102 protein-coding genes and 16 pseudogenes (2 of these 118 running past the window's edge) are annotated in these 111,301 nt (G+C 64.6%); 61 read left to right on the top strand and 57 right to left on the bottom strand.

Features of this window, described 5'->3' with window-relative positions; all coding sequences use genetic code 11:
* On the top strand, nt 1-381 hold the final stretch of the coding sequence (locus ACQ86E_RS29805; protein ID WP_431203013.1) for an O-antigen ligase family protein. It extends 867 nt beyond the left edge of the window; only the last 381 of its 1,248 coding nucleotides appear in the window; the start codon falls outside the window, past its left edge; its stop codon occupies nt 379-381.
* Here ACQ86E_RS29805 and ACQ86E_RS29800 read toward each other — a convergent pair whose 3' ends face one another.
* The 7 genes and pseudogenes from ACQ86E_RS29800 to ACQ86E_RS29770 all read right to left on the bottom strand — a co-directional run bounded on the left by ACQ86E_RS29800 (nt 382) and on the right by ACQ86E_RS29770 (nt 11,548).
* Nucleotides 382-1,617 carry an ABC transporter substrate-binding protein gene (locus ACQ86E_RS29800; RefSeq protein ID WP_431203012.1) on the bottom strand — a complete coding sequence of 412 codons (1,236 nt, stop codon included), beginning with the start codon at nt 1,615-1,617 and terminating at the stop codon, nt 382-384.
* Nucleotides 1,618-1,725: 108 nt separating this feature from the next.
* Nucleotides 1,726-2,637, bottom strand: coding sequence for a DMT family transporter (locus ACQ86E_RS29795; protein WP_431203011.1), 912 nt, complete (start codon nt 2,635-2,637; stop codon nt 1,726-1,728).
* Between the two features lie 80 nt (nt 2,638-2,717).
* Nucleotides 2,718-3,599: an NAD(P)-dependent oxidoreductase gene (locus tag ACQ86E_RS29790; protein WP_431206595.1), complete on the bottom strand. Its 882-nt coding sequence runs from the start codon at nt 3,597-3,599 to the stop codon at nt 2,718-2,720.
* A 2-nt stretch (nt 3,600-3,601) separates the two neighbouring features.
* Nucleotides 3,602-4,731 (bottom strand): annotated as a pseudogene (locus tag ACQ86E_RS29785) (hypothetical protein); the annotation flags it as partial.
* A gap of 108 nt (nt 4,732-4,839) precedes the next feature.
* Nucleotides 4,840-7,344 carry a penicillin-binding protein 1A gene (locus ACQ86E_RS29780; RefSeq protein WP_431203010.1) on the bottom strand — a complete coding sequence of 835 codons (2,505 nt, stop codon included), beginning with the start codon at nt 7,342-7,344 and terminating at the stop codon, nt 4,840-4,842.
* 234 nt (nt 7,345-7,578) lie between these two features.
* Complete coding sequence (locus tag ACQ86E_RS29775; RefSeq protein WP_431203009.1) at nt 7,579-10,053, bottom strand: penicillin-binding protein 1A; 2,475 nt, start codon at nt 10,051-10,053, stop codon at nt 7,579-7,581.
* A 203-nt stretch (nt 10,054-10,256) separates the two neighbouring features.
* Nucleotides 10,257-11,548: pseudogene (locus ACQ86E_RS29770) on the bottom strand (N-acetylmuramoyl-L-alanine amidase).
* Nucleotides 11,549-12,252: 704 nt separating this feature from the next.
* On the opposite strand from ACQ86E_RS29770, the pseudogene ACQ86E_RS29765 reads away from it, so the two are divergent.
* Nucleotides 12,253-15,316: pseudogene (locus ACQ86E_RS29765) on the top strand (Rne/Rng family ribonuclease).
* A 66-nt stretch (nt 15,317-15,382) separates the two neighbouring features.
* On the opposite strand, the gene ACQ86E_RS29760 reads toward ACQ86E_RS29765, so the two are convergent.
* Nucleotides 15,383-16,063 (bottom strand): helix-turn-helix domain-containing protein, encoded by a 681-nt coding sequence (locus ACQ86E_RS29760; RefSeq protein ID WP_431203008.1) that lies wholly within the window; start codon nt 16,061-16,063, stop codon nt 15,383-15,385.
* A 208-nt stretch (nt 16,064-16,271) separates the two neighbouring features.
* On the opposite strand from ACQ86E_RS29760, the gene ACQ86E_RS29755 reads away from it, so the two are divergent.
* Together ACQ86E_RS29755 and ACQ86E_RS29750 are read left to right on the top strand one after the other, a co-directional pair.
* Nucleotides 16,272-17,768 (top strand): amidase, encoded by a 1,497-nt coding sequence (locus tag ACQ86E_RS29755; RefSeq protein WP_431203007.1) that lies wholly within the window; start codon nt 16,272-16,274, stop codon nt 17,766-17,768.
* Between the two features lie 27 nt (nt 17,769-17,795).
* Nucleotides 17,796-19,028, top strand: coding sequence for an NAD(P)/FAD-dependent oxidoreductase (locus tag ACQ86E_RS29750; protein WP_431203006.1), 1,233 nt, complete (start codon nt 17,796-17,798; stop codon nt 19,026-19,028).
* Here ACQ86E_RS29750 and ACQ86E_RS29745 read toward each other — a convergent pair.
* Both ACQ86E_RS29745 and ACQ86E_RS29740 read right to left on the bottom strand, forming a co-directional pair.
* Nucleotides 19,025-21,098, bottom strand: a pseudogene (locus tag ACQ86E_RS29745) (tetratricopeptide repeat protein). The gene ACQ86E_RS29750 and the pseudogene ACQ86E_RS29745 overlap by 4 nt on opposite strands.
* Nucleotides 21,099-21,154: 56 nt before the next feature.
* A pseudogene (locus ACQ86E_RS29740) lies at nt 21,155-21,995 on the bottom strand (helix-turn-helix transcriptional regulator).
* 92 nt (nt 21,996-22,087) lie between these two features.
* Here ACQ86E_RS29740 and ACQ86E_RS29735 point away from each other — a divergent pair.
* Nucleotides 22,088-22,964 (top strand): annotated as a pseudogene (locus ACQ86E_RS29735) (SDR family oxidoreductase).
* Nucleotides 22,965-22,990: 26 nt separating this feature from the next.
* Here ACQ86E_RS29735 and ACQ86E_RS29730 read toward each other — a convergent pair.
* The 3 genes from ACQ86E_RS29730 to ACQ86E_RS29720 form a co-directional block, all read right to left on the bottom strand.
* Nucleotides 22,991-24,328: a dicarboxylate/amino acid:cation symporter gene (locus tag ACQ86E_RS29730; protein WP_431203005.1), complete on the bottom strand. Its 1,338-nt coding sequence runs from the start codon at nt 24,326-24,328 to the stop codon at nt 22,991-22,993.
* 84 nt (nt 24,329-24,412) lie between these two features.
* Complete coding sequence (locus tag ACQ86E_RS29725) at nt 24,413-24,967, bottom strand: biotin transporter BioY (protein WP_431203004.1); 555 nt, start codon at nt 24,965-24,967, stop codon at nt 24,413-24,415.
* Between the two features lie 87 nt (nt 24,968-25,054).
* The gene (locus tag ACQ86E_RS29720; protein WP_431203003.1) at nt 25,055-26,242 is read right to left on the bottom strand and encodes a pyridoxal phosphate-dependent aminotransferase; all 1,188 of its coding nucleotides are present in this window, start codon (nt 26,240-26,242) and stop codon (nt 25,055-25,057) included.
* Nucleotides 26,243-26,450: 208 nt separating this feature from the next.
* On the opposite strand from ACQ86E_RS29720, the gene ACQ86E_RS29715 reads away from it, so the two are divergent.
* Nucleotides 26,451-27,851, top strand: coding sequence for a M48 family metalloprotease (locus ACQ86E_RS29715; protein ID WP_431206594.1), 1,401 nt, complete (start codon nt 26,451-26,453; stop codon nt 27,849-27,851).
* Between the two features lie 112 nt (nt 27,852-27,963).
* Nucleotides 27,964-28,731: a DsbA family protein gene (locus ACQ86E_RS29710; RefSeq protein WP_431203002.1), complete on the top strand. Its 768-nt coding sequence runs from the start codon at nt 27,964-27,966 to the stop codon at nt 28,729-28,731.
* 13 nt (nt 28,732-28,744) lie between these two features.
* On the opposite strand, the gene ACQ86E_RS29705 is transcribed toward ACQ86E_RS29710, so the two are convergent.
* Nucleotides 28,745-29,416 (bottom strand): hypothetical protein, encoded by a 672-nt coding sequence (locus ACQ86E_RS29705; RefSeq protein ID WP_431203001.1) that lies wholly within the window; start codon nt 29,414-29,416, stop codon nt 28,745-28,747.
* A gap of 347 nt (nt 29,417-29,763) precedes the next feature.
* Between ACQ86E_RS29705 and ACQ86E_RS29700 the strand changes: the two genes are divergently transcribed.
* The 9 genes from ACQ86E_RS29700 (at nt 29,764) to aat (ending at nt 37,701) form a co-directional block, all read left to right on the top strand.
* Nucleotides 29,764-30,099 (top strand): hypothetical protein, encoded by a 336-nt coding sequence (locus ACQ86E_RS29700; protein WP_431203000.1) that lies wholly within the window; start codon nt 29,764-29,766, stop codon nt 30,097-30,099.
* Nucleotides 30,100-30,265: 166 nt separating this feature from the next.
* Entirely contained in the window at nt 30,266-31,087 is an 822-nt protein-coding gene (locus tag ACQ86E_RS29695; RefSeq protein WP_431202999.1) for a DUF1236 domain-containing protein, read from the top strand.
* A gap of 247 nt (nt 31,088-31,334) precedes the next feature.
* On the top strand, nt 31,335-31,802 hold the full coding sequence (aroQ, locus tag ACQ86E_RS29690; RefSeq protein WP_431202998.1) for a type II 3-dehydroquinate dehydratase: 468 nt from the start codon (nt 31,335-31,337) through the stop codon (nt 31,800-31,802).
* 36 nt (nt 31,803-31,838) lie between these two features.
* A complete protein-coding gene (accB, locus tag ACQ86E_RS29685) occupies nt 31,839-32,327 on the top strand; it encodes an acetyl-CoA carboxylase biotin carboxyl carrier protein (protein WP_431202997.1) in 489 nt (162 codons plus the stop codon).
* 96 nt (nt 32,328-32,423) lie between these two features.
* Entirely contained in the window at nt 32,424-33,782 is a 1,359-nt protein-coding gene (gene accC / locus ACQ86E_RS29680; RefSeq protein WP_431202996.1) for an acetyl-CoA carboxylase biotin carboxylase subunit, read from the top strand.
* Between the two features lie 139 nt (nt 33,783-33,921).
* Complete coding sequence (locus ACQ86E_RS29675; protein ID WP_431206593.1) at nt 33,922-35,406, top strand: sensor histidine kinase; 1,485 nt, start codon at nt 33,922-33,924, stop codon at nt 35,404-35,406.
* Nucleotides 35,403-35,843, top strand: coding sequence for a response regulator (locus ACQ86E_RS29670; RefSeq protein ID WP_015686476.1), 441 nt, complete (start codon nt 35,403-35,405; stop codon nt 35,841-35,843). The genes ACQ86E_RS29675 and ACQ86E_RS29670 overlap by 4 nt, the downstream gene beginning before the upstream one ends.
* Complete coding sequence (locus ACQ86E_RS29665) at nt 35,840-36,955, top strand: sensor histidine kinase (protein WP_431202995.1); 1,116 nt, start codon at nt 35,840-35,842, stop codon at nt 36,953-36,955. The genes ACQ86E_RS29670 and ACQ86E_RS29665 overlap by 4 nt, the downstream gene beginning before the upstream one ends.
* Nucleotides 36,956-37,020: 65 nt before the next feature.
* Nucleotides 37,021-37,701 carry a leucyl/phenylalanyl-tRNA--protein transferase gene (gene aat / locus ACQ86E_RS29660; protein ID WP_431202994.1) on the top strand — a complete coding sequence of 227 codons (681 nt, stop codon included), beginning with the start codon at nt 37,021-37,023 and terminating at the stop codon, nt 37,699-37,701.
* Between the two features lie 37 nt (nt 37,702-37,738).
* On the opposite strand, the pseudogene ACQ86E_RS29655 reads toward aat, so the two are convergent.
* Nucleotides 37,739-38,765, bottom strand: a pseudogene (locus tag ACQ86E_RS29655) (DUF2155 domain-containing protein).
* 205 nt (nt 38,766-38,970) lie between these two features.
* On the opposite strand from ACQ86E_RS29655, the gene ACQ86E_RS29650 reads away from it, so the two are divergent.
* The 4 genes from ACQ86E_RS29650 to ACQ86E_RS29635 all read left to right on the top strand — a co-directional run bounded on the left by ACQ86E_RS29650 (nt 38,971) and on the right by ACQ86E_RS29635 (nt 41,723).
* Nucleotides 38,971-39,918, top strand: coding sequence for an alpha/beta hydrolase (locus tag ACQ86E_RS29650; RefSeq protein WP_431202993.1), 948 nt, complete (start codon nt 38,971-38,973; stop codon nt 39,916-39,918).
* A gap of 107 nt (nt 39,919-40,025) precedes the next feature.
* Nucleotides 40,026-40,283, top strand: a complete 258-nt coding sequence (locus tag ACQ86E_RS29645) for a type II toxin-antitoxin system Phd/YefM family antitoxin (protein WP_431202992.1) — start codon at nt 40,026-40,028, stop codon at nt 40,281-40,283.
* Nucleotides 40,283-40,684: a type II toxin-antitoxin system VapC family toxin gene (locus tag ACQ86E_RS29640; RefSeq protein WP_431202991.1), complete on the top strand. Its 402-nt coding sequence runs from the start codon at nt 40,283-40,285 to the stop codon at nt 40,682-40,684. Before ACQ86E_RS29645 ends, ACQ86E_RS29640 begins: the two co-directional genes overlap by 1 nt.
* 52 nt (nt 40,685-40,736) lie before the next feature.
* Complete coding sequence (locus tag ACQ86E_RS29635) at nt 40,737-41,723, top strand: Na+-dependent transporter (protein WP_431202990.1); 987 nt, start codon at nt 40,737-40,739, stop codon at nt 41,721-41,723.
* Here the strand turns inward: ACQ86E_RS29635 and ACQ86E_RS29630 are convergent.
* A pseudogene (locus ACQ86E_RS29630) lies at nt 41,704-42,400 on the bottom strand (O-methyltransferase). The gene ACQ86E_RS29635 and the pseudogene ACQ86E_RS29630 sit on opposite strands and share 20 nt — an antisense overlap.
* Nucleotides 42,401-42,537: 137 nt before the next feature.
* Between ACQ86E_RS29630 and ACQ86E_RS29625 the strand changes: the two are divergent.
* The gene (locus ACQ86E_RS29625) at nt 42,538-43,368 is read left to right on the top strand and encodes an AraC family transcriptional regulator (RefSeq protein ID WP_431202989.1); all 831 of its coding nucleotides are present in this window, start codon (nt 42,538-42,540) and stop codon (nt 43,366-43,368) included.
* Between the two features lie 57 nt (nt 43,369-43,425).
* On the opposite strand, the gene ACQ86E_RS29620 is transcribed toward ACQ86E_RS29625, so the two are convergent.
* On the bottom strand, nt 43,426-44,367 hold the full coding sequence (locus ACQ86E_RS29620; protein ID WP_431202988.1) for a GlxA family transcriptional regulator: 942 nt from the start codon (nt 44,365-44,367) through the stop codon (nt 43,426-43,428).
* A gap of 91 nt (nt 44,368-44,458) precedes the next feature.
* Here ACQ86E_RS29620 and ACQ86E_RS29615 point away from each other — a divergent pair, with 91 nt between their 5' ends.
* Nucleotides 44,459-45,145 (top strand): DJ-1/PfpI family protein, encoded by a 687-nt coding sequence (locus ACQ86E_RS29615; RefSeq protein WP_431202987.1) that lies wholly within the window; start codon nt 44,459-44,461, stop codon nt 45,143-45,145.
* A 367-nt stretch (nt 45,146-45,512) separates the two neighbouring features.
* Here ACQ86E_RS29615 and ACQ86E_RS29610 read toward each other — a convergent pair whose 3' ends face one another.
* Nucleotides 45,513-45,920 (bottom strand): NADH:ubiquinone oxidoreductase subunit NDUFA12, encoded by a 408-nt coding sequence (locus ACQ86E_RS29610; RefSeq protein WP_431202986.1) that lies wholly within the window; start codon nt 45,918-45,920, stop codon nt 45,513-45,515.
* A 233-nt stretch (nt 45,921-46,153) separates the two neighbouring features.
* Here ACQ86E_RS29610 and ACQ86E_RS29605 point away from each other — a divergent pair, with 233 nt between their 5' ends.
* The 3 genes and pseudogenes from ACQ86E_RS29605 (at nt 46,154) to ACQ86E_RS29595 (ending at nt 49,699) form a co-directional block, all read left to right on the top strand.
* Nucleotides 46,154-46,780, top strand: a complete 627-nt coding sequence (locus ACQ86E_RS29605) for a BA14K family protein (protein ID WP_431202985.1) — start codon at nt 46,154-46,156, stop codon at nt 46,778-46,780.
* Nucleotides 46,781-47,021: 241 nt separating this feature from the next.
* Entirely contained in the window at nt 47,022-47,444 is a 423-nt protein-coding gene (locus ACQ86E_RS29600) for a response regulator (RefSeq protein ID WP_431202984.1), read from the top strand.
* 130 nt (nt 47,445-47,574) lie between these two features.
* A pseudogene (locus tag ACQ86E_RS29595) lies at nt 47,575-49,699 on the top strand (ATP-binding protein).
* A gap of 4 nt (nt 49,700-49,703) precedes the next feature.
* Here ACQ86E_RS29595 and ACQ86E_RS29590 read toward each other — a convergent pair.
* Together ACQ86E_RS29590 and ACQ86E_RS29585 are read right to left on the bottom strand one after the other, a co-directional pair.
* The gene (locus tag ACQ86E_RS29590) at nt 49,704-50,951 is read right to left on the bottom strand and encodes a tetratricopeptide repeat protein (protein WP_431202983.1); all 1,248 of its coding nucleotides are present in this window, start codon (nt 50,949-50,951) and stop codon (nt 49,704-49,706) included.
* A 79-nt stretch (nt 50,952-51,030) separates the two neighbouring features.
* A complete protein-coding gene (locus ACQ86E_RS29585; protein ID WP_431202982.1) occupies nt 51,031-51,927 on the bottom strand; it encodes a DMT family transporter in 897 nt (298 codons plus the stop codon).
* A 762-nt stretch (nt 51,928-52,689) separates the two neighbouring features.
* Here ACQ86E_RS29585 and ACQ86E_RS29580 point away from each other — a divergent pair.
* From ACQ86E_RS29580 to ACQ86E_RS29565, 4 genes and pseudogenes are all read left to right on the top strand, one after another.
* Nucleotides 52,690-56,457: pseudogene (locus tag ACQ86E_RS29580) on the top strand (vitamin B12-dependent ribonucleotide reductase).
* Nucleotides 56,458-56,476: 19 nt separating this feature from the next.
* On the top strand, nt 56,477-57,256 hold the full coding sequence (locus tag ACQ86E_RS29575; RefSeq protein ID WP_431202981.1) for an ImmA/IrrE family metallo-endopeptidase: 780 nt from the start codon (nt 56,477-56,479) through the stop codon (nt 57,254-57,256).
* A gap of 1,019 nt (nt 57,257-58,275) precedes the next feature.
* Nucleotides 58,276-59,238, top strand: a complete 963-nt coding sequence (locus ACQ86E_RS29570; protein WP_431202980.1) for a reverse transcriptase domain-containing protein — start codon at nt 58,276-58,278, stop codon at nt 59,236-59,238.
* 163 nt (nt 59,239-59,401) lie between these two features.
* Nucleotides 59,402-59,917, top strand: a complete 516-nt coding sequence (locus tag ACQ86E_RS29565; protein WP_431202979.1) for a ParB N-terminal domain-containing protein — start codon at nt 59,402-59,404, stop codon at nt 59,915-59,917.
* Between the two features lie 122 nt (nt 59,918-60,039).
* Here ACQ86E_RS29565 and ACQ86E_RS29560 read toward each other — a convergent pair whose 3' ends face one another.
* Nucleotides 60,040-60,603 carry a type 1 glutamine amidotransferase domain-containing protein gene (locus tag ACQ86E_RS29560; protein ID WP_431202978.1) on the bottom strand — a complete coding sequence of 188 codons (564 nt, stop codon included), beginning with the start codon at nt 60,601-60,603 and terminating at the stop codon, nt 60,040-60,042.
* 138 nt (nt 60,604-60,741) lie between these two features.
* Here ACQ86E_RS29560 and ACQ86E_RS29555 point away from each other — a divergent pair, with 138 nt between their 5' ends.
* Complete coding sequence (locus tag ACQ86E_RS29555) at nt 60,742-61,605, top strand: nitroreductase family protein (protein WP_431202977.1); 864 nt, start codon at nt 60,742-60,744, stop codon at nt 61,603-61,605.
* A gap of 183 nt (nt 61,606-61,788) precedes the next feature.
* Here the strand turns inward: ACQ86E_RS29555 and ACQ86E_RS29550 are convergent, their stop codons facing one another.
* From ACQ86E_RS29550 to ACQ86E_RS29540, 3 genes are all read right to left on the bottom strand, one after another.
* Nucleotides 61,789-62,391 (bottom strand): hypothetical protein, encoded by a 603-nt coding sequence (locus tag ACQ86E_RS29550; protein WP_431202976.1) that lies wholly within the window; start codon nt 62,389-62,391, stop codon nt 61,789-61,791.
* Nucleotides 62,392-62,412: 21 nt separating this feature from the next.
* A complete protein-coding gene (locus tag ACQ86E_RS29545; RefSeq protein WP_431202975.1) occupies nt 62,413-62,799 on the bottom strand; it encodes a hypothetical protein in 387 nt (128 codons plus the stop codon).
* A gap of 146 nt (nt 62,800-62,945) precedes the next feature.
* Nucleotides 62,946-63,212: a DUF2312 domain-containing protein gene (locus ACQ86E_RS29540; protein ID WP_431202974.1), complete on the bottom strand. Its 267-nt coding sequence runs from the start codon at nt 63,210-63,212 to the stop codon at nt 62,946-62,948.
* A 276-nt stretch (nt 63,213-63,488) separates the two neighbouring features.
* On the opposite strand from ACQ86E_RS29540, the gene ACQ86E_RS29535 reads away from it, so the two are divergent.
* Nucleotides 63,489-63,887, top strand: a complete 399-nt coding sequence (locus ACQ86E_RS29535) for a VOC family protein (RefSeq protein ID WP_431202973.1) — start codon at nt 63,489-63,491, stop codon at nt 63,885-63,887.
* Nucleotides 63,888-64,032: 145 nt separating this feature from the next.
* On the opposite strand, the gene ACQ86E_RS29530 is transcribed toward ACQ86E_RS29535, so the two are convergent.
* Complete coding sequence (locus ACQ86E_RS29530; protein WP_431202972.1) at nt 64,033-64,320, bottom strand: hypothetical protein; 288 nt, start codon at nt 64,318-64,320, stop codon at nt 64,033-64,035.
* Nucleotides 64,321-64,452: 132 nt separating this feature from the next.
* On the opposite strand from ACQ86E_RS29530, the gene ACQ86E_RS29525 reads away from it, so the two are divergent.
* Complete coding sequence (locus ACQ86E_RS29525) at nt 64,453-64,626, top strand: hypothetical protein (protein WP_431202971.1); 174 nt, start codon at nt 64,453-64,455, stop codon at nt 64,624-64,626.
* 5 nt (nt 64,627-64,631) lie between these two features.
* On the top strand, nt 64,632-65,120 hold the full coding sequence (locus ACQ86E_RS29520) for a nucleoside deaminase (RefSeq protein ID WP_431202970.1): 489 nt from the start codon (nt 64,632-64,634) through the stop codon (nt 65,118-65,120).
* 29 nt (nt 65,121-65,149) lie between these two features.
* Here the strand turns inward: ACQ86E_RS29520 and ACQ86E_RS29515 are convergent, their stop codons facing one another.
* Both ACQ86E_RS29515 and ACQ86E_RS29510 read right to left on the bottom strand, forming a co-directional pair.
* Nucleotides 65,150-66,274: a magnesium and cobalt transport protein CorA gene (locus ACQ86E_RS29515; protein WP_431202969.1), complete on the bottom strand. Its 1,125-nt coding sequence runs from the start codon at nt 66,272-66,274 to the stop codon at nt 65,150-65,152.
* A gap of 359 nt (nt 66,275-66,633) precedes the next feature.
* A complete protein-coding gene (locus ACQ86E_RS29510; RefSeq protein WP_431202968.1) occupies nt 66,634-66,981 on the bottom strand; it encodes a c-type cytochrome in 348 nt (115 codons plus the stop codon).
* A 148-nt stretch (nt 66,982-67,129) separates the two neighbouring features.
* Between ACQ86E_RS29510 and ACQ86E_RS29505 the strand changes: the two genes are divergently transcribed.
* From ACQ86E_RS29505 to ACQ86E_RS29495, 3 genes are all read left to right on the top strand, one after another.
* Nucleotides 67,130-67,303 carry a hypothetical protein gene (locus ACQ86E_RS29505; RefSeq protein ID WP_431202967.1) on the top strand — a complete coding sequence of 58 codons (174 nt, stop codon included), beginning with the start codon at nt 67,130-67,132 and terminating at the stop codon, nt 67,301-67,303.
* Between the two features lie 70 nt (nt 67,304-67,373).
* On the top strand, nt 67,374-67,724 hold the full coding sequence (locus ACQ86E_RS29500; protein ID WP_015686505.1) for a zinc ribbon domain-containing protein YjdM: 351 nt from the start codon (nt 67,374-67,376) through the stop codon (nt 67,722-67,724).
* Nucleotides 67,725-67,802: 78 nt separating this feature from the next.
* Nucleotides 67,803-68,009 carry a hypothetical protein gene (locus ACQ86E_RS29495; RefSeq protein ID WP_431202966.1) on the top strand — a complete coding sequence of 69 codons (207 nt, stop codon included), beginning with the start codon at nt 67,803-67,805 and terminating at the stop codon, nt 68,007-68,009.
* A 21-nt stretch (nt 68,010-68,030) separates the two neighbouring features.
* Here ACQ86E_RS29495 and ACQ86E_RS29490 read toward each other — a convergent pair whose 3' ends face one another.
* The 5 genes from ACQ86E_RS29490 to ACQ86E_RS29470 form a co-directional block, all read right to left on the bottom strand.
* The gene (locus ACQ86E_RS29490) at nt 68,031-68,357 is read right to left on the bottom strand and encodes a hypothetical protein (protein ID WP_431202965.1); all 327 of its coding nucleotides are present in this window, start codon (nt 68,355-68,357) and stop codon (nt 68,031-68,033) included.
* A 69-nt stretch (nt 68,358-68,426) separates the two neighbouring features.
* Nucleotides 68,427-69,347 (bottom strand): DMT family transporter, encoded by a 921-nt coding sequence (locus ACQ86E_RS29485; protein WP_431202964.1) that lies wholly within the window; start codon nt 69,345-69,347, stop codon nt 68,427-68,429.
* 147 nt (nt 69,348-69,494) lie between these two features.
* Complete coding sequence (locus tag ACQ86E_RS29480) at nt 69,495-69,641, bottom strand: hypothetical protein (protein WP_167527453.1); 147 nt, start codon at nt 69,639-69,641, stop codon at nt 69,495-69,497.
* A gap of 293 nt (nt 69,642-69,934) precedes the next feature.
* Nucleotides 69,935-70,189, bottom strand: coding sequence for a hypothetical protein (locus tag ACQ86E_RS29475; protein ID WP_431202963.1), 255 nt, complete (start codon nt 70,187-70,189; stop codon nt 69,935-69,937).
* A 177-nt stretch (nt 70,190-70,366) separates the two neighbouring features.
* The gene (locus ACQ86E_RS29470; protein WP_431206592.1) at nt 70,367-70,531 is read right to left on the bottom strand and encodes a Flp family type IVb pilin; all 165 of its coding nucleotides are present in this window, start codon (nt 70,529-70,531) and stop codon (nt 70,367-70,369) included.
* Nucleotides 70,532-70,859: 328 nt separating this feature from the next.
* Between ACQ86E_RS29470 and ACQ86E_RS29465 the strand changes: the two genes are divergently transcribed.
* Complete coding sequence (locus ACQ86E_RS29465) at nt 70,860-72,173, top strand: hypothetical protein (RefSeq protein WP_431202962.1); 1,314 nt, start codon at nt 70,860-70,862, stop codon at nt 72,171-72,173.
* A gap of 4 nt (nt 72,174-72,177) precedes the next feature.
* Here ACQ86E_RS29465 and pdxY read toward each other — a convergent pair whose 3' ends face one another.
* From pdxY to ACQ86E_RS29450, 3 genes are all read right to left on the bottom strand, one after another.
* Nucleotides 72,178-72,996, bottom strand: a complete 819-nt coding sequence (gene pdxY, locus ACQ86E_RS29460) for a pyridoxal kinase (protein ID WP_431202961.1) — start codon at nt 72,994-72,996, stop codon at nt 72,178-72,180.
* 48 nt (nt 72,997-73,044) lie between these two features.
* Nucleotides 73,045-73,686 carry an FMN-binding negative transcriptional regulator gene (locus ACQ86E_RS29455; protein ID WP_431202960.1) on the bottom strand — a complete coding sequence of 214 codons (642 nt, stop codon included), beginning with the start codon at nt 73,684-73,686 and terminating at the stop codon, nt 73,045-73,047.
* Between the two features lie 90 nt (nt 73,687-73,776).
* Nucleotides 73,777-74,421 (bottom strand): TetR family transcriptional regulator, encoded by a 645-nt coding sequence (locus ACQ86E_RS29450; protein WP_431202959.1) that lies wholly within the window; start codon nt 74,419-74,421, stop codon nt 73,777-73,779.
* A 97-nt stretch (nt 74,422-74,518) separates the two neighbouring features.
* Here ACQ86E_RS29450 and ACQ86E_RS29445 point away from each other — a divergent pair, with 97 nt between their 5' ends.
* A complete protein-coding gene (locus ACQ86E_RS29445; protein WP_431202958.1) occupies nt 74,519-75,184 on the top strand; it encodes an O-methyltransferase in 666 nt (221 codons plus the stop codon).
* Nucleotides 75,185-75,353: 169 nt separating this feature from the next.
* Nucleotides 75,354-75,698: a DMT family transporter gene (locus ACQ86E_RS29440; RefSeq protein ID WP_431202957.1), complete on the top strand. Its 345-nt coding sequence runs from the start codon at nt 75,354-75,356 to the stop codon at nt 75,696-75,698.
* 34 nt (nt 75,699-75,732) lie between these two features.
* Here the strand turns inward: ACQ86E_RS29440 and ACQ86E_RS29435 are convergent, their stop codons facing one another.
* Together ACQ86E_RS29435 and ACQ86E_RS29430 are read right to left on the bottom strand one after the other, a co-directional pair.
* Nucleotides 75,733-76,089, bottom strand: a complete 357-nt coding sequence (locus ACQ86E_RS29435) for a hypothetical protein (RefSeq protein ID WP_431202956.1) — start codon at nt 76,087-76,089, stop codon at nt 75,733-75,735.
* Nucleotides 76,090-76,114: 25 nt separating this feature from the next.
* Nucleotides 76,115-76,321 carry a hypothetical protein gene (locus ACQ86E_RS29430; RefSeq protein ID WP_431202955.1) on the bottom strand — a complete coding sequence of 69 codons (207 nt, stop codon included), beginning with the start codon at nt 76,319-76,321 and terminating at the stop codon, nt 76,115-76,117.
* Nucleotides 76,322-76,542: 221 nt separating this feature from the next.
* Here ACQ86E_RS29430 and ACQ86E_RS29425 point away from each other — a divergent pair, with 221 nt between their 5' ends.
* On the top strand, nt 76,543-76,710 hold the full coding sequence (locus tag ACQ86E_RS29425) for a DUF3551 domain-containing protein (RefSeq protein WP_431202954.1): 168 nt from the start codon (nt 76,543-76,545) through the stop codon (nt 76,708-76,710).
* A 14-nt stretch (nt 76,711-76,724) separates the two neighbouring features.
* Here ACQ86E_RS29425 and ACQ86E_RS29420 read toward each other — a convergent pair whose 3' ends face one another.
* Both ACQ86E_RS29420 and ACQ86E_RS29415 read right to left on the bottom strand, forming a co-directional pair.
* On the bottom strand, nt 76,725-76,952 hold the full coding sequence (locus ACQ86E_RS29420; protein ID WP_431202953.1) for a hypothetical protein: 228 nt from the start codon (nt 76,950-76,952) through the stop codon (nt 76,725-76,727).
* 161 nt (nt 76,953-77,113) lie between these two features.
* Nucleotides 77,114-79,036: an FAD-binding monooxygenase gene (locus ACQ86E_RS29415; RefSeq protein WP_431202952.1), complete on the bottom strand. Its 1,923-nt coding sequence runs from the start codon at nt 79,034-79,036 to the stop codon at nt 77,114-77,116.
* Between the two features lie 101 nt (nt 79,037-79,137).
* Between ACQ86E_RS29415 and ACQ86E_RS29410 the strand changes: the two genes are divergently transcribed.
* Both ACQ86E_RS29410 and ACQ86E_RS29405 read left to right on the top strand, forming a co-directional pair.
* Complete coding sequence (locus tag ACQ86E_RS29410; RefSeq protein WP_431202951.1) at nt 79,138-79,602, top strand: MarR family winged helix-turn-helix transcriptional regulator; 465 nt, start codon at nt 79,138-79,140, stop codon at nt 79,600-79,602.
* 117 nt (nt 79,603-79,719) lie between these two features.
* Complete coding sequence (locus ACQ86E_RS29405) at nt 79,720-80,160, top strand: COG4315 family predicted lipoprotein (protein ID WP_431202950.1); 441 nt, start codon at nt 79,720-79,722, stop codon at nt 80,158-80,160.
* A gap of 22 nt (nt 80,161-80,182) precedes the next feature.
* Here ACQ86E_RS29405 and ACQ86E_RS29400 read toward each other — a convergent pair whose 3' ends face one another.
* From ACQ86E_RS29400 to ACQ86E_RS29390, 3 genes are all read right to left on the bottom strand, one after another.
* Nucleotides 80,183-80,344, bottom strand: coding sequence for a hypothetical protein (locus ACQ86E_RS29400; protein WP_431202949.1), 162 nt, complete (start codon nt 80,342-80,344; stop codon nt 80,183-80,185).
* Between the two features lie 16 nt (nt 80,345-80,360).
* A complete protein-coding gene (locus ACQ86E_RS29395; RefSeq protein ID WP_431202948.1) occupies nt 80,361-81,344 on the bottom strand; it encodes a hypothetical protein in 984 nt (327 codons plus the stop codon).
* Nucleotides 81,345-81,455: 111 nt separating this feature from the next.
* Nucleotides 81,456-82,052: a L,D-transpeptidase gene (locus ACQ86E_RS29390; protein ID WP_431206591.1), complete on the bottom strand. Its 597-nt coding sequence runs from the start codon at nt 82,050-82,052 to the stop codon at nt 81,456-81,458.
* A gap of 323 nt (nt 82,053-82,375) precedes the next feature.
* Here ACQ86E_RS29390 and ACQ86E_RS29385 point away from each other — a divergent pair, with 323 nt between their 5' ends.
* Together ACQ86E_RS29385 and ACQ86E_RS29380 are read left to right on the top strand one after the other, a co-directional pair.
* The gene (locus ACQ86E_RS29385) at nt 82,376-83,380 is read left to right on the top strand and encodes a hypothetical protein (RefSeq protein ID WP_431202947.1); all 1,005 of its coding nucleotides are present in this window, start codon (nt 82,376-82,378) and stop codon (nt 83,378-83,380) included.
* A 386-nt stretch (nt 83,381-83,766) separates the two neighbouring features.
* Nucleotides 83,767-83,997: a DUF6894 family protein gene (locus ACQ86E_RS29380; protein ID WP_015686526.1), complete on the top strand. Its 231-nt coding sequence runs from the start codon at nt 83,767-83,769 to the stop codon at nt 83,995-83,997.
* Here ACQ86E_RS29380 and ACQ86E_RS29375 read toward each other — a convergent pair whose 3' ends face one another.
* Nucleotides 83,998-84,783 (bottom strand): SDR family NAD(P)-dependent oxidoreductase, encoded by a 786-nt coding sequence (locus ACQ86E_RS29375; protein ID WP_431202946.1) that lies wholly within the window; start codon nt 84,781-84,783, stop codon nt 83,998-84,000. It lies immediately after the preceding gene.
* 130 nt (nt 84,784-84,913) lie between these two features.
* Between ACQ86E_RS29375 and ACQ86E_RS29370 the strand changes: the two genes are divergently transcribed.
* Nucleotides 84,914-85,303: a hypothetical protein gene (locus tag ACQ86E_RS29370; protein WP_431202945.1), complete on the top strand. Its 390-nt coding sequence runs from the start codon at nt 84,914-84,916 to the stop codon at nt 85,301-85,303.
* A 111-nt stretch (nt 85,304-85,414) separates the two neighbouring features.
* Nucleotides 85,415-85,669, top strand: a complete 255-nt coding sequence (locus tag ACQ86E_RS29365; RefSeq protein WP_431202944.1) for a hypothetical protein — start codon at nt 85,415-85,417, stop codon at nt 85,667-85,669.
* Between the two features lie 112 nt (nt 85,670-85,781).
* Here the strand turns inward: ACQ86E_RS29365 and ACQ86E_RS29360 are convergent, their stop codons facing one another.
* From ACQ86E_RS29360 to ACQ86E_RS29340, 5 genes are all read right to left on the bottom strand, one after another.
* Entirely contained in the window at nt 85,782-85,967 is a 186-nt protein-coding gene (locus ACQ86E_RS29360) for a hypothetical protein (RefSeq protein WP_431202943.1), read from the bottom strand.
* A 218-nt stretch (nt 85,968-86,185) separates the two neighbouring features.
* Nucleotides 86,186-86,473, bottom strand: a complete 288-nt coding sequence (gene minE, locus ACQ86E_RS29355; protein ID WP_015686532.1) for a cell division topological specificity factor MinE — start codon at nt 86,471-86,473, stop codon at nt 86,186-86,188.
* Nucleotides 86,470-87,285, bottom strand: a complete 816-nt coding sequence (minD, locus tag ACQ86E_RS29350) for a septum site-determining protein MinD (protein ID WP_431202942.1) — start codon at nt 87,283-87,285, stop codon at nt 86,470-86,472. Before minD ends, minE begins: the two co-directional genes overlap by 4 nt.
* A 19-nt stretch (nt 87,286-87,304) precedes the next feature.
* Complete coding sequence (gene minC, locus ACQ86E_RS29345; RefSeq protein ID WP_431202941.1) at nt 87,305-88,003, bottom strand: septum site-determining protein MinC; 699 nt, start codon at nt 88,001-88,003, stop codon at nt 87,305-87,307.
* A gap of 345 nt (nt 88,004-88,348) precedes the next feature.
* Nucleotides 88,349-89,353, bottom strand: coding sequence for an ABC transporter substrate-binding protein (locus ACQ86E_RS29340; protein ID WP_431202940.1), 1,005 nt, complete (start codon nt 89,351-89,353; stop codon nt 88,349-88,351).
* 100 nt (nt 89,354-89,453) lie between these two features.
* Here ACQ86E_RS29340 and ACQ86E_RS29335 point away from each other — a divergent pair, with 100 nt between their 5' ends.
* From ACQ86E_RS29335 to ACQ86E_RS29310, 6 genes and pseudogenes are all read left to right on the top strand, one after another.
* Nucleotides 89,454-90,101 (top strand): TetR/AcrR family transcriptional regulator, encoded by a 648-nt coding sequence (locus tag ACQ86E_RS29335; RefSeq protein WP_431202939.1) that lies wholly within the window; start codon nt 89,454-89,456, stop codon nt 90,099-90,101.
* A gap of 84 nt (nt 90,102-90,185) precedes the next feature.
* A pseudogene (locus ACQ86E_RS29330) lies at nt 90,186-90,957 on the top strand (ABC transporter permease).
* A gap of 26 nt (nt 90,958-90,983) precedes the next feature.
* Complete coding sequence (locus ACQ86E_RS29325) at nt 90,984-92,021, top strand: NAD-dependent epimerase/dehydratase family protein (RefSeq protein ID WP_431202938.1); 1,038 nt, start codon at nt 90,984-90,986, stop codon at nt 92,019-92,021.
* Complete coding sequence (locus ACQ86E_RS29320; protein WP_431202937.1) at nt 92,008-92,829, top strand: GNAT family N-acetyltransferase; 822 nt, start codon at nt 92,008-92,010, stop codon at nt 92,827-92,829. The genes ACQ86E_RS29325 and ACQ86E_RS29320 overlap by 14 nt, the downstream gene beginning before the upstream one ends.
* 6 nt (nt 92,830-92,835) lie before the next feature.
* Nucleotides 92,836-93,891, top strand: a complete 1,056-nt coding sequence (locus ACQ86E_RS29315; RefSeq protein WP_431202936.1) for a dihydrodipicolinate synthase family protein — start codon at nt 92,836-92,838, stop codon at nt 93,889-93,891.
* Entirely contained in the window at nt 93,879-94,661 is a 783-nt protein-coding gene (locus tag ACQ86E_RS29310) for an ABC transporter ATP-binding protein (RefSeq protein WP_431202935.1), read from the top strand. Before ACQ86E_RS29315 ends, ACQ86E_RS29310 begins: the two co-directional genes overlap by 13 nt.
* 62 nt (nt 94,662-94,723) lie before the next feature.
* On the opposite strand, the pseudogene ACQ86E_RS29305 reads toward ACQ86E_RS29310, so the two are convergent.
* From ACQ86E_RS29305 to ACQ86E_RS29295, 3 genes and pseudogenes are all read right to left on the bottom strand, one after another.
* Nucleotides 94,724-95,816 (bottom strand): annotated as a pseudogene (locus ACQ86E_RS29305) (TRAP transporter substrate-binding protein).
* Nucleotides 95,817-95,937: 121 nt separating this feature from the next.
* Nucleotides 95,938-96,195: a hypothetical protein gene (locus ACQ86E_RS29300; protein ID WP_431202934.1), complete on the bottom strand. Its 258-nt coding sequence runs from the start codon at nt 96,193-96,195 to the stop codon at nt 95,938-95,940.
* Between the two features lie 64 nt (nt 96,196-96,259).
* Complete coding sequence (locus tag ACQ86E_RS29295; protein WP_431206590.1) at nt 96,260-97,240, bottom strand: DUF2778 domain-containing protein; 981 nt, start codon at nt 97,238-97,240, stop codon at nt 96,260-96,262.
* Between the two features lie 189 nt (nt 97,241-97,429).
* On the opposite strand from ACQ86E_RS29295, the gene ACQ86E_RS29290 reads away from it, so the two are divergent.
* Both ACQ86E_RS29290 and ACQ86E_RS29285 read left to right on the top strand, forming a co-directional pair.
* The gene (locus ACQ86E_RS29290; RefSeq protein ID WP_431202933.1) at nt 97,430-97,867 is read left to right on the top strand and encodes a DUF1810 domain-containing protein; all 438 of its coding nucleotides are present in this window, start codon (nt 97,430-97,432) and stop codon (nt 97,865-97,867) included.
* Nucleotides 97,868-97,969: 102 nt separating this feature from the next.
* A pseudogene (locus ACQ86E_RS29285) lies at nt 97,970-100,050 on the top strand (methyl-accepting chemotaxis protein).
* Between the two features lie 122 nt (nt 100,051-100,172).
* On the opposite strand, the gene ACQ86E_RS29280 reads toward ACQ86E_RS29285, so the two are convergent.
* Both ACQ86E_RS29280 and ACQ86E_RS29275 read right to left on the bottom strand, forming a co-directional pair.
* Nucleotides 100,173-100,763 (bottom strand): NADPH-dependent FMN reductase, encoded by a 591-nt coding sequence (locus ACQ86E_RS29280; protein ID WP_375309303.1) that lies wholly within the window; start codon nt 100,761-100,763, stop codon nt 100,173-100,175.
* A gap of 50 nt (nt 100,764-100,813) precedes the next feature.
* A complete protein-coding gene (locus tag ACQ86E_RS29275; RefSeq protein WP_431206589.1) occupies nt 100,814-101,761 on the bottom strand; it encodes a helix-turn-helix domain-containing protein in 948 nt (315 codons plus the stop codon).
* Between the two features lie 300 nt (nt 101,762-102,061).
* On the opposite strand from ACQ86E_RS29275, the pseudogene ACQ86E_RS29270 reads away from it, so the two are divergent.
* From ACQ86E_RS29270 to ACQ86E_RS29260, 3 genes and pseudogenes are all read left to right on the top strand, one after another.
* Nucleotides 102,062-103,155, top strand: a pseudogene (locus tag ACQ86E_RS29270) (DUF2336 domain-containing protein).
* Complete coding sequence (locus ACQ86E_RS29265) at nt 103,155-103,472, top strand: PilZ domain-containing protein (protein WP_431202932.1); 318 nt, start codon at nt 103,155-103,157, stop codon at nt 103,470-103,472. The pseudogene ACQ86E_RS29270 and the gene ACQ86E_RS29265 overlap by 1 nt, the downstream one beginning before the upstream one ends.
* A gap of 57 nt (nt 103,473-103,529) precedes the next feature.
* The gene (locus tag ACQ86E_RS29260) at nt 103,530-104,642 is read left to right on the top strand and encodes an HD-GYP domain-containing protein (protein ID WP_431202931.1); all 1,113 of its coding nucleotides are present in this window, start codon (nt 103,530-103,532) and stop codon (nt 104,640-104,642) included.
* Nucleotides 104,643-104,668: 26 nt separating this feature from the next.
* Here the strand turns inward: ACQ86E_RS29260 and ACQ86E_RS29255 are convergent, their stop codons facing one another.
* Nucleotides 104,669-104,872: a hypothetical protein gene (locus tag ACQ86E_RS29255; protein WP_431202930.1), complete on the bottom strand. Its 204-nt coding sequence runs from the start codon at nt 104,870-104,872 to the stop codon at nt 104,669-104,671.
* Nucleotides 104,873-104,991: 119 nt separating this feature from the next.
* The gene (locus ACQ86E_RS29250; RefSeq protein WP_431202929.1) at nt 104,992-105,669 is read right to left on the bottom strand and encodes a nitroreductase; all 678 of its coding nucleotides are present in this window, start codon (nt 105,667-105,669) and stop codon (nt 104,992-104,994) included.
* Nucleotides 105,670-105,786: 117 nt separating this feature from the next.
* Here ACQ86E_RS29250 and ACQ86E_RS29245 point away from each other — a divergent pair, with 117 nt between their 5' ends.
* The 3 genes and pseudogenes from ACQ86E_RS29245 to ACQ86E_RS29235 form a co-directional block, all read left to right on the top strand.
* A complete protein-coding gene (locus ACQ86E_RS29245) occupies nt 105,787-106,749 on the top strand; it encodes an alpha/beta hydrolase (RefSeq protein WP_431202928.1) in 963 nt (320 codons plus the stop codon).
* A 116-nt stretch (nt 106,750-106,865) separates the two neighbouring features.
* The gene (locus ACQ86E_RS29240; protein ID WP_431202927.1) at nt 106,866-107,114 is read left to right on the top strand and encodes a hypothetical protein; all 249 of its coding nucleotides are present in this window, start codon (nt 106,866-106,868) and stop codon (nt 107,112-107,114) included.
* 217 nt (nt 107,115-107,331) lie between these two features.
* Nucleotides 107,332-108,024 (top strand): annotated as a pseudogene (locus ACQ86E_RS29235) (DMT family transporter); the annotation flags it as partial.
* Between the two features lie 132 nt (nt 108,025-108,156).
* Here ACQ86E_RS29235 and ACQ86E_RS29230 read toward each other — a convergent pair.
* Nucleotides 108,157-109,031: pseudogene (locus ACQ86E_RS29230) on the bottom strand (MBL fold metallo-hydrolase).
* 130 nt (nt 109,032-109,161) lie between these two features.
* Between ACQ86E_RS29230 and ACQ86E_RS29225 the strand changes: the two are divergent.
* Nucleotides 109,162-109,695: an REP-associated tyrosine transposase gene (locus tag ACQ86E_RS29225; protein WP_431206588.1), complete on the top strand. Its 534-nt coding sequence runs from the start codon at nt 109,162-109,164 to the stop codon at nt 109,693-109,695.
* A gap of 42 nt (nt 109,696-109,737) precedes the next feature.
* Here ACQ86E_RS29225 and ACQ86E_RS29220 read toward each other — a convergent pair whose 3' ends face one another.
* A protein-coding gene (locus ACQ86E_RS29220) for an ABC-F family ATP-binding cassette domain-containing protein (RefSeq protein WP_431202926.1) crosses the window boundary here: on the bottom strand, nt 109,738-111,301 show its 3' portion. The gene runs 59 nt beyond the window's last position; only the last 1,564 of its 1,623 coding nucleotides appear in the window; its start codon lies off the right edge, out of view — the gene reads right to left on this strand; the stop codon is at nt 109,738-109,740.

Genomic DNA, 111,301 nt, shown 5'->3' with positions numbered 1-111,301 from the left:
GCACTTCACGCCTTCACTGAGGCGCCCCTGATCGGCCATGGCACCGGATCGATCAAGCGGCAGTTCGAGCGCGCCGCCACCGGCGGCAGCCGTCTCGATGCGGAGATCGTCAGCAATCCGCACAACCAGACCCTCAACGTCGCCATGCAATGGGGCCTGCTCGGCGTCGTCCTTCTTTACACGATGTGGATCGCCCACCTTCGCCTGTTTCTGGGCCAAGGTCTTGCCGCCTGGATCGGCCTCGTCGCCGTCGTGCAGAACATCGCGAGCTCGCTGCTGAACTCGCACCTGTTCGATTTCCACGAGGGGTGGATGTACGTGCTCGGCGTCGGCGTCGCCGGCGGCATGGTGCTGAAACGCAGGGCTGGCGCGGAATCCTGACTACGGGCTGCGCTCGTGGCCGACCTCGCCGGTGATGACCTCGCCGAACAGCTCCCAGGCCAGCCCGTTGAAGCGCATCAGTTGCATCTGCTCGATCGGGAAGTAATCATCGGACGACGTGTTGACCATGATGCCGGGCAGCATCAGGTCGGTGTGGAAATTCTTCAGGCTGGTGGCCTGCTTCATCGCGTTCTCGCGCGTGAGGTTGTCGCCGCACTGCTTCAGCACCTGCGCCATCGCCTCGGCCTGCACATAGCCATAGAGGTTGTTGGCATTGGTCTTGTCGCCATCGGGGTAATATTTGTCCATGAACTCGCGCCACTTCACCACGGCCGGGTCCTTGTCCCAGGTCGGATCGGTCGGGTCCTTCAGATACGCGGTCGAGATGATGTCCCTGGCATAGTCGAGCCCGGCGGACTTCAGCACCGACGCGATGGAGGTGGCCGTGTTGGCGAGGAAGAATTTCGGTTTCCAGCCGAGCTCGCCGACCTTCCGGATCGCCTGCGCCGAACCTTTTGGCGCCGCCCACGAGAAGAAGATATCCGCGCCGGAATCGTGCAAGGCGACGATCTGCGAGTCGATCGAGGGATCGCTGACCTCGTAGGACTTGTCGGCGATGATCATATTGACCTTGTCGCCGAGGCCGTCTTTCAGGCCCTTGAACTGGTCCTTGCCGGCATCGTCATTCTGCCAGAGCACCGCGATCTTGCTGTTCGGAAACTTGTCGCGGATATATTTCGCGTAGATGCGCCCCTCGCTCTGGTAGTTCGGCTGGAAACCCATCGTCCACGGGAAGTTCTTGGGATCGCCGAACTTGGTGCCGCCGGAGGCGACGAAGAGCTGCGGCACCTTCTTGGCGTTCATGTATTTCATGATCGCGGAATTCGAGGGCGTGCCGAGCGGCTGGAAGATCAGCAAAACCTCGTCGCTCTCGACCAGCTTGCGCGCCTGCTCGATTGCCTTCGGCGGCGAATAGGCATCGTCATAGCTGATGAAATTGATCTTGCGCCCGTTGATGCCGCCATGGTCGTTGATCATCTTGAAGAACGCGGCTTCGGTCTTGCCGATCACGCCATAGGACGAGGCCGGCCCGCTATAAGGCATGATGTTGCCGATCTTCACTTCTGTGTCGGTGGCGCCAGGGTCGTATTTCTTCTGTGCCATGGCAGATGTTGCAGCCAGCACTCCGGCAGCAAGCATGGCGAGGGCAGCAAGGTTTTGGCGACGACCCGGCATCGTTCTCTCCCCTGTATTTTGTAGTCTTGTTTTGCCGCGAGTGTCGCAAGGCTGCGTGCTGCTGGCAAGCGCCGCGATTTTCCGCACGGTGAAACGGCGATCTGGAACCTAGACGGTGCGGCGCAGCAGATTCAGGAAGCGCCCGTCGATCACGAGCAGCGCACTGCCGATGACGATCGCGCCCGCGATCTCGCGCATGGAGATCGGCTCGCCCAGCACCAGCCATCCCAGAAGAATGGCGGTGACGGGAATGAGCAGCGTCACCAGCATGACGCTGCTCGCGCCGGAACGCCGTATGATCTGAAAGAAGACGATGTAGGCGAGCGCCGTCGACAGGGCAGCGAGCCCGAGGACCGCGAGCCAGGTCGTGAGGCCCGGCATCGGAAGATGCCACGGCTGCTCCACCACGCCGGCGACGGCCGCCATCATCACCGTCGACGCCATCAGCTGAAACGTCGCCGTTCCAAGCGGCGTCGAATCCTTCAACAATCGCCGCGCCGCCAGTGCCGCAAAGCCGTAACTGAGCGCGCCGCCGAGGCAGAGCAGAATGCCGAGTTCCTGCCACGACCGCGTCTCGATGCCCCATCCGCGCAGGATGACCACGCCGGCGAGGCCGAGCGCCACACCGGCCACCCGCCGCATCTGCAAGGCCTCCTCGCCCGCGATCGCCATGACGATCACCGTGAACAACGGCGTGGTCGCATTCAGAATCGACGCCAGCCCGCTCGGAACAAAAGTCTGTCCGATCACGATCAACGAGAACGGGATGACGTTGTTGAGCAGTCCGATTGCAACGAACGGCTTCCAGCCCGTCATGCCCCTGAGAAAGCTGATGCCCTGCATGCGGAGAAGCGGCAGCAGAATGGCCGCACCGAGGACAACGCGCAGGAACACGAGAGTCAGTGGCGGCAATTCCCGCAATGCCGCGCCGTTGAAGAAGAACGACCCGCCCCAGAGGACCGAGAGCACAGCGAGCAGCGACCAGTCCCGCGCGTCGATCCGGTTGTCATTGGGGGACATGGCGTCTCATTTCAGCGGAAGAGACTGCCGCGTAAGACGATGCGGCAAAGATCGCCACCCGATTTCCGATATTCGACCGCTCAGAACGGCTTCTTCGGCCGCGACACCAGCTCGATCATCCGGCCTTCATCGTCATCAGGCATCGCGGCCTTCGCCTGCGCGTACGCCTCGACCGCGGCGCGCGAGACCAGCGGCTTGTCGGCCAGCAGGCTCTCGGCGAGCTTCACCGCGTAAGCGGCATCCTTGTGCCGCAGCGCGGCGGTGAAGGTCGCACCGCTGAAATCGCGGGCGACCATGCGCCTGGAGTGGCGCTGCACCTGCGGGCTTGCGGCCACGCCCGCCTGGATCGATTCCAGCACGAGGTTCATGTCGAGGCCGGCCTGCTCCGCAATGGCGAGACCTTCGGCGAGGCCGGCGATCTGGATCGCGCCCATCAAATTGTTGATGAGCTTGTAGACCGTGCCGGCGCCGACCGGTCCGAAATGGCGGATGGTCGAGCCGATGGGATCGAGATAGGGCCGCGCGCGATCGAGGTCAGCCGCGTTGGCACCCACCAGCAGCGTCAGTTTCCCGCTGGCTGCCGCATCCGGCAAACCCGTCACGGGACAATCGAGATAGATCAGGCTGCGCGCGTTGAGTTCGCGGCCCATCTCGCGGGCGTGGTCATGGGAGACGGTGGAGCATTCGATAGCGATGGTACCAGCCTTCGCCGTCTTGGCCGCGCCATTGGGCCCAAGCCAGACCGCGCGCGAGGCTTCGTCGTCGGCCACCATGGTCACGACCGCGTCGGCGTCGATCGCGGCATCCTCGGGCGAGGTCGCCCAATGTGCGCCGCGCGCGATGAGGTCTTCGGCTTTTGCCTTGCTGCGATTCCACAGCGTCACCGTGAAGCCGGCATCGAGATAGCGGCCGGCCATGCCGCGGCCCATCCGCCCAAGTCCGATGAAGGCAACGCGCGGCATCAGTCGACGTCCTCGATGTCGGCACCGGGGGTGCCGAAAGCGCGCTGCGCCAGCGTCGCGGCCATGAAGTCGTCGAGCTCGCCGTTGAGCACGCCCGCGGTGTCGGAGGTCTGCACGCCCGTGCGCAGATCCTTCACCATCTGGTAGGGCTGCAGCACGTAGGAGCGGATCTGGTGACCCCAGCCGATATCGGTCTTGGCGGCCTGGTCCGCGGCAGCCTTCTCCTCGCGCTTCTTCAGCTCGATCTCGTAGAGGCGCGCACGCAGCATGTCCCAGGCCTGCGCCTTGTTCTTGTGCTGGGAGCGGCCGGCCTGGCAGACCACGGCAACGCCGGTCGGGATGTGCGTCAGGCGCACCGCAGATTCAGTCTTGTTGACGTGCTGGCCGCCGGCGCCGCCCGAACGCATGGTGTCGACGCGGACGTCGGATTCCTTGATGTCGATCTTGATGCTGTCGTCGATGACCGGGAACACCTGCACGCTCGAGAACGAGGTGTGCCGCCGCGCGTTGGAATCGAATGGCGAAATGCGCACCAGCCGGTGCACGCCCGCCTCCGTCTTGAGCCAGCCATAGGCGTTATGACCGGAGACCTGGATCGTCGCGGACTTGATGCCCGCTTCTTCGCCCTCGGACTCTTCGAGGAACTCGACCTTGAAGCCGTGCGTCTCGGCCCAGCGCGTGTACATGCGCAAGAGCATCTGCGCCCAGTCCTGGCTCTCGGTGCCGCCGGCGCCGGCATGGACTTCCAGATAGGAATCGAAGCGATCGGCCTCGCCCGATAGCAGCGCCTCGAGCTCGCGCCGGGCGACTTCCTTCTTGAGGGCTTTCAGCGCAGCTTCAGCTTCAGCCACGACACCGGTATCGCCCTCGGCCTCGCCGAGCTCGATCATGCCGATGTCGTCTTCGAGCTCCTGCTCGACCTTGCCGATGCCGGACAGCGAATCCTCGAGCCGAGGTGCGCTCCTGCATCAGCTTCTGGGCCTTCTGGGGATCGTTCCAGAGGTTGGGATCTTCTGCGAGCTTGTTCAGCTCAGCGAGGCGCGCCGTCGATTTCTCGACGTCAAAGATGCCTCCTCAGCAGCCCGACTGACTGCTTGATCTCTTCTACCAACCGTTCGATTTCGGCGCGCATGTCGTTCTCTGATCTCGCGGAATTGTCTCCGCGTGCAATTGAGATCGCGGTGTAGCGGCGGCGGCCGCAAAGCGCAACCGCCGCGGCCGCGATCCTCCGCCTTATACGCTAGTACAGCCCGCCGGTGCCCGGCCGCATGAAGAAGCCGGAATCCGGCTGCTGCTGTTGCGACGCCGGCATGCGGCCGTCGGCATCGGCAACGCCGATGACCGAGTAATTGTCCGGCGGCGCCGTGCCTGGCTTGAAGGCCTCAAGGATGGTTCCGCCGGTCTCGCCGGGGCCGGCGCGCATGCCGGTCTTGGCGACGACGCGGACCAGCTTGATGCCGGCGGGCACCTTGAACGGCACCGCCGGCTTGTCGGCGAGCGCGAGCTGGAGGAAGTCACGCGCGATCGGAGCTGCCAGATGGCCGCCGGTCGCGGCGTTGCCCTTGCCGAGCGGTCGCGGCTTGTCATAGCCCATATAGATCGCGACGGCGACGTCGGGCGAGAAGCCGACGAACCAGGCGTCCTTGGCCTCGTTGGTGGTGCCCGTCTTGCCGGCGATCGGCTTGCCGACCGCCTTGACCACGGTCGCGGTGCCGGCCTGGACCACGCCTTCCATCAGTTCGGTGATCTGATAGGCGGTCATGGAGTCCAGCACCTGCTCGCGGCGGTCGATGAGCTGGGGCTCGGCCTGGTTCTTCCAGCCGCCCGGCGCGTCGCAGCCGCGGCATTCGCGCTGATCGTGCTTGAAGATGGTGTGGCCGTAGCGGTCCTGGATCCGGTCGATCAAGGTTGGCTTCACCCGGCGGCCGCCATTGGCGAGCATCGAATAGGCCGTGACCATGCGCATCGCCGTCGTCTCGCCGGCGCCGAGCGCGTAGGAGAGATAGTTCGGCAGTTCGTCATAGACTCCGAAGCGGCGGGCATATTCGCCGATCAGCGGCATGCCTATGTCCTGCGCAAGCCGCACCGTCACGGTATTGAGCGACTGCCGCAGCGCGTTGCGCAGCGTCACCGGTCCCTGGAACTTGCCCGAGGAGAAGTTCTCAGGCCGCCACACGCCGGCACCCTGGCCCTGGTCGATTTCGATCGGCGCGTCGAGGACGACGGTCGAGGGCGTATAGCCATTGTCGAGCGCGGCCGAATAAACGATCGGCTTGAACGACGAGCCCGGCTGACGGTAGGCCTGCGTGGCGCGGTTGAACTGGCTCTGATCGAACGAGAAGCCGCCGACCATCGCGAGCACGCGGCCGGTCCAGGGATCCATCGCCACCATCGCACCGGACACTTCCGGAATCTGGCGCAACCGGTACTGACCTTCGACCGGCTGTCCCTCCTTGCTGTAGAGCGGATCGGCATAGATGACGTCGCCGGGCTGCAGCACCTGCGCGACCGAGGTCGGGGTCTTGCCCTTGGCGTTGCCCTGGGCCGCCCTCGCCCACCGCACGCCGTCGGCCGTGATGAGGCCGGTCTCACGCTGCTTGCTCACGGCGCCGCCGAGTTCACGGCTCGGCTGGAAACCGATCCGCGCCGACTGGTCGCTGGTCTCCAGCACCACCGCCATGCGCCACGGCGAGATGTCGGAGAGCGACTTGATCTCGGCAAGCTTCACGCCCCAGTCGCCCGAAATATCGAGCTTGCTCATGGCGCCGCGATAGCCCTGCTGCTCGTCATAATTCACGAGGCCGGTGACCATGGCCTTGCGCGCCATGACCTGGATCTTCGGATCGAGCGTGGTACGGACGGAGAGCCCGCCCTCGTAGAGCTTCTTCTCGCCGTAGCGCTCGAAGATGTCGCGGCGGACTTCCTCGGCGAAATACTCGCCGGCGAAGGTGTGAGCACCGTTGGAGCGGCTGGTGACGGCCAGCGGCTCCTTGCGGGCCTTGTCGGCGTCGGCCTGCTTGATCCAGCCGTTCTCCAGCAGACGATCGATCACGTAATTGCGGCGCTCGATGGCGCGGTCGCGGTTGCGGACCGGATGCAGCGTCGCGGGCATTTTCGGCAGCGCGGCCAGATAGGACGCTTCGGCGACGGTCAGCTCGTTCACCGACTTGTCGAAATAGACCAGCGAAGCGGCCGCGATGCCGTAGGCGCCGAGGCCGAGATAGATCTCGTTCAGATACAGCTCGAGGATCTTGTCCTTCGAGTAGGTCTTCTCGATCCGCATCGCCAGCAAGGCTTCCTTGATCTTGCGGGCGAAGGAGACCTCGTTGGTGAGCAGGAAGTTCTTGGCGACCTGCTGGGTGATGGTGGAGGCGCCCTGCGGACGGCGGTTCGAGCCGTAATTCTGGATGTAGGCCATGCCGGCGCGCGCCATGCCGGTGTAGTCGATGCCGCCATGTTCGTAGAAATTCTTGTCCTCGGCCGCGAGGAACGCGTTGATCACGAGCTTCGGCACCGCCTGGATCGGCAGATACAGCCGCCGCTCCTTGGCGTATTCGCCGAGCAGCGAGCCGTCGACCGCGTGCACGCGGGTCATCACCGGCGGCTCGTAATCCTGAAGCTGAGAGTAGTCCGGCAAGTCCTTGGAGAAATGCCAGATCAGGCCTGCCACGGCCCCGACACCGACAAGGAACACCACCGTTCCCGCGGCGAACAGGAAGCCCATGAACCGCACCAGCAAGCGCATTATCTGTTTATCCGTTCAATCCTGGCGCCGCTCAATGGCGCTTTCCAACGAAGCAATTCACCAAAACTGCCAGCTTACATTGACGCCAAGCCCCGGCTGGTCCGCCGGAAGGATTTTCGCTGATTCCTCGTTTTATAATGCGTCCGCTGTGGCCAAACTAGGGCTTTGGGCGGGTCAGGCAAAGTCCCTTTTTGCGATTCGGGTTGCTGGAGGCATCGGTGCCGTCCTAATGGACTACCATAATCCGCCAGTACCCGGGCGCATGATGAAACCGGTCTCGGGCGGCAACTGCGGTGTGCGGCCGTCCTCATCGGTCATCCCGATCGCGGAATAATTGTCCGAAGGTGCGGTACCGGGCTTGAAGGCCTCGAGGATGGTTCGGCCGGACTCGCCCGGCACCGCCCGCATGCCGGTCTTGGCATCGACCCGGACCAGCTTGATGCCGGCAGGAATCCGGAATGGCGTCGCCGGCTTGTCCGCCAGCGCCAACTTCATGAAGTCCCTCGCAATCGGGGCAGCCGTATGGCCTGCCTGGGCACTTCGGCCAAGGCTGCGAGGCTTATCGTAGCCGACGTAGAGTCCGACGACGAGATCGGACGAGAAGCCTACGAACCAGAGATCCTTTGCATCGGAGGTGGTCCCCGTCTTCCCGGCGATCGGCTTGCCGACCTCGCGCAGGGCCCCGGCCGTGCCGCCCTGCACCACGCCCTCCATCATCGAGGTGATCTGGTAGGCCGTCAAAACATCAAGAACCTGCTCGCGGCGGTCGATCAGTTGGGGCTCGGCCTGGTTCTTCCAGCCGCCCGGCGCGTCGCAGCCGCGGCATTCGCGCTGATCGTGCTTGAAGATGGTGTGGCCGTAACGGTCCTGGATGCGGTCGATCAGGGTCGGCTTCACGCGACGGCCGCCATTGGCGAACATTGAGTAAGCCGTGGCCATACGTATCACTGTGGTTTCGCCGGTGCCGAGCGCATAGGAGAGATAGTTCGGCAGTTCGTCATAGACGCCGTACCGCTTGGCGTACTCTCCGATCAGGGGCATACCGATGTCCTGCGCGAGCCGCACGGTCACCGTGTTGAGCGACAGTCGCAGCGCGTTGCGCAGCGTGGTTGGACCTTGATACTTGCCCACCGAGAAATTGTCCGGCCGCCAGACGCCGGCCTGCCCCTGATCGATCTCGATCGGCCCATCGACGAGCACACTCGATGGCGTGTAGCCATTATCGAGCGCGGCCGAATAGACGATTGGCTTGATAGTTGAGCCGGGTTGCCGGTAGGCCTGCGTGGCGCGGTTGAACTGGCTCTGATCGAACGAGAAGCCGCCGACCATCGCGAGCACGCGGCCGGTCCAGGGATCCATCGCCACCATCGCGCCGGACACTTCGGGAATCTGGCGCAGCCGGTACTGACCTTCGACCGGTTGTCCCTCCTTGGAGTAAAGCGGATCGGCATAGATCACGTCGCCGGGCTGCAACACCTGCGCGACCGAGGTCGGGGTCTTGCCCTGGGCCGCCCTCGCCCACCGCACGCCGTCGGCCGTGATGAGGCCGGTCTCACGCTGCTTGCTCACGGCGCCGCCGAGCTCACGGCTCGGCTGGAAACCGATCCGCGCCGACTGGTCGCTGGTCTCCAGCACCACCGCCATGCGCCACGGCGAGATGTCGGAGAGCGACTTGATCTCGGCGAGCTTCACGCCCCAGTCGCCCGAAATATCGAGCTTGCTCATGGCGCCGCGATAGCCCTGCTGCTCGTCGTAATTCACGAGGCCGGTGACCATGGCCTTGCGCGCCATGACCTGGATCTTCGGATCGAGCGTGGTGCGGATAGAAAGACCGCCCTCGTAGAGCTTCTTCTCGCCGTAACGCTCGAAGATGTCGCGGCGGACTTCCTCGGCGAAATATTCGCCGGCGAAGGTGTGGGCACCGTTGGATCGGCTGGTGACGGCGAGCGGCTCCTTGCGAGCCTTGTCGGCGTCGGCCTGCTGAATCCAGCCGTTCTCCAGCAGGCGGTCGATCACGTAATTGCGGCGCTCGATGGCGCGATCATGATTCTTCACGGGATGTAGAAGGGCTGGCGCCTTCGGCAGCGCCGCGAGGTAAGAGGCCTCGGCGACGGTGAGTTCGTTCACGGACTTGTCGAAATAGACCAGCGAGGCGGCTGCGATGCCGTAGGCGCCGAGACCGAGATAGATCTCGTTCAGATACAGCTCGAGGATCTTGTCCTTCGAATAGGCCTTCTCGATCCGCATCGCCAGCAACGCTTCCTTGATCTTGCGGGCGAACGAAACCTCGTTCGTTAGGAGAAAGTTCTTGGCAACCTGCTGGGTAATTGTGGAAGCACCCTGCGGGCGACGGTTCGAGCCGAAGTTCTGGATCAGCAGCAGCCCGGCACGAGCCATGCCGGTGTAGTCGATGCCGCCATGTTCGTAGAAATTCTTGTCCTCGGCTGCGAGGAACGCGTTGATCACGAGCTTGGGCATCGCCTGGATCGGCAGATACAGCCGCCGCTCCTTGGCGTATTCGCCAAGCAGCGAACCGTCGACCGCATGCACGCGGGTCATCACCGGCGGCTCGTAATCCTGGAGCTGAGAGTACTCCGGCAAGTCCTTGGAGAAATGCCACATCAAGCCAGCCGCGACGCCAACGCCGGCCAAGAAGACAACCGTTCCCGCAGTGAACAGGAAGCCCAGAAATCGCACAAGAAAGCGCATTATGTGACGATCTACCCAGTCCGGAGCGCCAAGCGAAGCGCCACCCCGATATTGCACATTCACCAGCCTACGCAATCACATCAGGCCGGACCTGGAGACACTTGCCGAACGGGATTGTCGTCGTTCCCAGGCCTCCTTCGGACGGTTCTATAAGGCGGGCGCTGTGGCCAAACTAGGGCTCCAGCGGTCCCGGCATTCCTCCGTCAATTCCCCGCCCCGGCCGTCGCCATCCGCTTGGTCAGGAACCCGTCGATCGCCTGCGCCATCGCGCCAACGGCCTTGGACCGCCAGCCCTCCGAGACCAGATGCTCCAGATCGCCCTTGTTGGAGACGTAACCTATCTCGACCAGCACCGACGGCACGTCGGGCGCCTTCAGCACCCGGAAACCGGCCGACTTCAGGGGATGCTTGTGCATCCGCACGGTCGACTTCATTTCACCCATCAAAAGGCGGGCGAAACGGTTTGAAAAGGTGCGGGTTTCCCGTTGAGTGAGGTCGATCAGGATATCGGCGACATCGGTCGGCTCCTCCGCGAGGTTGAAGCCCGCGATCGCGTCCGCCCGGTTTTCCGCATCCGCCAGACGTTGGGCCTCGGCGTCGGAGGCCTTGTCGGACAGCGTGTAGATCGTGGCGCCCTGCGCATCGCCTTCCGCGCGCGGCAGCGCGTCGGCGTGAATGGAGACGAACAGCGCGGCCTTGAGGTTACGGGCGACTTTGGTCCGGTCGTTGAGGGGGATGAAGGTGTCGTCGTCCCGCGTCATCACCACGCGGTATTTGCCGGCCTTTTCCAGCTTGTCGCGGAGCGCCAGGCCGAAGGCGAGAACCAGGTTCTTCTCGCTCTCGCCGCTCGACTGGGTGCCGTTGTCGATGCCGCCATGACCGGGATCGATCACGACGACGGGGCGGCCATCGGCTTTCTGCTGCGCCGCCTCGGCGGGGGCGGCGGGAACCGTCGCGGGCGGCGCGTCGGCGATGGCGGGCCTCAGCTCGGGGCGGCTTTCCGGCGGCAGCAACTGCACGAAGGCAGCGCGATCGACCTCCTCCAGCTCGAGCACGAGCCGGGCCGGCTGGCCGTTGGCCGCCTCCAGCACGTACGAATTGGCGATCTTGGCCGGCCCCGTCAGGTCGAACACGATTCGCGATCCGCCGGGCATGACCAGCCCATAGCGGAAGGCCTTGACCAGTCCCCGCCCCCGGCCCCGGTGCCGGCGGGCAGTTGAAAATTGACCTGGGGAACGTCGACCACCACGCGGTAAGGGTCGGCGAGCATCACCGCGCGGAACGTGACGGCCTGATCGATATCGAGGATGAAGCGGGTCTGCTTGCCGTCGCCGGCCAGCCGGGCGGCCGAGGCGACGGGAAACTTGACTGCCGCAACAGAGGGTTGCGCCTGACTTTCCGCGGCCTTCAGGCGCGAAGAATCAGCACATGGCAATGCTGCGGCGCAGAGAAGCGCGCATCCCAGCAAAACCCTTTGATTTGCGCGGCTCGCCACCGATTCCGTGCCTCCGAGCAGCCCTTTTAAGGCAATAGAACTACAGGGTTAAACGATCCTTAATGACGAAGGCGCGAAAGTTGCCGACTGTGACTGCCGTGCGACGCTCCTTGCACGGATGGTCCATTCCACGTATGTACGGAGTGCTGACGGCCGATATTTCCGGTTGTGTCGCATTCAGCCTCCCGGTGCAGCGCCGGAACTCTCAAGGTTTGGGAATTCCAGCGTTTTCCGTTTCTCTCAAAGACCAGCGCGGTGCGCGGCAGCGAGATGAAGCGGGGCAAGTACCGGCGGTGGACGGTCCCCGGTTACCACTATGTGTCCGGGACGGTTCTGACAGCGGCGTAACCCGTTACCCGGTCCCTTAATCCCAAGGGGGCGGTTCGTAATCCCAAGGCGAGCGCGCTCGCGCCATGCCTGGCCAGCAGCAACTGATTGAAGGGCGGCCTCGCCGCCCAGGTTTCATACGGGCCGACGCTTGATGCGCCAGACTGTGCCGACGAATTCTGAAGGACCATTCGCGACGCTGCGGAGAGACAATCCCGCGCGCCGCTTCGGCCCTTCGGCTTCCGGTCCGGCAAGGCGCGAGAGACGGCGTTTCGGCCTTCCCCTCACCCCCGAATCAGGTGGACCGTCGCGTCACCCGGCAGCGCACATCATGGCGCCCACGGTGAATCGCGCCCGCCGCCGCCAAGAGCTAAGACATGCCCAACAAGATGTTGATCGATGCCACCCACCCGGAAGAGACCCGGGTCGTCGTGGTCCGCGGCAATCGCGTCGAAGAGTTTGATTTCGAGACCGCGCAACGCAAGCAACTGCGCGGGAACATTTACCTCGCCAAGGTCACGCGGGTCGAACCCTCGCTGCAGGCCGCCTTCGTCGAGTATGGCGGCAACCGCCACGGCTTCCTCGCCTTCAGCGAAATCCATCCCGACTATTACCAGATCCCGGTCGCCGACCGGCAGGCGCTGATCGAGGCCGAAGAACAGGCCCATCGCGAAGCCGAGGAAGAGAGCGATAACCGCTCCCACGGCCGCCGCCGCTCACGCCACCGCAACTCCCGCCGTCGCAGCCAGGGCGAACGCGTCCGCAGCGACATCGTCGAAGGCTCCGACCTGGCGGCCCAGCCGGTCGAGGGCGAGGCACGGCCGGAGCACGCCGAAGGCGCATTGCACGAAGGCGAGCATCTGCACGCCGATGCGGAGCTTCATGGCGAGCACGAAGGATACGATCACCACGACCACGACCATGGCGAACATGATCACCACGACGATCATCATGCCCATGATGGCGATCACCATCACGCCCACGATCACGATGATCATGGTCATGACGGCGAGCACCATCATCACGGCCATGATCATACCGACGAGACCCCTGCGCCCGTCGCAGCCTTTGGTGCCGAGCCTGTGGTTGCGACCGAGGCCGCCGCCGAGCCGCACGAAGCTGCCACCTCCGAGGCGCACGCCGAGGCTCTGGCCGAAGCCGTGACCGCCGCGGCTGAACCGGCCGATGCCGTGTACGCCGCCGGCGAGAGCAATGAGGCCCCTCATCACGACTCCGATGAGGAGGACGACGAGGACGAGGATGACGAGGACGCCGAAGAGGAGGTCGTCGAGATCCGTCGGCGGTGACGACGTGCTCGAGGAGGTGCCGGTGCGCACCTTCCGCCCGCGCCGCCAGTACAAGATCCAGGAAGTGATCAAGCGCCGCCAGGTGATGCTGGTGCAAGTCGTGAAGGAAGAGCGCGGCAACAAGGGCGCGGCGCTGACGACCTATCTCTCGCTCGCCGGCCGCTACGCCGTGTTGATGCCCAACACCGCGCGCGGCGGCGGCATCAGCCGCAAGATCACCAGCGCGCAGGACCGTTCCCGCCTGAAGGAAGTGGTGCAGGACCTCGACGTGCCCGAGGGCATGGGCATCATCCTGCGCACCGCGGGCGCTGCCCGCACCAAGCCCGAGATCAAGCGCGACTTCGAATATCTGATCCGGATGTGGGAGACGGTGCGCGACCTGACGCTGAAGTCACAGGCCCCGACCCTCGTCTACGAGGAAGGCTCGCTGATCAAGCGCTCGCTGCGCGATCTCTACAACAAGGAGATCGACGAGATCTCGGTTGCCGGTGAATCCGGCTACCGCGAGGCGCGCGACTTCATGAAGATGCTGATGCCCGCCAATGTCAGCGCGGTGAAGCAGTATCGCGACGGCCAGCCGCTGTTCTCGCGGATGGGCGTCGAGAGTCAGCTGGACGCGATGTTCTCGCCGACGGTGCAGCTGCGCTCCGGCGGCTATATCGTGATCAACCAGACCGAGGCGCTGGTCTCGATCGACGTCAACTCCGGCCGATCGACCCGCGAGCATCACATCGAGGACACCGCGCTCAAGACCAATCTGGAGGCGTCCGAAGAGGTCGCCCGCCAGCTTCGCCTGCGCGACCTCGCCGGCCTGATCGTCATCGACTTCATCGACATGGACGAGAAGCGCAACAACCGCGCCGTCGAGCGCAAGCTGTCCGATTGCCTCAGGCAGGATCGCGCGCGCATCCAGGTCGGCCGCATCTCGCATTTCGGCCTGCTCGAGATGTCGCGCCAGCGCATCCGCGCCAGCGTGCTGGAATCGTCGACCGATCCCTGCCCGCATTGCGGCGGCACCGGCCATGTCCGCTCGGTGTCCTCGGTGGCGCTCCAGCTGCTGCGCGGCCTCGAAGAGATCCTGATGAAGGGCGCGACCCACAATCTGGTGGTCCGCACCCGCACCGACGTCGCGCTCTACGTGCTGAATCACAAGCGCGGTCATCTGCGCGATCTCGAAAACGGCTTCAAGGTCTCCCTGGCGGTCATCGCCGACCCCAGCGTCAGCGGCCCGCAGGCCTATGTCATCGACCGCGGCGAGCAGGTGCACACGCTCGAGGCCGCCAAGGCGCTGCTCGCAGCGCAGGTGGCCGCGAGCCCGCCGCCGCTCATTGAAGAGCCCTATGACGACGAGGAGTTCGATCCGGAGACCGAATCCGAGGTCGAGACCGAGGAGACCGAAGGTCTCACCGAAGAGCAGGCTGCCGGCGACGCAACGACCGAGCAGGACGGCCAGCGCCGCAAGCGCCGCCGCCGCCGGCGCGGCCGTGGCCAGCGCGATGGTGAACTTCGCGAAGACAGCCCGCCCACCCTTCCCGAACCTGCCATCGCGGCCGGCGAAGGCGAGGAGGACACCGAGTCCGAACAGGACGGTGGCGAGGACGGCGAGGAGCAGGCAGCCCGTGGCGATCAGCAGGGCAACGGCGATCGCCGCCGCCGGCGCGGTCGCCGTGGCGGACGCCGTCGGCGCGGTGGCAATGAGGAGGGTCTCGCCGGCTCCATCGGCGACGATCTCGGCGGCCATGCGCCGCCGGAAGCAACCGAGGCGGTCGCCGATTTTGACGGGGCGAACGACGAGGCTGCGCCCTCGATTGCGCATTCCGAACACATCAGCGTCCCTGAGCCGCAGGTCGCTCAGTCCGAGCTACGCTTTGAGCCGCAAGCCGAAGCGCCGGCCCAGCCTCAGCCCGCCGTCGCAGAGGAAGAGCCCGTCGACGACAAGGCCGCGCGGCGCCGCTCAACGGTCCGCGAAAAGGTGAGCTTCCTGTCGAGCAGCGCGAGCGAACCCGCAGCGCCGGTTGCGCCGGAGCCCGCGGCTCCGCCTGCACCTGAACCCGCACCGGAAGCGGCGACTGAAGCATCGACCGCACCGCGCCGCGCCGGCTGGTGGTCGCGGCGCTTCGGCGGCGGCGAGTAAGCCGGGCAGAGAATAAAGAACGCCCGGCCAAGCCGGGCGTTTTTCGTTTCAGGATTCGGCTGAGCGCTACGACGGCAACTCGTCATCTCCGAGCGCCGCCACGTCGCGCGCAGCGATCTGGCGGAGCTGGTCGTAGAGATCGGGCGCCTCGCTGGTACAAAGGCAGACGCCGGTCGCGGACGGTGCGTCGCCAGCGTTGAGGTAAGCGTGGCCCATGGTGCTGTCGAGATAGATGCCGTCGCCGACCCGAAGGATCTCCGGCGCATAGAACTCGGTGTGGACGGCGACGCATCCGCTCGTCACCAGAAAATATTCCTCGCCGCCATGGCGTAGCAGCGGGCCAAACTCTTCCAGCGACCGCGCGCGAACCTCGGCCACGATCGGCACCATGCGTTTGCCGATCAGATCGGTGCATTGATACGTGTAGGTGTAGAACTTCGTATTGATCAGCTGGCCCTGTCCGGCCCGGCTGATGCTTCGCCGCGCGGTGACAGGCCGCCCCTGCGCCGGCGCTGCGACCGCCGGATTGAACAGCTCGGCGATCTCCATCTTCAGGCCCGCGGTGAGCTGGACCAGCTTGTCGTAGGTCAGCGACATCAGGCCGTTCTCGACCTTGGACAGGGTCGAGAGCGCCATGCCGGTCCGCTCCGCCACCTGCTTGAGCGTCAGGCCGCGCGCCTGGCGGGCGGCTTTGAGGCATTGGCCGAGCTGCGAAGTGGCCCCTTCGGGCGTCGTGATCTCGCTCATCCAGCGACCTTATCATAGTAGTAGGAAAAAATGTTGACCTATCGGTCTAATTTTTTCGGCCAAGCTTGGTCTCAGGCGGGACTTAGGGAAGCCTGCGGGCAGTGGAATCACGAATTGTGCATGAAACGTCGCTAGATGACGAATATTGGTGCGTTATCCTCGCTTTCCGATATGCTAAATCGTTTTCAGAATCTGAAAGGGATTGGCGTTGTCCGAGCTTTGCGATTCCAATGCGGTTGAGCTGCGTCGCCTGCTGGCCAACAAAGCGATCTCGCCTGTCGAGCTGCTCGAGGCCTGCTTGTCCCGCATCGCCGCCGTCAATCCCGCCGTCAACGCCGTCGTGACGCTGGACGAGCCGGGAGCGCGCGCCGCGGCCAAGGAGGCCGAGGCCGCCATCCTGCGCGGCGAGGATCGCGGCGCGCTGCACGGACTTCCCGTCCTGATCAAGGATACCCAGGACACCGCGGGGATGCGCTCCACCTATGGCAGCCCCATCTTGCGCGAAAACGTACCGGCCGCCGACCAGGGGTCGGTTGCGCGCCTCCGCGCCGCCGGCGCCATCATCTTCGGCAAGACCAACACGCCGGAATGGGCGGCTGGTGGCAACACCCGCAATCCCGTCTTCGGCGCGACCGGCAATCCCTTCGATCCCTCGCGCTCGGCGGCCGGTTCCTCCGGCGGCTCGGCGGTCGCGCTCGCCTGCGGCATGGCTCCGCTCGCCTCGGGCTCCGACACCGGCGGCTCCTTGCGCAATCCTGCCGGCTTCTCCGGCATCGTCGGCATGCGCCCTTCCTACGGTCTCGTGCCGAGCGAAAAGCGCATCTTCGGCTGGTCGAACCTGCCGACCGACGGGCCGATGGCGCGCAACGTCGCCGACACCGCATTGATGCTGTCGGTGATGGCGAGCGACGATGCCCGCGATCCCCTCGCCTACACCCTGCCCGGCGAGCCCGTGCGGGCGCGCGCCGAACGCTGGGCCAACCCGCGCCCCGCAGAGCTCGGCAAGCTGCGTCTCGCCTTCACCGAAGATTTCGGCTTCGCACCGACCGAGCAGGCGATCCGCCGCGTGTTCCGCCATCGCGTCGGCAAGCTCGCGCCGCTGTTCGCGGAAAGCCGCGAGGCCACACCCGACTGCACCGGCGCCGACGATGCCTTTGCCGTGCTACGCGCGGGTACGTTCCTGGCGACGCATGGCAAGAACTACAAGGAGCGTCCGGAGATGCTCGGTCCCAACGTGCGCGCCAATGTCGAGGAAGGCCTCGGCTACACGCTCGAGGACCAGGCGCGCGCCTCGACGACGCAGACGCGGATCTATCGTGCCTATCAGACCTTCTTCGCGCATTGCGACGTGCTGATCAGCCCGACCATCACGCTGAGCCCGCGGCCCTGGTCGGAGCCCTATCCCGTCGAGATCGACGGTGTGCCGACCAAATCCTATTTCCACTGGCTCGCGCTGGCTTACGCCGTGACGCTTGCGGGCCATCCTGCGATCAGCATTCCGCTCGGGCTCGATGAAGCCGGCCTGCCGTTCGGGCTTCAAATCGTGGGCCCGCGCGGTGGCGATGCCATCGTGCTCTCGGTCGCCGCGAGCATCGAGGCTGCGTTCGCTGACGATCTACAAATGCGCCGGCCCGTGCCTGACCTCGCACGGCTTGCCGCAGCGGCGCCGCTGTCGGCCGCGCCCGATTTTCTCACCTGGGAATGACCCGGTCCTGACAGGAGATTTCTGCCGATGCGAACTGCAATCATTCTCGGCGGCGGCATGGTGGGCGTTGGGGCCGCGCTCCATTTGCAACGGCGCGGTTGGTCGGTCACGCTGGTCGATCGCAGGGAGCCGGGCCGCGAGACCAGCTACGGCAATGCCGGCATGATCCAGGCGGAAGCCGTGCGGCCCTATCCGATGCCGCGCGACCTCGCCACACTCCTGAAGATCGCGACCGGCCGCACCAACGACGTGCGCTACAGCCTGTCCTCGCTTCACCTCCATATCGAGCCCCTGCTCCGCTATTGGTGGCATTCGGCGCCGAAGCGGCATCGCGAAGCGATCGAGGCGTGGGCACGCCTGATCGGCTATGCGACCGGCGAGCACGACGTTCTCATTCGCGAAGCCCATGCCGACAATCTCATCCGCCGCGCCGGCTACCGCGCGGTGTATCGCGACGCTGCCGCCCTGGAGCACTCGGTCAAGGACGCGGAAGAGGACCAGCGCGAATTCGGAGTGAAGTTTCGCGTGCTCTCCGGCAGCGAGCTCGCCAAAGCCGAGCCGATCCTGCGCGACGATCTGCCGGGCGCGATCCACTGGCTCGACACCTGGACCGTCTCCGATCCCGGCGCGCTGGTCACGGCCTATGCGGAGCTGTTCGAGCGTCTCGGTGGCGCCATCGTGCTCGGCGATGCACAGTCGCTGCGGCAGACCGCAACCGGCTGGTCCGTCGACACCGACAAGGGCCGCATCGACGCCGCCAACGCCGTGGTCACGCTCGGGCCCTGGTCGCCCGATCTTCTACAGAAATTCGGCTATCGCATTCCGCTGGTGCGCAAGCGCGGCTACCACATGCATTACAGCGGCGGCGCATCGCTCGACCTGCCCATGGTCGACAAGAGCAACGGCTATGCCATGGGTCCGATGGCCAAGGGCATCCGCATCACCACCGGTGCCGAGCTGACCGGCCCCGACGCACTCGCAACGCCGGTGCAGCTCGCCAGCGCAGAAGCCTCCGCACGCGAGCTGATCGACCTCGGCAAGCGCGTCGAGCCGGATCCGTGGTTCGGCACCCGTCCCTGCACGCCCGACATGCTCCCTGTGCTCGGCCCCGCCCCGCGCCATCCCGGTCTCTGGATGAACTTTGGCCACGGCCACCAGGGCTTTACGCTGGGACCCGCAACCGGACGCCTGCTCGCGGAGATGATGAGCGGCGAGACGCCGGCGATCGATCCGGCGCCATACCGGCCGGAGCGGTTCTAGATTTCGGTCTTCGCCGCGAGCACCGCGAGCGCGGCCGATATGCGCAGCAGCGGATCGTCCCATTCGCGGGGCCTGCACTGGCGGAACAACCGCATGGTCGGATACCACGGACTGTCCTCGCGATCGCGCAGCCAGCGCCAGTCGAGCGCGTAAGGCGTCAGCATCCACACCGGACGTCCGAGCGCGCCGGCGAGATGAGCGACCGACGTATCGACGGCGATGACGAGATCGAGCGCCGCGACCGCCGCCGCCGTATCGGCGAAATCGCCGAGCGCCGGCGCAAGATCGACGACGTCGTCGCCGAGCGCTGCCAGCACCTCGCCATCCTCGGGCCGCGGTTCCTTTTGCAGGCTGTAGAGCTGCACACCCGGCATCACGAGGCGCGGCAGTACGGCTGCGGCAGGCAGCGAGCGCTGCCGGTCGCCCTTGTGCCTGGGATTGCCGGCCCAGGCCACGCCAACTTTCAGGGCTGCGACATCGGCCAGCGCAGCACGCCAGCGCAACAGTCTTCCGGGATCGGCGTGCAGATACGGAATCTCGACAGGGATGCTGTCGAGCGTGGTGCCAAAAATCCGCGGCAGGCTCATCAGCGGCAGTTGCAGGTCGAACGGCGGCAGCGTCTGGCCGCGTGCGATGACGGTGACACCGGGAAGCTGCCGCAACAGCGAGGCCAGCGCGGGCTGAACCTGCAGGATGATCCTTCCGCCGCGCGCAGCCGCCATCGGCACATAGCGCACGAAATGCAGGGCATCGCCGAGGCCGTATTCGGCGAACAGCAGCAATGTGCGGCCGTTCAGCGGCTCGCCCTGCCATTCCGGCTCGGTGAACGAGGGATCGCCATCCGACAGCGTCTTGCATTGTCGCCGCCAGCGATAGGCCTCGAATCCTTTCACGAAGTCGCCGTTCATCAGCAGGAAGTGTGCGTGATTGTACTGCGCCAGCGGCTGCTCCGGATCGAGCGCGACCGCGCGATGCGAGACGGCCAGCGCCTCGTCGATCTCGCCGGCATTGCGCAGCGCCACCGCGAGATTGGCGTGGCCCTTGGCATACAGCGGATCGGCCACGACCGCGCAGCGGTGCGCCGCCACGGCATCCGCGACGCGCTCCTGCTTCTCGAAAATGATGCCGAGATTGGTCCAGGCCGGCGCGTGATCGGGCTTCAGCAGCAGGGCTTGTTCGCAAGCGGCGATCGCCTCGTCCAGCGTGCCGAGTTCGGACAGGCAGGCGCCGAGATTGCTTGCGATCAAATGATCCGCCGGATCGAGCGCCAAGGACTGCCGGTACATTTCGGCCGCTTCCGGCAGGCGGCCGGCCTCGTGCAGCACCAGTCCGAGCAGACGCAGCGCCGGCGCGTTGTCCGGCTGCAGCGTAACGACGCGCCGGTACTGGACGATGGCATCGTCAAGCAGTCCCTGCCGATAGAGCGTCGCGCCAAGATTGCCGGGAAGCCCGGGATCATCGGGATCGGCCTCGATTGCGCAACGAAAGGCAGTTGCGGCCTCGCCCAGCCTCGTCTGGTCCATCAGGAGATTGCCGAGATTGAGCCAGACGCCGCGATAATCCGGCTCCCGCGCGATAAGCCTCCTCCGCTTCGGTCAGCCGCCCCTGCTCCGCAAGCACGACGGCAAGATTGAAGCAGGCGCGCGTCAGGTGCGCGTCGAGCGCAAGCGCGCGGCGATAGGCGGCTTCGGCCTCGTCGAAACGGGCGAGCTCACCGAGCGCCACGCCGAGCTTGTTGTGCAGGCCCGCATCGTCCGGACGCCTGACCAGCGCGCGCCGGAATGCGGCCACGGCGCCTTCCTGCTCGCCCTTCACCGCAAGCGCATCGCCGAGCGTGACGAGTGCCGGCGCGTGCCCGGGATCGACGGTGAAGATGCGGCCGAGCAGCGCGGCGCCATCAGACGCGCGGTCGGTGACGAAGGCGGCCACGGCCGCAAGATGCAGCGCCCGCACATGATCCGGCTCTGCCCTCAGCACCTCCGCGCAGAGCGCGTCGGCCTCCTCCGGCCGCCCCGCCGCAAAATGCTCTACCGCCTGCAGCACAATCCGATCGACCACTTTGCCCACCACGCCGCTCGCCCCTTCGAGGTCAGATGCGGGTTAAACGCGCGAGCTGGTAAAATCCGTCAGTCGGCGCGCTCGGCCAGGAGCTTCTTGATCCGCTCGGAATCCTCCGGCGTCGCCGGGGTTGTAGACGATCATGCTGAGGTCGGAGCGGCCCTCGACGTTGAAGCTCGAATATTCGAATGACATGGTGCCGTGGACGGGGTGCTTCAGCCGCTTGGTGCCGTCGCCATGATGGCGCACGTCGTTGTCGCGCCAGAGCGCCGCGAATTCCGGGCTGGTGCGGCAGAGCTCGTCGACGAAGTCGGCGACATGCGAGACGGCGCCTGCCCGCGCCGCATCCGCCCGAAATGCTGCCACCACGAAGCGGGCGACACTATCCCAGTCATACTGCGCGGCGCGCACGCGCGGATCGCAGAAGATGAAGCGCAGGATGTTGCGCTGTCCCGGCGGGATCGCGCCATAGTCCGTCAGCACCGCGCTCGCGGCCCGGTTCCAGGCGACGACGTCCCAGGTCGCGGTCCGCACCAGCGCGGGGCTGAATGCAAGCGCATCGAGCACGCGTTGAAGTCGCGGTGACACCCCTTCGGCGGCCCGGTAGCGCACCACCTCGGGCGGGCGGCCGAGGCCAATCAGGAACAGATGCTCACGCTCGACGTCGGTCAGCATCAGCGCCCGCGCGATGCGATCGAGCACATCGGCCGACGGCGCGCCACCACGGCCCTGCTCCAGCCACGTGTACCAGGTCGAGCTGATATTGGCGCGCTGGGCCACCTCCTCGCGGCGCAGCCCGGGCGTGCGCCGGCGGCTGCCGACCAAGCCGAACGCGGCGGCATCGAGCCGGGTCCGGCGGTCCTTCAGGTAGGTCCCGAGCAGGTTTTCGGCGCTCGTGGTCTCGCTCATCCTGTTAGCCATTATACCCTGATAACGTCACTACTTTACCCGGATAATCGTAGCGCAGATGGTTGGCGCTACCAACCCTCTGGAGATGCCTCATGCGTGTATTCGTCACCGGCGCCACCGGCTTCGTCGGCTCCGCGGTCGTGCGGGACCTGATTGCCGCCGGCCACACCGTCACCGGCCTGGCCCGCTCGGACGCGGGCGCCGCGACGCTCACCGCCATGGGCGCCGAGGTCCATCGCGGCTCCCTGGAGGACCACGGCTCGTTGCGCAGCGGCGCGGCCGCGTCCGACGGTGTCCTGCACCTCGGTTTCAACCATGACTTCTCGAAATTCCTCGACAATTGCGAGCTGGACCGTCGCGCGATCCTGGCGCTCGGCGAGGAGCTGAGGGCTCCGCACGGCCGCTGATCGTCACCTCAGGCGTTGCGCTACTCGCGCCCGGTCGGCTCGCGACGGAGGACGACGAGGCCGCGAAACATTTTCCGCGTGTCTCGGAATCGGCCGCGCTGTCGCTGGCCGGCGTCCGCGCCGCCGTGATCCGGCTGCCGCCCTCCACGCATGGCGAAGGCGATCACGGCTTCGTCCCGATCCTCATCAACCTCGCGCGCGAAAAAGGCGTGTCGGCTTATGTCGGCGACGGGATGAATCGCTGGCCGGCCGCCCATCGCTTCGATGCCGCGCGCGTCTACCGCCTCGCGCTGGAACAAGGCGCCACCGCAAGGCACTATCACGCGATCGCCGAGGAAGGCGTCCCGTTCAAGGCGATTGCAGACGTGATCGGCCGGCGGCTCGGCGTGCCCGTGGTCTCGACATCCGCTGATGAAGCGGAGGCGCATTTCGGCTGGTTCGCGCGGTTCGCATCCATCGACGTTCCGACCTCGAGCGCGAAAACACGTGCCCTGCTTGGCTGGGAGCCCAAAGAAAAGGGCTGATCGAGGATCTCGACCAGCCCTGTTACTTCAAGGTCTGACGGCGCGTTACGCCGTCAGATGCCGATCAGTCCGTCGTGATCGCGGTTTCCATGTCCGTCGGATCGATCTGCCTGGAGAGGTTGGCGTTGAGCTTGTCGCGGTCGAGCTCACCTTCCCACCAGGCGACAATCACGCAGGCCACGCCGTTGCCGCAGAGGTTGGTCAGTGCGCGGCACTCGCTCATGAACTTGTCGATGCCGAGCACGATCGCCATGCCCGGCACGAGGCGCGGATCGACTACGGCCAACGTTGCGGCGAGCGTGATGAACCCGGCGCCGGTGATGCCGGAAGCGCCCTTCGAAGTCAGCATCGCAACGACCAGGATGGTGAGCTGCTGGGCGAAGGAGAGGTCGAAGCCAAGTGCCTGCGCGATGAAGAGCGTCGCCAGCGTCATGTAGATGTTGGTGCCGTCGAGGTTGAACGAGTAACCCGTGGGCACCACGAGGCCGACCACCGACTTGGAACAGCCGAGCCGCTCGAGCTTTTCCATCAGCGACGGCAGCGCGCTTTCCGACGACGAGGTGCCGAGCACGATCAGGAGTTCGTCCTTGATGTAGGCCAGGAACTTGAAGATCGAGAAGCCGGCGAACCGCGCGATGATGCCGAGCACGACGAAGACGAACAGCGCGGCGGTGACGTAGAACGTGGCGATCAGCCCGATCAGGTTGAGGATCGCGCCGGTGCCGAACTTGCCGATCGTGTAAGCCATCGCGCCGAACGCGCCGATCGGCGCCGCACGCATCACGATGGAGATGACGCCGAACACCGCGTGCGCGGCGTCGTCGATGAAGCTGCGGATCGTATGGCCGCGCTCGCCGAGGCTCATGATCGCGAAGCCGAACAGCACCGAGAACAGCAGCACCTGCAGGATCTCACCCTGCGCGAAAGCGCCGACCACGGTGTCCGGAATGATGTGCAGCACGAAGTCGACGGACTTCTGACCGGCGGCCTGCTTGGCGTAATTTGCGACCGCCGCCTCGTTGGCCGCCGCATTGCCGAAGCCCGCGCCGGGCTTCACCAGATTGCCGATGATGAGTCCGATCACCAGGGCGAATGTCGAGACGACCTCGAAATAGACCAATGCCTTGACGCCGATGCGTCCGACCTTCTTGGCGTCCTGGATGTGAGCGATGCCCGAGACCACCGTGCAGAAGATGATCGGGGCGATCACCATCTTGATCAGCTTGATGAAGCCGTCGCCGAGCGCCTTGATCCACTCGTTGGTGGCGACCGAGGGCCAGAGCCAACCGACGATGGCGCCGAGCACGATGGCGATCAACACCTGGACATAGAGGACCTTGTACCACGGCTTGGCCGCGCTTGGCGCGACCGGCGTTCCCGCCGTCATCGTTGTGGTCGTCATCGTCTCACTCCCCCTCAAACTCAGAGGCCAGCCAAGATCAACTTGGCCGGCCCTGTCAAATGGAACTGGTCGGAAACGGCGGTCTTACCGGCGATCGACGATCCGACGCGCCGCCGGCATCAGCGTCGCGCCAAGCGCGTTCTTGACCAGCGAGCCGGCGAGAAACGGCAGCAGGCCGACCTGCCAGGCCTTGGCCACGCCAAGACCGAGACCAAAGGCCAGCCAGCCGAAGCCCGCGGCCAGAATGATGACGTGGCCGACGGCCATCGCCGCAAACAACCGCACGACGCTGCGATCCCAGCCCCGCTCGGCGAGCCAGCCGGTGACGAAGGCAGCGCCGATGAAGCCGAACAGGTAGCCGGCGGTCGGGCCGACCAGCGGTGCAATTCCACCGACCGGGCCGGCGAACACCGGCAGCCCCATCGCGCCCTCGGCGAGATAGGCGATCATGGTCGCGCTGCCGAGGCGCCAGCCATAGGCGGCGCCGATCATCAGCACCACCAGCGTCTGCAACGTCATGGGCACATAAGGCAGCGGCAGGTTCACCTTGGCCGACAGCGTCATCAACGCGGTGCCGAGCGCGATCAGCACCACGGCGCGCAAGGCGCCCACGGTTTCGCCCGGTCGGGTCGGCCACATCAAGGCGGCGAGAGAAGAATCGTGCGGCTGCGGTGGGCGCGGAACGGTCGGACAAGATGCACTCCGGAAGGCTGTCGAAACTGGCGGCTATTTAAGCCAGTGAGCGATCCGGTCAACCGCCTCCCGCATCTCATCAGCCGAGCGTGCATAGGACAGTCTTATGAACGAGCGGCCGTGGATGGGGTCGAAATCGAGGCCTGGCGTTGCCGCAACATGGGCTTGCTCCAGCATCTGCTTGGCGAACTCGAAACTGTCGGACGTGAAGTCCGAAACGTCGGCATAGAGATAGAAAGCGCCGTCGGCAGGCAAGAACCTGCTGAGGCCCGCCCTGGGCAGTCCCTCGATCAGAATCCGCCGGTTCTCCTGGTAGCCGTGCTTGATCGCCTCCATCTCGGCCGCACCGTCGAAGGCGGCTTCGGCCGCAATCTGCGACAGCGACGGCACCGAGATCGACAGGTTTTGCTGGAGGCGTTCGATCGGCCGCACCAGCACGTCGGGCACGACCATCCAGCCGACGCGCCAGCCCGTCATGCAGAAATACTTCGAGAACGAGTTGATCACGAGTGCGTGCTCGGACAACGAGGCCGCCGTCACCGCCGGAAACGCGTAGTCGAGCCCGTGATAGATTTCGTCGGAGATGAAGCGGATGCCGGCGTCCTCCGACGCCGCGATCAGGCCGGCGAGCGCCTCGCGGGACATCATCGTGCCCGTCGGATTGGCCGGGCTTCCGACCAGCACGCCCTTCAGCGGCGCCTTGCGATGGGCCGCCAGCAGCGCTTCGCCGGTCAGCGCGTGACGCGTCTCGTTGGTGGTCTCGATCAGCACCGGCTCGCAGCCGAGCGCGGTCAGGATGTGCCGGTAAGGCGGATAGCCCGGCACCGTCACGGCGACGCGATCGCCGGGCTCGAACATCGACAGGAAAGCGAGGATGAACCCGCCGGACGAGCCCGTGGTCACCACGATCCGCTCCGGGCTGACATCGCAGCCATAGGCATCGCGATAATGCCGCGCGATGCGCGCGCGCAGGCTGGGGATGCCGAGCGCGGAGGTATAATCGATCCGCCCCGCCTCGAGCGCCGCATGGGCGGCCGCAATCGCGGTCTTCGGAGCACCCGTCGCGGGCTGGCCGACCTCCATGTGGATGACATGGCCTCCGGCCGCCTCGATTCGGGCTGCCGCGGCCATCACGTCCATCACCATGAACGGGGGGACGTCGCTGCGGCGGGAGGGCTCGAGCCACTGCCCCAACCGGTTCCTCAATGTCGCATCGTGCATCGAATTCTGCTATTTCGCTGGCGAACCGGTCGGTCCGGTCCGGGAAACGGAGCGCTTGCGCCCCAGACTGGCCGCATTGTACGGCTCATAAGGGATACGGCTCGGAAGGGCATATCGCGTATCCGGTCCGCCGCCAATCGCCAAAACCAATCACCAAACCGCTTTTCAAGACCGTTTGACCAAGCCCCTTGTTGACCGTGACCGCCTGATGTTGCTCCAGATCGCTTTGCGCAAGAAGGCCACTGCCCTCACCGCCCTCTTCACCGCGGCGGCGATCGCGCTGTTGCCGATGCCGGCGGCGCAGGCGCAGGGCAAGGGACCACCGGTCCTGCGCGACACCGAGACCGAGCAGCTGCTTCGCGAATATACCCGACCGATCCTGCGCGCCGCCGGCCTGGAGAAGCAGAACATCCAGATGGTGATCGTCAACGAGGGCTCGTTCAACGCCTTCGTTGCCGACGGTCGCCGCATCTTCGTCAATTACGGCGCGATCCTGCAGTCGGAGACGCCGAACCAGATCATCGGCGTGCTCGCGCACGAAACCGGGCATCTGGCCGGCGGTCATCTCTCCAAGTTGCGTGAACAACTCGCCACCGCCCAGACCCAGATGATCATCGCGATGCTGCTCGGCGCCGGCGCGATGGTCGCTGGCACCACACGTGGCAGCAGCTCGGGCAACAACGGGCTTGCCAATGCCGGCGCGGCTGCGATCGCGGGACCGCAGGAGATGATCCGCCGGACGCTGCTGTCCTACCAGCGCCAGCAGGAAGAGAACGCCGACCGCGCCGGCGTCAAGTTCCTGACCGCGACCCAGCAGTCACCGAAGGGCATGTACGAGACCTTCAAGCGCTTCACCAGCGAGAGCCTGTTCGCCGCGCGCGGCGCCGATCCTTATCTGCAGTCGCACCCGATGCCCGCCGAGCGCGTCGCCTCGCTTCAGGAGTTTGCCAAGTCCAGCCCCTATTGGGACAAGAAGGACGATCCGGCGCTGCAGCTCCGCCACGACATGGTGCGCGCCAAGATCTCGGCGTTCATGGAACGGCCGGAGACGGTGTATCGCCGCTACCCGCAGACCAACGACAGCTTGCCGGCGCGCTATGCCCGCGCCATCAGCACCTATCTGCACGGCGATCTGCGCAGCGCTCTCGCCCAGATCGACGCGCTGATCCAGGTCCAGCCCAGCAACCCGTACTTCTACGAAGTACGCGGCCAGGCGCTGCTGGAGAGCGGCAAGCCTGCCGAGGCGATCCCCGCCCTGCGCAAGGCGGTGCAATTGTCGAACAATGCGCCCCTCATCGAGATGTTACTTGGGCAGGCTCTGGTTGGAACCGATAATAAGGCCTACACGGACGACGCCGTTCGGATTCTCCGCGCCGCGGTGGCACGGGAGCCCGAGGCCGTGCTCGGCTATACCCAGCTCGCGATGGCCTATGGCCGCAAGGGCGACTATGCCGAGGCCGATCTGGCGTCCGCGCAGGCCGCTTACCTGCGCGGCGACAACAAGACCGCCCGCGAACTCGCCACGCGCGCAAAGACCCGTTTCGCCGTCGGCACGCCCGGATGGGTCAAGGCCGACGACATCGTGGCGGCCAAGCCGTCCCGAAACTAGCTCGACCCGAACGACGCCCGATACCACGACGCCTGACACCACGACGCCACGACCCAAGCTTAAGTCCGTCGGGACGTTTTCCGAAACCTGCTTTGGATAAGAGGATTTGCCTATGCCTTCGCTGCGCCTGCTTGCTCCCGCGCTGTTTGCGCTCGCCATGTTCGGTGCGACCGTGCCCGCGTCGGCCGACAGCTTCTCCGATACCCAGCGCACCGACATCGAGGCGATCGTCAAGAACTACCTCGTCACCCATCCCGAGGTGCTCGAGGAAGCGATGGCCGAGCTCACCAAGCGCCAGGCCGCAGCCGAGACGCAGAAGCACGAGGCCAGCATCGCGCAGAATGCCGACGCGATCTTCAACTCGCCGCATCAGGTCGTGCTCGGCAACAAGGACGGCGACGTCACCTTCGTCGAGTTCTTCGACTACAATTGCGGCTACTGCAAGCGCGCGATGGACGACATGCTCAGCCTCATGAAGGGCGATCCGAAGCTGAAGGTCGTGCTGAAGGAGTTTCCGGTGTTGAGCCAGGGCTCGGTGGAAGCAGCGCAGGTCGCCGTCGCCGTCCGCATGCAGGATCCCACCGGCAAGAAATATCTCGACTTCCACCAGAAGCTGCTCGGCGGCCGCGGTGCCGCCGACAAGGCGCGCGCGCTTCAGGCGGCCAAGGAAGCCGGCCTCGACACCGCCAAGATCGAGAAGGACATCGGCAGCCCCGAGGTGCGCGCCACCATCGAGGAAAACTTCAAGCTCGCCGAAGCGATGGGCATGAACGGCACGCCGAGCTACGTCATCGGCAAGCAGATCGTGGTCGGCGCCGTCGGCGTCGAAGGCCTCAAGGAAAAGATCGGCATCGCCCGCTGCGGCAAGGCGACTTGCTGATCGTCGAATGAAATCAACTTATCGGCTTTAGCCAGCACCCACTTATTCGGCCGCGCCCCTCATCATAAGGCGCGAAGGCAATCCTAGGTGCTAAGGTTTGAGCTGATTTAAGATTTATTGGAACCGAACAGGAACTCTTTATCCTCAGGCTATCTGTTCGGATATCCACTCGGTAGGTGAACACGTGCTGCCCGGCATTCAACGTCGTCGTAATTCCCGGAAAATCTTGGTTCAGGTTCATACTAGCAACATTCTCACCATCGATCTCGAAGCCGATGGTGCTGGAGCGAGCACGAACGGCTCCAATTTCGCGATTGTCGATGAAGAGATCATTTGATTGAATTGACAGCTGATATGTTCGATCATCCTGCTGACTAATGTACTTCTTCATCAGATCCAGGATGCACGAAGTGTACTGCTTGTAGTTCGCTTCGTTGATTTGCTGCCCTTGTGGAACGGTTGAGAGGACTGCACTCAGATCGTCCATTTTAACGGTTCCTGCTCCCGACGCTCCCCGTTTCCAAACGTCGATCTTTGCTGCTATATCGCCTGAGTATGATCGCGACTGTCCGCCGCCGCAGACAACCATAACTCCCTTGACTTCGTCCTCAGTAGGCAGCTTTGCCGCGACCGCCAGATCGCTCGTTGCAACAAGAAAAACGATGACTGAAAACAGTCTCATCATATTTTCTCCAAAAGTTGGCCAACGACACGTAAAATTAGAAAAACGCAATCTGAATGGCGTCACTCTTCCGCAACTAGAGAGCGAACGCAAGGGCCGCGAGCTCTTGCAACGTCATGCGGCACCATGTCGCTCCTCCAAATCAGGACTGTATTTCTGACACATCGTTTCGACACAGCTATTGGAGTGGATACTCTCGTAGAGGAGTGCCTCCGGGAAAACCTAACTAGTGTTCGGTCTCGAGCACCTCGCAGAATTTCGCTGCGGCCCCACACGATGACTATGTTATCGGGCGCGGACAACCTTTAGAATATCTAATGATAAGTATTCGACGTTGAAAGTAAGAAAGAATGCTTTCAGATGCTCATAAAATTGTGCGCGTAGCTGCGATCATCGGAGTTTTTGGCTCCTTCTGTCTTTTCGTAGTCTTTATTTTAGCGGAATGGTCTAATCCGAATTGGACGTCGGTTTCGTTCAACCATTTCGCAGCAACGGTCGGACTTCCAAGTGCCGCGGCAGGAGCCTTCATCATTGTTGCCTTGTTCAGGACGACTGAAGGCCAGATCAAATTTGAGGGGCTTGGATTCAAATTTGAGGGCGCCTCAGGCCCAATAATCATGCGGGTGATTTGTTTTTTGTCAATTGCGGGCGCGATCAAATTGGTCTGGCCACTTACTCTGCCCTAGAATTAATTCCGGGATCCGGCGGAGGCGTTCTTTTCGCCAGCGCGCGCATTCATCTGGCGTTCAACAAACAAATGCCGCGGAACCCTGGATGTTCCGGAACTCCTGATATCTCCTTTCGTTGTTGGCGCGGGCAATGACGCAATCGAACACGTGAGGAGAATTTTCAATGTCGAACCGCTTTATGATCTCGGTGGCCACGCTTGCGCTCTTCGCGGGCACCGGCCTCGCCAACGCTCAGGGCACCATGAACCGCGACAGCGGTGGTGGCGCCGGTGGCGCGCAGATGCAGCACTCGCAGCCTTCGGGCGGCGCGGCTGAGCGCGGCGCGATGGGCAAGGAAGCCGCTCCCGACAGGGGCACCGTCGGCCAGGCTGGCGGCGCCATGAAGCCCGGCGGAGCTGCCGGAGAGAAGTCGTCCGGCGCGATGGAGAAGTCCGGCGCCATGGAGAAGTCCGGCGGGATGGAGAAGTCCGGCCCGATGAACAAGAACGCCGCTGACGAGAAGGCCGGCGCGGCGAAGGGTGAGCACGCTCAGGGTGCGCAGGACAAGTCGAAGAGCACGATGGACAAGTCCCAGATGGACAAGTCCAAGAGCACTGAGAAGAGCACCGAGACCGACACCAAGAGCGGTAACATGAACGCCCAGACCAAGGGCGCGGACGGCAAGGCCGCTGACACCAAGGCTGCCGACACCAAGTCTCAGACCACGACCGGCACCGCCTCGGCGACCGCTTCCGCTCCGCCGCCCGAGAAGCGGACCCAGATCACCTCCGCAATCAAGTCGACGAAGATCGAAGAGACCACCAACGTCAACTTCAACATCTCGGTGGGTGCCGCGATTCCGTCGTCCGTTCACTTCCACCCGCTCCCGCCCCGGATCGTCGAAATCTATCCGGAATGGCGCGGCTATGACGTGATCTACGTCCGCGGTCAGTACATCATCGTCCGTCCGCAAACGCGCGAGATCGTCTACATCATCGAGGGCTAAGCCGCCCGGTTGACGCACCAACGAGCCCTTGCCGAGAGATCGGCAGGGGCTTTCGTCGTATTGGGTGGCCTTGCCGCCCGGCATCCATGCTTCGGACTGGTTAACAAGCAATTTCCGTAGGTTCCGCACAGGTTTTTGTACTTCGGATGAGGTGCCTGAAGGCCTCCGGGAGGCCCTTCAAGGCTTCCCCTGACGCGCTTTGTTACCTATAACCCCGCCACGCCGAAGCACCTCCGCCGGGATTTGAATGGCTGAACCTGCGACCGATACCATCCTCGTTCTCAACGGGCCGAACCTCAACATGTTGGGGACGCGCGAGCCCGAGAAGTACGGCCATGCCTCGCTGGCCGACGTGGAGGCGTTGTGCCGGGAGACGGCAGCGGCGTTCGGCCTCAAGGCCGACTGCCGGCAGTCCAACCGCGAGGGTGAGCTGATCGACTTCATCCACGAGGCGCATGCCCGCAGGATGAAGGGCATCATCATCAATGCCGGCGGCTACTCACACACCTCGATCGCGCTGCATGACGCGCTGCTCGCGGTGCAGATCCCGACCGTCGAAGTCCACGTGACCAATATCCACGCCCGAGAAAGTTTCCGCCACCACTCCTATACCGCACGCGCGGCGTTCGCCTCGCTCTGCGGTTTCGGCATCGAGGGCTACCGCCTCGCCGTTCAGGGGCTTGCCGCCAAGCTCGGCATCAAGCCCAAAGCCTGACGCTCCCTCCTCACACAGAACATTCGGATAAAGAACATGGCGCGCCAGCCAGACGACAAAGCAGCCGCAAAGTTTTCCAGCGAGGATTCCGCGCTCGTCCGCGAGCTCGCTCTCCTGCTCGACGAGACCAGCCTCACCGAGATCGAGATCGAGCGCGCCGGCCTGCGCCTGCGCGTCGCCCGCAACATCAGCGTCGCCGCGACGATGCCGGCGCCAATGGCGCACGCAGCGCCCGTGGCGATCGCCGCAGCCGCCGCACCTGCGGCGACCGCGCCCGACCTGTCGAAGCATCCCGGCGCCGTGACCTCGCCGATGGTCGGCACCGCCTATTGGGCGCCGGAGCCCGGCGCAAAGCCGTTCATCGAGGTCGGCAGCAAGGTCTCGATCGGCCAGACGCTGCTCATCATCGAAGCCATGAAGACCATGAACCAGATCCCCTCGCCGCGCGCCGGCACGGTGACGCAGATCCTGGTCGAGGACGGCCAGCCCGTCGAGTTCGGTGAGCCGCTGGTGATCATCGAGTAGGCGAATGGGGAGTAGCGAATAGCGAATGGTGTCACCGTTCTCTACCCGCTATTCGCCACTCGCCATCCGCGCCTTCCTATTCGCCCCTGAGGCACCATGTTCGACAAGATCCTCATAGCCAATCGCGGCGAGATCGCCCTCCGCATCCTGCGCGCCTGCAAGGAGCTCGGGATCGCGACCGTCGCCGTGCATTCGACCGCCGACGCCGACGCCATGCATGTGCGCCTGTCGGACGAAAGCGTGTGCATCGGACCGCCGCCGTCCAAGGACAGCTATCTCAACGTGCCCGCGCTGCTCGCGGCCTGCGAGATCACCGGCGCGGACGCCGTACATCCCGGTTACGGCTTCCTGTCGGAAAACGCACGCTTCGCCGAGATCCTCGGCGAGCACAATCTGCAATTCATCGGCCCCAAGGCCGAGCACATCCGCCTGATGGGCGACAAGATCGAGGCCAAGAAGACCGCCAAGCGGCTCGGCATTCCCGTGGTGCCCGGCTCCGACGGAGCGGTCGGCCCCGAGGACGATGCCATGGCGATCGCCAGGAAGATCGGCTTTCCGGTGCTGGTCAAGGCGGCGGCAGGTGGCGGCGGCCGCGGCATGAAGGTCGCGCAGAGCGAGGCGGACCTTCTGATGGCTTTGTCGACGGCGGCGAACGAAGCGAAGTCGGCCTTCGGGGACGCCTCGGTCTATCTCGAGAAATATCTCCAGAAGCCGCGCCACATCGAAATCCAGATTCTCGGCGACGGCCGCGGCGGCGCGATCCATCTCGGCGAACGCGATTGCTCGCTGCAGCGCCGCCACCAGAAGGTCTGGGAGGAAGGCCCCTCGCCCGTGCTGGCCGCGGCGGCGCGCGCCAGGATCGGCGAGACCTGCGCCAAGGCGATGCGCGAGATGAAATATCTCGGCGTCGGCACCATCGAATTTCTGTTCGAGGACGGCGAGTTCTACTTCATCGAGATGAACACGCGCATCCAGGTCGAGCATCCCGTCACCGAGAGCATCACCGACATCGACCTCGTGCTGGAGCAGATCCGCATCGCCGCCGGCGGCGATCTGCCGGCCAAGCAGAACGAGATCCAGATCATCGGCCATGCGATCGAGTGCCGCATCAACGCCGAGAACCCGCAGACCTTCCGGCCGTCGCCGGGCCGCATCACGCAATACCATCCGCCGGGCGGGCTCGGTGTCCGCATCGATTCCGCGGTCTATCAGGGCTACACGATCCCGCCCTATTACGACTCGCTGGTGGGCAAGCTGATCGTGCACGGCAAGACCCGCGCCGAATGCCTGATGCGGCTGCGGAGGGCCCTGGACGAGATGGTGGTCGAGGGCATCGAGACGACGCTGCCGCTGTTCCGCGACCTGGTTCGCGAAGACGACATCATCAACGGCGACTACCACATCCACTGGCTGGAGCAGTACCTCGCCGGCAAGGCTGAACCCGCCGCGAAATAATTCCTTCCAAGTATGGAACCCCGGGCCCCGGGCTGCGTTCTGGACGGTTGGGGACAGTTCCAAGGGGCTAGTTTGCACTTCTCTCCGCGTAACAAGGTGAATCGTCGTGACGGCTGACGCTCAGCGGCGGCGCACGTTGATGCAAATCCTGCTGCTTTCGGCGGGCTTTTTCGTGCTGGTCGCGATCAGCGTCGCCTCGATGCTGCTGATCAATAAATCCCGCGAAGACAATTCCTGGGTCGTGCACACGGTCGAGTCCGAGAACCAGATCTCGACCGTCCTGCTGGAAATCCGCCGTGCGGAAAGCGCGACCCGGGCCTATTTGCTGTCCGGCGGCCCGCAATTCCTGACTGAATACCAGGCGGCGGCCGCCAACATTCTGCCGGCCCTCGATCGTCTCGGCCGGCTCACGGGCGACAATCCGGCGCAGATTCAGAACATGGCCAGGCTGCGCAAGGCCGTCGAACAGCGGCTGTCGGAATTCGCCCGCGGTATCGACCGCGTCACCAACAACGATGTCACCACCGCCGTGACGGCGATGCGCAACGGGACGTCGACCGGAGCGGTCGACACCATCGCCAAGGTCGGCCTCGACATGCGCGCCGAGGAAGATCGCCTGTTCAGGGAGCGGACCGATACCGCCGACCGGACCCAGAAGCTGGCCTCCTCCGTGACCATCGCCGGCTCGGGGATGGTCCTTGCTCTCGCCTTCGGTTCGGTCATTCTGGTCCGTCAGTCGTCCCGCGCCCGCGACCAGGCCGAGGCGCGCCTGCGCGACGCCAATCTCAACCTGGAGGCTACCGTCGACGAGCGCACGGCTGACCTGCGCGAGGCCAACAACGAGATCCAGCGCTTCGCCTATATCGTCAGCCACGATCTGCGCTCGCCTCTGGTCAACATCATGGGCTTCACCAGCGAACTCGAGGAGCTCAGCGGCGACATCTTCCGCCGCATCGGCGGCCTCACCCAGGCAGCGACCGGCGGGCCGCCGCCGGCCGCCGGCGAGATCGCGCTCGAAGGCCCGGATCAACAACTGGCGGCGGATTTCTCCGAGGCGCTCGGCTTCATCAAGTCCTCGATCGCCAAGATGGACCGCCTGATCTCGGCGATCCTCAACCTCACCCGCGAGGGCCGGCGCGAATTCGAGCCGGTGAAGGTCGACACGCGCGAGCTGATCGAGGCGATCGTGTCGACGCTGGCGCATCAGGCCTCCGAGGCGCAGGCCGAGATCCACGTCGAACCGCTGCCGAATATCGTCAGCGACCGCCTTGCGCTGGAGCAGATATTCTCCAATCTGATCGACAACGGGATTAAGTATCTCAAGAGCGGCGTGCCCGGCGAGATCAGAATCCGGGGGCGCACCAAGCTCGGATACGCTATCTTCGAGATCAGCGATAACGGCCGCGGTATCGATGCCAGGGATCATCAGCGGATCTTCGACCTGTTCCGCCGCGCGGGAACCCAGGACAAGCCCGGTCAGGGCATCGGTCTGGCGCATGTACGTGCACTTGTGCGCCGCCTCGGCGGCACCATGTCGGTATCGTCGGAACTGAACGCGGGCAGCACCTTCACGATCACGCTGCCCATCAACTGGAACGCAAGCAACCGGAACTCCGAGCAATGACCCTGCCTGTCAGCATCATCATGATCGAAGACGACGAGGGGCACGCGCGGCTGATCGAGCGCAACATCCGCCGCTCCGGCGTCAACAACGAGATCATCCCCTTCACCAACGGCACCGATGCGATGAAGCACCTGTTCGGCGCCGACGGCACCGGGCTCGCGCAGAAGGGCAACGCGCTGCTGATCCTGCTCGATCTCAATCTCCCCGACATGACCGGGATCGATATCCTGAAGCAGATCAAGGAAAACAAATATCTGAAGGCCTCGCCCGTGGTGGTGCTGACCACCACCGACGATTCCCAGGAAATCAAGCGCTGCTACGAGCTCGGCTGCAACGTCTACATCACCAAGCCGGTGAATTACGAGAATTTCGCCAATGCCATCCGGCAGCTCGGTCTGTTCTTCTCGGTCATCCAGGTCCCGCCCGCCGCCTCATGAACCAGCGCACGCCCACATTGCTCTACATCGACGACGACGCGGCGCTGGCGCGCCTGGTCGATCGCGGCCTGACGCGGCGCGGCTACACGGTCATCCATGCCGCCAGCGGCGAGGAAGGCCTCGAGCGCATCCGCCGCGCGCAGACCCAGGGCAGCGTCGCGGGCGGAATCGACGTCGTGGCACTTGACCAGTACATGCCCGGCCTCGACGGGCTGGAGACGCTGGAGCAGATCATGGCGATCCCGGGCGCGCCGCCGGTGGTGTTCGTCACCGCGTCGCAGGATTCCAGCATCGCGGTCACCGCCCTGAAGGCGGGCGCGTCCGACTATCTCGTCAAGGACGTCAGGGGCGACTTCATCCCGCTGCTCCATGTCGCTGCCGACGGCGCGCTACGCCAGGCCGAATTGCAGAAGGCGCGCGACGAAGCCGAAGCCGAGATCCACGCCTCGCGCGACCGCTACGCGGCGCTCGCAGCCGAACGCGAGATGCTGCTGCGCGAGGTCAACCATCGCGTCGGCAACTCGCTCCAGATCATTGCCTCGCTGCTGCATCTGCAGGCAAGCTCCGCCGGCCAGGACGAGGTCAAGGCGGCGCTGACCAATGCGATGGGCCGCGTCGCAGCGGTGGCGCAGGTGCATCGCCGCCTCTACACCTCGCAGGACCTGAAGAGCGTCGTCCTCAATCAATATCTGGACTCCCTGCTGGAGGATTTGCGCCGCTCGGCCGAAGGCAACCGGATGTCGCGCCTGACGGTGAAGGCAGAGGCGATCGAGATCGATCCGGACCGCGCCGTCGCCGTCGGCATCATCGTCAACGAGCTGGTGATGAACGCGGTGAAATACGCCTATCCCGACGGCGCCGGCCCGATCCATGTCGAGCTGACCTCGCAGGGCGACGATCTGCTGCTGTCGATCGCCGACGACGGCGTCGGCGACAAGGTCAAGGCCGATCCGCGCTCCACCGGTATGGGCCAGCGCATCGTCGCGGCGATGGCCACCAAGCTGGATGCCACCGTCGAGCGCGACCCCGCCCATTCCGGCACCCGCATTCTCCTCAAGTTCCGCCGCCTGCCAACGACGCCCCACCGGGCGAGCAGCGCCGCGGCGAGCTGACCCCGCGATTGCACGGGGTTCCTCGCCATCGTAACCCCACCGCGATCCTGCTATTGTTGCGAACCATGACTTCGCGCGACTCCGCTTCGTCTGAAATCACGCCGGCCGTGCTGCTGCGGGCCTATGCCTGCGGCATCTTTCCGATGGCCGAAAGCGCCGACGATCCGACCCTGTTCTGGGTCGAGCCAGAATTGCGCGGCGTTATCCCGCTCGCGGGATTTCGCGTCGCCTCACGACTCGCGCGCACCGTGCGTTCGGATCTGTTTCGCGTGACCGTCAACACCGCGTTCAAGGCGACCATCGCGGGCTGTGCCGCGCCGCAGGCCGGACGCGAGGACACCTGGATCAACAAGCGCATCCGTGACCTTTATGGCGGCCTCTACGAGCTCGGCCATTGCCACAGCGTCGAGGCCTGGCAGGGAGACGATCTTGTCGGCGGGCTCTACGGCGTGAGCCTCGGACGCGCCTTCTTCGGCGAGAGCATGTTCCACACCGCGCGCGATGCCTCGAAGGTCGCGCTGGTGCATCTGGTCGCGCGGCTCATTCATGGCGGCTTCGAGCTGCTCGACACGCAATACGTCACCGAGCATTTGAAGAGTTTTGGCGCGGTCGAGATTCCGCGGCGGCGCTACACCGCGCTGCTCGACAAGGCGCTCGCCGGCGAGCCCGGCGATTTCCTGAGGCTCGCAGACGGCGCAGCGATCCCGGGCGCACGCGCGCTCGAGATCATCGCTTCACGGCAATAAGTCAGAGAGCCTGGCGGCCGAACCCGCGGGATTTGGCCTAGCGGCCAAACCCGGGAATACCGAACAGACCCGGACGCTGCTCCGGCGGCGGAGGCGGTGGCGGTTGCTGCTGGATCGGCGGCAAGGGCTGCGGCGGACGCTGCTGCACGGCCTGCTTGGGCGCGGCATTCTTCTTCTGCGCCGGCGGCGGCGCTGGCGTGGCCGGCTTGGGCGCGGGATCTGGCGCCGCTGTCGCGATGGTCTGCTGCGGCCCTTTGCAGTCGGTCAGCCAGATGTCGTAGATCGGATGCTCGACGCCGTGCAGGCCCGGGCTTGCCGCATACATCCAGCCCGAGAAGATCCGCTTCACCTCGCCCTGCAAGGTGATCTCGTCGACCTCGACGAAGGCGTCGGTATTGGCGGCCTCCGTCGCCGGCCGCGTGTAGCAGGCATCGGTCTTGACCCTGAGCGCACCGAACTGGACGGTCTCGCCAATATCCTCGTCGAAATTGATGATGCGCCCGGTGATCTTGTCGAGACCGGAGAAGGTCGCCTTCTTGTTCACGATCTTCTGGGCCGGCGGCTCGGTCACGACCTCGTCGCCCGGCTGCAAGCTCGCGGGCGTCTGCGGTACCGGCCCGCCCTTCTGCTGGGGCTGGCGCTGACCGGGCGCACCCGGGGCGCCCTGCGGCGGCGCGACCGCGACGGGCGGCATCTGGTTCGGCGGCGCGGCGGTGGAGCCCGGCGGCGGCGCCAGCGGCTGGGACTCGACCGGCCCCGGCATCACGTTACCCTGCCGCCCCTGGGGCAGCGCCATCGGGCGCGACGGCAGCACGCGGCCTTGCGGCGGCAGCGCGGGGACCTCCTCGTCGTCCTCATCGGGCATCTGCGGCTGCGGCTGGCCACGCGGAATCGCGCCCGGCGGCCGCGGCGGCGGATCGGAGAAGATCGTGCCGATCTGCGCCTGCGCGGGCGTCGCCACCGTCAATGCGGTGGCGGCCAGAAGCGCCGCAAGGCCTGTCAGGGTAAAGGTTCGAACCATTGTCTCGCGCGGCTTCAACAGCGAGATCGGGCTTGCTGGACATTCTACAGGGGATACCGCCGCTCGCAGGCCATCCGGTTAACACGGCGAATACGGCGGGGAAAGGGCGGCATTCCTGCCCTGCCCGCCGCCATCTGGCCAGAGCGGCGGCCGAATGGGATAGTCGGCAAGCTCCTCCCCGGGGCCGAGGCGGGCATCGCCCCCGAAAATTGCGTCCAACGATAACCAGAACCTCAAGGGTCCCTCCCATGCCCGTCGTGCTCGATCCCGACGCCGCCGCCGTCTACAAGGCCTTCCAGGAGGCCGGCCGGCCCGCCTATGAGAGCCTGACCGCAGACGAAGCGCGCGCCTATTACGCGCAGGCCCGCTTTGCCACCAATCCTGACGCCCCGGAACTGGCGCGCGTCGCGCCGCTTGCGATCCCGGCGCCGCACGGCACGATCCCGGCACGCATCTATGTGCCGAAGCAGCCACGTCTGCAGCATGGCAAGTCGCCCGCGCTGGTGTTCTTCCACGGCGGCGGCTGGGTCATCGGCGATCTCGACTCCCACGACGTCGTCTGCCGCCAGCTCGCCGAAGCTGGCGCGTTGACCGTCATATCGATCGACTACCGCCTCGCGCCCGAGCACAAATTTCCGGCCGCCGCCGATGACGCGATCGCCGCCACCAAATGGATCGCCGCCAATGCGCGCGAGCTCGGCATCGACGCCGCGCGCCTCTCGATCGGCGGCGACAGCGCCGGCGGCAACCTTGCGGCCGTGGTCGCGCTCGCGGCGCGTGACGGTGATGGTCCGAACATCGCCGGCCAGGTCCTGATCTACCCGGCAACCGATTTCGCCATGACGCACGGCTCGCACAGCGAGCCCGAGACCAGCGTACTGCTGACGCATTCGGTGATCCGCTGGTTCCGCGATCACTACCTCAACGGCGCCGCCGACATCCACGATTGGCGTGCCTCGCCGGCGCGTGCGACAAACCTTGCCGGCCTGCCGCCGGCCTATGTGCTGACCGCCGGCGCCGATCCCCTGCGCGACGAAGGCGACGAATATGCCGCGCGCCTCAGGCAGGCCGGCGTGCTCGTCACGTACAAGCACTATCCCGGCCAGTTCCACGGCTTCTTCACGATGGGCAAGCTGCTGCAGCAGGCCAATGTCGCCGTCAGCGAGATCGGCGTTTGGTTGAAGGGGTTGGGCTGACGCGTGACAATCCGCAAGCGTTGGCCTGTCCCTTGACGAGGGCCGCCAGCGGCCGCATATTCTAGCCAGAAATTCTGGCCAGAATAACTAAACTGGAAAGACTGAACATGTCCAAGCGAGTCTGGTCGGTGCAGGACGCAAAGAACCGCTTCAGCGAGGTGGTCATTGCGGCGCAACGCGCGCCACAGACCGTGACGCGGCATGGCAAGCCCGCTGTGGTCATCCTAAATGCCGCGGAGTTTGAACGCCTGCAGGAGCTGCAACGCGCGCGGGCGCCCTCTCTTTCCGATCTGCTTCTTGAAATGCCGCAAGACGACGAGGAATTTACGCGCGCGCGCATCGCAATTCGTGACGTCGGCCTCTAATGTTTCTGCTCGACACCGTCACGCTGTCCGAACTGCGTCGGACCAGACGCAGCCCGTCCGTGGTCGCCTGGATGGAGCGGCAGCGAACGGCCGATCTTTTCCTCAGCGTCGTCAGCATCGGCGAAATCGAACGCGGAATCGCGCGTCAACGCGCTGCAGATCCGAGCTTTGCAGATGCGCTCGCCGGCTGGCTGGATCGCCTTCTCGCTCTCTACGGCACACAAATCCTGCCGTTTGATCTGCAGACCGCACGTCGCTGGGGGACTCTCAGTGCCGCGCTCGGCAATGAAAGCGCCGACCTCATGATCGCCGCCACGGCGGCTCGAGCACGGGCTGACCGTCGTGACGCGCAACGTGTCGGACTTCAAGCCGGCGGGAGTCCGCATCGTCAATCCATTTGAAGGCAAGTAACCAGCCTCGCCCCTTGAAACGCTATTCCGGACACTCCCAAAAATGCACTCTGCCGTTTTGCGCGCCCTCCCCCTGCGCGTACTGACCTGGCTCGGCAGCCAGGGCACGCGTGCAGTCGCCGCCGTCGTGTTCGTCGCCATGGCGGTGCCGCCGCTCGGCGCGCTGCTGCGGCCCTACATCACCGAGGCCATCTTCGTTCTGCTCTGCATCTCCTTCATGCGGGTCGATCTGGCTGCGCTCCACCATCATCTGCGCCGGCCGGCGCTGGTCGCGACCGCTACGGTCTGGACCACGATCGGCGTGCCGTTGATCGTCGGACTGATCGCGCATGTCACCGGGCTCACCAGCAGCTCGCCCGGCCTCTTCCTCGCGCTGATGCTGCAGGGCATCGCCTCGCCGATGATGGCGGCGCCCGCGCTGGCCGCGCTGATGGGGCTCGATGCCACACTGGTGCTGGTCACGCTGGTGGCCTCAACCGCGCTGGTGCCGTTCACGGCCTCGCTGTTCGCCGGCCTTTTCCTCGGCGACATGCTCAGCATCTCGCCGCCGACCCTGGGGCTCAAGCTATCAGGCATCATCGTGACATCGCTGCTGGCCGCAACCCTGATCCGGTGGACGTTCGGCGCGGCTGCGATCCAGCGTCACAAGAAGCCGATCGACGGCTTCAACATCATTATCCTGCTGATCTTCGCCGCCGCGATCATGGGCGATGTTGTGAGCGACTTCCTGGCCAAGCCGCTATTCACGATCGGCCTCGCCGCGCTGTCCTTCGCGATCTATTTCACGCTGCTCGCGATCACCACGCTGCTGTTTCGTCGCATCGGTTATGAGCGCGCGCTGGCGCTCGGGCTGATGGTGTCACAGCGCAATCTCGGCCTGATGCTGGCGGCGACGGCCGGCGCGCTGCCGCCGACCACCTGGCTCTATTTCGCGATGACGCAGTTTCCGATTCATCTGGCGCCATACATGCTGATGCCAATCGCGCGGCGCCTGACGGCGCGGGCGGGCGTCACCCGACCCGCACGGTGAATTCGTTGCCGCGGCCTTCGTCGATGTCGAGCGACCGGGAGAAATAACCATTGGCGGGAGTGCGGACGTAATCAAGATAGTCCTGCGCAAAGGCGTTCTCCCCGAAGATCACGGCGCCGGGCGCCAACCGTGGCTCGATCAGTTTCAGCAACGGCAGGTACAGCGAAAACGCGCCATCGATCGATAGAACATCAACCTCGCCGCCGACGTCCTTGAGCGTGTCGAGCGCATCGCCCTCGCGGATCTCCACCAGATCGGCGAGCCCCGCCGCTTCGAGGTGAGCCCGCGCCCGCATGACTTTCGTGGGCTCGAGCTCGGAACCGATCAACTGGCCGCCGCCATTGTCGCGAAGCGCAGCCGCGAGGTAGATCGTCGAGACCCCCATCGATGTGCCGAACTCGACGATCCGGGTTGCCCCGCGGGCGCGCGCGATCGCGTAAAGCGAAGCGGCCATAGGCCGGAGAAATCGCCAGGAAATGATCGGCGTGACCCCGATACGTCGCTCGATAGTTGACCCGTTCCTCGTCGATAAACCTGGCGGCCAGATCCTTCAGCGTTTCGCCTGATGTCTCGACCTGCGCCGTCATCTTGGCCATCAGGTCGCGATCAGCGGCGTTGGCATCGGCGTGGAGTTTGTCGAGCGTCTCTGCGACGCGCTTGCTGCTCAGCAGTGTCATGAAAATCCCCTTCCGGTGATGGCGAGACCGTTCCGACCTCGACTGCCCGTGTGAGTAAAGGGAGGTCCCGCTGGCGTCATTACGAAATCTGGACAAATTATTATTCAGTTACGCCAGGCGGAATGGTAGATCGAACGATGCCCATTCTCACAGACAGCTCCGTTGCATCCGACTGGATCGAGCCCGACGAGGTCGCGCGCCCGGTCGTCGCCTATGGCATGGAGTCGAAGATGGTCGGTTCGTTCGAGCTCGACATGCACTGCCATGCCAAGGGGCAGATCATGCTCGTGCAGCGCGGGGCGCTGAGTTGCCGGGTGGAGGGCGGACTGTGGATCGTCCCGCCGCGCAGCGCCCTCTGGATACCAGGTGGCGCGCTGCACGCCATCAAGGCGACGGGCACGCTCGAAGGCTATAGCGCGTTCGTCGCCGCCGGTATCGATGCGGGGCTGCCGCAACGCTGCAGCACCGTCTCCGTGACGCCCCTGCTGCGCGAACTGCTGTTCCGTGCCGCCAGCCTGCCGTTGTTGTACGACGAGGACGGAGTGAATTCGCGCTTGATCGCGGTGTTGCTCGACGAGATCGCGGCCGCCAAGGTCGAGGACCTGCATTTGCCGATGCCGGTCGATCCGCGGCTGCGCGCTTTGGCCGACCTCATGATGGCCTCACCCTCCGAACGTGGTTCGCTGGAGGGGTGGGCAGCGCGCGCCGGCATGAGCGAGCGGACGCTTGGGCGGCTGATCAGCCGGGAGACCGGGATGAGCTTCGGCCGCTGGCGCCAGCAGCTCGGAGTCATGCTCGCGGTGCAGTGGCTGGCCGGTGGCGCCTCGATCCAGCAGGTGGCCGCCGACCTTGGTTATGAAAGCGTGCCGAGTTTCGTCACCATGTTCCGCAAGACGCTCGGCACGTCTCCGGGCAGATACATGGCGGAGCGCCATGACGGCCGAAACGCGGGTCCTTCGCTTTGGTGACACCGCGGACCCGCCGTCCCGCCCGCGCGCGGCGTGCTTGCTGGTCTGGTACACGCCCTATCCCGCCCGCGCCGCGCGCCGAAGCGCCTGTGGCGGTTGGCCGAAGGCGCGGATGAAAGCGCGGCGCATGCGCTCGGGGTCGCGAAAGCCGGTCGCCTCGGCGACGAGCTCGATCGCCTCGCGCGAGGACTGCACGCGCTCGCGCGCGACCTCGATGCGCAAGCGCTCGATCGCTTTTGACGGCGTCGTGCCGGTCTCGGCGGCAAAGGCACGGGCGAAATGCCGCGCGCTCATGCCGGCGCGGTCGGCGAGATCTTCGACGGTCAAACGCGCATCGAGATTCTCGCGCGCCCAGGACAGCAGCGCGCCGAAGCGGCCGTTCGGCGTCTTCAATTCCAGCAGCGAGGAAAACTGCGACTGGCCGCCGCTGCGGCGGTGATACAGCACGAGCTGCCGCGCGGCCTGCTGCGCGATCTCCTCGCCATGATCCTCGGTGACCATCGCCAGCGCGAGGTCAATGCCGGCGGTGATGCCCGCCGACGTCCAGACATTGCCGTCGTGCGTGAAGATCTGGTCCGGCTCGAACTTCACCTTCGGGTAGCGCGCGACGAAATCGCGCGTGCGTCCCCAATGCGTGGTGGCGCGGCGGCCGTCGAGCAGGCCCGCTTCGGCCAGCACGTAGGCGCCCGAACAGACGCTGGCGACCCGCACGCCGCGCTTCGCCAGCCGCTGAACGAAGGCACGCGTGACCTCGCAGCGGGCCGCGTCCGCCACGCCCGCGCCGCCCGCGATGACGAGGGTCGTGATCGCATTCGCCGACTTGAGATCCCGCGCCATCATCTCGACGCCGGACGAGCTGCGCACCAGTCCTGCGTTCAGCGCCAGCACCCTGATCCCGGTCGTCGCCTTGCCGAGACAGCGCGCCGCGACCTCGAACACCGAGATGGGACCTGCCGCATCGAGCAACTGGAAATCGGGGAAGATCAGGATGCCGATCATGGTCATGTCCGAAAGTGAGGGAATTACGCCATTTTGGACAGAATGGCATCATGACAGGCTGCACCCGTCAAGCTCATAGTTGGAGGCTCTCATGTCGTCACCGCTCCAGATCGGACTTTTGGTGTTTCCGCGCGTCACCCAGCTCGACTTCACCGGGCCGTTGCAGGTCTTCGCGATGGTTCCGGGCGCAAAGCTGCATCTGATCTGGAAACGGATCGAACCGGTGCCGAGCGATTCCGTGATGACGCTGACGCCGACCACGACGTTCGCCGACTGCCCGCAACTCGATGTGATCTGCGTGCCCGGCGGCGGCGGCACCAACGATCTGCTCAATGACGAGGAGGTGCTGGATTTCCTGCGCAGGCAGGCCGAGGGCGCGCAATACGTCACCTCGGTCTGCACGGGATCGCTGGCGCTCGGCGCCGCCGGCCTGTTGAAAGGCTACCGCGCCGCGACCCATTGGAGCGCGATGGAGATGCTGAGCCAGTTCGGCGCGACGCCGACCAAGACGCGCGTCTGCGTCGACCGCAACCGCATCACCGGCGGCGGCGTCACCGCGGGAATCGATTTCGCGTTGACGCTGGTGTCGATCCTGGTCGACCGCACCACGGCGGAAGCGATCCAGCTCCAGATCGAATACAACCCCGCACCGCCGTTCAATTCCGGCTCGCCCGACACGGCCCCGGCCGAAGTGCTGGCGCTGCTCAGGGAACGCGGCGCGCAAAACCAGGCGCACCGCCTCGAAGCTGTGAAGCGCGCGGCCGCGCGGGTGGTTTAAAGAGTCCTCATCTCGCAGCTCTCGTACCCGTCAACAGAAAAAGGCCGCCCGGTTTCCCGAGCGGCCTTTCCTGTCTTACGGCGGCTGCACATTTCATCGGGCGATTTCGGAGCTTCCAGACCGGGGGCCTATCTCCCGATCGAGTCCTGGTCGGCGGCCGCTGCATCTCGGGACAGTCGCGAACTGTTGCCCGAACCGAACGCGATGGTCTCCCATCTCCGCAAGATGGGATCATTGAGCCGCATCGTCTGCCGGACGGCAATGGGCGCGCAGTTGCCATCCCCGCTGTTCCCGTTGTCCACAGCGGCGTGAAGCGGATGCTGGTGCATCCAGTCGAACGGTGAAGATCTCGACGGAGACCGAAAGCCTAGCCGGGGGTCCAGGGCTGATAGTCGCCGGTCGCCTTCGGACGCTTGCCGCTGGCGAGCGTCGAGCCCGAGGGGCGGTAGGCGTTGGCGGTGCCGGTGAGATTCGGCTGATGCGGCTTTTCCCACTCGCGCGGCTGATAATTGTCCTCGGTCGGCGGCACGTCGACGGTGTGATGCATCCAGCCATGCCATGACGGCGGAATACGGCTCGCTTCGGCGTAGCCGTTATAGATCACCCAGCGCCGCTCGAAGCCGAGCGTCGGATCGATCGCCCCGCCGCGGGTGCGATAGTAGAGGTTGCCCTGCTCGTCCTGGCCGACCAGCTCCCCGTACCGCTTGGTCCAGAGTTGGGTGCCGAACGTCTGGCCACTCCACCAGGTGAAGAACTTGAGAAAGAACTGTTTCATGCGGCAAGGGCCCTGCTTCGTCTGGCCCTGATGCCATCCGGGCGGCGAAATGTCCAGTTCGGCCGGAGCGGCCTCGCCCCACGCAAACGCCTGCCCCGCCCCAAATCGGACGCGATCCGTTCATGCCGGGTACAGCCACCGCGTGAAAATCTCCCTTCACGCGCGCACAGCCGCGTGAACCCAGGAACCTCAGCCCTTGTGACGGGTTTGTTTCCGGGAAAAGGAGTTTAAGCATGAAGAGTCTGAAAGTTTTGAGCGCCGCAGCGGTATTGGCGCTGGTTCTTCCGTTGGCGACGCCCAGCTTCGCCGGCGGCCCGGGACGTGGCGGTGGTGGCGGCGGCGGTCATATGGGCGGTGGCGGTGGTGCCCACTTCGGTGGCGGCGGCGGTGGTCCGCGCATGGGCGGCGGCGGATTCGGTGGCGGTCCGCGGATGGGCGGTGGCGGCGGGCATTTCGCCGGCGGCGGCGGTGCCATGCGGCCCAGTCTCGGCGCCGGACCGAGCTTCGGTGGTGGTGGTGGCCGTCCGATCGCGTCCGCGGGCAACAACTGGCATGGCGGCGGCGGTAACTGGCACGGGCACGGCGGCGGCTGGCGTCGGCATGGCGGCGGGGGCTTCTGGCCCGGCGTCGCGGCGGGTGCTGCGATCGGCGGCATCGGCTCGTACGCCTATTACGGCGGCGGATATTACAACGATCCCTATTACTACGGCGACGACAGTTACTATGATGAGCCGTCGGTCGCGGTGGTTCCGGACAGCGGCGGCGATGCCTCGGCCTATTGCGCGCAGCGCTTCAAGTCGTACGACCCGGCCTCGGGCACGTATCTCGGCTATGACGGCCAGCGTCATCCCTGCCCGTAAGCGTATCGACAACGTCTAGAGGAAGAGGCGTCGCATTATGCGGCGCCTCTTTCGTTTGTTGTGCGCTGGTCGCACACGTCCCGCATGCATGCGCCTTTCGAGATGCCGTCCACGAATTCGCACCTGGACCCGTATTCACCTCACAGTGCATATCCTTGACGACCCAATCCCAAATTGACCCATCGCTAGATTCGCCTGTATCACCAGATGATGTGGGGACTTCGATCTACTGGGAAATGTCATGCCGCGTATCCTCGTGGTAGATGACGATCCGATGGTCGGCGCGACCATCGAGGTCCTGCTCCAACGTCAGGGCTTCGACGTCACGCTGGCCGACGGCGGAGAAACGGGGCTGGCTGCGCTCGAAGCGCAGACGTTCGATGTGATGCTGGTCGATATTTTCATGCCGCATATGCGCGGCTTCGAATCCATCCGCATCTTTCACGAGCGCGCGCCCGCGATTCCGCTGATCGCGATGTCAGGCTACGCGTTCGCATCATCCGCCTCGCCCTCGCCCGACTTCCTCCGCATGGCGCTGGAGCTCGGGGCTGCGCGCTGCCTGCGCAAGCCTTTCACACCGGACGCGCTGCTGACCACGGTCCGGGATTGCCTCGGCGGCTCAGCCGGGGCCACACAGCCGAAGGACAAGAAAGAAGCACCTTGATCCCTCGCAGCGCGTCGTACTCGGTGCTGGACTTGCCATCCTCCTGATCATCACCGCCGCCTCGATCGGACTCGACGTCAAGTCGCGGTCGGACGCGGCCCGCGTCAACCGCGCCGTCGGGGTGTTGAAGATGATCTCGGACGTGCACCTCTGGGTTCGCCGCGCCGAGAGCGCGGCGCGCGGCTATGAGATCTACCGCACGACAGGATCTCGCCGAGGAATTCCAGAACGCCCGAAGTCGGATCGCGCCTGCGCTCGGCGACCTCAAGCTCGCGATCCGCGACAATGCCGATCAGGTCCGGTTGCTGGAAGCCACTGAGCCGCTCGCGCTCCGGCGACTGGACATCGCCGCCGAGGCGATGCGGTTGCGGACGAACCGCGACGCCGACGGCATCAAGGCTCTGAACGATCGCGCCGAGGGCCGCGGCCTGATGGAGACGCTCACAGGCAATCTGGACCGGCTGGCGGCGGGCGAGGAGAAACTGCTGACCGACCGCGAGGCCGACTCGCGCCGCACCGGCATCGTGCTGATCGGCGTCGACGTCATTGGCGCGCTGGTGATCCTGCTGCTGGTCGCCATTCAGCTTCGCGAGAGCCGGCGCACGACAGTGCAGTTGCAGAGCTCTTTGCACGAGACGCAGGCCGCCAAGCAGGCGCTCGAGGCAGCCGTCGCCGAGCGGACCGCGCACCTCGTCACCGCGCATGACGAACTGCGCCTGTCGGTCAACGTGCTGCAAAGCACGTTCCACAGCATGGCAGAGGCGGTGCTGGTGATCGACGCCGAGAGCACCGTCCTGTTGTCCAATCCGGCGGCGGAGCGCATGTTGCTGCATCGTACCGGCATGGGCCTTGGCAGTTTGCGCGCGATGTCGGACGTCTTCCATGGCGACGGCGTCACGCCGCTCAAGTCCGACGAGCTGCCGTCGGCGCGCGTGCTGCGCGGCGAGCAATTCGAAGAGCTGGAGATGATCGTCCGCCCGCACAGCGGCAATGGCGTGCGCCATCTCATGATCAGCGGCCGCCCGATGCGTGACGGGCAAGGCAAGGTCACCGGCGCCGTGCTGGTCTATCACGATGCGACGACCTCGCGCGAGATCGAGCGGCAGCTGCATCAATCGCAGAAGCTCGATGCCATCGGCAAGCTGACCGGCGGCGTCGCGCACGACTTCAACAACATGCTGACCGTGATCTCCGGCAACACCGAGACGCTGGTCGCGAGCCTGAAGCAGCAGCCCGAGCTCCAGCGCGTGGCGCAGCTGATCGACGACGCCGCCGAGCGCTGCGCCGAACTGATCCAGCACCTGCTCGCCTTCGCGCGCCGGCAGCCGCTGCAGCCGCGCAATGTCGAGATCAACGGCGCGATCGCCGACATCGCAAGACTGCTGCGCCCCACCCTCGGCGAGCAGATCCAGATCGAGACCGTGCTGGAACCGGGCCCGATGACGGCGCATATCGATCCGTCGCGGCTGACCAATGCCGTGCTCAACATGGCGATCAACGCCCGCGACGCGATGCCGAACGGCGGCAAGCTGCTGCTGGAGACCCACCGCGTCGTGCTGGACGAGGCCTATGCGCAGGCCAACGCGGATGTCCGGCCCGGCCCCTACGTGATGCTCGCGGTCAGCGACACCGGCACCGGCATGCCGCCCGACATCCAGCAGAAGGCGTTCGAGCCGTTCTTCACCACCAAGGAGGTCGGCAAGGGAAGCGGTCTCGGCCTGTCCATGGTCTACGGCTTCGTCAAGCAGTCCGGCGGCCACATCAAGATCTACAGCGAGCAAGGCCACGGCACCACGATCAAGCTCTATCTGCCGCCGGGCGAAGGCATGATCGAAGCCGCCGCCCCCACGACGACGCCGGCCGAAGGCGGCGCCGAGACCATCTTCGTGGTCGAGGACGACACGATGGTGCGCAACTTCGTCACCGTTCAGTTGCAGAGCCTCGGCTACAAGACGGTGGCCGCCGCCGACGGCCACGCCGCGCTGCAGTTGATCGAGGCCGGCCAGGCCTTCGATCTCCTCTTCACCGACGTCGTCATCCCCGGCAGCATGAGCGGGCGCGAGCTCGCCGACGAGGTCGCCAGGCTGAGACCGGGCGTCAAGGTGCTCTACACCTCCGGCTACACCGACAACGCCATCGTCCACCACGGCAAGCTCGACGACGGCGTGCTGCTGCTGACGAAGCCTTACCGCCGCAACCAGCTCGCCGAGATGATCAGGAAGGCGCTGGGCGGCGGGGGGACGGCTGAGGGCTAGATCGTTACGGAGTATTCTGGGGCGACGGCTGCCGCCTCCTTTCAAACGCCTTTGCAACGTCTGGCGAGAGCGACCCAGGCCCAGACCATGGTGTTCCCGTCAGCGCCCTCGCCCTGGCATAATCAGCTGCGATGCCTGAAGGCAGCGTTCCGTCCGCAAGCGATCGTGCTTTCGCCAGCGCCTTCGCCCTGGCGCGATCGGCGCTGGCCGCTCCGGCGTCCTGCTTTTTCTCATAGGCCGCGGCGCGCGCGAGATAGGCCTGGTCGTTTGTGGGATCCAACCCGATTTGCGTCGTGAAGTCGGCAATGGCCCGGTCTTGATCGTCCTTGAGAGCGTAGGCCGTGCCGCGAAGCCCGTAGACGTATGATACCTTGGGATCGAGCGAGATGCTGGTGCTCGCGTCGGTGATCGCAGCGTCTGGAACATTGTTCTTCAGATGGGCAGAGCCGCGAAGGTAGAATGCATACGGCCGCCTCGCCTCGAGCTCGATCGCTTTGCTGGCATCGCCAATCGTATGTTCGGTATCTTTCTTGCGCGAATATACGTCCGCGCGCGTCTCGTACGCCGCCGCACTTGCTGGATTGATGTCGATCCAGTGATTGATGTCGGCGATTGCGTGGTCGTAGTCGCTCTTTCGCACGAAAACGAGCGCCCGATATCGGTATCCATCGAAACCACTGTCCGGCTTGATGCTGAGCGCGGTCGCGACATCCGCCGCGTTGCTGGGGTCGCCGATCGCGCCGCGGCTGGCGATCCGGGCAAGATAGGCGGCGATGAATTTGGGGTTGCTCTCGATTGCCCTGGACGCGTCCAGGATCGCACCGCTCCGATCTCCCCGACTTCTGCGCGCGATAGCCCGATTGGTGTAGGCGCGAAAATTCTGCGGATCGATCTCGATGGCCTTGGTACTGTCGGCGATGGCCCGGTCGACATCTCCTGCACCGAAATAGGCCGCGCCGCGTCTCACATAGGCATCTGCGAAGCCTGGATTGATGGCAATCGCCTCGCTCTCGTCGGCGATCGCCGCATCGAATGTGTTGTTGCGCCAGAACGCGGAGGCCCGACTATGCAGAAAGGCCGCACGTTCATCCTGGCTTGGCTTGCCGATCTCGAGCAGTCGCGTGCAAGCCGCAATGACGGCCGCCTCCGGTGCATCGTTGAAGGCGTTGCAGGACGCCAGTTCCTGGTCGGCCTGAGCCCATCCAGCAGACGGAATCAGGGCGAGCATGGCAACCAGCGCAACGACTTTCATGCCTCGACTTGCCCCAGGAGTGCGACGAACCACGCGACTATTTAAGGGGGCGCCGGGGTTCCCTGCAAGACGTTCGCGATCACCGCGTCGCCAGCACCACGGCCGCCAACGTGAAGACCAGCGCCGCGATCTGCCCCGGCCCGAGCGGCTCGTGCAGCGCGATCGCGGAGGCCGCGACGCCGATCACCGGCACCGCCATGGTGCCGATCGCCGCCACCGAGGCCGGCAGGCGCGACAGCGCGGCGAACCAGCTGACATAGGCGATGCAGAACTGCACCACGGTCGAATAGACCAGCAGCCACCAGCCGACCGGCGTCACCAGCTCCAGATGCGAGGTCTCGAAGACGAGGCCGACGATCGCGATCGGAAAGCACCCGAGCCCGATCTGCCAGGCCGCCGCCGTCACCGGCGGCAGGCGGATCGGGTATTTTTTCAGCAGCACCGTACCGAGCGCAAAGCCCGCCGCCCCGCACAGCGCCATGATGATGCCCGGCAGCTTGGCCGCGCTCGCGGCAATGCCGTTGCCGCCCATGATCGAGGCGAGCCCGACAAAGGCCATCACCAGCGACAGCGTGCGGAGCAGCGTCGGCCGCTCGCCCAGCACCGGCCAGGCGATGATCGAGGCCCAGACCGGCATGGTGTAGGCGATCAGCGCCGCCTCGCTCGCCGGCAGCCAGAGCAGCGCCAGCCCCATCAGCACCATCCAGCCAGTGACGTTGAGGAGCCCGGCCAGCACCAGCCGCGGCCAGATCTCGCGCGCCACCTTCAGGCTGTCGCCGCGGACCAAAGCGAGCGCGGCCAGCAGAACCGCGCCCAGCACGCCGGTCACGCCGCGGAGCGTCAGTGGCGGCAGCTCGCCGAGCAGGAATTTCGTCACCGGCCAATTAAAACCCCAGCCGATCGAGGTGATCGCGAGGAACATCAGGCCGGCCGGGGCGATGCGCGATCGCGCATCCCGGCGAGTCGAATCAAGCATGTGGGGACCCCGGCGGAAAACCAGGTCAGCTTGGCGCGGATTCGCCGGCTCCACCACCACCTCGGCGGGCATGCCTGCCCCCACCGTCCGTAGCCCCACGTGAGTCCCTTCCGCGCAACCCCGTCGGCCAAAAATATACCTGCCCTGTGAACAGCGGGATGAAGCGTCCGGAACAGCACAGGATGCAAATTTTTTCGGTTGGGAATCCCTGAGGACTCACTGATACTTGCCTCCACATCAGGCGCGGGCTTGCCCCCTGTTATCCCCCACAATCCACCATATTTAGTATTTGATTCAGGAACCCGTACTAATTCTTGACGGGCGCAACGGAGAGTCCTAGTTTTCGATCCGTTCGGCGCGAGTGAGTTTGCGTCCCGCCGGCACTCCCCCAAAGGGTCTCGCAAATCGCCACTCCGCCGAGCCAGCCAAAGGCAGCGGGATAAGGGCTTGTCTGCCCGGCGAAGCGGACTTTTCGGGCGCCAGAACGGGCCGGCAACAGGCTCGAATGGCACGGTAGACGTTGTGATGTTGTGGGGCGTTGAACGCATGTCACGCGCATCCCCTTGGGGGCGGATGGGCGTGGGCATGCCGGCCGATGAAAGGTGCACGCACCGACCCATCGCGCCGGGAGAAACCGGGCCGGAACCACCGGCTGAACTGCGAAGCCTTCCGGCACGGCCGCTGGAGGACTCGCGAACCGAAATATCGACCCGGTCGCCCCAGCGGAGGCGCGCCGGTTAAAAATAAGGACGGGGCAATACGATGCGGATTGAGCGGCGCCACACCACGGTAGGACAGTCACCTTACGTTGGGATCGAATTCCGGCAGACCACGTCGGAGATCAGGAATCCCGACGGCTCGGTCGTGTTCAAGCTGGAGAACGTCGAGGTGCCGACCGCGTGGTCGCAGGTCGCCTCCGACGTGCTGGCCCAGAAGTATTTCCGTAAAGCCGGCGTTGCCGCGCGCCTGAAGAAGGTCGAGGAGGAATCCGTCCCCTCCTTCCTGTGGCGCTCCGTACCCGACACCGAAGCGCTCGCGGCTCTCCCCGAGAAGGAGCGCTATGTCAGCGAGCTCAGCGCCAAGCAGGTGTTCGACCGCCTCGCCGGCTGCTGGACCTATTGGGGCTGGAAGGGCGGCTACTTCACCTCCGACGCCGACGCGCAGACCTTCTACGACGAGCTCCGCTACATGCTGACCATGCAGATGGTCGCGCCGAACTCGCCGCAATGGTTCAACACCGGTCTGCATTGGGCCTACGGCATCGACGGCCCAGGCCAGGGCCATTATTACGTCGATCCCTTCTCCGGCAAGCTGACCAAGTCCAAATCGGCCTACGAGCATCCGCAGCCCCACGCCTGCTTCATCCAGGGCGTCGGTGACGACCTCGTCAACGAGGGCGGCATCATGGACCTCTGGGTCCGCGAAGCTCGCCTGTTCAAGTACGGCTCCGGCACCGGCTCCAACTTCTCGCGCCTTCGCGGCGAAGGCGAAAAGCTGTCCGGCGGCGGCCGCTCCAGCGGCCTGATGAGCTTCCTCAAGATCGGCGACCGCGCCGCCGGCGCGATCAAGTCGGGCGGCACCACGCGCCGCGCGGCCAAGATGGTCGTCGTCGACGTCGATCACCCCGACATCGAGACCTATATCGACTGGAAAGTGAAGGAGGAGCAGAAGGTCGCCGCCCTCGTCACCGGATCCAAGATCAACCAGAAGCACCTCAAGGCGGTGCTGAAGGCCTGCGTCAATTGCGAAGGCTCGGGCGACGATTGCTTTGACCCCGAGAAGAACCCTGCGCTCCGCCGCGAGATCAAGCTGGCGCGCCGCAGCCTCGTGCCTGACAATTACATCAAGCGCGTCATCCAGTTCGCCAAGCAAGGCTACAAGGACATTCAGTTCGACGTCTACGACACCGACTGGGACAGTGAAGCCTACCTCACCGTCTCCGGCCAGAACTCCAACAACTCGGTCTCGCTGAAGGACGACTTCCTGCGCGCGGTCGAAACCGACGGCGACTGGAATCTCGTCGGACGCACGACGAAGAAGATCACCAAGACGCTGAAGGCACGCGACCTCTGGGAAAAATCGGTTACGCCGCCTGGGCATCGGCCGACCCCGGCCTGCACTTCAACACCACCATGAACGACTGGCACACCTGCAAGGCGTCCGGCGACATCCGCGCCTCCAATCCGTGCTCGGAATACATGTTCCTGGACGACACGGCCTGCAACCTCGCCTCCGCCAACCTGCTGACGTTCTACGACATCGAGGCCAAGCGCTTCGACGTCGACGGCTACGAGCATCTCTGCCGGCTCTGGACCATCGTGCTCGAAATCTCGGTGATGATGGCGCAGTTCCCGTCCAAGGCGATCGCCGAGCTCTCCTACGAGTTCCGCACCCTCGGCCTCGGCTATGCCAACATCGGCGGCCTGCTGATGACCATGGGCCTGCCCTATGACAGCAAGGAAGGCCGTGCGATCGCCGGTGCGCTGACCGCGATCATGACCGGCATCACCTACAAGACCTCGGCGGAGATGGCCTCCGAGCTCGGCACCTTCCCCGGCTACAAGAAGAACGCCGCGCACATGCTGCGCGTGATCCGCAACCACCGCCGCGCCGCCCACGGCCAGTCCAACGGCTATGAGGCGCTCTCGGTCAACCCGGTGCCGATGGACCTCGTGTCCTGCCCGCAGACCGATCTGGTCACCCACGCCCAGGCCGCCTGGGATGCGGCGGCTCGAGCTCGGCGAGAAGCACGGCTATCGCAACGCCCAGACCACGGTGATCGCGCCCACGGGCACGATCGGCCTCGTGATGGATTGCGACACCACCGGCATCGAGCCTGATTTTGCGCTGGTGAAGTTCAAGAAGCTCGCCGGCGGCGGCTACTTCAAGATCATCAACCGCGCGGTGCCCGCCGCGCTGCGCGCGCTCGGCTATCGCGAGAGCGATATCGCGGAGATCGAGGCCTACGCCGTCGGCCACGGCTCGCTCTCCAACGCACCTGCCATCAACGCCTCGACGCTAAAGTCCAAGGGCTTCACCGACGAAGCCATCGCCAAGGTCGAAAAGGCCCTGCCGACCGCCTTCGACATCAAGTTCGCCTTCAACAAGTGGACCTTCGGCGAAGACTTCATTCGCGACCAGTTGGGCATTGGCGCGGAAGCCATTGCCGCGCCGGGCTTCGACCTGCTCCAGGCGGTCGGATTTACCAAGCGCGAGATCGAGGCGGCCAACGTCCACATCTGCGGCGCGATGACGGTGGAAGGTGCCCCGCACCTGAAGGCCGAGCACTATCCGGTGTTCGACTGCGCCAATCCCTGCGGCAAGATCGGCAAGCGCTATCTGTCGGTCGAGAGCCACATCCGCATGATGTCGGCGGCGCAGCCCTTCATCTCGGGTGCGATCTCCAAGACCATCAACATGCCGAACGACGCCACGGTGGAGGATTGCAAGTCCGCCTACATGCTGTCGTGGAAGCTCGCGCTGAAGGCCAACGCGCTCTACCGCGACGGCTCCAAGCTGTCCCAGCCGCTCAACTCGCAGCTCATCAGCGATGACGAGGACGAGGACGATGCGGTCGAGGCCTTCCACGACAAGCCGATGGCGGCACGTGCCGCGCAGGTCTCGGAGAAGATCGTCGAGAAGCTGGTCGAGCGCATCATCGTGATGCGCGAGCGCGAGAAGATGCCGGATCGCCGCAAGGGTTACACCCAGAAGGCGGTCGTCGGCGGCCACAAGGTCTATTTGCGTACCGGCGAATATGACGACGGTCGTCTCGGCGAGATCTTCATCGACATGCACAAGGAAGGCGCGGCGCTGCGCTCCTTCATCAACAACTTCGCGATCGCGGTGTCGCTGGGCCTGCAATACGGCGTGCCGCTCGAGGAATATGTCGACGCCTTCACCTTCACCCGCTTCGAGCCGGCGGGCCCCGTGCAGGGCAACGACAGCATCAAATACGCGACCTCGATCCTCGACTACGTCTTCCGCGAACTCGCGGTGAGCTACATGTCGCGCTTCGACCTCGCCCATGTCGATCCGACCGAGTCGAACTTCGACGCGCTCGGCAAGGGCGTCGAGGAAGGCAAGGAGCCGGAGGAGCCGAGCCACCAGGCCAACAGGCTGGTCTCGCGCGGCCTCACCCGCTCCCGCACCGACAATCTGTTCGTGATGCGCGGCGGCTCCGCCGCTGTCACGCAAGGCAACGACAGCGCGCCCTCAGGCGGCAGCAAGGTCACGGCCTTGGCCGGCCACGGCGCGAGCGCCCGGGTCGGCGACGTCCTCGAAGGCGCGGTCGCGCTGAAGCAGGAAGTCCAGCACGACCTCTCCCCCACGGAGAAGCTGGAAGCCCTGCAGTGGAGCAAGTCCGGCAGCGCCGCCCAGGCCGTGCCCAGCAAGGCCGAGCGCCGCGCGGAAGCCAAGGCCAAGGGCTATGAGGGCGAGATGTGCAGCGAGTGCGGCAACTTCACGCTGGTGCGGAATGGGACCTGCATGAAGTGCGACACTTGCGGCAGCACGACGGGGTGTTCGTGAGACGCGAAATGGAGCCAAGATGGATGATGAGGAACATGACGATCGTCGCGTAGCTCGTCGCTCCAACGATGAGTGTCGGCGTATCGCTAACGACACGAAGTCGTACTACGGCATCGCAAGAGTGTGGCCGGTGAATATCGGCCGCATTCTTCGGACCGGAAAAGTCCTCACGCTACGGGGCGAAAAGCCCCTCATTTACGAGTGTGTGGACGACGCCGCACTTGGCGTAAAGGACGCCAAGACCGAGATAATCGATGGCTCGATCAAAATCACCACAAAGCGAGCCGTCGATGTTTTGAGTTCGTTTGGTGACGGCCGGTCGCGAATGACTCTAGCTCATGAGCTTGGCCACGCCGTGATGCACGCAACCGATGGCTTCGTAGATCATCGAGCTGCTGGTGCAAGCGGCACAACCACTCTATCAAAGCTGAACGCTTCCGAATCGGCAGAGCATCAAGCGAAGGTGTTTGCCTCTGCCTTCTTGATCAACGACCTCCAGGCAACGGAGCTTGAGAGCCCCTTAGACATCGCGACTGAATTTCTCGTTAGTCTCTCTGCGGCCGAGATCTGCTTTGAGAGGCTGCAAGCAAAACAAGAGCACGCCGCCGCTGCCGCACGAATACTGGAAGCAACCGAGAAACTCAAAGCTCAGCTGCGCGGCACTGAGGAAAACAAGAAAAAGTACCTTCCGTCGATGTGTCCGGCGTGCTCTCTAACAACGTTATTCCCGCTGGGAATCAAGGTCGGTTGCGACACGTGTGGGTACACCGGCGACGATCCAGAAAAAGGCGACGCGTAACTAAAGCGGCGGTTCCCAGCCACCACATGTTGTCTTTCTGTGAATAAATCGCCCCAACTAATTGCGGTTCTACTTTTGTTCTGATACGATCTGTATCGTTCGATCTCGCCTCGCTTCTGGCGGCTGGGCTCCTTGGGAGCGTCGGTATTGCTGGGGGCGTGGACCGCGAGGCTCTGGCTTCCGCGGATCAGGTAGCACCCGAAGGTCGCACGCTGCGCCTTCGGAGCCTTGGAGATCGGACTCCGCGCCCGGCTGAGAAAGAACTGGCCGTAGCCCTCGCCATTTCGGGGACCTATCGGACGGTCGGCAACTTTTCTTTCTCGTTGGCCGTGGAGGGCCGCTGGTCAACCTTGACGAGTGCTTCAAAAAGGCTACTCGCCGCCCCAGGAGGACTAGATGACCCAGACATGCAAAAACGTGCCAAGCGTTCGGCACGGCGCGCCGTTTCGCGGTTCGTAGCGGCAACGATCTTCCCGCTTCTGGCGGCTGGGCTCCTTGGGAGCGTCGGTATTGCTGGGGGCGTGGACCGCGAGGCTCTGGCTTCCGCGGATCAGGTAGCACCCGAAGGTCGCACGCTGCGCCTTCGGAGCCTTGGAGATCGAGGATAGTCCTTCGGCCGGGAGTAGGCTTACCGATAGGCTCCCACACCAACGAGTTCGCATGAGCGCCGATCTATATAAAATGGTTCGCTCGCGATCGGTGCTTCATCGCGCTTGGAGCGTCGTGAGGGCCAGCGGCTTAGCGTCGCTCAGCGTAGAAACCGAGCGGAAAACGAAGGCTTTTGACGCGAATTGGCTTAGCAATGTTGAACGACTCCGCACGTCATTTGCGAACTCACACTTTTACGTTTGAAGATGAAATCGGCGTCGCACTTCCGAAGGGGCGCGGAAAATCTGGGCGACGACCTCTCGTTGTTGCACCGATCGAGAACCGGATTGTTCGTCGTGCGATTTTGGATGTGATGCAGGGCGATGACGACCTGAATTTGAATGCGCGAAAGCGATGGGGCGGAATTGCGAATGTCCGCGCCATTATGGAAACTCCGACCAGCGTCGGTGGGATTCTGCAGCCGTGGCGTACCACTGGGACTTTCGTTAATCGACCAGGCTGTCCATGGAGGACATCATTGGTTCATTCGGTCCGATATTCGAGACTTCTTCACACGCATTCCTGTCACTAATGTCGTTAACTTTCTCCGCAGCTCAACCAGCGACGAAGCATTTTGTGACCTGTTTGCCCAAGCTCTCGCGACTAACCTGAAGAACAAAGAAGAGCTTGAGGAACGAAGGCATTTCACGCTGTTTCCGACGGCTGAGATTGGCGTCGCTCAAGGCTCGGCTTTGTCCGCGCTCGCTGGAAATATCGTCTTGCGCGAATTTGATGAGACAATGAATGGACGAGGGATCGTCTGTGTCCGTTACATTGATGATTTTATTCTATTAGGCCGGAACCGCACGAAGGTGATGGAGGCATTTAGGTCAGCTCAAGCGCTGCTACGAAGATCTGGGATGACCTGCTACGACTTGTCGGATGCTTCGGCACGTCAAAGCGGGAAGGTCGATGAAGGCAACATTCATGACGGCACGGATGTATTAGGCTACCGAATTTCGGCTAGGTCGCTGCAGCCATCTAATGCAGCTCAGGCCGCTCTCCTTGCAAAGCTTGATGAGGTGCTAGTTAAAGCGCGGGCAGCAATGCAGACCGCTGCAGCTGGAAAACTTTCATCTCAATCGTATCTTTATCATCAGGCGATGGTCATGATGAATAGAGTTACGTGGGGATGGTCTCAGTCTTTCAAACACACAAATGCACAACATGTCCTTCAGAGCTTAGACAAAAAAATTGACGCAAAGATTGCTGAGTTACATCAAGTGGCTCATCGGTACACGCGCAACGGTTCGCCATTAACTCGACGGCGTGTCACGGGCATTCACCTCCTCCAAGACTGCCATTCAGTCCCCTCCCTTCGCCGCCTGCGATAACGCGAGTTGCCGATTCATTGGCTCTTGCGGGCTGATGCGTTCTAACCACATTACTCGATCAATACCCCGCCGCCGAAATGCCTTTGCGGCTGCGCCCTTCCCCCTAAACTCCCAACCCCACCGGCATGGGTTCCGACCGCCCCGGTAGAAGCGGAGTCAAATAATGCCCAAACCGGAAAGCTTCCCGATCGAGAAGATATTCGTTCCCACGAAGCAGAAGAAGGCCATCAAGCCCGAGACCGTCGCGGAGATCGCGGAAAGTATGCTGGACATTGGACAACAGGAGCCGATTTCCATCAGGCTCGACGGAGACCGCCTCGTTCTAGTCGAGGGACTGCATCGGTTAGAGGCCTGCAAGGCACTCGGCGAGACGACCATTCTCGGTATCCTGGTCCCGGCCGAGCTGGCGCAACCCAAGCCGCTGCTCGCCGAACGGCCCGAAGTCGAGGCGGAGCGCGTCAAGATGGCACGATTGAAGCAGTTGCGCCTGGAGAAGGAAGCCGCGGACGCTTCGAATGCTGCCTCGAGGGGCGTCCGCGCAACGGACGCGCCGCGCACCCGATCGACGAAGGGCGGCCGCGACGAGCCGAAGGCGTCACCGGGCCGGGCTGCGAAATCGACGCCGAGGACATTGTCGGACTGGATCACGCAGCAAAAGGGCAGCGGCGGCCGCTATTGATAGCGGCGGCTCGTAGGGTTGATTAGCGAAGCGTAATCCACCACACTTCTCGTTCCGTGACGCACGTTGGTGGGTTACGCCTTGCGGCTAACCCACCCTACTCGCTCCACCGCAACCGCTAACTACGCCGCGTTGCTGCGCTGGGTGTGGCGGCCTTCCCTGACCTCTTCGATGATCTTGGCGCTGAAGGCCTTGAGGTCGCCGGGGTTGCGCGAGGTGATGATGCCCTGGTCGACGACGACCTCGGAATCCTCCCACTTCGCGCCGGCATTGGCGATGTCGGTCTTGATCGATTTGTAGGACGTCATCCTGCGGCCCTTCGCGATGCCGGTCTCAACCAGCAGCCAGGGCGCATGGCAGACCGCGGCAACCACCTTCTTGGCATCGAAGATGCTCTTGATGAAGGCCAGCGCCTTGGGCTCGACGCGCAGCAGATCAGGGTTGATCTGGCCGCCGGGCAACACCAGCGCGTCATAATCGGCGGCCGCGGCCTGATCGAGCGTCTTGTCGACCTTGACGGGGCGGCCCCAGTCCTTCTGGTCCCAGCCCTTGATCTCGCCAGGCTGCAGCGAAATGATCTCCACAGTCGCGCCGGCAGCCTTGAGGGCATCACGCGGCACTTCGAGCTCCGATTGCTCGAAGCCGTTGGTCGCCAGAATGGCGATCTTTTTTCCGGACAGTTCCATCCGTGTCTCCGTTGATGGTGAGGTGATGCCCATCAATCGAATGATTTCGCGTTTGGTTCCTCACGGCCAATCCTGCGCTTTCTCCTCCGCCGCTTCCGACCTACAATCCCGCCAAACACAATATCGGGAGGACTGCCTGTGACCGAGGGGCCGCTGTTCCACGACATCATCCGCCGCCGCCGCAGCGTGCGGAAGTTCGAATCCGGCCGCAGCGTCGGGCGCGATGTGCTGGAGCGGATCGTCGATTGCGGCCGCTGGGCGCCGTCAGGGGCGAACGTCCAGTGCTGGGACGTCATCGTCGTCGATGATCCCGCCATGCGCGAAAAAGTGCTCGCAGTGTTCCTGCGCCAGGCGCAGCGGCTGGTCGATCACGCCAAGGGCTTTCCGGCGGTGAAGAAGACCTATCTCGCCAACACGGTCGCGATCATCCTGGTGCTCGGTGATCCCCGCTGGAAGGTCTGCTTTCCGCAGGCGACCTCGCCCGAATTCGATGCCGAGTATCGCGTCAACAACGAGGCGATCTTCTACTGCTCGCTCGGCGCGGCCATCCAGAACATCCAGCTCGGCGTCACCGCGGAAGGGCTGACCTCGGCCTGGCTCTCCGGCGGCGGCGAGGTCGAAACCAATCGCGAGCTCGCGGACCTGCTGGGCTATCCCGAATGGATGACCGCCTATGGCACCATCCCGATCGGCTATCCCGCCGTCGACCAGGACAGCCGCTACCGCCGGCCGCTCGGCCAGCTCCTGCACTGGAACGGCTACCAGATGCCGCAATATCGCAGGCATGCCCAGGTCGATTTCTACGAGAGCACGCTGCGCCCCTTCGCGATGTATCGCGACCTGGAATCCATGGACGCCTGGCCGGACCGCGACGAGATGCTGGGCGAATGGACCGACGCCTTCACCGGTCCCGTCAGCAACCCCGCGCAGCCCATCGAAAGCGAAGCCGACTTTTCCCATCCGCGGGTGATCGGCCAAGCCACCAAGCGGCGTCGAAGCTGAAGGGTCTGGGCCCACTGCATGTCACGGGCGAAAGCGAAAACCTTCGCGGTCCCCGACCTCACCCTGTCGTCCAACGCCGGGTGACGGCCGCGACCCGCAACGCGTTGGTGGTTGGGTAGAGGGTAGCAAAACCTGACGCTTCGACTGTCGATGGGTTTCGTTAAGCTCTCCCCGTCCTACGAACTACGATCGGCCAGACTCTTCCTTGGCCCTCAGTTCTCGAATATCCGCCAAGGCCTCCAGCGCGATTTCGCAAGTTCTGTCGATGAATTCCTCGCCTCGCGGCGTCGCGTTGATCACGCTTCTCATCTCCGCCTGATACTGGACCTTGGCAAGATTCAATCGGTTCAGCGCGGAAGACACGACATGATCGGTGATGGCCGGACAACGCGCGATTTCGCCCAGCGCAGAACGATCGTAAAGATGGATCGCGGCGAGATCGAAGGCGTCGCGCGGCGTGTATGTGGACGCGCGATAGACCAGTTTCTTGGTTGCGATTTCCGCAGACCGCTCCGCTGCAATGGAACGCTCGCCAAACGTCAGTTCGTAGGTCGGATCGTTGGTGTACGAGGGCGCATTGAGAAAGTCGATTTCACCGAGATCGCGCAGGATGAGCTTCAGATACTTGCCCGGCCATTGCCAGCTGTCGCAAAGCGCCTTCGTCACCGGATTCATATTCGGCGCGAGGTTTTTCAGGGCGGTGCTCGAATCCAGAAAATATCGACGTCGTAGCTGATGCGATGATTCAGGATCTGCGCCAGCGCGGTGCCGCCGCCAAACGTCCATGCTCCGGCGCCCCCTTCAAGACTATCGAGCGCGACCAGCGCCTTCTGCAGGAGATCTTCCCACTTCGAAGCACGCCATCTCCCTGACCCATCTTTCATTGTCGGACTCCGTGACCTGCCAGGCATCGATTGCCTTCGATAATTCGTGGAACGTCACGATATGATCGACAACGAGATTGTGGATGACGGATACGTCGACCTCGTCGAACAACGCTTGCACATACACGCGCCATTTTTGTTCGGAGATGTCTCCCTTCAGGCAGGCCAGCAGAGTGCCCTCGTCGATGCTGTCAGGCATCGGCGTGTTAATCGTCGTCACCGCTGCCGTCAGGTTCTCAAACGCATCTTTCGACATTCGAGCAGTATGAGGCCATTCGGAGAAAGCCTCAACCGGCGCACGCGCTTCCATTTGAACAGGGCTTTACGCGAATAGGATATTGTAAACATTCACTTTTTGGCCCCGCAAGTCTCCGATGCACCTTGCCGCTGCGCTTCGGCGAGATAACCGCACCCCCGGGATCGCGGCCATCCTGCCTCACGGATTGACCCGCTTGCTCACGCCGCCTTCGCCTGCTCCGGCGCGGCCGTCTCCATCGCGCGCATGTAGAGGTCGAGTAGGCCTTCGCGCTCGTCGCGCTCGTTCTTGTCTTCCTTGCGCAGCTTGATGATCTCCCTGAGGATCCGCACATCGAAGCCGTCGTTCTTGGCTTCCGCGAAAACTTCCTTCTTCTGCTCGCTCAACTCCTGCATTTCGGTGTCGAGGTTCTCGATCCGCTCGACGAAGGAACGGATCTTGCCGCCGGGAATGGTGATGTCGGACATGGTGCCTCTTTGCTGACTGAGGTCGTGAAAATGACCGCAAAGACATGACCAATGTATTAACCGCGCGGATGCGCATGGCGCGCCGACATGCAAGAGCGCGACGTTGGAACTTGAAGTGAAGCGCCCCTGCTCCCGCGCCCGGATTTGACAGTGCACCAGATTATACGCTGCCGTCCTCCCATTCCGCTTTTCGTATGGCTGCTGCTGCCACAACGCTGTCAGCACGACTGGGGCACCAAGCAGGGAGAGAGATCGCTACGACCGAAGGAAAAAATTGTGAAATTCACATCCACCCGTCTCGTCGCCTCGGACATCAAAAGGATGGTGGCCTTCTACGAGCTGGTGACCGGCTGCCGCGCGGATTGGCTTGCTCCCGTCTTCGCCGAGATCGTCACGCCAGGCGCAACTTTGGCAATCGGGAGCGTGGAGACGGTAGCCATCTTCAAGGAGGGCAGTGCGGAGCCCGGCGCCAACAGAACCGCCATCCTCGAGTTCATGGTGTCAGACGTCGATGCGGAATTCGCACGGCTCGAAGGCCAGGTCGAGGTGGTGCATGAGCCCAAGGACTTGCCGTGGGGAAATCGCACGGTCCAGTTCTCCGACCCCGAGGGCACCCGCGTCGCCCTTTACACGCCAATGACCGAGGCGGCCAGACGACGCCTGGGTGATCGTTGATGGGCCGGCGCAGCCTGCCAAGGATCGCTCCCCGCATGACGATCGAATGCCTCTTTCGACATCCCCGCGCTATGGGCCATTCGGAGAAAGCCTCAACCGGCGCCCTCGCCTCCTGGTGAACCCGGGATATGGACTATGGGCCCGGTCACCACCAATACGGCCAGCGCCATCCCTGATAGCGCACATACGACGGCACCAGCGGCGGGCCGTAGGGATCGACGCGGTCGTCTTCGGGGCGATAGCGATAGCGTGGAATGACGTTGTAATCCCACGGCGTCGCCCTCAGCACCGGAACGTCCAGCCGCAGCCGGGGTTCGGGAGCGACGTCACGAACCACCTGCGCCCGCCGCGTCCGGGCTTCGGCATCCGTCGTTCCGAGGTTGCACAGCAACAGCACCGTTCCGATCGCGCCCACGATTGTCTTGATTTTCATGCGTTGGTCTCCTTGGCCTGAGAGTGCAAAAGGTCCCGAAGCAAGGCAAGTAAATTCACGCGCGGCCGAGACCCGACGCCACGCCAAGCCGTAGGAACTTCCGTGCGATCATCCGATTATCCGGACATGCGCATGTCCCTCATCCTCCTCATCCTCTGCAGTCTCGCGCTCGGCGCGGCTGCCTTTCTCTTCGTGCCGACACGACAAGCCGATGCCGAGCGGACGGTGACGACCGAGCAGGCCGCGGCAGACGCCGGTGCGACGGTGCTGCCCACCGATCCCAGGCTTCGCGTCGAGCCGAAATAGCCGACATGACCGAGGACGAGCGCTACATGCGCGAAGCGCTGCGCGTCGCGCGCGCCAAGGGCACCGATCCCTCCCTCAGCCCGATCGGCTGTGTCATCGTCCTCGACGGCCGGCTGCTGGCCGCGAGCTGCAACAAGGTCGCCGAGCATCACGATGCCGTCGCCCATGCCGAAATCGAGGCGATCAGGGCCGCCGGCGCCGGGTTCGAGAATGGCGAGATCCGCGGCGCCACGCTGTACACGACACTGCAGCCCTGCGGCATGTGCACGATGGCCTCGATCTGGTCGAAGGTTTCGCGCATCGTCTACGGCGCCGGCCGCGACGACGTCCACAGGATGTATTTCGAAGCCCGGCACATCGACACCCTCGACTTCGTCAGCAAGGCCTACCGCGACGACCTCAGCATCGAAGGCAGCGTCCTCCGCGACGACTGCGCGCGCCTCTACTACCGGCCCTGGGACAAGGTGCCGGAGAGCGAGCAGGGCAATATCTGACGGCAAAACGGCGTCACATCCGCCCGCCCCTACAGCCATCCGTTCCGCTTGAAGCGCAGATAAAGCACGCCGCAGATGCTGGCGATCGCGGCGAGCACTGCGTAGTAGCCGTATTCCCATTTCAGCTCGGGCATGTGCTCGAAATTCATGCCGTAGATGCCGGCGACCGCGGTCGGCACCGCGAGGATCGCGGCCCAGGCGGCGAGCTGGCGCGCGATGTCGGTCTGCTGCGCCTGCCCGGCCATCATGTTGGCCTCGAACACGAAGGCCAGCACTTCGCGCAGGGCGTCGATGTCCTCCTCGGCGCGCTTGGCATGATCAAGCACGTCGCGGAACAGCGGCTTCATCTCCTCGTCCATCGCGATCAGATTGGCATGGCCCAGCCGCTTGCAGACGTCGACGACGGGGCCGACGGCGCGGCGCAGCCGCAACAGGTCGCGCCGCAGCCGGTACAGGCGATCGAAATCGCGCCGATGCAGCGATGTGTGCAGCACCTGCTCTTCCAGCGCCTCGACCTCGGCCTGGATGGTCTCGGTAACGGGCCGGTAGTTGTCGACGATGAAATCGAGCACGGCATAAAGGATGTAGTCTTCCCCCTGCGTCAGCGCCGACGGGCAGGATTCGCAGCGATCCCGCACCGCCTTGTAGGAGGTCGAGGCGCCGTGGCGCACGGTCACCACATAGCCCTTGCCGACGAAGATGTGCGTCTCGCCGAAGGCGATATGTCCGCACTCGCCGGAGGCGATGTGCCCGCTCGCGCTGGAGGCGATGGGCTCGCCCTCCAGTTGCGCGGTACGGGCCACGACGAACAACGCATCGCCGTATTGCTCGACCTTGGGCTGCTGATGCGCGTTCGAGGCATCCTCGATCGCGAGCGGATGCAAATCGAGCTGCGCGGCGACGCGCTGCAGCAGTTCGAGGCCGGGCTCGTGCAGGCCGATCCAGACCACGTGGCCCTGCTTTTTGGCCCATTCGCCCGCCTCCTCGATGGCGATGTCGCAGATCCGGCGTCCGCCGGCATAGACGCTCGCGGCGACGACGCCGGCCTCGCCGGCCGGCGGCGCGCTCTGGACCGGCGCGGGGGCCTGAACGAGCACCGGAGTCCCGATGCGCCTTTGCTCGATGTGCCTTTGACGGGCTCGATTACGCGCCACCGTCGCCTCCCTCGATGTCGACATCGGAGATCAACGGCCATGCGACGATTGCGGTTCCGAACGTGATCGGAGGACCGCGAGGCCCCGCGCGCATATTTTGATGGGATTCCAACATCTGCCCAGGGGCGGCTGCGTCGCCCGGATGGAGCGCAGCACGATCCGGGATATTGCCCCAAGCCACGCTGCCCCGGATTTCGCTGCGCTCCATCCGGGCTGCGAGCCCTCAGCCCCCACCATGGCATCATGCCCCTGTTTTGCCCGACGGGTCAAGTTTTTATTCGGTAATCCCGAAGCGTTGAAATCGCTAGCGGTTTCTACTGTGCATGGGGTTGTTTTTGCACTTTTTTGTCGGACGGCCCTCAATCGCCCTTCAGGCTCAGGATGTAGCTCGAGAGCGCATCGGCCTGCTGCGGCGAGATCACCAGGTTCGGCATGGTCTGGTGGCTGGTCTTCCAGAACACTTTCAGCGACAGCGCAGTGGTGCCGTTGCGGTCGGCGATGGCCTGGAAGCTCGGGGCGCGGTCGAACCATCCGGCCATGTCAGGCTCGACGGCGTGACAGGTCTGGCACCAGGCCTGCGCGAGGCGATGACCCTCCGCGGCGGTGTTGGAGGCACCCGCGGCGGTGTGAACAACGCTGATGAGAAACAGCACCGACAATCCGATCAGGACGGCAAGGCCGAGATAGATTCGAACGCTGCGCGACATCACCCCGCCCTCGCCTTCGCTTCGCTGGCCTGATAAGCGTAAGGCCGCGCACCCCGGCCAGGATTGATCTGCATCAAGCGACCGGCGCGACGCGCGTAGGACAAGGCGCGCAGCCAGCAGCGGCGCGCCATCTCGCGGAAGGATCGTCATGACCGAGAATCGATATTACGGCGTCCGCGTCGAGGGCGCGAAATACGGCGTCGGATTCGGCTCGGCGCTCGCCATCGCGATCTCCTACACCAACAACCATTCGATCCTGTGGGCGATCATCCACGGCATCCTGGGCTGGCTCTACGTGATCTTCGCCGCGCTGTTTCGATGACGCCTCGCCCGCGTCCAGCCCGACGCGGCCCCCTCTTTTCCTTGTTGACTTCCGAAAGACTGGAACTGCCATGACCGACGCCACCAAGTGCCCGAAATGCAATTCGGAGCATGCCTATCAGGATCGCGATCTCTGGATCTGCCCGGAATGCGCCCATGAATGGAGCGCCGCGGGCGATGCGGCGGCGGAAGCCACGCAAGAGGCCGGCGTGCGCGATGCCCATGGCAATGTGCTGACCGATGGCGACAGCGTCATCGTGATGAAGGACCTCAAGGTCAAGGGCTCCTCCTCGGTCGTCAAGGGCGGCACCAAGGTCCGCAACATCCGCCTCCAGGACGCCACCGACGGCCACAACATCGCCTGCAAGATCGACGGCATCGGCGCGATGAACCTGAAATCGGAGTTCGTGAAGAAGGCCTGAGGCGCGCTGCAGCTTGCCACTGCGCGACTGAACTTTTTCGACGCTCGGCCGTTCTCCCTGCAACAGAGGATGGCGAGAATGTTCGATTTGCGGATTGTGGCGATCGCGGCGAGTTTTATCCTGGCGTCCATCGCGGTCGCAGCCGCGGAACGTGCGCCGGATCAATCGGCGCAACCTGTGCGGACGGAGAGTGCCGACCAGGCCCGCCCCATCCGGGTCATTCTGCCGGCCCCCTGGCAAGCCGCCAGCCCGTCGGCCACCTCGCAGGCCGAGCTTCGCAAATAGACGGCAAGTCGACGGACGGCATTATCCGGCGCTGGCGTCATCGAGCAAGGCAAGCGCACGCGGCACCTGATCGCGATCCTCCACCAGCACATATTCCTGCCGCGCCAGGCTGGCGCCGCTCGCGACCACGACCGCTTTTTTCGGGCACAGGCCAAAGCAGCCTGTCATCACCAGCTTGGCCGGCTTTGTTCCGTCGCGCCGTGCCGCCTTCAACTCCGACTTCAGCGCCCGCCTGACATCGCGCCCCTCGTCGCTGCGCTTGAGGCATTTGCGGCAGACGAGGACGGGCGCCGCGCGGCGCGGGCGCACGACCATCGGCGAAGGGGATGTGCAGGGCTTTTCGGACATGGCAGACCTTGTGGAGGACTGCAGGTCATATAGGGATGCAACATCGCTTTCGCTGCACGCGGGTGGCCATCAGCGTTGCCGTTGCGCCAGATAAAACCCGCACAGCACCGTCACCAGGCCCGCCGCCTGCAACGCCGTCGGCGGCTCGCCGAGCAGCAGCCAGCCGGTGAGCAGCGTCAGCGCCGGCACGCAGGCCGGGAACACCGCCGCGCGGGCGACGCCGAGGCGCTGGACCGAGACCACGAACAGATAGAGCGCGGCGGGACCTGCGAGCACGCCCTGCGCCAGCGCCTGGACGGCGTTCTCACTGAGGCCGATCGCGGCGATGCGGGCGGGTCCGCCCGTGAGCAGGTAGATCGGCAGCAACAGAAGCGACAGCACGTTGATGACCAGCGCGGCCGATACCGCGGAGACACGCCAGTGCCGCAGCAGCGTGCCGAAGCCGGCGAACATGAATCCGGTGATCACGAAGATCAGATCGCCCAGCACGCCGTCGGCGCCGATATGGCCGATGGACTCGGCGCCGATCACCCCGAGGCCGCCGACGATGACGATGGCGCCGGCAAGGCGCGAGGGCGAGATCCTCTCCTTCAGGAACATCGCGGCAAGGAACAATCCGCCGAGCGTCGCGGACGACGGCTGGATCACGCTGCCATGACCGAGCGGCACGAACAGGAAGCCGGTATAGGAGATCAGCGACATCACGGGGCCGCCGAGCACCATCAGCAGGAGGCCTCTGCCCCAGCCGATGCCGCAGAGATCTGAGATTTCGGCGCGCAGCACCAGCGGTAGGAACACGATGCCTGACCAGACAAAGCGGTGCATCAGCAGATCGGTCGGCGTGAAGCCAACCTTGAGGCCATGCCGGGTGCCGGCAAAGCCCAGTGCCCAGAACAATGCAGCCGACAGCCCGCACACGACGCCAAGCAGCGCCGGTGCCGTCTCGTTGTTCTCCGTGAGAGCGTCAGCGCCGCTCGTCCGCTGATCCATGGATCAAGCGTTACGGCAGCAAGGCTTCCGGCTCAACCCACGCGCCTGCAAGGCTGGCACGCAAAGGCTGGCACGCGAAGGCAGCCACGCGAAGGCCTGCACGCGGCGGTCGTGTTGAAGGTGTGCACGGAGGAAGCGAGCAAACGCTCAGAAGAATCCGGGGCTGAGATCGAGCCCATAGGTCAGGCTCAGCACGAACACGAACAGCGCGGCGCCGGCGAACAGCGCCAGGTGCCTGACGATGACTTCACGGAGCGAGGTGGTTGCAACAACGACTTTTTGCGCAACAGGCATGACGGCCTCCATTGTGAAAACGATTCTTGGCCGCCAATCAGCGGCGCCCGCATCAGGCGCCGCGATCTGCAAAGCAACTATTAAAGAGATCACACTGGTCTTGAACCGCCGTACACAATGGCGACTCCAGGCTGATCTTTTTCAGCACCGGCTTATCGATGCGCGCACCGGCAACAAAAAACCGCGCTCCCCGAAGGGAACGCGGCCTGATATGGAAACGGCGCCTTCTAAAAACCCGAATCCTGAGGTAGGCACGATAAGCTTGCATCGTGCCTGCCGCCGGACGCTTGGGTTTAGCGGGCGGAGCCCGTGGTGACCGTCGCGGTCTTCAGCTTGCGCGGCGCAAGAACGCTGGCCTGCAGCGCCGTGACACTGGCGGCGGGCGCCGTCACCTGCTGATCGACACCGTTGGCACCGAGCACGCGGACCTGCAGGGGCGAAGCTGTGATGCCGTTGGCCTCATAGGCCGGCAGCTCGGCGGCGAAGGTGGCAGTCGTGCCCGCGATGACCACCGCGGCGGCTGCAATCGAAAGGATCTTCTTGTTCATTGGTGATGCTCCAAAGGAATAGCTCGGAGCAAATGTAATCCTGATTTGCTGCATTGCGACATGCATTGCTGCATCGCAACAACGCGTCCCGCGCATGGGGTAATCGTTAACTTTCACAACGAGTTGCGCGGGAGCGTGTCCGGCCAGTCGCGCCCCAAGCGGGCGAGCCGAGCCGCCCTACTTCAGCGCTGTCGCCAGCGCTTGCAGCTTGGCGACGAGACCTGTGCCAAGCGCATAGATCACTTCGATGATCGCAAGCGCGATCGCCGCTGCGATCAAGCCGTATTCGATCGCGGTGGCGCCGGATTCATCGGCGGCAAATTCGGCCAACAGGCATTTCAATTTCACAATCCGTGTCCTTCCCAACGCAACCGGACGTTGCCGGCGCACGAGAAATGCCACGTCACAATCCAAGATTGAGTCAATTCGGATCGCTCAATTTGACGACAATCAGCACCGTTTCTGCAGGTCTTCCGGGCCCCTGGAGCGCCACGGAACCGCTTGGAACTCACGTTGCAGATGCGCAACACCTAGGCGAAAAGCCCGGTCTCGGCGAATTGCGCCATTGCGCCGCCACACCATCCTCCGAACAATTGACGTACCGCGTGCCTGGCTGTGCAAATCTGTTCCGACAACGAAGGTTCGACAGAACCTTCTGGAGGCAGGGATCATGAACGATCGGCGGTCTCTTCTGGTGGCAGTCTCGTGCCCTTCGGCCGTCATGGCCGGCTGGCTGGCTCTCTCTCTGTCTGCCTACGCACCCGCCCTCATCGAGAACAGCGGCGCCAATGCGGCGGCTGTCTCCCGCGCGAAAGACGTCAGCCGGCTCGATCTCGCCGACGTCCCTCGCGCTGCGACGATCGAGGATGGCGTCGCGTTGACCGCCGACATCGCGGCCGCTGTCGCAGCGACGCCCGTAGCTACGCCTGTCTTGGCGATCACCGAGGCCGCACCGCTCGACGCGCCCGCTCCCGCAATCAAGCTCGCCTCGGCCGATCCGGCATTGGTCCTGCCGATGGAAGCACCGCCCGCACCGCAGATTTTGCCGGACCTTGCCCCCGTCGTCGCCGAAACGGCGCCGGCGCAGGAGCCCGCGATCAAGCTCGCATCCGCCGATCCCACCGAGATCGTGACGACCGACGCGCTGTCGGCGGCAGCGATCGCGACGAGTCCTGCGCCCGCCGCGAGCAAGGCATCGCCGCCCGCCGACACCGTCGCCGTGCTCGACGAATGCTTCGTCATGGACGCCTGCATCGACCGCTATCTCTGGGCGCTCTATCAGCGCACCCCCAAGGAAGACTCGGTCAAGGTCGAGGAGCGCCGCGCCGTCACCGTCAAGCGCAAGGGCAAGATGGTCACGGTGATGCGCAGCTTCACCAAACTCGTCGACGAGGATTTCGGCTGGAAGGATCCGAAGGCGGCCGAGCACGCCGGCATGTCGATGATGGATTACGTGATCGGCGGCATGGACAAGAGCTTCAAGCGCAAGCTGTTCCGCACGCTGCTCGCGGCTGAGGCCGCCGGCCTCTCGCCGGGCATCACCAGCGCGTTCCGCGACGACTATCGTCAGTCGATCGCGAGCGGCCTGAAGGCGGCCTCGGACCGTTCCTATCACGGCGGCAGCACGCGCGGCGGCTACGGCCACGGCATGGCGGCCGACATCGTCAGCACCCAGGGCAGCAACCGCGCCCAACGCTGGGTTTCGACCGAAATCCTGTGGAAGTGGGTCGACGCCAACGGCAAGGCGCTCGGCATCGGCCGGCCCTATCTCGGCCGCGATCCGCCGCATGTCGGCCCCGTCGACGGTCTGGAATACATCTCCAAGCGTGGCTCCGCGGATCGCAAGGAAGCCGCCAACAGCAAGCCGAAGAAGGTGCGGGCGGTGGCCAGCGCCAGAGCACCGAAGGCGCAAGCCGCCCGCGAGCAGAAGGTTTTGGCCAAGCCGCAAAAGTCGGCGCAATCGGCCGCCAAGCGCGCGACCTGAGCGGTTACGGCTGCCGCCCCGGCGTCGGCAGCGGCACCAGGCGCATCTCGGCGGTGCCGGCTTCCTGCGTGCGCACCAGCACCGCAAAGACGGTCTCGACCGCAAGCCGCACTGCCGCCTCCATCGCCCTGCCCTTGGCCAGGTGCGCCGCGATCAGGCCGGTCAGCAGGTCGCCGGTGCCTGAGGGACGGATCGGCAGGCGCGGCGTCGCAAAGCGCGACAATTGCCCGTCCGCGCACAGGATCGTCTCCACCTGTCCGGCTGGTGTGTCCGCAAGCGTGCAGCCGGTGGCGACGACGTCGATGCGGCGCTGGCCCCCAAGCGCCGCGCACGCCGCGCGCAAGCCTTGCGCGTCCGAGATGGTGGTGCCCGAGAGCAGCTCGAGCTCGAACTGGTTCGGTGTGATCAGATTTGCTGCCGGCAGCAGCCGATGGCGGAGCACGTCCAGAATGCCGTCGGCAACATAGACGCGGCCGTCGTCGCCGATCACGGGGTCGCAGACATAGACCAGCTTCGAATTGCGCGTCAGCGCCCGCTCGGCGAAATCGGCGATCGCCGCGGCGTTGCCGGGCGAACCGAGATAGCCGGTGACGAGCACCGCGGCCTCGTCGACGAGCTCGCGCTCCTCCACGCCTCTCAAGAGATCGGCGACGAGCTCGGTCTCCAGCACACGTCCACGCAAGGTCGGATAGCGCGGATGGTTCGACAGCAGCGTCGTCGGCACCGCCGCGACGTTCACGCCTTCCGCCTGCATCGCATAGGCGGCGGCGCTGTTGCCGACATGGCCGTGAACGACCTGGCTTTGAATGGAGATGACGAGCATGCAGAGGTCCGTAGGATCAATCACGATGCGAGGCAAGCGTCGCCCGGATCACGAAAAATCGTATCCAAGCTCCGGCCGTAGCGCCTGCATCTTCCGCGCCAGCCGCCGGTGCCCGCTCTCCTCCGACTGCGCCAGACGGCCCGCTACCGCGATATGGTCCGCATCGCTCTTGTGCTGATTGAGCTTGGCCTGCCCCTCGACTTGATCCACCACGAGATCGACGACGCGGATCGCAGCCAGCATGCTCTCGCGTTTGCCCGGCTCCATCTGTGCGAGATCCCAGGGCTGTTTCGCCAGCCGCCCCTCGGACACCGCGAGCAGGGCATCGCCATGGCCGCGGTTCTCGTCGAGCTCACGTAAATGCGCCACCCCGGACAGGTGCACGGCCTCATACAGCCAGGTCGAGACGTTGTCCCTCGACGAATACCAGTCATTGGAAATATAGGCATCGTCCCCGGCAACGATCAGCAGGAAGCGCCGCGTGCCGTCCGCGAGCGGAACGAGCGGATTCTTCGCCGTGAAGTGGATCTGGACGATTGTCCGCCCGTCGCGTTGATCCAGCACGAACGGCACATGCGAGGCGCGCGGCCCGCGCTCGTCGGCCGCCACGATCATGCCGAAGCCGCATTGCCTGGCAAACTCCAGCGCATGCCGCTCCTCGATGCGAAACTGCGGGCGAAGGACATGCATGGCGCGGCACTCGAGCTGGATAAAGGACGATTCCAAGCTACCCCATCATCGGGCAAAATCCGAAACGATATTGGGCCGCAAACGCAGATGTCAGGAATGATCTCGACGACGCGCAAGCTCGCCGAGATAGGCGCAGAACATGTCGGCAAGCGCGTCGGCATGACGCACGATCTCCATATCGCTGCGCGGCTTCTCTGAGAACCGCTTGCCGACCTCGCTCAATGTCGTCTTGATCAATTCGCCGGCGAGCTCTCGCGTCGCATCCGGGGCTTTGGGCAGCGCCTCCCGCATGAAGGCCGCAACGATGCCCTCGCCGGCCGACCGCGCGTCCTGCGCCTCGGGCGCATCGCGATAGAGTGGCGCGGCGTCATCCAGCGCGCCACGGATCACAGCCTCCTCGCATTCGGACCGAATGAACGCATGGACAAGCGCGCGCAGCCGCTCCAGCGGCGGCTTTACCCGGTCCGCAAGAATGTCGCGCAACAGCTCGCTCGTGCGCCGCCACTCGTCGCTCTGGAGGCGGAACAGGATCGCGGCCTTGTTCGGAAAATATTGGTAGAGCGATCCCACGCTCACACCAGCCCGCTCGGCCACCCGCGCCGTGGTGAAACGCTGTGCGCCCTCCTTCTCCAGGACCTGAACAGCGGCATCCAAAATGGCCGCCACCAGGCCGCTGGAACGTGCCTGCTGCGGCTGTTTTCGTGAGGAAACTGAACGGCTTCGGCGGTCGGCCATGGCGCCCCGGTGCAACGCGAATAGCGAATGCGACGAAATAGTCGTATTTCGGTCTCCACGCAAGCACGCGCTTTGCGGCGAACTCTGGAGACACGAAATGACCAGCCCAACGATCACCTTGCTAGCGCCCTTGCTGGATCGCCTGTTCGACCAGGACGAAGCAGCACGCGGCGCAACGCGAGCTGCCTTTGCCGACGTGACCGACGCCGACCGCGTGCGGATGATGCGGAGCAAGACCGATTACCGCAACCTCTATGGACGGCTGAAGGACGCTCCGCTCGCGGTATCCCGCGAGACCGGCGCGCTGCTTTACATGCTCGCGCGCAGCTCCCGCGCCAAAGCGATCGTCGAGTTCGGTACCTCGTTCGGAATCTCGACCCTGCATCTTGCCGCAGGCTTGCGCGACAATGGCGGCGGGCGTCTCATCACCAGCGAGTTCGAGCCGTCCAAGGCGGCACGTGCGAGGGAGAATCTCTCGGCCGGCGGGCTGCTCGATCTCGTCGAGATCCGCGAGGGCGACGCGCTGAAGACGCTCAGCGCTGATCTGCCCGATACGATCGATCTCGTGCTGCTCGACGGGGCCAAGGCGCTCTACCCTGATATCTTGAATCTCGTCGAAGGCCATCTCGGGCCGGGCGCGATCATCGTCGCCGACAACGCAGACGACAGCCCCGATTATCTCGCGCGGGTGCGCGCACCGGGAAGCGGCTACATGTCCACGCCGTTCGCCGAGGATGTCGAACTCTCGGTGCGGATCAACTGACGCCGCACGAACCGTTGCCCCCGGGAGCCGCCGCGTGGCGGCTCCATAGGGTATTCCGCCCCTGTCGCAGGCTCGTCACTCACCCGTGATATCTCCTCCCACCAGCGGCCATGTTTGAGTCCCAACCTACCTACCGTGGTATCTTTCACGTGCGGCATCCCGGCTTGCCATGACGTCCGCCTTCAACGCCTATGCAGCGCTCGCCATCGCCATCGTCCTCGAGGTGACGGCATCCGCCTTTCTCCAGCAATCCGCTCAGTTCACCCGGCCCTGGCCGACGCTGGCGATGGTGCTGTTCTATGTCGCCTCGTTCTATGCGCTGTCGGTCGCGATCCGGGTCATCCCGCTGAGCATCGCCTATGCGATCTGGGGCGGGGTCGGCATCATCCTGACCGCCACAGTCTCCTTCGTGGTGTTCCGCCAGATGCTGGATGCCGCAGCCTTCGTTGGTATCACCCTGATCGTATCGGGAGTCGTGATCATCAAGCTGTTTTCGGAGACAACGGTGCATTGACGCCGGACAGCGCCGACACCCGCGCCAGATAGCGCTACTGGCTCGTCGCCGGCTTGGGTGCACGGGGCGCGGATCTGGACGGTTTTGCGCGAGGCTCGGCCGCTGCGCGCGGAGGCGGCCCATCGACCGACTCCAGATAGGCGGCGAGCGCCTGGGCCGAGTCGGAGCTGGTCGCATAATGGTCCTTCAGGAACCAAGACAGCGTCAGGCTGAAGCGACCTTTCGCAAGGCCCCGCGGGCTCCGATGGCAGGTGGCACAACCATCCGCGAAAAGCTTTGCAGGCGGCTTGCCGGCGTCGAGATTTTGCGCGGACGCGGCCGTCACCGTCAGCGCGGCGGCTGCAAGAATCATCAGGGGCGCGATCACATCGCGCCCCGGTCGAAATGGCATCGTCAAATGTCGTCCCCTCGCGCGGTCACGCCGCCGATAGCTGATCGAATTCGGCCGGCGCGTAGGCCTTGCCGTCATGGTCGGTAATGACGACCCGCCATCCCTCGCTCGCCCACACCTTCGCCTTCGCGACGATGAGCAACCGGCTCTCGCGGTCGAAACTGCACTTCTCATTGTCGCGTTCTGCGACCATCTTGTAGGTCAATTCGCATCCCCTGGCGTTGCCCTGCACCCGTTCCCCTCGTGGCAGCGGGAGTTGGCGGCAATTCGCCGGGAGCATGGCAATTTGGTGCCATCCGCGGCAGCATTGTGCTTGGTTCCAACCGAGCGCCGGAGGTTGATCGTGCGACCCATCATGAATGCGATTCTGCTTGTCGCGGGCTTGCCTGGCGTGGCCTTGATTGGCGCCGGGCCGGCAGCCGCGCAAACTACGATCCGCGCTATCCAATCTGCATGGAGGTCTACACCATCGACGGCAGCAGCATCGATTGCAGCTTCACGTCGATCGCGCAGTGCGCCATGACTGCCTCCGGGCAATCCGCGCAATGCTACGCCAATCCCTATGCCGTGAAGAGCCGCCAGCCGGGCTTGGGTCCATCGCCGCCGCGACGGAGCCGCTAGCGCCCCTGATCCGCTCAATGCACGCGAATGACGTGCGGGCGGCCGAGATCAATCAGTCCCTGCACCGCCGAGCGGCGATCGTCCAGGGCTGCGATGGTGAGCAGCAGATTGTTGCGGCGCTCGTCGAGCACGCCCATCTCGGCACCGGAGAGCTTCATGCTCACACGCTGCTTGTGAATGTCATCGAGGGATTTGCGCAACCCGTCGATCAGGCTCGTCAGTTGCTTGGCCTCTTTGGTCATCGACCGCTTCGCGACACTCTGGCGACGCGTCTCCGCCTGGCTTTGTCTCATCGTCATCCTCCCGTTGCCCCGCTGCCCCGAGTGGATGCTTTCAGCTTTCGGTACAGATATTACGATCGATGAAATCCGCCTGTGACGATCTATCTTAAATTGTAACCGCCTCAGCGCGCAGTCAGCATGATCCTATCGAAATATGCGGCGAGCCCGGCAAAGTCGTCGAGCGGCAGTACGTGTCCTACGTACTGATCCGGCCGCACGACGACCATGCATCCGGCCTTGCGATCGATCCCGCGCATGGCGAAAACGTCATGGCCGCTCTTGAGGTCGGGACAGAACATCTTCTCGTAATCGAGCAAACCATAGCGGCCCTTGCGGGGGAGCAGCAGTGCGGGCATTGCCTCGACGGCGAGCTCGCGATGCTCCTGCTGAAACACGGCGCGCAGGTCGATCACGCTGTCGATGTCTGCGCCCGCAGGCGTGTAGCGCCTCAGCGGCGATTCCCGGGCTTCGCTCAGGAAATTGCACAAGGCGCGAATGGCCGAGCCGGCAGCCGCAGGATCTTCCGCGGGCGAAAACGCGTAGATGCGGAAACGGCCATCCGCCTGTCCTGCATGGCCGAGATGAACCGGCTTGGCATCACCAAGTCGAATAACCGGCGCCGAGTGGAAGCGCTTTCCGATCACGAGACCTTCTGCGAGATGCTGATGCGACGCAGCGCCCGTAAGGACCGACGGCCGGTAGTGCGTCGCCGTGCCCGCAGTGTAGCGGCCGTGCCTGACGAAGTAGTCCTGCGTCTTGGCGGCATCGGCGCCGCCTGCTTTCGCTGCGGACGCCAAAATCCCCGACCATTCGCGATCGAAATCGATCAGCTCCTTCGCAACCGCCTGCCGCTCGGCCGAGTAGGAATGCAAGAGGCTCGGCGCGCACTGCTTGCGCAGCACTGCGGCGAGTTTCCAGCCGAGATTGAAGGCATCCTGCATGGAGACGTTCATGCCCTGCCCCGCCTTCGGGCTGTGGGTATGGCAGGCGTCGCCGGCGATGAAGATACGCGGCAGACGCGTGGCGATCTCGGCCTCCGGCACGTCGTCGAACTTGTCGGTCAGGCGCTGGCCGATCTCGTAGACCGACCACCACGCAATCTCCTTCACCTCGAGCGTATGCGGCTTCAGGATCCGCCGCGCCTTCGCAATCACGTCATCGGCGCTGATATTGCGGTTGGCAACGCGCTCGCCGACGTCGAGTTTTGCAAGCTCGACGTAGAGGCGGACCATGTAACCGCCTTCGCGGGGAATGATGAGCAGGCTGCCGTCCTTCGCCGACTGGATCAACGATTTGAACCGGATGTCCGGAAAATCGGTCACCGCCAGCACGTCCATCACACCCCAGGCATGGTTGGCGGAATCGCCGTGCAGCTCACGGCCGATCGATTTGCGTACGATGCTGCGCGCACCGTCGCAGCCGACCACATAGCGCGCCTTGATGGTCTCGACCTTGCCCTCGCTTCCGGCATCGACGCGCTCGAGACGCACGGTCACGGCGTGATCGGCGGGATCTGCGGCCGGATCAGCCTGCACGTCCAGCAGGCGGCGGCTGTAGTAAGGCTCGAGCTTCGCCGGCGATTTGCGCATGACGTCGAGAAAGCCGTCATGGATGCGCGCCTGGTTGAGGATGACGTGCGGGAATTCGGACAACCCGTCCTCGACGTCCTGCACCCGGCCGCTGCGGACGATCGTCTCCGGCTCCCGCTCGTCGGGCTTCCAGAACGTCGTCTCGTTGACCCAATAGGCCTCCTTCAGCACGCGCTCGCTGAAGCCGTAGGCGTGGAACATTTCCATGGTGCGGCAGGCGACGCCGTCGGCCTGCCCGACCAGCAGGCGGTCCGGCTTCTGCTCGACGATGCAGGTCTTGATATCAGGGAATTGCGCAAGCTGGGCGGCGAGCGTCAGGCCCGCAGGGCCACAGCCGACGATGAGGACATCGACTTCTCCGGGCACGGCGCCTGCTGCGCCGGACGCCTGAATGCGGTCGGCGGGATCGGCGATCTCGGGATCGCCCGGCTGAAATCCATTGAGATGGAATTGCATGCGCACCTCTCCAGTCAACGTCTCCTTCGAGATTGCTCAGTATGCTGACTATCAGTATACTTGTCAATAATGGCACGCCTCCCTGCCCCGAGGAGAATTCGGTGAAAGACAACAACGATATGCCCGGGCACCTCGCGCGCCGGTTTCAGCAGATCGCGGTCGCGGTGTTTCTGGCCGAGGTCGGCGAGGCCGGCTTCGACCTGACGCCGGTGCAATACGCGGCGCTCGCGACCATCGCGGCCAATCCGGCGCTCGACCAGGTCACTCTCGCGGGACTGATCGCCTACGACCGCACCACCATCACCGGCGTGATCGACCGCCTCGTACAGAAAGGTCTCATTGAGCGCCGCGCATCGAGCCGCGACCGCCGCGCGCGCGAGCTCGAGATTACCGATGCAGGCAAACGCACGCTGCGCAAGATCACGCCGGCGGTGGAATCGGCCCAGCGCACCATGTTGCGTGGTCTGAGCGCGAAGGAAGGCGATGAGCTGATGCGGTTGTTGCGCAAGGCGATTGCCGCCGGCAACGAGCTCAGCCGCGCGCCCCTGCGCGAGGCGCAGGCATAGGTACTCCTGTCCGCAAATGTCGCAGTGCGATGAAACCCGGAGCTAACTTTCGGCTGCTAGGGTCTGCCCCATTCGGCGCTTAACGCGCGATTAACTTTGCCGTTCGGGAGCTTTCCGATGTTCAGGTTTCTCATTGTGGCTGCGGCCATCGCGCTTTCGGCCGGCCATGCGCTCGCAAACAGCGGCCATGGCGGCGGCGGTTCCCCTCCTCCTACCCCGAAAGCCGAATCGCCTCCCACACCGGCGAAGGTGATCCTGACCAAGCAGGGCCCCAAGCTCGTCGATCTCAAGGGCATGACGCTCTATCATTACGAGCGAGACACCACCGGCAAGACCTCCACCTGCAACGGCAAGTGCACCGAAAGCTGGGTTCCGCTCGCCGCGACGGCCGATGCCAGGGCTGTCGGCGACTTCACCGTGATCAACCGCGACGACGGCACCAAGATGTGGGCGTACCGCTATCGCCCGCTCTACACCTCACCCGCCGACAAGGCACCGGGCGACGTCAACGGAATCGCCACGACGCTGCAATGGCACATCGCGCGGCCCGTGGAATGAGGCGAACGGCGCGCATCCGTCGCTAGCGCGCCAGTTCCGTCGGCACGGGCTTCCATACCGGTATCTTTGCGCTCGGCTGAAGCGGCTTGACCTCCGCATTCACCACAACAGGGCCGGTCAAGAACCAGACCGCAGCAACGGCCGTGATCACGACCGCTACGCCGAACGCTGCAAACCCTTTCATGTTTCTATCCTGCCGATCAGTTGCTGAGAATGACGCCGTGCTGACGCCGCGACGGATGGTCGGCGCCGACCAGCGCGTTCGGATCGGTTGCGATGACGGCTTCCGGCAACGGCACCGGCTCGAGGCCCGCGAAGCGGCGATAGAGCGCGCCCATGATGGCGCCGCAAATTGCCGAAGGCACCAGCAGGGCAGCGAAGATCGGCACGACCAACACCAGCAATAGCGTGCAGGCGAACGCCGCCACGCCCCCGATCGCCGCGTATTCCCATGCGCTGCGGCGGCTCATGGCGCGGGCAATTTGGTGCACGCAGAGCATGAAGATGCAGGAAGGAACGACAGAGACCACCATCATGACCATGAAGGTCTGCGCCGGGATCACGGCCGCGAAGATCTGGGCGGTGCTCTTGTCCGCGAAGCCGTTCGTCAGGAACGGCACCAGCGTGTAGGGTACTAGCGTCGCGAGCACCGTCGGCATCAGCGCCGCGATGGCAACACCGGCGACCGACGTGCGAACCCGGACCGGTCCGTCGAACACGATCGGCGGCGCCGCTCCCGCCGCGTCGGCGGCGGCCGCACCGCAGGCGCGCGCAACCGGAGTGAGGCCGGCAAACTGGCCATAGAGAAATCCGCCGATCATCCCCGCGATCGTCGGCAGCAAGCCGATCGTCACCACTGTCCCGTCTCCGGGCGTCGCCAGCTGAATGTGGTTGCGGATCGCGATGCCGTAGCTCACTGCGGCCATGACGCCGCCCATCAGTCCGTAGGCGAGCCGGCTCGAGATCGTCCACTGCCGTAGCGTGATGTGCCCGGCGAACAGCAGGGCCGCATTGATGGCCATGCGGCCCGCATAGAGCGACACGATCTGGTCCGGCGCAGGCACGCCAACCGGATCGATCACCTGCCCGCCCGCGATGGCGAAGACCATCAGTACGGCTTCGATGATAGCCAGCGGAATCAGCGCGGCAAAAAGTGCGCGCGGCGAGTTCTTGACGATATGCATGCGAGCAACCCCTTGCTCGCTGCACGCTAGAGGCGAGGCGTTACGGCCCGCGCAACACAATGGATAAAATTGTCGGCAAGCAACGCAGGTGATGCTGCCGACCTGCGTGCCTTACCCGCGCCAGCTTCTGTTGGCCTCGACCTGCGCGCTCTGCCCGGGCGGCAGCACGACGACGGTGGAATTGAGCTTCACCCGGTCGTAGAGATCGATGACGTCCTCGTTGCGCATGCGGATGCAGCCGGACGAGATCGCCTGCCCGATATATTCGGGCTGGTTGGTGCCGTGGATACGGTAAAGCGTGTCCTTGTTCCCGGCATAGAGATAGATGCCCCGCGCGCCCAGCGGATTGGCGGGGCCGCCGGCAACCCGCGCCGGATACGGTCCGAGCCGCGCCTGGATGTCCGCGGTCGGAACCCAGTCCGGCCATTCCGCCAGGCGACCGACGCGCGCGACGCCCGAGAAGGCCATCGCCTCCTCGCCGACCGCGACGCCGTAGCGGATCGCCTTGCCGTCCGGCAGCACGAAATACAGATAGCGCGCGTCGGTATCGACCAGGATCGTGCCCGGCTGCTCCTTGCGCGGATAATCGACGACATGGCGGAGAAACTGCTCGGGCACATCGGCCTTCGCGTAAGGCGCGTGCGCCAGCAACTGACGGTCGCGGGCCGTCATGCTCGCATCCGTCGATGGCGAAAGCGTCGTCTGCATGCAGCCGCCGAGCGGCAACAGAGCAACGACGAACAGAGCGAATAAAGATCTTGGCACCACCGGCCCCCGATAGCGAATGGCAGCGCCCCCAGCGCCGCCAGATAGTGCCAAAATCGCGCTGAAAACAAGGCTATGTGGAACACGTCCGCGTGTGCGGGGAACGAGTTCCATCACCACGAACGGTGGACAAGCGTCGCACAGTCTCCATCCCCTCGCCTTGCTTTGGTCAAACCCGGCTGGACTCGTGCCCTTTGGGCTTGGGATGGGGCACGTCAACAGATCGGCTCGCGCCAATGCGGACGACCAAAGTGCAAGGAGCTGCGATGCTCGCGACGCTGAACAGCAGTCAAATCGTCGATGCGATCGTGAAGGACGCGGCCAGGGATAACGACCCGCACGACGTCGTGCAGATTTCACCCGACATCGTGCGGGCCTCGCGGCCCGGCAGCGTCGCACCTTCGCTGGCGCCGGAGATCGTGAGCCGTCCGGAGCCGACTTTCACACTGGAACCAAAAATCAGTCCAGAGCCGAAGTTCAGTCCTGCGGCCGAGCCTCAGGCAGCCGTTCCCTCCGTCGACACCGCCGTCCGCGTCGCGGCGAGTGATGGTCACGGCCCGCGGAGGCAATCCGCCGCGAGCAAATGGCTGCGCGGCGCGTTCGTCACGTTTCTGTTTGCGGGTGGCAGCGCGGCCGCCACCATCGCCTGGGAGCAACACGGCGACACGGTCAAACCGCTGCTCGCACAATGGACGCCGGCCCTGGCGTCGTTGCTGCCGGCGACATCGCAGACTGCTGCAGAGACGGCAGCGCAGGCCGCGCCGCCCGCAGCGTCGGCCGCCGCACCTGCGGCGAGCGATCAGACCGCCGATCAATCTGCGCCGCCGCCCGCGGTCCAAGTTGCAGCAGCAGCGCCCGCAACAACACAGCCTGACGCAACGCAGTCGGTGCAGTCGATGACGCGCGATCTCGGCTTGATGGCGCAGCAGATCGAAGCGCTCAAGGCCAGCATCGCCGAGTTGAAGGCCGGACAGGAGCAGATGGCACGCGAAATGGCGAAGCCGAAGCCGGTGACTGAGGCGAGACCGCCGGGCGATCCGCGTGGGCGCGTGTCGGCGCTCCCGCCGCGAGCACCTGCCCGGACTGCGCCGCCGGTTCGCAAGCCGAAGCCGGTCGTGTCACACACCTACCTGCCGGCCTCGCCAGCGCCGCTCGCACCTCCACCGCCTTCGCAGGCTGCCGCAGCGCCGCCGCCGGCCTCAACTGTCGCGACGCAGGCCGTCGCCGATGACGACGGCCCTGTCGTGCGGCCGCCGATGCCGCTGCGCTAGCGCGATTGCAGAACGGCGCTGGCGCCAGTCGCGCACGCTGACCGGGACGGTGTGATGCATTGAATCCGGATTACTACGGGACGCGATGCTTCGCATCGTCTCGCAAGAGAAAAGGCCGTCGGGATCTATGCCGGCGGCCTTCTCTTGCAGCTGCCGGTTCCCGGAGCCCGGTTCTGCTGCAATTCCATGCCCAATGATCGCGCCGACATGTTTAATAAAATCCTAATGCACCTGCGTACTGCACATCATTTCTGCGCCATAAGCACAGAGATTGCGCGGTCCGTTCACCCGATAGACATCGACTCAGTGGTACGATCCAGCATGTTCTGAAGCCTTCCGTTGCAGGCTTCTCTTGGAAATTTTGGTCGTCACACCGGGGAATTCGGATGCCTTACTATTCCTTCGATCTCGTGGTCGGTGAAGAGTTCAAGAACCAGGGCGAAATCATCCTTGAAGACATCGAGGTCGCCTCCGATCGCGCCGTTCAATTGGCCAATGAGCTGTCGCAGGTGAAGCCGGAGCTGCAGCAGAAGGGCTGCGCAGTGCGCGTCACCGATCGCGATCACAACGAGGTCTATCGCACGCCGCTCGATCCCGTGCCGGCCTGGCGGCGCTGACTACTCGTCGAGCACAGGCGCTTCGAACCAGTTCGTCAGCGACAAGCCGCCGTCGACCACGAAGGCTGCGCCGGTGACGTAAGCCGAGAGCTTGTTCGACAGCACCGTGAGCGCCATCGGCGCGAGATCGTTGGCCGCGCCGAGGCGCCCGAGCGGAATGTGTTTCGCCAGCGAAGCATCCGCGACGAACCCGCCCGCTGCGATCGCACCCGGCACCAGCGCGTTGACGCGAATGCCGTGCCGACCAAAGCTCTTCGCGAGCTCCTTCACCAGCATCGCCATTGCCGCCTTCGCCGTCGAATAATGCGGCAGGTTGCGCGGCGTGCCCGCATGCAGCGAGGTGAGAAACAGGAACGAGCCGGGCTGCCTTGCCGCGATCAACCGTTTTGCGATCTCGCGCGCCAGGTGAAAGCCGGCATCGAGATTGACGGCGTGCATCTCCTGCCAGGTCTTGCGATCCACCGCGAGCGCGTGATCGGCCTCGCGCCGCTGTGGAGACGCGCTGTGCACGAAATGCGAGACCTCGCCCAGCGCGGCATGTGCGGCAACCAGCAGCTCATCGCAGGCCTCGAGCCTCGCCAGATCGCCAACCCAGGGCACGGCCAATTCAGGCTTGCTGCTCGCGCTTATCGCTGCGCTTACGCGCTCCGCATTCACATCGGCGAAAACGGTCCGCACGCCCTCGTCGACCAGGGCCTGCGCGATGGCTCGGCCGATGCCATTGCCGGCGCCGGTCACGAGCGCCGTGTCGCGTGCAGGATCGAAAGGCGTGCTGAACAGGCTCATCTCGCTCTCCGTAACAGGGATGCCCGGCCACGATAGCGCACCGCAGCGCGAAGCGACAAATGCGCCCCGGCACCATTGCGGAGTAGCCCGCCGGACGCTAGCCTCTCAAAAAATGAAGGAGGATCCAAGGATGCGCACCGGTTTCCTGATGGCAGGCCTGTTGCTGATCGCCACATCGGCCCAGGCCGAGGACCGTCCACGCTCGACCTATGTGACGCTGGTCTTGCAGGCCTTCGCGGCCAAGGTCGAATGTCCGGGCACGGACGTCGCCTATCAGGACCTGGTACAGAAGGCCGAGCAGATGCACCTGCCCGACGGCACCACCGAGAAGGTGCGCAAGGCGATCGCCTGGATGCACACCGGCGGCAAGATGGGCGAGAAGCAGGATGACGATCTGATGGCCGAGGTCGCGGTGGCGACCCAGGTGACCGATCTCAACCAGCGTCGCCTCGGCATGCCCAGCTGGTGCGAAGCCCAGAAGACCAACCTCGCCGGCCTGATCCGCGCCAAGGGCGGCTAGACGAGCGGCGAGCGATATCGCGATGTTAAGCACGCCGCGGCGGAATAATCGCCCCGGCAAAAAATCGTCACATTCCTCGCCAGCATGCGGCTCTTCGAACAGGAGACCCACATGCGGATTGTATATGTCGTTTTCGCCGGTGCTCTCGTGACGAGCGCCCTGCTGACCGCCCCGGCTGTGGCGAGGAATGCCGAGGCCCAGAAAGGCGACGACAAGTCGACCAGCGCGTCGTCATCGTGCAGCGCCTATCAGATGGGCGCCGACGGATCGTGGGAACCGCTCCCCTGCAGGGAGACCGGCGAACGCAGCCAGCCGGCGACCCAGCAGAAGTCTCGTGGTCAAGGCGCCGACCAAAGCGATCGCTGAGGGAACTCGCGGGTTCCATCAGCGTTTCGCCGGCGGCTTGCCGCGGTGCGACGACCGCTGGAGCCGCATCCTGGACATGATCAAGGATGGAACCGTGCGCAACTGATACCGATCAGCTCTGGTGCGGGCCGCGCATCACCTTCATGGCATCGACGATATGACGCCATTCCCTGGCCTCGTCGGCCTCGCCGCGGCCCTCGCAGGCCTGCGCCTGTTCTGCGGCTTTCGCTATTGCACCAGGACCATGCTGTTCCAGCATCTGCCGCGCGACGGTGTGGACCTGGACCTCGGACATCATGGGCGCTCTCCCTCTTGAGGAAACCGCGGCGCCCGGCTCGGCGCTCCGCGGATCTCTGACAACGGTTTCGCCGCAACTCCCGTTCCGCCGTCCGCCGATCACATCGATCGAGATCGAGCGCGGTGCAGCCCCAAACCCCACAAAACAAGGCGGCCCGCTGTGCCCAGCGGACCGCCTTTTCACCCACCCCAAACCGGATGTCATGCAGCCGCGTTCCCTTACGCGACCGCCACTTTCTTGTTCTTGCGCTCGAAGTCGTTGGGCACCTCGATATCGACCTCCAGGGTCGACACCTCATCGCCACGCTCGAGCCGGACGATGACCTTGGTCGGATCCAGCGTCACGTGCCTGGACACGACGGCGAGAATTTCCTCACGCAGCACACCGAGCAGATCGGGCTGGCCGCGCAGTCCGCGTTCATGGGCAAGCAGGATCTGCAGTCGTTCGCGAGCGACCGGTGCAGAGGCCTTATTGCCGCGGAGAAGCCGGAGCAGACCCATGCTCATGCAGCCCTCCGTCGCAGCAGCCGATCCATGAAGCCCTTGCGTTCGGTCGGCACCTGCATGGCGACGGTCTCGCCGCATAGCCGCCGCGCCGCGTCGATATAAGCGCGCGCGGGTGCGCCTTCGGCGTTCGACAGCGTCACTGGCGTGCCGACATTGGAGGCGCGCAGCACGTCCTGGCTCTCCGGGATGATGCCGAGCAGAGGCGTCGCGAGGATTTCGAGGATGTCATCGATGGTCAGCATCTCGCCGCGCGCGGCGCGGGAGGGATCGTAACGCGTGATGAGAATGTGCTTCTCGACGCGCTCGCCCTTCTCGGCCCGCACCGTCTTGGAATCGAGCATGCCGATGATGCGGTCGGAATCTCGCACCGAGGACACTTCCGGATTGGTCACGATGACGGCTTCGTCCGCAAAGCGCATCGCCATTGAGGCGCCGCGCTCGATGCCGGCCGGGCTGTCGCAGATCACCCAGTCGAAACGGCTGCGCAGATCTTCGATGACCTTGCCGACGCCCTCTTCCGTCAGCGCATCCTTGTCGCGGGTCTGCGACGCCGGCAGCAGCCACAGATTCTCCAGCCGCTTGTCCTTGATCAGCGCCTGCGGCAGCTTGGCGACGCCCTGCACCACGTTGATGAGGTCGAACACGACGCGGCGTTCGGCGCCCATCACGAGGTCGAGGTTGCGCAGGCCGACGTCGAAATCGACCACGACGACCTTGTCGCCGCGTTGCGCCAGCGCAGCGCCCAGCGCGGCGGTCGTGGTCGTCTTGCCGACCCCGCCCTTGCCTGATGTCACGACCAGTACCTTGGCCATCTGAAAAATCTCCTTCTGGTCAGTTCAGCGCGGTAATTCGCATGGTGTTGCCCTGCAGCCAGGCCTGGGCCGGCCGGCCGCGCAAGGCGGCGTCGATATCGTCAGCGGTCTGGTAAAACCCATCAATTGCAAGCAGTTCGGCCTCGATCTTCTGGCAATAAATGCGCGCGCTCGTGTGACCGTTCACGCCCGCCATGGCACGGCCGCGGAGCGCGCCGTAGATGTGGATGGAGCCGCCGGCAACGACTTCCGCGCCGGAGCCGACCGAGCCCAGAATGGTGACGTCGCCGTCGGGGAAGATTACGGTCTGGCCCGAGCGCACCGGAGATTCGAGCAGCAGCGAGGTCGGCTTGGCCTCGACCTTCGCCTCGGGCTTCTTCGGCGCACTCGGCTCGACCACGCAGCTCCGCCCGCCCGAGAGCAGCGGCGGCATCATCGGGGTCAGCCGCGACTCCTCCACGCCCTCGATGCCGAGCACGCGGATGTTCCGGTCTTGCAGGCTGGTGAGCAGATGGCCGATACCGGACTGGCTGAGATCGACCGAGGACAGGTCGATCACCACGGGCCGGCCGGCGAAGAAACCGGGCGAGCGGGCGATAGTGGTGTCGATCTCCTGGAGCCAGTCCTGGATCGGAACCGTCGGCACGAACACGAACGCCACGTAGGAGCGCCCGCGCAGGCGCACCATTTGGCGTTGGACTTTTGCTGCAGCCTCCATAGCGGCCGACCTCGTTCCCTGTTATTGAATGGTTAACGATGCGGCGGATATGGTTAACGGCGAGTTAATTTTCCCGTGGGGTTACGTGGGGGATGGGGCCCTCCGGGTAGCCCGGATGGAGCGCAGCGCAATCCGGGACCCCTCGCCCGACAGACGCACCGCCCCGGATTTCGCTGCGCTCCATCCGGGCTACAGGGGCCGGCGCTCTGGACGCCGTCTGCCTCATACGGTTCGCGACTGCTGCCACATCGTCATTGCGTGCGCAGCAAAGCAATCCAGACTGCCTCCGCAGAAACAGCCTGGATTGCTTCGCTACGCTCGCAATGACGGGAAGAGAGAGAGCCCCTACTTCTTCACCTTGCTCGCATCCATCTTGATCGCGGGATCGAGCATCTTCGTCGTGAACGCCGTGGTCACGTCGAACGGCTTCTCCATGCCGAGATAGGTCTGGACCAGGTCGTAGTCCTTCTTCATCCGCTCACCGTCGATCCAGCCGAGACCCTTGGTGGTCGTGAACTCGTCCGTCATCAGATATTTGATGCGCTCCCACTGGCGCTCCTGGTTCGCCTTGTCGAGGCCGGAGACCTGGTCGAGCAGCGCCTTCAGGCAGGGTTGGACGTCGGCGACGCACGTCGCAAAAGCCTTTTGCGAGATGCGCACGAACTCCTCGACCAGCTTCGGGTTCTTCTGCAGATAGGCGCCGTTGACGATCAGCGAATTGCCATAGGGGTTGAGCCCGATGTCCTTCCAGTTGACGTAGCCGAGGTCGGGGCCGAACTCGATCACCTTCAGATCGTGCTCGTTGTAGAAGTCGCTGATGATGTCGACGGTGTGGTTCTTGAGGCCCGCGATCTTCGCGGTCGGCCCGATATTGACGAAGCTGACGGCATCGGGCGCGATGCCGGCGGCCTTGGCGAAGGCCGGCCACATCACGCGCGAGGCGTCGCCGGGCGGGTTGCCGATCTTGTGGCCCGGGAAATCCTTTACGCCGTTAACACCGTAGCTTTTCAGCCAGTAGAACGTCTGTCCGGTGTTGGCGTAGATGCTCATCAGCGCGACGTCGTCGGCGCCCTTGCTCTTGGCGACCAGCATGGTGGCGAGATCGGCGATGCCAAAGGCCGAGCCGCCCGCGCCGACCTTGGCGGCGGAGACACCGGAGCCCTTGCCGACCTCGATGGTGAGATCGATGCCGGCCTTCTCGTACCAGCCCTGCGCCTTGGCGTAGTAGAACGGCGAGTGATCGGCCGTCGGCGTCCAGTTCAGGATCAGATTGACCGCCTCGCCCGCGCTGGCGGGCACCGCGGGCAAACCGAGCGCCAGAGCCAAAACCGCCGCCTGCAAACGCTTCATCGCATCTCTCCTCGTTGCCGCGACCCGGCTTGTCGCTCTCCCCTTGTGAGGATACCAATGCAACAAGGCCGCCCTCAACTTGTCAACCGTTTGGTTGGAAATGCCCGCAAAACGTTCAGGCGACACCGTGCCGCAGCGGCGCGATCCCGTCGCCACCCGCAAGAAGCTGCTCACCGCGGCGCGCCAGGAGTTCGCCCGGCACGGCTTTGCGGGCGCCCGCGTCGACGAGATCGCGATGCGCGCCGGCGTCAACAAGCAACTGGTCTATCACTATTTTGGCGACAAGGACGCGCTCTACCTCGCCGTGCTGGAAGTGGTCTATGAGGACATCCGCGAGCAGGAGCGCAGGCTCAATCTCGAAGGCCTGCCGCCGGAAAAGGCGATCCGCAAGCTGATCGAGGCCTCGTTCGATCACCTGGCAGCAAACCCTGATTTCATCGTGCTTCTGAACGACGAGAACCGCGGCGGCGCCCGCCACGTCCGCGGCTCGACGCGGCTGGAGGCGATGCATTCCCCGCTGGTCAAGAGCGTCTCCCACATCCTCAACGAGGGGGTGCGCTCGGGCGTGTTCCGTCGGGGTATCGACCCCGTCCAGCTCTATATCTCGATTGCGGGCCTCAGCTATTTCTTCTTCTCCAACACGCCGACGCTGTCGGCGATCTTCGGCAAGGACCTGTCGAGCCGGGCCCAGCGGCTGGCCCGTCGCCGCCACGTCGCCGATCTCGTGCTGCATTCGCTCCGGCCTTAATCAACCAACTGGTTGAAACTTGCCGCAAGGACGGTTAGGCTGGCGACCGGCGGCAAGGTGACCGCCGGCAACAGGGAGCACTCGGTGACAGGAGACGGAGCACGCGCCACGCGCAGCTTTGCGATCATCCTGGTCGTTCACCTCGCCGTGCTGGTGCTATGGCAGGTCGCGGTCGATGCCTTCCACGTGCCGAAATTCATCCTGCCTTCCCCGCTCGCGACAATCCAGACGCTGGGAACCGCAAGCTATGCCTGGGGCGCCAACACGCTGGTGACGGCGGTCGAAATCCTCGGCGGCTTCGCGCTCGGCGCGTTCGTCGGGGTGGCGCTGGCGGTGATCTTCAGCTGGGCGCCACTGCTCAGCATGACGCTGCTGCCGCTGTTCGTGACGCTGAACATGATCCCGAAGGTCGCGCTCGGCCCGCTTTTGATCGTCTGGTTTTCCTACGGCATCGTGCCGAACATCCTGATCGCCTTCAGCATCTGCTTCTTCCCGATCCTGCTCACCACGGCGCGCGGCCTGCGCGAGGTCGAGCCTGACCTGCTCGACCTCGTCAAATCGCTGCGCGGCTCGCGCTGGATTCTGTTCCGCAAAATTCAGCTGCCGGGATCGCTGCCTTACGTGTTCTCCGGCATGAAGGTCGGCGCCATCCTCGCGGTCGCCGGCGCCATCGTCGGCGAGTTCATCGCCTCCGAGCGCGGGCTCGGCTACCTCATGATCCAGGTACAGTCCTCGCTCGACACACCCGCGATGGTGATGGCGGTCGTGCTGCTGACGCTGCTCGGGGTCGCCCTCTACGGCCTGGTGCTCGTCCTCGAGCCGCATGTTCGTGGTCGGCGATGCAAGACAGACCTGAGAACGGCAGACTTGAAGGATAGATCCATGCTGCTCACCCGCCAGACGCTGCCGAAGACGATCCCCGACATCGCGGCGCTCGACGATCTCCTGTGCCGGCCGACCCAGGCGCTGATCGACGACCTCGCCAAGGTGGACGGCGACATCATGATCCTCGGCGTCGCCGGGAAGATGGGGCCGACGCTGGCGGGCCTCGCGAAAGCCGCCGCGCCGGATCGCCGCGTCATCGGCGTCGCCCGCTTCAGCGATCCGGGCGTGAAGGAGTGGCTGCACGCCCGCGGCGTCGAGACCATCAACTGCGATTTGATGGACGAGCGTGCGATTCACGCGCTGCCGAAAGCGCCCAACATCATCTTCATGGCCGGCCGCAAGTTCGGCGCCGAGGGCGACCTTTCGCTGACCTGGGCGATGAACGCGCATGTGCCGGCGCTGGTTGCGCAGGCCTTCCCGTCGTCGCGAATCGTCGCATTTTCGACCGGCTGCATCTACCCGTTCGTGCCGGTCGACGGCAAAGGCTCGACGGAGGACATGGCGCCGAACCCGCCCGGCGAATACGCGCAGTCCTGCGTCGGCCGCGAACGCATGTTCGAATATTTCTCCCGCAAGCTCGAAACACCTGGCCGGCTGTTCCGCCTCAACTACGCGATCGACATGCGCTACGGCGTGCTGCACGACATCGCCACGAAGGTGCTCACGGGCACGCCGATCGACGTCAGCCTCGGCCACGTCAACTTCATCTGGCAAGGTGATGCGTCCTCGCAGGCGCTGCGGTGCCTTGCGCATTGCACGGCGCCGACCTCGCCGATCAATGTCAGCGGCCACGAAATTCTCGCGGTGCGCGATCTCGCGGCAAGGTTCGGTGCCAGGTTCGGCCGCCCTCCGCTGCTGACCGGCAAGGAAGAGCCGACAGCGTGGCTCACCGACACATCGCAAGCGGTCGAGCTGTTCGGCCTGCCGGTCGTGGACACCGAGCAGCTGATCGCCTGGACTGCCGACTGGGTCTCCCGCGCCATGCCGAGCCTCGGCAAGCCCACCAAATACGAGGTGCGCGATGGACGCTATTGACGGCCCGACCGTCATCAAGCTCGGCCTCGAGGATGCGATCGCCGGGCTCGCGCTCTCGAGTGAAGCGCACTGGAACCAGACCGAGGAGGACTGGCGGGTCTTCCTGCATGACGGCATCGTGTTCGGCATCCGCGACGGCGCTCGCCTGGTCGCCACCGCCGCTTTGCTGCCCTACCCCGGCAACAACGCCTGGATCAGCATGGTGCTGGTGTCGGCCACACATCGCCGCCGCGGCCTTGCCACGCGCCTCGTCGATACCTGCCTGGAGACGGCACGCAAGAACGGCCTGACGAGCTGGCTCGACGCAACGCCCGACGGCGCCGCCGTCTATGGCCCGCTCGGGTTCACGCCGACGCTGCAACTCCGCCGGCTGAAGCTGGTGAACCCCGCACAGGAAGCTTCGGGATCACCCGCGGTCGCAACCCTCGACGCGCTTTGCGCGCGGGACCGGCGGACCACCGGGTTCGACCGGACCGCTCTTCTGACCGCCTTCGCACAGCGCTCCGGCTCGCGCATCGTTGCAGCATATGGATGCATCGCGCTGGTCCGCGACGGCCGAACCGCGCGCCATATCGGCCCGCTGTTCGCCGACAACGCCGCCGAAGCGCTGGCGTTGGTTCATGCGATCGCGCGATCCGAGACCCGCCCGCTGCTGATCGACGCGGTCGCCTCGCAGGCTGCGTTCCTCGAAGGATTGACCGCATCGGGCTGGACTATCGAACGGCCGTTCCAGCGCATGCGGTTCGGCCCCGCCACCACTGCTGGCGAGGACATGCCATTCGCCGTCGCCGGCCCGGAATTCGGATAGGACATCATGCACCACAGCCAGATCAACGCCGACATCCGCAAGCTGATCGCCGAGGGCACCGTGATGCCGGCGCATCCGCTCGCGCTCACCCCCGAACGCCAGCTCGACAAGACGCATCAGCGCGCGCTGACGCGCTATTACATCGACGCCGGCTCCGGCGGCCTTGCGGTCGGCGTCCACACCACGCAATTCGCGATCCGCGATGTCGGCCTCTACCGTCCGGTGCTGGAGCTCGCCGCGGAGACCGCGGCCAATTGGACCAAACGTCCGCTGGCGATGGTCGCAGGTCTTGCCGGCACGACCCGGCAGGCGGCGGCCGAAGCCCGCACCGCCCGCGACATCGGCTATCATGCCGGCCTGCTCAGCCTCGCCGCGATGAAGAGCGCGTCCGAAGACGAGATCATCGCGCATTGCAAGGCTGTCGCCGCCGAGATTCCGGTGATCGGCTTTTACCTCCAGCCGGCCGTCGGCGGCGTCATCCTGTCCAGCCGGTTCTGGCAGCGCTTTGCCTCGATCGACAACGTCATTGCGATCAAGATCGCGCCGTTCAACCGCTATCGCACGCTCGACGTGCTGCGCGGAGTCGCAGCCGCCGGCGCGCTCGACCGCGTCGCGCTCTACACCGGCAATGACGACCACATCCTGCTCGACCTGATGCTGCCGTTCGACCTGCGCGCCAACGGCGTCACGACGCGCACTTATTTCAAGGGCGGCCTGCTCGGCCATTGGTCGGTTTGGACCGCAAGCGCCATCAAGCAATTCGAGCGCTGCAAGGCGGCGCGGCACCAGGACAGCGTGCCGGCCGATCTTCTCGCGCTCGATGCCCGCGTCACCGATTGCAACAGCGCCTTCTTCGACGTCGCCAACAATTTTCACGGCTGCATCGCCGGCTGCCACGAGGTGTTGCGGCGCCAGGGCCTCATGAAGGGTCTGTGGTGCCTCGATCCGAACGAAGGCCTCAGCCCCGGCCAGCGCGAGGAGATCGACCGTGTCACGCGCGAGCACGCCGACCTCAGCGACGATTCCTTCGTCGCCGCCAATTTGAACAAATGGCTGGCATGAGTTCAAAACCTTTCATCAGCCTGCAAGGGGTGCGGAAAGTCTACCGCAGTGGCGGCGCCGAGTTTCTGGCGGTGTCCGACGTCACCATGGACGTGCAGGAAGGTGAGCTGGTCTCGCTGGTCGGCCCCTCCGGTTGCGGCAAGACCACGGTGATGAAGATTTTGGCCGGCCTGCACGGCGCCGATGGCGGCACGGTGACAATCGGCAACGCCGAAAGTCCGTTCGATCCCACCCGCGACATCGGCATGGTGTTCCAGCAGGCGCTGCTCTTGAAGTGGCGCACCATCCTCGACAACGTGCTGCTGCCGGCCGAGATCGTCGGCCTGCCGATGAAAGCCGCGCGCGAGCGGGCGCGTGACCTGCTCAACCTGGTCGGCTTGGCTGGCTACGAGCAGAAATATCCGCAGCAGCTCTCCGGCGGCATGCAGCAGCGCACCGCGATCGCACGCGCCTTCATTCACGACCCCAAGCTGATCCTGATGGACGAGCCGTTCGGCGCGCTGGATGCGCTGACCCGCGAGCAGATGAATCTGGAGATGCTGCGGATCTGGCGCGAGAGCGGCAAGACCATCATCTTCGTCACGCACTCGATCCAGGAAGCGGTGTTCCTGTCGTCACACTGCGCGGTGCTGACGGCCGGCCCTGCGAAGATGGCCGACTACTTCCCGATCGACCTGCCCTTTCCGCGCGACCTTCCGCTGAAGACGACCGACGCGTTCGGTGCCTATGCGCGAAGAATCTATGCGAAGCTGGGCCTGGGCGCGGCCTGACACATCGCAGCAACTGACCGTCCAATTGGGGGCGCAGTGCAAACACCGCGCCCCCTCTCACATCAGCTCTTGTTGCGCATCTTGCTGAGCAGATAGTTGTCGTAGAAGTTTTCCGCGATCTGCGTGTAGAACAGCAGCTCCTTCATGTAGGCGTCGTGGCTTTCCTTGGTGCGCTTGAACAGGTCGCTCTTGGCGGCGAGCTCGTTCAGATGCTCCTGGGTCGCGTTGTAGCAGGCTTCCAGCACCGGCTGCGGGAACGCCTTCAGCTCCGCGCCGTTCGCAATCAGCCGCTTCAGCGCCGCCGGATTCACGCTGTCGTACTTCTCGAGCATCCAGGCGCCGGCCGCAGACCCGGCCTGGTTGACGATCGCCTGGTACTGCTTCGGCAGGCTCGCCCATTTCTCGTCGTTGACGATCATGTGCAGCATGGCGCCGCCTTCCCACCAGCCGGGGAAATAGTAGTACTTCGCGACCTTCTGGAAGCCGAGCTTCTCGTCGTCATAGGGGCCGACGAATTCGACCGCGTCGATCGTGCCCTTCTCGAGCCGCCGGATAGATGTCGCCGCCCGCGATCTGCTGCGGCACCACGCCGAGCCGCGCCAGCACATGGCCGCCCATGCCGGCGATGCGGAATTTGAGGCCCTTGAGATCGTCGACAGTCTTGATCTCCTTGCGGAACCAGCCGCCCATCTGGGTGCCGGAATTGCCGCAGAGGATGGCGTGCGCCTTGAACGGCTTGAGCGCCTCGTTGGTCAGGTCGGCACCACCGCCGAAATGCCACCAGGATTCCTGATGGCGATGGTTCATGCCGAACGGCGCGCCGGTGGCATAGGCCAGCGCCGGCTCCTTGCCGATGTAGAAATACAGCGGCGTTTGCGCCATCTCGACGCTGGCGGTGCTGACGGCATCGAGCGCCTGCAAACCGGGAACGATCTCGCCGGCCGCAAAGGTCTGTATCTGGAATTTGTTGTCGGTGGCCTCGGCGACGTATTTCGCGAAGGTCTGCGCCGTGCCGTAGATGGTGTCGAGCGACTTCGGGAAGCTCGAGGTCAGGCGCCATTTGATCTCGGGCGCCGATTGCGCGATCGCAGGTGCAGCAACCAGCGTCGTCGCGCCGGCAACTGCACCGCCCTTAAGGAATGTACGGCGTTTCATGATGGGGTCTCTCCCTGGAAGTTAGTTTCAAATGAACGGCCTTGTACCCGGCCTCGGGCCACGGTCTTCGGAGACCGTTTGCCTGTTCCTGTAGCGGAGTTCAAGCTGGCAGGAAGCCGCTTTAGAGCAGCTTGGCGCTCACGAACAGCGCCCGCACGGCGTTGGTTGCCTGCACCGCAAGCATTGCGTTACCGGCGGCGCCTTCGAGCGCCGTGACCGCGTCTTCATGCAGGGAGCGGAATTCCATCCACTCGACCGACTTGAAGTTGGTGAGGAATTGATAGGCCTGGCCAACGGTCGCGATCGCCAGCGTATCACCGTTCAACTTGATCTTGAACGTCGTACGCAGCGGGGTCTCGGAACTCTGGGGATCACTCATGGGCTGCTTCTGGACGACGACGGCTTAACGAAGGGAAAACGGCAGCCCCGCCGTTCGGCTCATATCAGGAGTCGGTGCTCGCGCGCTGCGCGGCAATCGCCGATCCGCCCAGGCTCGGCACCACGACCAGACGGTTGAATTCGCCGTTGTCCCAGGCCTTGAGGAAACGATCATAGTCCTTGATCGAAACGCAGCCGTTGGAATCGCCGCGCGGACCAAGCATGTAGTTGTGGGTGAGAAGGCCGACGCGGCCGAGCGCGCTGGTGCCCTCAGTCGGCGTCAGGCGCAGCGCTCGAACGCCGTGAAACAGTTTTTCGCGCGGCTTCAGATCGTAGGTCGCAGGCGGGGTCGCGCCCACCATGCGCTGGTCGACATGCTGCGGGTCGTCCATCAGCGCGCCCATGCCCGAATGTGCTTCCAACGCGACCCCGCTGGGCAGGTAGAGCGCCTTGGCCGAGATGTCATAAACGGCCGTCCGCGAATCGTAGCCGAGGGCGGCCAGATCCGGCGCCTTGCCGAACAAGCCGCTGTCCGGCGTCAGCGAGGCCAGCCTGATCTTGTCGGTGAATTTTTCGAAGAAGTTGCGGTTGTCGACCCTCGGGTTGGTCTCCGCATAGGCCTGGCTGGAGGCGATCTGGGCGGAGAGATCGGCCTGGGGCGGACGCGAGCGCGGCATCGGGATGCCGTCGGCACGTTGCGAGGGCCTCGTCTCGTCGACCACGGGCCGGTCGCCATCGGTCAGGCTCGAACGCCAGTCATCCCCCTGGAGCTTCTGGGCAAGCATCGCCTTGGCGTCGCGCAGCTTGAGCTGGACCGCATTCAGGGCTGAGCGCTCCAGCGTTCGCAGGCCGAGGTCGCGGGCGGGTGGGTTGCCCGACAGCGACGCAAAACGGTCGTCGAACGAAGGGGCATTGGCGGGCGGCCGCGCGGAAGACACCAGCGGGCTCGAAGTGCCCAAACTCGAATCACCCAAATTCAAACCGCTTAGGTCCGCGACCCAGGCAGCCGCGCCGAGCGCCAGCGCGACAGCAGCCAAAGACAGCAATATCGTCTCGGCTCGCCCGATACGGCGGCGCGACAACAGCCTCTCGGCTTGTGCGGCGTCGGAAACCATCAGATCCCCAAATCGACCCCCGGGGGAGCCCACCCCCACCCGAAGACTCTATACCAGCTACCACATTGGGAGCCAAAAGTTAGGCATAATCGGGGCCGGCGAGGCACCAGGAGGTATCCAATGACCGCCCCCTTCGATCTCGAACGCTTCGTCCAAGCCCAAAATCCGGTCTATCGCGACGTCCGGGAGGAACTGGCCCGGGGACGTAAGCAAAGCCATTGGATGTGGTTCGTCTTCCCGCAAATCGCGGGCCTCGGCTTCAGCGCCATGTCCCAGCGCTACGCCATCGCCTCGCGCGCGGAGGCCACGGCCTACCTCGCCCACCCCGTCCTCGGCCCGCGTCTGATCGAATGCACCCGGCTCGTGCTCGCCGTCGAGGGACGAACCATCAATGCGATCCTTGGCGCGCCGGACGACGCCAAATTCCACTCGTCGATGACGCTGTTCGGCGCCGTGTCCGATGATCCGATCTTCGGCGAGGCGCTCGCCCGGTATTTCGCAGGCGAGCGCGACGGCGCCACGCTGAAGATCCTCGCTGCGCTTGATCGAAAGACCTAGCGGCCGCGCCGCTCGCTACAAGCAGCGTAAACCCCCGATTAATACGGCCCCCTATCATACGGAGAATATCTTTCTCTCACCGCGCCAATTGCCGGACAGATCATGAAAATCGGTACCCTCCTGACCACCGCCATCGTCTCGCTGTCGACCGTGGGCGGAGGCCTCGCCGTCTACGTCGCCGCGACGAAATACCAGACGATGGACAAGATCGCCGAAGCGCAAGGGCGGCTCGATATCGTCCGCGCCGCCAGCGACATCCCGCGCTATCTCAACCCCGAGCGCGGTTTCGCCACCAACATCCTCTATGGACCTGCAACCGTCGACCCTGCCCAGCTCGCCGCGCTTGATAAGCTGCGCAAGCAAACCGACGGCGCCCGCGACAAGATGAACGCGCTGCGCAAGGAGCTGCCCGGCTCCTTCGATGATGGCAACACCATCGGCAGCAACATCGATGCCATCAATTCGAAATTCACCGCGCTACGCGACGCCATCGACAAGGCGATCGCGGGACCTGCGGATGCTCGCAAGGATGCAGCCAGGAAGGTTGTTGCGGACAATGCCGTGCTCAACGCCGGCGTCACTGCGCTGCTCAATGAGCAGGTGCGCCGCATGGCGATCCTCAATGGCGATGCCTACCGCCAGTCCAACTACGCGAACGTCGCCATGACGCTGCGCGACATCGGCGGCCTCAATGCGAGCGTGCACAAGAACCTGGTCGGCGGCAAGAAAGTGGGTACCGATGCCGAGAAGGCCGATGTCGCCCGCATGCAGGGCCGCAGCGACCAGATCGCGATGTCGCTGATGGAATTGCGCGGCAATCCCGCAACCCCGGCCAATGTCGGCGCTGCCCTCGAGACGATGAACGCGCGCTATGTCGAGGAGTTCGGTCGCGAGCTCAAGCTGGTCAAGGACGGCGCCATCAGCGGCAAGTATGAACACGACGTTGACGCCTACTACGCGGCGTCGCAAAGGGCCTCGGCTCGATCATCGGAGTCCGCGACGCGCTCTACGACAACGCCGAGCATATCCTCACCGGTGCCTCCGCCGCCGCTCGCACCAGCTTCACCGTCGCACTCGCCGGCCTCCTTGCCGTGCTGATCGCCAGCGCCGGCCTGATCGTGATGGTTCGCCGCCGCGTCTGCGCTCCGATCGTCAGCCTGACGACCCGGATGTCGCGGCTTGCCGACGGCGACGTCGCCGAAGAGATCCCGGGCGCCGAGCGCTCCGACGAGATCGGGGCGATGGCTGCCGCCGTGAAGGTGTTCAAGGACAACATGATCCGGGCCGACCGGCTCGCGGCGGAGAAGCAGGCCGAGAACGACGGCAAGATGCGCCGCGCCCAGGCGCTCGACGGCCTCACCCGCGCGTTCGAGGCCAAGGTCACCGAACTGGTCGGCGGCCTGTCCCGCGCCTCCTCCACCATGGAGAGCACGGCGCAGTCGATGACCTCGACGGCGGCACAGACCAACAGCCAGGCCGCGATCGTTGCCGCCGCCTCGCAGCAGACCTCGACCAACGTGCAGACGGTCGCCAGCGCGACCGAAGAACTGACCTCCTCGATCTCGGAGATCGGCCGTCAGGTCGCGCAAAGCACCGAAATCGCGGCCCGTGCCGTCGACAATGCCCGCCGCACCGGCGACACCGCGCGCGCCCTCGCCGAGGGCGCGCAGAAGATCGGCGACGTCGTCACGCTGATCCAGAGCATCGCCGAGCAGACCAATCTGCTCGCCTTGAACGCGACTATCGAAGCCGCTCGCGCCGGCGAAGCCGGCCGGGGCTTTGCCGTAGTGGCGTCCGAAGTGAAGTCGCTCGCAGGCCAGACCGCCAAGGCCACCACCGAAATCTCCGAGCAGATCACGGCGATCCAGGCCGCGAGCGACGAGACTGTGACCGCAATCCGCAACGTCGCCGACGTCATCGCCGAGATCGACCAGATCGGCACCGCCATTGCGGCTGCAATCGAGGAACAAGGCTCGGCGACCAAGGAGATTTCCCGCAGCGTCCAGGAGGCCGCCCGCGGCACCCAGGAGGTCAACACCAACATATCGGGCGTACAGCGCGCCGCCGACGATACCGGTGCGGCCGCCCGCGAGGTGCTGGGCGCAGCCGAGCAGCTCTCGACGCAGTCACGCGATCTCGCCGGCCAGTTCGACCGCTTCCTCGGCGAGGTCCGGGCGGCGTAACGAGATTCTTCGTAGCCCGGATGGAGCGAAGCGAAATCCGGGAAAGCTTCACCGCGGATGCACCGCCCCGGATTGCGCTTCGCTCCATCCGGGCTACAGGACCGTACTCCGGGCAACGAAAATCAATACGGCGGCGCCTTGCGCGCCCGCTGCGCCTTCGCGGCCTCGATCCACCACGAGAGATCATCGGCAAAGCGCGGGAACGACCGCTCCAGTGCCTTGCCGCCCTCGCCGATCGGCTCGCTCTCGGCCGAGAGCGTCTGCGCGATCGGACCGACGCCGATCGTGCTCGACACCACCACCATGCCCATCTCCGACAGCGTGCCGTGCCAGGCGGTGGACGCGCGCGCGCCTGACAGGCGGCCGGCGGAATAGCTCACGATCGCGGCGGGGCGCCAGAACCACTCTTCGAGAAAATGGTCGGTGAGGTTCTTCAGGCCGGGCTGAATGCCCCAATTGTATTCCCCGGTGACGAAGACGAAACCGTCGGCACCGCGGATCTGCCCGGCGAGTTTCTCCAGCGCCTCCGGCGCGGCGCCCTTGGGATATTCCTTGTACATGCGGTCGAGCATCGGCAGGCCGATGGCCTTGGCGTCGATGAACTCGACGTCCTCGCCGCGGGCGCGCAGGCGATCGATGACGAAATTCGCAAGGCGGATGCCCATGCGGTCGGACCGGTAGGAACCGTAGAGGACGAGGATGCGATTGCTCATGCCGTGCAGCCTAGCACAAGACGACGCGGCCCGCCCAGCGGTGTGCCGCGCTATCGTCGCCGGCCATGTTCCAAGGTCTGCGACGGCGCCTCGCCGAACTGGTCGCGATAACTTCTGGAGAAATCGCTGAGATGCCAGAAGCCGAAGGTCAGCGCCACGGCCTTGACGCTGTCGGCGCCGGCCAACAGCCGCTTGCGGACCAGCCACAGCCGGCGCAGACGCAGATAGCGATGCAGGCTCATACCGTGATAGCGACGCACGACATCATGCATGGTGCGGACGGACAGGCCGAGCTTGCGCGCGATCTCCTCGCTGTAAATCGGCTGCGAGAGATCCTCGGACAGAAGAGCGCGGATGTCCTGGAATATCCGGAAGCTCCGCTCGTCATTGGGGCGCAGGGTCCATCGTGCCGGAACGACGCCGTGGAAGGCCTCGTCGACGGCCCCGAGCAGGCTTTCCTTCATGGCCGCAGCCTTCAACGGCACGTCCAATGGGTCGATCGGCTCCGATGCCGCCGCCAGCACCTCCCGAACCACGCTGCGGAGACGGTTCAAGCCGGCGGCGGTCGTCTCGAAGATCTTGAAGCTGAGGGCAGCTCGCGGCCAGCCGCGATCCGTCACCTCCGGCCTGAAGACCACCGAGGCGATCTGCCGCTGGACTTCCTCGATCGTCGTGTAAGCCGCGCCGCCGCTCCCGACGACGACGACCGGACTGGCTCGCTGCGCGCCGTTGAACCGGACGGGGACATCGAGATCGTCCATCATGAACCCGATTGCCGTGCAATTCTCGACAAGCTGAGCGTCAACCAACCGGGGAAACGCCCGGGTCAAGTTCACGTCGCAGCCGGGCAATGACAGAATGACCTGCTCAGCCGAAATCTCCCGTACGAAAGGCGTGAACTCGAAATCGAGGCCACGTATGGCGTATCGAAATTCATCGACATCCGAGAAGCGAAATATTTTGGGCGCCAGCGCTGGCGCATGATCAGTGCTGTTCATGACAAATGAAAAACCGCGGCGGGAAACGACGCGCGTGCGGCAATATGCCGATCTCAATTCCCCCTTTCGGCTTCGCGTTAGACCGAAAGACTCAAATCCTGCTCGTCGAAACAGTTGGCGAGGGTCGAGGGCAAAGGACAAGCAGCGGATCGTGTCCTGCCAGATTTCGATACCGTTTTCAGTGCACTAAACGGTGCGCCAATACCTGGCGGACTGAAGTATAAAATCCAAATTAACGCCTGTGGTGCGCAATGACGGTCGTTAGACAGTCGAAATTCATTTTGAGTACAGGCCCCTGCCATGATGGCAAATTTGCCTGCTGATGTCCTGATTGAGTTGGAGGAAGCGGTCGCAACGTGTCCCTTGGACCGCTGCACGCGCATCCTCTCCGGCATTGTGCAGTTGCTCACTGGCAACCGCGATAGATCCCAGGAATTGCTTGCCGGTGTCGTCGATGGCGTCCTGCTGCGATTGACGGGGCGGGTCGAGCCAAGTGCGCTGGTTCAGCTCGGCAGGACGCTCGCTGAACTCAAGGTCGCACCGCCCAAGACATTGCGGCGTCTCGCCTCGCACGACGACCCGGAAGTGGCAAGTGCTGTTCTGCGGAAGTCGCAGGCACTCTCCGCAGCCGATCTGGCCGCGGTCGCGGCCTCGTGCAGCGAGCGGCATCAACTCGCGATCGGGGCCCGCACCTGCATCGAGCCGGCCGTGAGCGAAGCGCTGATCGAGAGTGGCACCAACGCCGTCTGCCTTGCACTGATCAAGAACCCGGGAACCAGATTCTCCGAGGCGGCCTACGCCGCGCTGATCGCCAGGGCCGACGGGGATGGCGAGATTGCCAAAGCACTGGTGCTGCGGCCCGGAACGCCCGACCTGGTCGTGCGGAAGCTGCTCTCCGCCTCACCCGGCCAGACGACGCCGGCCAAAGCGACCGCATCGGCGGTGCCACCGGCACCGCTTCCTCCCAAGCCGCCCTCCCCGGCCGCCTATGCGAGCGCACGGCCGGAGATCGTCGCGCTCAGCCGCGTCGGCAAGCTCAACGATTCCACGGTGAACCGCTTCGCGATCCGCGGCGAGACCGCCAATTTGTTCACGGCGCTGTCGGTGCTGTCAGGAGCCCCGATCGAAATCGTCGAGCACGTCATGATCGACGACGATTGCGAGGGCCTGGTGATGGCCTGCCGGGCCTCGCGACTGAACTGGGCGACCACGCTCGCGATCCTGAGCAACCGCAGCGGCGCCCGTCTTTCCTTTGCCGAGCGCGAACGCGCGCAGCAGATCTTCGAGACACTGCTTCTGTCGACCAGCCAATGGACAGTGCGCTGGGGGAAATCGCAGCAAGCGCGAACACAAGCGATCGGGGACATCGCGGCGCCAAAATGGGGGTTAACTGATGAAGTTCGACGGTCGCAAGGCGCTTCGCGTGCGGATGGATCACAAGCAGTCCGTCAATCTGATGGGCTCGGACGGCACCTGGCGCCGCAGCTGCGTGCTGCTCGACGTCTCGCAGAGCGGCGCCAAGATCGAGGTCGAAGGCACGCTCGACGTGCTCCAGGCCAAGGAATTCTTCATGCTGCTGTCCTCGACCGGGCTCGCTTACCGGCGCTGCGAGTTGGTCTGGATCGACGGCACCATGGCCGGCGTTCATTTCATCAACGCGGACAAGAAGAAGCCAAAGGCTCACGCTGAGAGCGCGGCCCAGAGCAAGTAGTCCCTGTCATTCCATCCAACGAGTTGAACTCGGTAAAGTCAAAATCCAGGTCAGACCGTGCAGAACGCGCGAACCATGCAACACCCCGCCAATCGCGGCGGCGGAATCCGGGAGTGCGAAACGGCCCGCCCACTTGTGCAAGTGTTGGCGGACACGTCCGACAAGTTGTCGGGCGTCTGCTCGATCCTCGAAGAAAAGTTTATCGTTGCGGGCGAGCGGCTCGACGTCGGCGCCAAGCTGACGCAGGTGCCGTCGGCGATCGTCATCCGCGCGGAGCTGCGCGACGTCGACAACATCGCGGCCATCAAGAAGCGGGCCGGCACGCTGGCGAAGGCCAAGAAGCGCATCTTCCTTGTCGAACACAACTCTCACGCAACCGTTTCGCAAGCCTACGCGCTGGGCGCGACGCTTGTCCTGCCCGGGACAGTCAACCGGATCAGATTGCTGGCGTCGCTGGCCGATCCGGCGTCTGCCTCGTCGGGCGACGCATCCCAACCGGACAACGCCGTCGAGACCGCGGCAACAGCGATCGCGTCGATGTTCACGGCTGTGACCCTTGGCCAGCCCCTCGACGTCGATGGCACCAAGGGAGCCGGTCGTCAGATCGCCGATCGCATCACCGCGCATGGTCTATCGGAGTGGCTGACGACGGTGCGTCGCCACCACGAGGGAACCTACCAGCACTGCCTGCTCGTCACAGGCGTCGCGATCGACTTCGGCCTGAGTCTCGGCGTCGGACGGACAGATATGGAGCGCTTGTATACGGCGGCGATGTTCCACGACATCGGCAAGGCGCAGATTCCTCTCGCGATCCTCGACAAGCCCAGCCGGCTCGATGCTGACGAGCGCGCCATGATCGAGACCCACCCGGTCGCCGGCTACGATTTTCTCAAGAAGCACGACAAGATTTCCCCGGAGATCCTCGATGCCGTGCGCCATCATCACGAATACCTCGACGGCAGCGGCTATCCCGATGCGCTGTGCGGCGACAGCATCAACGATCTGGTCCGCATTCTCACCATCTCGGACATCTTCGCTGCGCTGATCGAGCACCGGCACTACAAGCCGACGATGCAACGAGCGGACGCTTACAACATCCTCTGCGGTATGACGGGGAAGCTGGAAAAACCGCTCGTGACTGCCTTCAAACAGGTCGCGCTCACTCGCTGAGTGATCTCCCCGTCTGGAATTTGGCCCTAATGCGTCGCCCGGAATTTTGCGCGGCGCGGCATCGACCGGCAGGCCAGGCCTTCCGCGAGCAGCTTCATGTCCTCGCGTCTGCCGCTGCGGACCAGCCTGCCGAACTCTTCGGGCGTGAAGGGAAGACTTGGATCATCATCGATCGTGTGCCGCAGTCGCGGACCGAACAATCGTCGAACCAGGCTAGCCAGCCGCCGCATGTCAATTCCCTCGCGCCAGCAACAAACCTTTCACTCTGCATATTGTTCCTCCCGCGCGACCGAGATTGCAAGAGGCTGCCACTCTCCCACACCAAAAATTTTCGCGGGAGAATGATCTGCTAGTCGGCAAAGCCGACATAGCGCACGAACTCGTCATTGCCCTCGCGATCCGAGCGCACCGCGTTCGCGGCGAAGCTGTCGTCGGGATAGCCCATCGCGACGCAGGTCATGATAACCTCGTCTTCCGGAATGTTGGCGACCTCGCGCACGATGTCGGAGCGCATGATGCCCTGTCCGTTGATGACGGAACCGAGACCGCGGTCCCAGGCGGCCAGCACGATTCCGTAGCAGAGCGCGCCGAGATCGAAATGGCACACCGCGCCGGGATCGAGCACGCGGTCATAGGTCAGCACCAGCGAGACCGGCGCGTCGAACTGACGGAAGCCGCGCAGCACCCAATCCTGCCGCATCGGCTTGTCGTCACGCGCAATCCCCATCGCGCCAAACAATTTCTTGGCGATGTCGACCTGCCTGTTGCGGTGGACGCCCTGGTACTCGCCATGGCTGATGATGTCGCGCTTGACCTTGGCGCCGCCCACCATCTCCTCCATGTTGCGGCGGCGCAGCTCCTCCAGCGGGCCGCCCGTGAGCACATGCACATGCCAGGGCTGGGTGTTCATCGACGACGGCGCGCGCTTGGCGCTCTCGATGATCGCCTCCACCACGTCGCGGGATATCTGCTGCTGCTTGAAACCGCGCACGCTGCGGCGCGACTGGACCAGCGTTTCGAATTCCACCTCAATATCTCCCCTGTTCAATCGACGACATGGCGACAGGCCGCCGGTTGCCGATGCGACGCGCAAAATCTATGCTAACCCGCAAGCAAGACCAAGAACCCCGGAGAGGACACAGCAATGCCCGCGCCGCTCGACCCCGTCATTGCCCAGATCATCCCGCTGCTGCCGCTGCGCGATCCCACCACTATGACGCCACAGAGCGCCCGCGATGCCTTGCGCGCACTGGCTGCTGCGCGCGCTGCCGTGCCGCCGCCGCCCGTCGACGCGGTCGCGGATATCAAGGTCAAGGGCGGCGCCGGACCGCTCGATGCGCGCGTCTACCGGGTCGGCACCACGCCCGCGCCGACCGTGGTGTTCTTCCATGGCGGCGGCTGGGTCGCGGGCGATCTCGAAACCCATGACCGGCAGGCGCGCAATCTTGCGATCGAGACCGGCGCCGTCGTCGTCTCCGTCGATTATCGCCGTCCACCGGAAACGCGCTTTCCCGGCGCCTTCGAGGACGCCTTCGCTGCCGCGCGCGACGTCTTCACCCGCGTCGCGGAATTTGGCGGCGATGCCAAACGGCTTGGAGTCGGCGGCGACAGCGCCGGCGGCAATCTTGCGGCCGCCACCGCGATCGCCTGCCGCGATGCCGGCATCAAGCTCGCCGCGCAACTGCTGGTGTATCCCGTGACCGACGTGGTCGGCAGCTACGCGGATGCCGCCGAGAACGCGCGCTTTCCATCGCGCAGCGAGAATGCCGACGGCTACTTCCTGTCACGCGCGGTGATGGAGTGGTTTTCCGGCCATTATCTCGCCGATCCCGCTCATGCCGCCGATTGGCGCGTCTCGCCGCTCCGCGCCGCATCGCTCAACGGCGTCGCGCCTGCGATCGTGACCACCGCCTGGTTCGATCCCCTGCGCGACGAAGGCGCCGCCTATGCGAAGGCGCTGGAGGCGGCCGGCGTGCAGGTCAAGCATCACGAAGGCGCCGGCCTGATCCACGGCTATTTCGGCCTTGGCGAGGCCTCCGAGGTGGCGCGCGCCGAGGCGCAGCGCGCGCGGGCCGATTTCAAGGCGTTGCTGGCGCGCGGACTCTGAACCGCGGCTGAATAGAAAACTCTGCGATCGGCCCGATGGTGGATCGCGATCCTGCTTGATTGCGCCACGATTCGCGGCTCCTATCCGCTGGCAAATTTTTCTCCAAGGAGACACCCATGATGAAGCGGATTTTTCTCGCAGCGATCGTCGCCACCTTTGCGGCGGGCTCGGCCCTCGCTGATGACACCTGCGCGAGCAAGGCCGTCAGCAAGGACGGCAAGCCGCTCGCCGGCGCGGCCAAGACGTCGTTCATGAAGAAGTGCAAGGAAGACGCCTGCACGCCCAAGGCCGTCAGCGCCGACGGCAAGCCGCTCGCGGGCGCCGCCAAGAACAGCTTCATGAAGAAGTGCGAAATGGGCGCGTAAGCGTCCGTACAGATCTTCAGGACTCTTCGAAAGACGTCGGGCTCGATCGAGACCGTATCGAGCCCGATTTGCTGTTTCTCTTCTCCGATTTAGCCGCTTCGATGCCTTTGCGACTTCAGCTTCCTGCGCCGGCGCAGGGATCGCGACTGGCGAGTATCCCGACTTGATCACCACAAGTTCGCAAACCACACAGGCGGCTGTACTCACGACCGCGACGATGATTTGCTTTGCGGCGAACTCACTGCTTTGCCGTCTTGCGCTCGGACCCGGATTGATCGATCCCGCGAGCTTTACGACCGTGCGGGTGCTTGCGGCGGTCGCAATTCTCGCGCTGGTGGTCTGGCAACGCTACGGGCATCTGCCGTCATTTGCCTATGCCAAGGTCAGGTCGGTGGCCGCTCTGTTCGTCTACCTGATCTGCTTCTCGTTCGCCTATGTCCGATTGCCGGCAGGCACAGGCGCGCTGATCCTGTTCACGGCCGTGCAGCTCACCATGTTCTGTGTTGCGCTGCGGGAGGGAGAGCGGTTCTCGGCAGCCGGCTGGACCGGGCTTTCGATCGCAGGTCTCGGCCTCATCTACCTGGTGCTGCCGGGTGTCAGCGCGCCCGATCCCGTCGGCGCGGTCCTGATCGCCATGTCGGGAATCGCCTGGGGCGTGTTCTCGCTATCGGCGCGGGGCGTCGACCATCCGATCGAGGCCAACGCCATCAATTTCCTCTGCTGTCTTCCGCTTGCCGGCGCGGTAAACCTCTCGCAGCTCTCCGATCTCCATGTCACGCCGACCGGGCTCGCCTACGCCATCGCATCGGGTGCGGTGGCCTCGGGGCTCGGCTATGTCATGTGGTACGTCACGCTACGATACCTGACCGCGGCCCGCGCGGCCTCCGTCCAGCTTTCCGTCCCCGCCATCGCCGCGATCGGCGGCGCGCTGTTCCTGGCCGAGCCGGTCACGCTCCGCTTGCTGCTCGCCTCCCCGCGATCCTCGGCGGCATCGCTTTGGTGCTCGCGCAGCGCAGCAAGCGTTGACGTGGATGTTCGCGCTTCAATGCCGCTTGAACCGGTAGTCGAACGCCCCGTCCAGCGGCTTGATCAGCCCGACCGTCGGCGCCGGAAAATGGATCGGCAGGATCAGCGTGTCGGTATCCGCCACCGAGGCGAAGAACTTCCGCCGCGACACCGCCGACTGCTTTGCGTCCCAATCCGGTTTCGCTGACCAGTCCGGCTCGCGGCACTGGATCTGGTGATGCATGAGGTCGCCCGCGACCACCGCGCGCTGGCCGTTCGAAAAGATGTTCACGCAGCAATGGCACGGCGAATGTCCCGGCGTCGGCGTCAGCGTCACGGTGTCGTCGAGCGCGTAATCATCGTCGACCAGCAGCGCCTGCCCCGCCTCGACGATCGGCAGGCAATTGTCGCGAAACACGGTCCCGGGTGGGTTATTGCCCTTGGCGTTCTCAGCCTCCCAGGCCGCGTATTCGCCCTTGTGGAAGACGTATTTCGCGTTCGGAAACGTCGGCACCCAGCGGCCGTCGCGCAAGCTCGTGTTCCAGCCGGTGTGGTCGATGTGCAGATGGGTGCAGAACACATAGTCGATCTGCTCGAACGAGATGCCGAGCGCGAACAGCTCGTTGCGCCAGCGCTCCTTGCCGGGAAAGTCGAACGGCGGCGGATGGCCCTTGTGCTCGCCGGTGCAGGTGTCAACCAGAATGGTGTAGCGCGGCGTGCGCACCACGAAGGTCTGATACGTGATCACCATCATGCCGCGCGCGGCATCGAACACCTCCGGCTCCATCGTCGGCAGATGGCGCTTGAACACGCCCTCGTCATAAGCCGGGAAAAATCCTGCGGCCGCCGCCACGGCCCCGCACGCTCGATCACCGCATCGATGGTGATGTCGCCGATCCGCAGTTGCTTCATGGTTGTTTCGCTCCCTTTTTGGGGAGCGTAGCGAGGGCGCTCGACACGCGCAAGCAAGCGTTCTCGTTGCAAATTTCTCGATCTGGCTGTAGCCCGGATGAAGCGTAGCGCAATCCGGGAAGGTGCCAGTGTGGTTCGCTATCGACGCAGCGTTGTCCCTGGCGGGACCTTCTTTTTCACCGCGACACTGTATGATCGAAGATCATCTGCGCTGGTCGAACACGTCGAAAAGCTGCGCGGCGCATTTCGCGCGACGCGCCTCGAAAGCCCATTCACTATCGATGCAATCGTGATCCTGCCCGAACATTTGCATGTAATCATGACCCTGCCAGAGGATGACTCAGACTTCTCGGGTCGATGGAAGCGGATCAAGAGCCTGTTCACTCATCGCGTGGTCGCTTCGGGCACACCGGTCCCCCACAATCATCGCGGTGAGTTCGCTCTCTGGCAGCGACGATTCTGGGAGCACACCATTCGCGACGAAACCGATTTCGAACGCTGCGCCGACTACATCCATTTCAACCCCGTCAAGCACGGTCTCGTCGCATCGCCGATCGACTGGCCGTACTCATCGCTGCACCGCTACGTTCGCGCGGGCATACTGCCCGCTGATTGGGGCGGCGCCGGCGAGATCAACGGCAAATTTGGCGAACGCGGAGAGTGATTCCCGGATTACGCTTCGCTCCATCCGGGCTACGGATTTCCATTACGAACGCAACCCCGGCGCTTCCTGCCCGGTCCGCGCGACATATTCGGTGTAGCCGCCGCCGAACTGGTGGATACCGTCCGGCGTCAGTTCCAGCACCCGGTTCGACAGCGTCGCCAGGAAGTGGCGATCATGCGAGACGAACAGCATGGTGCCCTCGAAATCCGCCAGCGCCGCGATCAACATTTCCTTGGTGGCGAGGTCGAGATGGTTGGTCGGCTCGTCCAGCACCAGGAAGTTCGGCGGATCGAACAGCATCTTCGCCATCACCAGACGCGCCTTCTCGCCACCCGAGAGCACGCGGCAGCGCTTCTCGACGTCGTCGCCGGAGAAGCCGAAGCAGCCGGCGAGCGCGCGCAAGGAGCCCTGCCCCGCGGTCGGAAACGCGTATTCGAGCGACTCGAACACCGTCTGCTCGCCGTCGAGCAGGTCCATCGCGTGCTGGGCGAAATAGCCCATCTTGACGCTGCCGCCGACCGCCACGGTGCCCTGATCCGGGTCGCTCGCACCGGCAATGAGCTTGAGCAGCGTCGATTTGCCGGCGCCGTTGACGCCCATCACCGCCCAGCGCTCCCTGCGGCGGATCATGAAATCGAGCCCGTCATAGATGCGCTTGCTGCCGTAACCCTTGTAGACGCTCTTGAGCGCGACGACGTCCTCGCCGGAGCGCGGCGCCGGCGGGAAGTCGAACGCCACCGTCTGGCGGCGGCGCGGCGGCTCGACCCGCTCGATCTTGTCGAGCTTCTTCACCCGGCTCTGCACCTGGGCTGCGTGCGAGGCGCGCGCCTTGAAGCGCTCGATGAACTTGATCTCCTTGGCGAGCATGGCCTGCTGACGCTCGAACTGCGCCTGCTGCTGCTTCTCGTTCTGCGCGCGCTGCTGCTCGTAGAACTCGTAATCGCCGGTGTAGGTCGTGAGCGAGCCGCTATCGATCTCGATCACCTTGGAGATCACGCGGTTGATGAACTCGCGGTCATGCGAGGTCATCAGCAGCGTGCCCTCGTAGTCGTGCAGGAACTTCTCGAGCCAGATCAGGCTTTCGAGATCGAGATGGTTGCTCGGCTCGTCGAGCAGCATGACATCGGGCCGCATCAGCAGAATGCGCGCCAGCGCCACCCTCATCTTCCAGCCGCCGGAGAGCTTGCCGACATCGCCGTCCATCATCTCCTGGCTGAACCCGAGGCCCGACAGCGCCTCGCGCGCCCGGCCGTCGAGCGCATAGCCGTCGAGCTCCTCGAACGCGTGCTGGACCTCGCCATAGCGCGCGATGATCTCGTCCATCTGGTCGGCCTTGTCAGGGTCGGCCATCGCGGTCTCGAGTGCGTGCAGCTCGGCCGCCACCGCACTCACAGGCCCCGCCCCGTCCATGACCTCGGCCACGGCGCTGCGCCCGCTCATCTCGCCCACGTCCTGGTTGAAATAGCCGATGGTGATGCCGCGATCGGTCGAGACCTGCCCCTCGTCGGGCAGTTCCTCACCGGCGATCATCCGGAACAGCGTGGTCTTGCCCGCGCCGTTCGGGCCGACCAGCCCGATCTTCTCGCCCTTGTTGAGGGCGGCGGAG

Origin of the sequence: Bradyrhizobium betae, from assembly GCF_050632175.1 — a bacterium.
Lineage (GTDB): Bacteria > Pseudomonadota > Alphaproteobacteria > Rhizobiales > Xanthobacteraceae > Bradyrhizobium > Bradyrhizobium betae_B.
The sequence above is the reverse complement of the archived record's forward strand: the minus strand, read 5'-3'. Positions and strand labels throughout refer to the sequence as shown.

Coding starts and splice junctions, on each gene's coding strand:
- ACQ86E_RS29800 (WP_431203012.1), bottom strand. CDS start 1,617: ATGCCGGGTCGTCGCCAAAACCTTGCTGCCCTCGCCATGCTTGCTGCC.
- ACQ86E_RS29795 (WP_431203011.1), bottom strand. CDS start 2,637: ATGTCCCCCAATGACAACCGGATCGACGCGCGGGACTGGTCGCTGCTC.
- ACQ86E_RS29790 (WP_431206595.1), bottom strand. CDS start 3,599: ATGCCGCGCGTTGCCTTCATCGGACTTGGGCGGATGGGCCGCGGCATG.
- ACQ86E_RS29780 (WP_431203010.1), bottom strand. CDS start 7,344: ATGCGCTTGCTGGTGCGGTTCATGGGCTTCCTGTTCGCCGCGGGAACG.
- ACQ86E_RS29775 (WP_431203009.1), bottom strand. CDS start 10,053: ATGCGCTTTCTTGTGCGATTTCTGGGCTTCCTGTTCACTGCGGGAACG.
- ACQ86E_RS29760 (WP_431203008.1), bottom strand. CDS start 16,063: ATGAGCGAGATCACGACGCCCGAAGGGGCCACTTCGCAGCTCGGCCAA.
- ACQ86E_RS29750 (WP_431203006.1), top strand. CDS start 17,796: ATGCGAACTGCAATCATTCTCGGCGGCGGCATGGTGGGCGTTGGGGCC.
- ACQ86E_RS29730 (WP_431203005.1), bottom strand. CDS start 24,328: ATGACGACCACAACGATGACGGCGGGAACGCCGGTCGCGCCAAGCGCG.
- ACQ86E_RS29725 (WP_431203004.1), bottom strand. CDS start 24,967: ATGTGGCCGACCCGACCGGGCGAAACCGTGGGCGCCTTGCGCGCCGTG.
- ACQ86E_RS29720 (WP_431203003.1), bottom strand. CDS start 26,242: ATGCACGATGCGACATTGAGGAACCGGTTGGGGCAGTGGCTCGAGCCC.
- ACQ86E_RS29715 (WP_431206594.1), top strand. CDS start 26,451: ATGTTGCTCCAGATCGCTTTGCGCAAGAAGGCCACTGCCCTCACCGCC.
- ACQ86E_RS29710 (WP_431203002.1), top strand. CDS start 27,964: ATGCCTTCGCTGCGCCTGCTTGCTCCCGCGCTGTTTGCGCTCGCCATG.
- ACQ86E_RS29705 (WP_431203001.1), bottom strand. CDS start 29,416: ATGATGAGACTGTTTTCAGTCATCGTTTTTCTTGTTGCAACGAGCGAT.
- ACQ86E_RS29700 (WP_431203000.1), top strand. CDS start 29,764: ATGCTTTCAGATGCTCATAAAATTGTGCGCGTAGCTGCGATCATCGGA.
- ACQ86E_RS29695 (WP_431202999.1), top strand. CDS start 30,266: ATGTCGAACCGCTTTATGATCTCGGTGGCCACGCTTGCGCTCTTCGCG.
- aroQ (WP_431202998.1), top strand. CDS start 31,335: ATGGCTGAACCTGCGACCGATACCATCCTCGTTCTCAACGGGCCGAAC.
- accB (WP_431202997.1), top strand. CDS start 31,839: ATGGCGCGCCAGCCAGACGACAAAGCAGCCGCAAAGTTTTCCAGCGAG.
- accC (WP_431202996.1), top strand. CDS start 32,424: ATGTTCGACAAGATCCTCATAGCCAATCGCGGCGAGATCGCCCTCCGC.
- ACQ86E_RS29675 (WP_431206593.1), top strand. CDS start 33,922: ATGCAAATCCTGCTGCTTTCGGCGGGCTTTTTCGTGCTGGTCGCGATC.
- ACQ86E_RS29670 (WP_015686476.1), top strand. CDS start 35,403: ATGACCCTGCCTGTCAGCATCATCATGATCGAAGACGACGAGGGGCAC.
- ACQ86E_RS29665 (WP_431202995.1), top strand. CDS start 35,840: ATGAACCAGCGCACGCCCACATTGCTCTACATCGACGACGACGCGGCG.
- aat (WP_431202994.1), top strand. CDS start 37,021: ATGACTTCGCGCGACTCCGCTTCGTCTGAAATCACGCCGGCCGTGCTG.
- ACQ86E_RS29650 (WP_431202993.1), top strand. CDS start 38,971: ATGCCCGTCGTGCTCGATCCCGACGCCGCCGCCGTCTACAAGGCCTTC.
- ACQ86E_RS29645 (WP_431202992.1), top strand. CDS start 40,026: ATGTCCAAGCGAGTCTGGTCGGTGCAGGACGCAAAGAACCGCTTCAGC.
- ACQ86E_RS29640 (WP_431202991.1), top strand. CDS start 40,283: ATGTTTCTGCTCGACACCGTCACGCTGTCCGAACTGCGTCGGACCAGA.
- ACQ86E_RS29635 (WP_431202990.1), top strand. CDS start 40,737: ATGCACTCTGCCGTTTTGCGCGCCCTCCCCCTGCGCGTACTGACCTGG.
- ACQ86E_RS29625 (WP_431202989.1), top strand. CDS start 42,538: ATGCCCATTCTCACAGACAGCTCCGTTGCATCCGACTGGATCGAGCCC.
- ACQ86E_RS29620 (WP_431202988.1), bottom strand. CDS start 44,367: ATGATCGGCATCCTGATCTTCCCCGATTTCCAGTTGCTCGATGCGGCA.
- ACQ86E_RS29615 (WP_431202987.1), top strand. CDS start 44,459: ATGTCGTCACCGCTCCAGATCGGACTTTTGGTGTTTCCGCGCGTCACC.
- ACQ86E_RS29610 (WP_431202986.1), bottom strand. CDS start 45,920: ATGAAACAGTTCTTTCTCAAGTTCTTCACCTGGTGGAGTGGCCAGACG.
- ACQ86E_RS29605 (WP_431202985.1), top strand. CDS start 46,154: ATGAAGAGTCTGAAAGTTTTGAGCGCCGCAGCGGTATTGGCGCTGGTT.
- ACQ86E_RS29600 (WP_431202984.1), top strand. CDS start 47,022: ATGCCGCGTATCCTCGTGGTAGATGACGATCCGATGGTCGGCGCGACC.
- ACQ86E_RS29590 (WP_431202983.1), bottom strand. CDS start 50,951: ATGAAAGTCGTTGCGCTGGTTGCCATGCTCGCCCTGATTCCGTCTGCT.
- ACQ86E_RS29585 (WP_431202982.1), bottom strand. CDS start 51,927: ATGCTTGATTCGACTCGCCGGGATGCGCGATCGCGCATCGCCCCGGCC.
- ACQ86E_RS29575 (WP_431202981.1), top strand. CDS start 56,477: ATGGATGATGAGGAACATGACGATCGTCGCGTAGCTCGTCGCTCCAAC.
- ACQ86E_RS29570 (WP_431202980.1), top strand. CDS start 58,276: ATGTCCGCGCCATTATGGAAACTCCGACCAGCGTCGGTGGGATTCTGC.
- ACQ86E_RS29565 (WP_431202979.1), top strand. CDS start 59,402: ATGCCCAAACCGGAAAGCTTCCCGATCGAGAAGATATTCGTTCCCACG.
- ACQ86E_RS29560 (WP_431202978.1), bottom strand. CDS start 60,603: ATGGAACTGTCCGGAAAAAAGATCGCCATTCTGGCGACCAACGGCTTC.
- ACQ86E_RS29550 (WP_431202976.1), bottom strand. CDS start 62,391: ATGGACGTTTGGCGGCGGCACCGCGCTGGCGCAGATCCTGAATCATCG.
- ACQ86E_RS29545 (WP_431202975.1), bottom strand. CDS start 62,799: ATGGAAGCGCGTGCGCCGGTTGAGGCTTTCTCCGAATGGCCTCATACT.
- ACQ86E_RS29540 (WP_431202974.1), bottom strand. CDS start 63,212: ATGTCCGACATCACCATTCCCGGCGGCAAGATCCGTTCCTTCGTCGAG.
- ACQ86E_RS29530 (WP_431202972.1), bottom strand. CDS start 64,320: ATGAAAATCAAGACAATCGTGGGCGCGATCGGAACGGTGCTGTTGCTG.
- ACQ86E_RS29525 (WP_431202971.1), top strand. CDS start 64,453: ATGTCCCTCATCCTCCTCATCCTCTGCAGTCTCGCGCTCGGCGCGGCT.
- ACQ86E_RS29520 (WP_431202970.1), top strand. CDS start 64,632: ATGACCGAGGACGAGCGCTACATGCGCGAAGCGCTGCGCGTCGCGCGC.
- ACQ86E_RS29510 (WP_431202968.1), bottom strand. CDS start 66,981: ATGTCGCGCAGCGTTCGAATCTATCTCGGCCTTGCCGTCCTGATCGGA.
- ACQ86E_RS29505 (WP_431202967.1), top strand. CDS start 67,130: ATGACCGAGAATCGATATTACGGCGTCCGCGTCGAGGGCGCGAAATAC.
- ACQ86E_RS29500 (WP_015686505.1), top strand. CDS start 67,374: ATGACCGACGCCACCAAGTGCCCGAAATGCAATTCGGAGCATGCCTAT.
- ACQ86E_RS29495 (WP_431202966.1), top strand. CDS start 67,803: ATGTTCGATTTGCGGATTGTGGCGATCGCGGCGAGTTTTATCCTGGCG.
- ACQ86E_RS29490 (WP_431202965.1), bottom strand. CDS start 68,357: ATGTCCGAAAAGCCCTGCACATCCCCTTCGCCGATGGTCGTGCGCCCG.
- ACQ86E_RS29485 (WP_431202964.1), bottom strand. CDS start 69,347: ATGGATCAGCGGACGAGCGGCGCTGACGCTCTCACGGAGAACAACGAG.
- ACQ86E_RS29480 (WP_167527453.1), bottom strand. CDS start 69,641: ATGCCTGTTGCGCAAAAAGTCGTTGTTGCAACCACCTCGCTCCGTGAA.
- ACQ86E_RS29475 (WP_431202963.1), bottom strand. CDS start 70,189: ATGAACAAGAAGATCCTTTCGATTGCAGCCGCCGCGGTGGTCATCGCG.
- ACQ86E_RS29465 (WP_431202962.1), top strand. CDS start 70,860: ATGAACGATCGGCGGTCTCTTCTGGTGGCAGTCTCGTGCCCTTCGGCC.
- pdxY (WP_431202961.1), bottom strand. CDS start 72,996: ATGCTCGTCATCTCCATTCAAAGCCAGGTCGTTCACGGCCATGTCGGC.
- ACQ86E_RS29455 (WP_431202960.1), bottom strand. CDS start 73,686: ATGCATGTCCTTCGCCCGCAGTTTCGCATCGAGGAGCGGCATGCGCTG.
- ACQ86E_RS29450 (WP_431202959.1), bottom strand. CDS start 74,421: ATGGCCGACCGCCGAAGCCGTTCAGTTTCCTCACGAAAACAGCCGCAG.
- ACQ86E_RS29445 (WP_431202958.1), top strand. CDS start 74,519: ATGACCAGCCCAACGATCACCTTGCTAGCGCCCTTGCTGGATCGCCTG.
- ACQ86E_RS29440 (WP_431202957.1), top strand. CDS start 75,354: ATGACGTCCGCCTTCAACGCCTATGCAGCGCTCGCCATCGCCATCGTC.
- ACQ86E_RS29435 (WP_431202956.1), bottom strand. CDS start 76,089: ATGCCATTTCGACCGGGGCGCGATGTGATCGCGCCCCTGATGATTCTT.
- ACQ86E_RS29425 (WP_431202954.1), top strand. CDS start 76,543: ATGGAGGTCTACACCATCGACGGCAGCAGCATCGATTGCAGCTTCACG.
- ACQ86E_RS29420 (WP_431202953.1), bottom strand. CDS start 76,952: ATGACCAAAGAGGCCAAGCAACTGACGAGCCTGATCGACGGGTTGCGC.
- ACQ86E_RS29415 (WP_431202952.1), bottom strand. CDS start 79,036: ATGCAATTCCATCTCAATGGATTTCAGCCGGGCGATCCCGAGATCGCC.
- ACQ86E_RS29405 (WP_431202950.1), top strand. CDS start 79,720: ATGTTCAGGTTTCTCATTGTGGCTGCGGCCATCGCGCTTTCGGCCGGC.
- ACQ86E_RS29400 (WP_431202949.1), bottom strand. CDS start 80,344: ATGAAAGGGTTTGCAGCGTTCGGCGTAGCGGTCGTGATCACGGCCGTT.
- ACQ86E_RS29395 (WP_431202948.1), bottom strand. CDS start 81,344: ATGCATATCGTCAAGAACTCGCCGCGCGCACTTTTTGCCGCGCTGATT.
- ACQ86E_RS29390 (WP_431206591.1), bottom strand. CDS start 82,052: ATGCAGACGACGCTTTCGCCATCGACGGATGCGAGCATGACGGCCCGC.
- ACQ86E_RS29385 (WP_431202947.1), top strand. CDS start 82,376: ATGCTCGCGACGCTGAACAGCAGTCAAATCGTCGATGCGATCGTGAAG.
- ACQ86E_RS29380 (WP_015686526.1), top strand. CDS start 83,767: ATGCCTTACTATTCCTTCGATCTCGTGGTCGGTGAAGAGTTCAAGAAC.
- ACQ86E_RS29375 (WP_431202946.1), bottom strand. CDS start 84,783: ATGAGCCTGTTCAGCACGCCTTTCGATCCTGCACGCGACACGGCGCTC.
- ACQ86E_RS29370 (WP_431202945.1), top strand. CDS start 84,914: ATGCGCACCGGTTTCCTGATGGCAGGCCTGTTGCTGATCGCCACATCG.
- ACQ86E_RS29365 (WP_431202944.1), top strand. CDS start 85,415: ATGCGGATTGTATATGTCGTTTTCGCCGGTGCTCTCGTGACGAGCGCC.
- ACQ86E_RS29360 (WP_431202943.1), bottom strand. CDS start 85,967: ATGATGTCCGAGGTCCAGGTCCACACCGTCGCGCGGCAGATGCTGGAA.
- minE (WP_015686532.1), bottom strand. CDS start 86,473: ATGAGCATGGGTCTGCTCCGGCTTCTCCGCGGCAATAAGGCCTCTGCA.
- minD (WP_431202942.1), bottom strand. CDS start 87,285: ATGGCCAAGGTACTGGTCGTGACATCAGGCAAGGGCGGGGTCGGCAAG.
- minC (WP_431202941.1), bottom strand. CDS start 88,003: ATGGAGGCTGCAGCAAAAGTCCAACGCCAAATGGTGCGCCTGCGCGGG.
- ACQ86E_RS29340 (WP_431202940.1), bottom strand. CDS start 89,353: ATGAAGCGTTTGCAGGCGGCGGTTTTGGCTCTGGCGCTCGGTTTGCCC.
- ACQ86E_RS29335 (WP_431202939.1), top strand. CDS start 89,454: ATGCCCGCAAAACGTTCAGGCGACACCGTGCCGCAGCGGCGCGATCCC.
- ACQ86E_RS29325 (WP_431202938.1), top strand. CDS start 90,984: ATGCTGCTCACCCGCCAGACGCTGCCGAAGACGATCCCCGACATCGCG.
- ACQ86E_RS29320 (WP_431202937.1), top strand. CDS start 92,008: ATGGACGCTATTGACGGCCCGACCGTCATCAAGCTCGGCCTCGAGGAT.
- ACQ86E_RS29315 (WP_431202936.1), top strand. CDS start 92,836: ATGCACCACAGCCAGATCAACGCCGACATCCGCAAGCTGATCGCCGAG.
- ACQ86E_RS29310 (WP_431202935.1), top strand. CDS start 93,879: ATGGCTGGCATGAGTTCAAAACCTTTCATCAGCCTGCAAGGGGTGCGG.
- ACQ86E_RS29300 (WP_431202934.1), bottom strand. CDS start 96,195: ATGAGTGATCCCCAGAGTTCCGAGACCCCGCTGCGTACGACGTTCAAG.
- ACQ86E_RS29290 (WP_431202933.1), top strand. CDS start 97,430: ATGACCGCCCCCTTCGATCTCGAACGCTTCGTCCAAGCCCAAAATCCG.
- ACQ86E_RS29280 (WP_375309303.1), bottom strand. CDS start 100,763: ATGAGCAATCGCATCCTCGTCCTCTACGGTTCCTACCGGTCCGACCGC.
- ACQ86E_RS29275 (WP_431206589.1), bottom strand. CDS start 101,761: ATGAACAGCACTGATCATGCGCCAGCGCTGGCGCCCAAAATATTTCGC.
- ACQ86E_RS29265 (WP_431202932.1), top strand. CDS start 103,155: ATGAAGTTCGACGGTCGCAAGGCGCTTCGCGTGCGGATGGATCACAAG.
- ACQ86E_RS29255 (WP_431202930.1), bottom strand. CDS start 104,872: ATGCGGCGGCTGGCTAGCCTGGTTCGACGATTGTTCGGTCCGCGACTG.
- ACQ86E_RS29245 (WP_431202928.1), top strand. CDS start 105,787: ATGCCCGCGCCGCTCGACCCCGTCATTGCCCAGATCATCCCGCTGCTG.
- ACQ86E_RS29240 (WP_431202927.1), top strand. CDS start 106,866: ATGATGAAGCGGATTTTTCTCGCAGCGATCGTCGCCACCTTTGCGGCG.